This is a genomic window from Actinomadura latina NBRC 106108, assembly GCF_001552195.1.
In the GTDB taxonomy this organism is placed as follows: domain Bacteria; phylum Actinomycetota; class Actinomycetes; order Streptosporangiales; family Streptosporangiaceae; genus Spirillospora; species Spirillospora latina.
Genome location: NZ_BCQS01000016.1, coordinates 1 through 81,562, shown reverse-complemented (window position 1 = coordinate 81,562; position 81,562 = coordinate 1). Strand labels below are relative to the sequence as shown.

Genomic DNA, 81,562 nt, shown 5'->3' with positions numbered 1-81,562 from the left:
CCGCGGCGGAACAGCAGCACGACGACGATGAAGATCGCGCCGGTGATGATCCCGGTCTCCTCGAACCCGGCCGTGGCCAGGTAGTCGTTCAGCTCGACGATGAGCGCGGCGCCGATGGCGCCGCCCCACAGGGTGCCGATGCCGCCGAGGACGACCATCATCACGGCCTGGCCCGAGGTCGTCCAGTAGACGCCCTGCAGGGACGCGAAGCCGTGCCCGATGGTGAACAGCCCGCCGGCCAGCCCCGACAGGACCGCCGACAGGACGAAGGCGAGCAGCTTGTAGCGGTCGATGCTGTAGCCGAGCGCCCGCGCCCTGTTCGGGTTGTCGCGGATGGACATCAGGACCCGTCCGAACGGGGAGCGGACGATGCGCCAGGCCACGAACAGCCCGGCCAGCACGAACGGGAGGGCCGCGTAGTAGAAGAAGAAGGGGTCGGACAAGTCGAGCCCGAAGAACTCCCTGGGGATGCCCTGCAAGCCGTTCTCCCCACCAGTCGCGTCCCGCCACTGGTTGGCGACGAAGTACACCATCTGGGCGAACGCCAAGGTGACCATGGCGAAGTAGATGCCGCGCAGCCGCACCGACAGGAACCCGATCGGAACCGCGAGAACGCCCGCGAAGACGGCCCCGCCCAGGACCGCCACAGGGAACGGCAGCCCGGAGTGCAAGGCGATCAGGCCGGTGGCGTACGCGGACCCGCCCCAGAAGGCGGCGTGCCCGAACGACAGGAGCCCGGTGAAGCCGAGCAGCAGGTCGACGGCGGCGGCGAACAGCGCCCAGCAGGCGATGTCCAGCGCGACCGGCGGGTAGATGAACCACGGCAGGACGAGCGCCACGACGAGCCCCACGGCCAGCAGGAACGGCCGTCCGGCCAGCTTGGACAGGATCACTGCTTCTCCTCGCTCACAGGTCCTCCTCGTTCACAGGGCCTCCTCGCGTCCGAACAGGCCGGCGGGGCGCCACAGCAGGACGGCGGCCATCAGGATGAACACCAGCGTCTGCGAGAGCGACGGGACGTAGTAGTTGCCGAGCGCGGAGACGAGCCCGACCGCGAACCCCGCGGCGACCGAGCCGAACACCGACCCGAGGCCGCCGATCACCACGACCGCGAACACCGTGATGATCAGGTCCGAGCCCATCAGCGGGTTGACCGCCCGCATCGGCGCGGCGAGGACGCCCGCGAACGCGGCCAGCGCGATGCCGAACCCGAACACCGGCGTCACCCAGCGGGCGACGTCGATGCCGAGCGCCCGCGACAGTTCCGGCTTCTCGGTCGCCGCGCGGACGATCATCCCGACGCGGGTGCGGGTCAGCACCACCCAGACGGCTCCGCAGAGCAGCACCGACATCGCGAGCACGAACACCTGGTACGCGGGATAGGTGAACAGGCCCAGGTCGATCGACCCGCGCAGCGCGGACGGGCGCGGATACGGCTGCGACTGCACGCCGTACTGCCGTTTGACCAGGTCCTGCAGGATCAGCGCCAGGCCGAACGTGAACAGGAAGTTGTAGAGCGGATCCAGGGGCGCCAGCCGGCGGATGAACAGCCGCTCCAGCACCGTCCCGGCCACGCCCAGGACGACGGGGACGATCGGCAGCGCCAGCCAGAAGTTCACGCCGAACGAGTCGAGCGCGATGAACGCCCCGAACGCGCCGAGCATGTAGAACGCGCCGTGGGCGAAGTTGACCACGCCCAGCATCCCGAAGATGACGGACAGGCCGAGGGCGAGCAGGGCGTAGAACGCCCCGCCCACCAGCCCGTTGAACGCCTGTTGCAGCACGTCAGGCCCTCACAGGTTGCAGGCCGCGTCGGGCTGCTGGAACGCCTCCGCCGCCGGGATCGTCTTGACGATCTTCTCGTAGTCCCAGGGCTCCTTGACCTCGCTGGACGGCTTCACCTGCGCGATGTAGGCGTCGTGGACGAGCAGGTGGTCCTCGGCCCGGATCGTGCCGGTGGAGGTGAACACGTCGTCGACCTTGTGGCCTTCGAGCTGCTTGACCACGGTGTCGGACTTGTCGGTGCCGCCGCGCTGCACGGCCTCCAGGTACTGGAGCGCCGCCGAGTAGTCGCCCGCGTGGACGGCCGTCGGGCGGGTGTCGGTCTTGGCCTTGAACTTGTCGGCCCACGCGCGGTTGCCCGCGTTGGCGTTCCAGTACCAGAAGTCGGTGAAGTACGTCCCCGACAGGGCGTCCGGGGTTAGGGAGTGGATGTCGGTCAGGAACATGAGCCCGACCGCGAGACCGACGCCCTTGTCGCGCAGCTTGTACTCGTTGTACTGCTTCACCAGGTTGACGAGGTCACCGCCGGCCTGCATGGCGCCGAGCACCTGCGGCTTGGGGTCGAGGTTGGGCGCCTTCAGCAGGAACGTGGAGAAGTTGTCGTTCGGGAAGGGCGTCGGGTCGCTCTTCACGACCTTCCCGCCGGCGCCCTTGACGGCCGCCGTGAACGTCTTCTGCATGTCCTGGCCGAACGCGTAGTCCGGGTAGACGATGTACCAGTTCTTGGCACCGTCCTTGGTCACCTCGGTGCCGGTGCCGTGGGCCAGCATGTAGCTGTTGTAGCCGTAGTGGAAGGTGTACTTGTTGCACTGCTTGCCTTCGAGCTCGGTCGTCGCGCCGCCGACGTCGATGAACACCTTCTTCTTGTTCTTCGCGACGGTGGCGACGGCGAGCGCGGCCGAGGAGGTCGGCACGTCCACGATCATGTCGGCCTTCTGCCGGTCGTAGAGCTCCTGCGCCTTGGAGTTGGCGATCTCCGGCTTGTTCTGGTGGTCGGCGGAGATCACCTCGATGTTCTTGCTGACCGCCTTGTCGCCGTACTTGGCCTTGAAGTCGGCGACCGCCATCTCCACCGCCTTGACGGCGTTCTTGCCCGACAGGTCGGCGTACACGCCGGACTGGTCGGTCAGCACCGCCAGGACGATCTTGTCGTCGCTGATCTTGCCCCCGCCCCCGCCGGGGCCGCCCGCGCAGCCGGCCAGCAGCACTCCGGCGGTCGCGATGGCGGCCGAGCGTCCGATGATTCTCATGGGGGTTCTCCCTAGATTCCGAGGTACTGCAGGAGTTCGCTCTCGCGGGCGCGGACCTCGTCGTTGTCCATGGACTCGACGATCCGGCCCTCGGCGAGCAGGTGGTGGCGGTCGGCGACGGTGGCGGCGAAGTGCACGTTCTGCTCGATGAGCAGGACGGTGACCCCGGCCGCCTTGACCTCCCGCAGGATCGCGCCGATCTGCTGGACGATCAGGGGCGACAGGCCCTCGGTGGGCTCGTCGCACAGCAGCAGCCGGGCACCGGTCCGCAGCACCCGGGCCAGTGCGAGCATCTGCTGCTCGCCGCCCGACAGCTTCGTCCCGGGAAACCGGCGCCGTTCTCGAAGGCGGGGGAACGTCTCATAGACCCGCTCCAGCGACCACGGATCGGGACCCATGCGCGGCGGGAGCGTCAGGTTCTCCTCCACCGACAGCGTCGCGAAGATGCCACGGTCGTCCGGGACGTAGCCGAGGCCGCGCCGGGCACGCTTGTGCGAGCTGAGAGCGGAGATGTCGTCGTCCATGAAACGGACCGTTCCGGACGTCCCCTTGTGAAGTCCCATCAGGGCGCGCAGGAGCGTCGTCTTGCCGGCGCCGTTGCGTCCGACGAGCGTGACGATCTCGCCCTCGTCGACGTGCAGGGACACATCACGGAGTGCTTGGGCTTCGCCGTACCAGGCGGACAGTCCGTCAATGCGCAGCATTGGAATCTCCGAGGTAGGCGGTGACGACACGGGGGTCGTGACGGATCTCGGCATAAGGGCCTTCGACGAGGACCTGGCCGTGCTGGAGCACCGTGACCCGGTCGGCGAGGCTGGAGACGACGCTCATGTTGTGCTCGACGAGCACCACCGTCCGTCCGGCGCGCACCTTCTTGACGAGGTCGACCGTCCGGCCGACGTCCTCGACGCCCATGCCGGCGGTCGGCTCGTCCAGCAGCAGCACCTTGGGGTCGAGCGCGAGGGCCAGCGCCAGTTCGAGGGCGCGCTTGCGGCCGTACGCCAGCGCGCCCGCCGCGATGTCCGCGTGCTCGCCGAGGCCGACCTGGCCGAGCAGCTCGGCGGCGCGCTCGCCGTAGCGTCCGAGCGCGCGGTCCGAGCGCCAGAACCGCCAGCCGAGCCCGGACCGCCCGGCCAGCGCCAGCTCCACGTGCTGGCGCGGGGTCAGCTCGGCGAACAGGCTGGTGATCTGGAACGACCTGGCGAGGCCGAGCCGCGCGATCCGCTCCGGTGCCCGGCCCGCCAGTTCGTGGCGGCCCAGCCGGACACTGCCCGCGGTCGGCTTCAGGAACCCGGTCAGCAGGTTGAACAGTGTCGTCTTGCCGGCGCCGTTCGGCCCCACCAGCGCGTGGACGGAACCCTCCCCGATGTCGAGGTCGACGCCGTCCACCGCGCGGAAACCGCGGAACTCCCTCACCAGACCCCGAGCCTGCAGAACCGGAGCCGCCTGAACCGGGGCCGCCTGAACCGGGGCCTCCGGGACGGGGTCGCCCATGCGCCCTCCTCACGCTCGTCGAAGGTGGCCCGGAGCGCACCGGGCCGCCGTGACCGGGAACGCTAGGCCGCGCCCGAAGACCGGACCATGTGAGCCGTCGCCACATTCGGCCCCGCCGATACGGCTGTGACCCACATCACCCGCAGGTCACCACCACCAGCACATGAGGCGCTTCGCCGATGTGTGGACGAACCACGTGGTCGTGGTCACAGCGGACGCCCACCATGGCGGGCACCCTACGTCCTTCCCGAGGAGGCGGAATGCTCGTCCGCACCGTCCTGACCGTCGGCGCCGTCGCCGCCGCCCTGGCCGCACCGGCGCACGCGCAAGAACGCGCGCTCACCGTGCCGGGCGCGGAGAAGCTGGTGACCGCGCGCCTGGACGACCTCACGACCGCCGGGACGATCGCGTCCGGGCACACCGTCCCCGCCGACTTCGCCGGTCTGCACGCCGCCGGAACTCGCAACCCGTCCGGCGTCCCCGGAATCCAGCTGGACGGCTATTTCCCGGACACCTCCACCTTCAACACCAACAACGGCTGGAACCACGACGCGCAGTTCGTCATCCGCCTGCCCGACCATTGGAACGGCGGCCTCGTCGTCGCCGGCTCCCCCGGCAACCGCCGCCAGTACGCCAACGACTTCACCATTTCTGACTGGGCGCTCGGCAAGGGCTACGCCTACGCCGCGACGGACAAGGGCAACAGCGGCCTGGAGTTCTACAAGGACGGCCGCCGCCCCGGCGACGCCGTCGCCGAATGGAACCACCGCCTGACCCAGCTCACCCGCGCCGCCAAGAAGGTCGTCGGCGAACGCTACGGCCGTTCCCCCCGCCGCACCTACGCGGCCGGGATCTCCAATGGCGGCTACCTCGTCCGCTGGCAGCTGGAGAACCGCCCGGAACTCTACGACGGCGGCATCGACGCGGAAGGCACCCTCTGGCGCGCCGGCGGGCCCAACCTGTTCACCTACCTCCCGGCCGTCCTCCGCGCCTACCCGTACTACGCGGCCACCGGCGACCCGTCCGCCCACAAGGCGCTCCTGAAGGCCGGCCTGGCTCCCGGCTCGGAATTCCTCTGGCCATTCCACGACCAGGTCTACTGGGAACTCACCCAGCGCATCTACCGGGAAGAATTCGACCCTTCCTACACGGGCGAGGAGGCCGACTACAACTACGCCGCCCGCCCGAAGAAAGTGCACCGCGCCGTTGCCCGGATCTCCCTCACCGGCCGGATCGGCAAGCCCTTGATCACTCTCCAGGGGACCTACGACTCGCTCCTGCCGATCAGCACCGACTCCGACGTCTACGCGAAACTCGTCCGCGCCCGGGGCAAGGCCCCCTACCGCTATTACCGCCTGGAGGCCGCCAACCACGTCGACGGCCTCTACGACACCTACCCGGACCGCCTGCGCCCTCTCCTCCCCTGCATGCGCACGGCCTTCACGGCCCTCGAATCCTGGACGCGGAACGGCACACCCCCGCCGGCGAGCACCACGCTGCCCCGCCCCGCCTCCGGCGACCTCGTCAACACGTGCTCCCTCACCTCGTGAAAGGGCACCGAGAGTTCGTCAGAGCTTGGAGTGCGTCCAGGTCAGGAGGTCGTCGGCCGGGAGGGTGTTGACGATCCGGGACGCCGGGACCGCGCACCGGGCGGCCCGCTCGCAGCCGAAGGGCTGCCAGTCGAGCTGTCCCGGCGCGTGGGCGTCGGAGTCGATCGAGAAGCGGCAGCCGGCCTCGACGGCGAGGCGCAGCAGGCGCTTGGGCGGGTCGAGGCGCTCCGGACGGGAGTTGATCTCGACGGCGACGTCGTAGGCGGCGCAGGCGTCGAAGACCAGGGCGGCGTCGAACTCCGACTCCGGACGCAGGCCGCCGCGCTTGCCGCCCGACTTCACGATGCGTCCGGTGCAGTGGCCGAGGACGTTCACGCGCGGGTTCGCGATCGCGGCGACCATGCGTGTCGTCATGGCGACGCGGTCCATGCGGAGCTTGGAGTGGACGCTGGCGACGACGACGTCCAGCCTTTCAAGGAGGTCCGGGTCCTGGTCGAGGGTGCCGTCGTCCAGGATGTCGACCTCGATGCCGGTGAGGATGCGGAACGGCGCGAGGCCCTCGTTGAGCGCCGCGACGACGTCGAGCTGGCGGCGGAGGCGGTCGGCGGACAGTCCGTTCGCCACTTTCAGGCGCGGTGAATGGTCGGTCAGCGCGAGGTACTCGTGGCCGAGGGCCCGGGCGGTCTCGGCCATCTCCAGGATGGGCGAGCCGCCGTCCGACCAGTCGCTGTGGGTGTGCAGGTCGCCCTTGAGCGCGGAACGGAGCGCGGCCGCGGCCTCGTCCAGCGGCTCGCCCTCGGTCGCCTCCAGGCGGCGCAGGTAGACGGGGGTCTCGCCGCGCAGCGCCTCCTCGATCACCAGCGCGGTGACCTTGCCGATGCCGGGCAGTGCGGTCAGCGTGCCGTCGCGGGCGCGGTCGGCGAGCTCGTCCGGGGACGTGCGCTCGGCGAGGTCCGCGGCCGTGCGGAACGCCCGGACGCGGTAGGTCGGCTCATGGGCGCGCTCCAGCAGGAACGCGATCCGGCGCAGCGCTTCGACGGGCTCCACGCCTGGCACCGTACCCAGGTACTACGGGACGTGTCCCACCATGGTCGGCCGCCGGGCGTGGGCCTCACCGCGTACCGGATCCTGCAGGAGGCGCTGAGCAACGCGATGCGGCACGCGCCCGGTTCGCAGGTCGAAATCCGGGTTTCCCGGGATGACGGTGATGCTGGCATCGTGGGGCTGGGCGTGGTCAACGGCCCGCCCGGCGGCGGGCAGGTGCCGCGCCCCCCGCTGCCGGGCGGCGGCCACGGGCTGCTCGGGATGCGGGAGCGGGCCGCCGCGCTGGGCGGTGAGCTGACCGCCCGTCCCACGGCCGAGGGAGGATTCGCCGTGACCGCCACGCTGCCGGTGCCGAGCTGGCCGACGCGGTGCGGGTCGTGGCGGCGGGCGACGCGCTGCTGTCCCCGTCGGTGACGCGCCGGCTGATCGCGGAGTTCTCCCGGCTCGGCGGGCCGCGCGCACCGTCCCGCAAGCGGCTGGACGAGCTGACCGAGCGGGAGACGGAGGTCCTGGCGCTGGTGGCGCGGGGGCTGTCGAACGGGGAGATCGCCGGGAAGCTCGTCGTCGCCGAGCAGACCGTCAAGACGCATTTCGGGCGGATCCTGATGAAGCTGGGCCTCCGGGACCGCCCGCAGGCGATCGTCTACGCCTACGAGATCGGCCTGGTCCGGCCCGGCGACTGATACCTGCGCGCGAGACGTCGGACCCGGGTCGCACCCCGCAAGTTCACTCCGCCGGTTGATCTCCGATGCACCGTTCGGTTTCTAGCCTCCTGCTCAGTACCGCGAACCACTGATCGGGAAGGACGCACCGGATGCCGCGTGCCCGCACCACCGTCGCCGCCGTCTCGCTGCTCGCGGTCGGCGCGGCGGGACCGGCGGCGGGTTCCGCCGAACTGTACGCCGCCCCCGCACCGGCGCCCGCGCTGTCGTCCACGACCCTCGACGCCCGCTACGGGGCCACCGGCCGGGACATCGGCCGGGCCCTGGCCACGGCGGAACACCTGCACGACGCGGACCGGACACGGGCACTGTCCGCCTTACTGGCCCCGGGCAGACGGTTCCTGGCCTTCGACCCACGCGGCGACGGACGGGCCGTCGAGGTCATCGGCGACCTGGAGCGCGCCGACCGCATCGCCGTCGTCGTGCCCGGTGCGGACAACGCGCTGGCCAACTACGACTCGCCCAAGTTCGTCGGCGGCGACAGCCGCGCCCTCTATCTGGAGGCCCGCGCCGACGCACCGCGCTCACGCGTCGCCGTGATCGCCTGGCTCGGCTACGACTCCCCCTCGACGCTGAGCCCCGCCGTCCTGACGGACGACAAGGCGGAGGACGGCGCGCGCGGCCTCGAGCGCCTGCTCACCGGCGTCCACCGCGTGAACGGGCACGCCCGGTTCGCCCTGCTCTGCCACAGCTACGGCTCGGTGGTCTGCGCGAAGGCCGCCCGGCGCGTCGCGCCCCTGCCCGTGGACGACATCGCCCTTTTCGGCAGTCCCGGAACAACCGTGGGCAAGGCCGCCGATCTCGGCACGTCCGCGCGCGTATGGGCGGCCAGGGCGAAGGGCGACTGGATGCGTCTCATGCCGAACATCCGCTTCGCCGGGGTCGGCTTCGGCACGGACCCCGTCTCCCCCGGCTTCGGCGCCCTCCGCTTCGACGCGGGCAGGGGCCCGCACAGCGCCTACCTCAAGCCCGGTTCCCCGGCGCTCCGCAACCTCACCATGATCGCCCTCGGCCGCACCGCGGAGGTCACCCGCGCGGCCGGTCACGTTGGGTAGCCTGCACGGGCGGGCCGGTTCGAACGCGGGCAGTCCCGCCCACGTAGAGATCTTGGATGGTAGAGATAGGCAGGATGCCGCCGTACCGCAGGACACCGCCCACGCCCGCCAGGGCACCACGCGGGAGCCGTCGCACCCGGCGCACCCGGCGGCCGCGGCGGCTCCTGGCCGGCGCCGCCTCCATCGCCGTGATCATGCTGACGACGGCCGGGACCGGGCACGCCGACCCCTACGCCGCGCCCGTCTCCGTCCCGACGCTAGCGCCCTCGACACTGGACGTCCGGTACGCCGCCGAACGCCAGGCCATCGAGAGGGCCCTGAAGACCGCGCAGGACGTGGGCGACGTGGACCGGGGCAAGGCGCTCGGTGCGTTCCTCCAGCCCGGACGCCGTTTCCTCTACTTCGACCCGCGCGGCCGCGGACGGGCCATCGAGGTCATCGGCGACATCACCAGGGCGCGGCGGATCGCGATACTCGTCCCGGGGGCCGACACCACGCTTTCCGCGTTCGACAGGCGGGGCGACAAGCCGTGGTCGACGCCGGGCGGCGGCGCGCGCGCCGTCTACGCGCAGGCCCGCTCCATGTCGCCGGACCCCGGCCTCGCGGTCGTCGCCTGGCTCGGATACGCGGCGCCCAAGACGTTCAGCAGTGACGTCCTCACCGACGACAGAGCGTCCGAAGGCGCCGGGAAGCTCCGCCACTTCCTCAAGGGCCTGCATCGGGTTAACCCTGGGGCGACCGTGGGGCTGCTGTGCCACAGCTACGGCTCGGTGGTGTGCGGCCGCGCGGCATTGGACGGCCCCAGCAGCGCCGCCTGGCGCCAGGTCACGGACATCGCCCTGTACGGCAGTCCCGGCACGACGGCATGGTCGGCCGCCACGCTGAGCGGCACGGCCCGCGTCTGGGCGGGACGAGGGTCGGCGGACTGGATGGAGGACGTCCCCCACGTGCGCATCTTCGGGCTCGGGCTCGGCACCGACCCGGTCTCCCCCGCCTTCGGCGCGCGGGTCTTCGACGCCGGATCCGGCGGCCACAGCGACTACCTCGCCCCCGGTTCAGCCTCCCTGCGCAACCTCACCGACATCGCACTCGGGCATGTCTCCGAGGTAAGTCGGGACTGACCGTAATACTCACTTAGGGACGGGCCACGGCCGCCGTGGTGGCACTCTGGGGTGGTGAACACCGCGAACGAGACCGAAATCCGCGAGCTGACCAGCCAGCGCCTGGAGAAGGCGATGGGGACGTTCGGCACCGCGGCTCTGACGAGCATGGAGGAGCAGCTCCCCTGGTTCCGGCGCATGCCGGCCGACCAGCGCTCCTGGATCGGTCTCGTCGCGCAGGCGGGCATCGCCGCGTTCGTCGAGTGGTTCAAGAACAACGAGAAGACGCGCCCGGCCATCGCCGGCGAGGTGTTCGGCACCGCGCCCCGCGAGCTGCTGCGCTCCATCAAGCTGCACCACACCATCGACATGATCCGCGTCATCATCGAGGTGGTGGAGAACCGGCTGGACGAGCTGGCCGCCCCCGGTGGCGAGGCCCAGCTCCGCGAGGCCATCCTCCGCTACACGCGGGACGTCGCGTTCGGCGCGGCCCAGGTCTACGCGCGCGCCGCCGAGACGCGCGCCGCGTGGGACGCGCGGCTGGAGGCCCTCGTCGTCAACGCGGTCCTGCGCGGCGAGGTCGACGACGGCATGCACTCCTGGGCCGCCGCCCTCGGCTGGACGTCCAAGCCCGTCACCGTCATCGCGGGGCTCACCCCGGAGGACGAGGAGCCCGAGGTCACCATCGACCAGATGCAGCTTGCGGCACGCCGCGCGCGCGCCGACGTGCTGGCCGGCGTCCAAGGGCGCCGCGTCATCGTCATCATGGGCGGTGACATCGACCCCATGGAGGCGGCCCGTCCCATCGCCGCCAAGTGCGGTCCCGGGCCCGTCGTCGTCGGCCCGCAGGTCCCCGACCTCTACGACTCCAGCCTCTCCGCGCAGGCCGCCGTCGCCGGGCTGCGCGCCGCCGCCGGATGGCCCGACGCGCCCCGTCCCGTCCAGGCGACCGAACTGCTGCCGGAACGCGCCCTGGACGGCGACGACGACGCGCGCGGCTACCTGGTGGAGAGCGTCTACAACCCCATGCTCGCCGCCGGCGCGCCCCTCCTCGACACGCTCACCACCTACCTCGAACAGGGGTCGTCGCTGGAGGCCACCGCGCGGCTGCTGTTCGTCCACCCCAACACCGTCCGGTACCGCCTGCGGCGGGTCACCGAGCTGACCGGCCTCGCGCCCACCGACGGACGCAACGCCTTCACCCTCCGCATAGCCCTCGTCCTGGGCCGCTTCCAGAACCGCTGACCCCTTGTAGGGGTCGTACAAAGCCCGCTCACCAAAGTTCGTCGTGATCGGTATCGAGGTCCGGGGACATTGACGGCAGGCTGGACGCTGTGATTCTCCTCGCATCGCCCGGCCAGGGCGCCCAGACCCCCGGCTTCCTGCAGCCATGGCTAGAGATACCCGGAGTCGCCGACCGTCTCGCGTGGTGGTCGGCCGTCACGGGGCTCGACCTGGTCAGGTACGGGACGGAGGCGGACGCCGAGGAGATCCGCGACACCGCCGTCGCGCAGCCGCTGCTGGTCGCCGCCGCGCTCGCGGCCTACGAGGTGCTCTACCCGGACGGGGCGCGGCCCGGCGCCGTCGCCGGGCACAGCGTGGGCGAGCTGGCCGCGGCCGCGATCGCCGGGGTGCTGACGCCGGAGGCCGCGCTGGTGCTCGTCCGGGAGCGGGGCCGCGCGATGGCCGAGGCCGCCGCCGTCACCGAGACCGGGATGACCGCCGTGCTCGGCGGGGATCCCGACGAGGTCCTCGCCTCGATCGACAAGCACGGGCTCACCCCCGCGAACGTCAACGGCGCCGGCCAGGTCGTCGCCGCCGGGACGATGGAGAAGCTCGCGAAGTTCGCCGACGAGCCGCCCGCGAAGGCGCGGCTGCGCCCGCTGTCGGTCGCGGGCGCCTTCCACACCGAGCACATGGAGCCCGCCGTCGCGACGCTCCGCCGACTCGCGGCCGGCGCGCCCGTCGCCGACCCGCGCACGACGCTGCTGCAGAACCGCGACGGCGCCGCCGTCGAGGACGGCCGGGAGTTCGTCGGCCGGCTCGTCGAGCAGGTGAGCACGCCCGTCCGCTGGGACTCGTGCATGACCACGATGCGGGACCTCGGCGTCACCGCGATCATCGAGCTGCCGCCCGCCGGGACGCTCACCGGCCTCGCCCGGCGCGAGCTGAAGGGCGTCGAGCTGGTGGCCCTCAAGACCCCCGCCGACCTCGACAAGGCCCGCGAGCTGATCAAGGCGGACGCGTCATGACCGCCGGGCTGCAGATCCCCGAGGTGACCGCCGGCTCCCGCGTCCTGGCGTTCGGCGACTACCGGCCGGCCCGCGTCGTCACCAACGACGAGCTGGCCGAGACCGTCGACACCAACGACGCGTGGATCCGCAGCCGCGTCGGCATCGTGGAGCGGCGCATCGCCGGCGACGACGAGGGCATCGTCGAACTGGGCGTGCACGCCGGCGGCAAGGCCCTCGCCAACAGCGGCCTCGACCCGTCCGACATCGACCTCGTGATCCTCGCGACCTGCTCGGCGGAGTCGCCGATGCCGAGCCACGCCGCGCTCGTCGCGCACCGCCTCGGCATCGAGGCGCCCGGCGCGTTCGACCTCAACGCCGCCTGCGCCGGGTTCTGCTACGCGCTCGCCACCGCCAGCGCCGCCGTCCGGGCCGGCAGCGCCCGCAACGTGCTGGTCATCGGCTCGGAGAAGATGTCCCAGTGGATCGACTGGACCGACCGCTCCACCTGCATCATCTTCGCGGACGGTGCGGGCGCGGCGGTCGTCACGGCCAGCGACTCCGCCGGCATCGGCCCGGTCGTGTGGGGCAGCGCCGGCGACAAGTACGACAAGATCATCATCGATGACCGGCACTCGTTCATCAGGCAGGAGGGGCAGGCGGTGTTCCGCTGGGCCACCACCGCCATCGCGCCCATCGCGCTGCAGGCGTGCGAGCGCGCCGGAGTCAAGCCGGAAGACCTCGCCGCCATCGTCCCGCACCAGGCGAACCTGCGCATCATCGAGGCCATCGCCCGGAAGGTGAAGGCCACGAACGCCGTCGTCGCCGACGACATCGTCCAGTCGGGCAACACCTCCGGCGCCTCGATCCCGCTCGCGATGTCGCGCATGATCGAACGCGGCGACGTACCGTCCGGTGCCCCGGCCCTGCTGGTCGGATTCGGTGCCGGACTGTCCTACGCTGCCCAAGTCATCCAGATCCCGTAGGCCGTCACGCCTCTGGCAGGCTCTGGACCAACCCACCGAAGGAGAACGCAGAACCATGGCAGTCGCCACCGAACAGCAGATCCTGGACGGCCTCGCCGAGATCATCGACGACATCGTCGGCATCGACAAGTCCGAAGTGACCCCCGAGAAGAACTTCATCGACGACCTCGACATCGACTCGCTGTCGATGGTGGAGATCGCCGTGGCCGCGCAGGACCAGTTCGGCGTCGAGATCCCCGACGACGAGCTGCGCAACCTGAAGACGGTCAAGGACGTCATCAACTTCGTCCAGAACCTGCAGAGCTAGATCCGCGGGGAAGGCGCGCCGTCGCTCCGGCCGGAGGCGGCGCGCCCGACCTTCACTCCCCCTCACAGTCCGCAAGGAGCACCCACATGAGCAAGAGCCAGACCAGAGTCGTGGTGACCGGTCTCGGTGCAACGACCCCTCTCGGCGGAGACCTGCCGTCGACCTGGTCCGCCCTGCTCGCCGGAGAGTCCGGGGTCCGCCCCCTGGACTGGGAGGGCGTCGAGGACCTGCCGGTCCGGTTCGCCGCCACGCTGAAGGTCCAGCCGGACGAGGTCCTGCCGCGGCAGTCGATGCGGCGCCTCGACCGCAACCAGGCGATCGCGCTGATCTCCGCCCGCGAGGCGTGGGCGGACGCCGGGTTCGCCCCGGCCGCGGGCGGCAAGCCCCAGAAGGGCATGGAGCGGGCCGGGATCGACGGCGGCTACACCGTGGACGGTGAACGCCTCGGCGTCGTGTTCTCCAGCGGCATCGGCGGCCTGCACACCGCCCTCAACAGCTACGACGTGTTCAAGGAGAAGGGCTGGTCGCGCGTCTCGCCCTTCACCGTCCCGATGCTGATGCCGAACGGCGCCTCCGGGCACGTCGGCATCGAGTTCGGCGCGATGGCCGGCTCGCACGCCCTGGTCAGCGCCTGCGCGTCCAGCGGCGAGGCCGTCGGCTACGCCATCGACATGATCCGCGCGGGCCGCGCCGACGTGGTGATCTGCGGCGGCACCGAGTCGTGCATCCACCCGCTGCAGATGGCGTCGTTCGGCGCCATGCGCGCCATGTCGACCCGCAACGACGACCCGGAGCGCGCGTCCCGGCCCTACGACAAGAACCGCGACGGGTTCGTCCTCGGCGAGGGCGCCGCGGCACTGATCCTGGAGTCGGAGGAGCACGCGCGGGCCCGCGGCGCCCGCGTCCTCGGCATCGCGGCCGGCGCCGGCTACTCCGGCGACGCCTACGACATCGTCCTGCCCGACCCGAGCGGCTCAGGCCAGGCCAAGGCCATGCAGCGCGCCCTCAAGGACGCCGGTCTCGAGCCGTCCGACATCGTGCACGTCAACGCGCACGCCACCTCCACTCCGGCCGGCGACGTGGCCGAGCTCGCCTCCATCAAGGCGGGCCTCGGTGAGGACGCCGCGCGCCAGGTGGCCGTCACCGCCACCAAGTCGATGACCGGGCACCTGCTCGGCGGCGCCGGCGCGCTGGAGTCGGTCTTCACCATCCTCGCGCTGAAGGAGGGCCTCATCCCCTTCGTCGCCAACCTGGAGGACCTCGACGAGGAGGCCGACCTGGACATCGTCCGGGACGAGCCGCGCAAGATCTCCGACGGACCGGCCGCGGCGCTGAACAACTCGTTCGGCTTCGGCGGCCACAACGTGTCGGTCGCCTTCCAGCGCGCTCTCTGACGCACGAGCGACGGAACGGCCCGGCGGCTTCGAGCCCGCCGGGCCGTTCTTTCTGTCGCGCCACACGTCCCGAAGCCCCGTGCCGATCCGTCACCTGCCCGTGCCCGGGCCGGTTCCGGGGCCGGGCCTCAGACGGCGGCGTGCAGCCAGCGGACGGGCGCGCCGTCGCCGGCCCTGCGGAAGGGCTCCAGCTCGTTGTCCCACGGGGTGCCGAGGAGGCGGTCGAGCTCGTGCTCCAGGGTCGTCTTGCCGACCGCGGCGTTGGCCATGACGGAGCGGAGCCGGTCCTCGGGGACCAGGATGTCGCCGTTGGCCCCGATCACACCGGAGAAGACCCCGAGGGACGGGGTGAAACTGAACCGGACGCCGTCGGTGCCGGGCGTCGGGTCCTCGGTCGCCTCGAACCGCACGAGCTTCCAATTGCGCAGCGCGGAGGTGATGCCCGCGGCGGTGCCCGGCTTTCCCTCCCAATGCAGCTCGGCGCGCAGCGTTCCCGGCGCGGCCGCCTGATCCGCCCACTCAAGGGAAACGGGCACACCTAGAACACCTGCGGCGGCCCACTCGATGTGCGGGCTCAGCGCAGGCGGCGCGGAGTGGACGTAGAAGACGCCACGTGCGGTCACCGGACCTCCTGGATCTGTACCGAGGCTCGTCTTCCCCTACGGCCTCGTACGTCCCAAGTCGGCGTCCGCGTCCCTCATTGTGCATCATCGGCCCGTCTCGCACCACCGGGAGACGGGGGTTTATTGAACGCTTGACCATGCGATGCACGTCGTTCACCGAACACGCGCGCCAAGACTAGACGCTCGGACGCCGGCCGGAGGGCCAAAGCACGCAAGCCGGACAGGGCAGCCCGTCGGCCGCGATCGCGGCGACGTTCCGTCCAATGCCGGTGACGGAACGTCGCGGATCCGGCACCATGGGCGCAGGGGCGGTCGCGGGCGAGAGCGAGGACCGATGTTCGATCAGCAGGCGCGGCTCGACCGGTTGCTGGCGCGCCATCCCGACGCCGTGGTGGTGGAGCCGCTGCCGGGGCGGCCGGCGCTGGTCCGCCGGGACCAGATCCTGGTCGCCGGGCAGGACGCCGGCGCCGCCGAGGACCTCGTCCGCCGCTGGTCCGACTCGCGGCAGGACGAGCGCGGCGTCACGCGGCTGCGGCTGCGCGCCCCCGCCAAGGTGGACGTGTGCGAACTCGCCGCCCTCCTCACGGCGGACGCGCGGTTCCGGCGGCTGAGCGCCTCGCCCAACCACCTCGTCCTCGGCCAGCCGATGTGGTGGAGCGGGCCCGCGGACCTGCCCCGTCCGGCCGCGCCCATGCCGCGGCCCCGGGCCGCCCCGACGCGGCGGGACGTGACCGTCGCGATCCTCGACACCGGTCTGTCGCCGCACCCCTGGTACGCCGGCGCCGACTGGTACCGCGAGCAGCGCGCGGAGGTCGCGGAGGTCCTGGACGCCGACCTGGATTTCGAGCTGGACGCGCAGGCCGGGCACGGGACGTTCATCGCCGGCGTCGTGCTGACCCAGGCGCCCGCGGCGCGGCTGCGGGCCCGCCGAGTCATCGGCGGCGACGGGGTGGGCGACGAACTCGACGTCATCCGGGCGCTGCACTGGCTCGCGGAGTGGGGACGCGCCGACGTCGTCAACATCTCCCTCGGCTGCCACACCTACGACGACCGTCCCTCACCGGTGCTCGCGCGGGCGATCGCCGCGCTCGGCCGCCGGACGGTCGTGGTGGCGTGCGCGGGCAACGCCGGGACCGACCGCCCGTTCTGGCCCGCCGCGATGAAGCCGGTCATCGGCGTCGCGGCGCTGGACGGCGGTGAGCGGGCCTGGTTCTCCAACCACGGCTGGTGGGTGGACGCGTGCGCACAGGGCGTCGGCGTGGCCGGCACGTTCGTGTCGTTCGACGGGGCACGGCCGCCCATGCGCGGCATCGATCCCGATCTCTTCCAGGGCTACGCCACGTGGAGCGGGACGTCGTTCGCGGCGCCGGCGGTCGCGGGCCGGATCGCCGGGCGCGCGGCGGTGGAGGGCGTCGACGCGGTCACGGCGGCGGACCGCGTCCTCGATCCGGCGACGCATCCGGTCCTCGCCGGCCTGGGCGTCGTCATCGACTCGCAGGAAGGTACTGACTGTCAGCAGGCGATGGCATAGGGTCATGGATCAGCGGGGGGCCTCGGAAGGAGACTTCGGTGGCCCATAGGGACGGAACGGACGAACTGGTGGTCCGGGCGCGCGACGGCGACGGTGACGCGTGGGCCCGGCTGGTCGAGCGGCACAGCGCGCTGCTGTGGTCGATCGCCCGCTCGCACGGATTGAACGACGCCGACTCGGGCGACGTGGTGCAGACCACGTGGCTGCGGCTGGTGGAGCGGATCGACGGGTTGCGGGACCCGGCCGCGACCGCGTGCTGGCTGGCCACGACGGCTCGGAACGAGAGCCTGCGGCTGGTGCGGCGGCGGAGCCGCGACCTGCCGCTGGTGCCCGCGCCCCGGCGGCCGGAGCCGGGCCCGGACCAGGTGGTCGCGGCGCGCGAGCGGCTCGGCCGGGTCGGCACCGCGCTCGACACGCTGCCGCGGCGCTGCCGGACGCTGCTGCGGCTGTTCGCGCTGGCGCCGAGCCACGCCGAGCTGGCCGCAGCGCTCGGCATCCCGGTCGGCAGCGTGGCGCCGACGCGGGCGCGCTGCCTGGACGCGCTGCGGAGGCTCGTCCCGTGAACGACGACGAGCTGATGTCCGGGGTCCGGGACGCGTTCGAGCTCCTGGACCCCGTGCCGGCGGAGGTGCTGGCCGCGGCGCGCGCGTCGATCGCGTGGCGGACGCCGTCCGCGACGCTCGCGGAGCTGGCGCACGACCGGGCCGGCCGGGCGGCGGCCGGGGTGCGCGGCACGGCGGGCCGGGCGCTGACGTTCGCGTGCCCCGGCGCGACGGTGGAGATCGAGGTGGCCGAACGCGGCCGGGAGCGGGAGATCACCGGGCGGCTCGTCCCGTCCGCGGCGGCGGTCGTCCAGGTCCGGCACCGGGACCTGCCGCCGGACGGGATCACGGCGCGGGCCGAGCCGGCCGGGCTGTTCTGCGTTCCCCGCGTCCCGCAGGGCCTGGTCAGCCTGGTGTTCCGGCTGGAGGACGGGTCCTCGATCGTGACGAGCTGGATCCACCTGTGACCGGGCGGGACGAACGCACGCTGCTGCTGGCTGCGGCGACGGACCCCGCGACCGCCCTCGCGCGGGCCCTGGACCTGCTGGAGGGCGGCGACGACGTTCTGGCGCTGCGCGTTGCGGGGCTGGCCGCCAAGGAGCTGGGGCGGCTGGACGAGGGCCTCGCCTACCTCGACCGGGCCTTGCACCTGGCCGAGGGTTATGCGGAGGCGCAGGTGCGGATGAATCTCGTCGGCCTGCTCACCGCGCGCGGTGACGTCAATGAGGCGCTGTCCCATGCGCGTGAGGCGGAGACCGTCCTGCACGGCGCCGACGCGGACCGGCTGGCCGCGAACAAGGCGTGCGCCCTGGCTCGCGCCGGACGGCTGGACGAGGCACGCGAAGTGGCCGCGAACGCCTTGCCCCGCCTGCGCGGCGGTCATGACCCGGCCGTGCTGAACGGTCTCCTCACCAACCTCGGTCTGGCGCTGGCCTTCCGTGGCGACTACGACGGCGCCGAGAAGGCGTTGTCGGAGGCCGTCTCCGTGGGTGAGGCCGCTGGGCTGCTTCATCAAACGGCCATGTCCAAGGGCAACCTCGCGTTCGCGGTGTCGCGGCGTGGGGACGTCCCGCGCGCGCTTCGCCTCTTCGCCGAGGCCGAACCCGGGCTGACCGGTGAACGCCTGGCCCAGTGCCGGTTCGACCAGGCGGAAACCCTCATCATGGCCGGCCTGCCCGCTGAGGCACGTCCCGTCCTCACCGCCGCCCTGGATGCGGCCATGGCGAACGGTTACGGATGCGATGTCGCGGACGGCTTCCTCCTCCTCGCCCACGCCGAACTGGCCGACGGCAACCCCGAACACGCCACCGATGCGGCCGAGCATGCCCGCACCACATTCGCCCGGCAAGAGCGCACCGGATGGATGCTCCTGGCCGAGCACGCACTGCTCAGGGCCAGGTGGGCGTCCGGTGAACGGTCTCCCGTCCTGCTCCGCTCGGCGGCCGCCACGGCCGAACGGCTGGAGAGCGGCGGCTGGCCCGACGCCGCCGACGAGGCCCGCATCGTGGCCGCGCGTGTGGCGCTCACCCTGGGCAGGCCCGCCGGGCACCTGCTGTCCTCCGTCGGGCGTTCGCGCGGCCGCGCCCGAATCGCCGCCTGGCACGCCCTGGCCCTCGAACGCGCGGCGCGGGACGACCGCGAGGGCGCCGTGGCGGCCGTCAGCGCCGGGCTGGAGGTGACCGAAGAGCACGCGGAGATCCTCGGTGCGCTCGACCTGCGCGCCCGCGCGGCCGGACTCGCCGCCGAACTGGCCGGACTGGGGCTCGGCCTGGCCCGCTCGGCGCGGGAGCTGCTGACCGTGGAGGAGCGGCGGCGGGCGATCGCGCGGCCGGTCCGGGTCCGCCCGCCCGGGGACCCGGAGCGCGCCGCCGCGCTGGCCGCGCTCCGGGCCCTGAGCGTCGACCACACGGCCGACACCGCGCGGGGCGGCGCGCCGTCCGCGCTCCTGCCGGACATGGCCGCCCTGGAGGCGCGGATCCGCTCCCGGACGCGGCGCCGCCCGTCCGGCGCGTTCCCGCCCCGCCCCGCCGAGGCCACCGAGATCGCCGCGGCGCTCGGCGACCGCGCCCTCGTCGAGCTGATCGCGATCGACGGCGGCCTGCACGCCGTCACCGTCGCGGGCGGCCGGCTCCGCCGTCACCGCCTGGGGCCGTGCGAGGGCATCGGCCACGAGACCGGCCTCCTCCGCTTCGCGGCGCGCCGCGCCGCCGAGCGGGACGACCCGCAGGCGCTCGCCACCCTCGCGGGGACGGCCGGACGCCTCGACGGCCTCCTGCTCGCTCCCCTGCACGACGTCCTCGGCGACCGGGACCTCGTCATCGCCCCGACGGGGACGCTGCACGGCCTGCCCTGGGCCGCGCTCCCGTCGCTGGCCGGACGCCCGTTCACGCTCGTCCCGTCCGCGGGCGCCTGGCTCCAGGCGGTGGCGGCGGCGCCTTCCGCCGGGCACACGGTGCTCGTCGCGGGCCCCGACCTCCAGCACGCCGAACGCGAGGTCACGGCCCTCCGCGGCCTGCACCCGGAGGCCCGCGTGCTGGCCGGTCCCGGCGCGCGCGCCGAACCCGTCCGGGACGCCCTCGACGGCGCGGCCGTCGCCCACATCGCGGCGCACGGCGAGTTCCGCGAGGGAAACGCCCTGTTCTCCCGGCTGCGCCTCGCCGACGGACCGCTGATGGTGCACGACCTCGACGAGCTGGCCGTCCCGCCGCGCTTGATCGTCCTGTCCGCCTGCGACATCGGCCGCGCCGACGAGGGCGACGCCGTCCTCGGCATGGCCGGCGCCCTCCTCGCCCTCGGCACCGCCACGGTGATCGCCAGCGTGACCCCGGTCCGCGACGACGCCACCCCGGAGTTCATGGCCGCCTTCCACCAGGCCGTGAAGGCCGGCCGATCACCGTCCAAGGCGCTGGCGGCCCTCCCCCGCACCGCGGCCACCCTGGGTTTCCTGCCCATGGGCGCCGGCTGATGCCTCCGCGGACCAGCGGGCCTCGCGCCGCGACGCGTCCCTCCCGCGGCACACCCCGGCCGGCGGGCGCCGGCCGTGCCGGGGGCGGGTCAGTTGTCGCCGGTGGCTACGGGGTTGGTCGAGTCGGTCACCCAGTCGGACCACGAGCCGACGTAGAGGGCGGCCGGGATGCCGGCGAGGCTGAGGGCGAGGATCTCGTGGGCGGCGGTGACGCCGGAGCCGCAGTAGGCGCCGACGTCCAGGGCGTCGGTCGCGCCGAGCTGGGCGAAGCGCTCGCGCAGAAGTCCGGGCGGCAGGAAGCGGCCGTCCACGCCGACGTTGCCGGACGTGGGGGCGTTACGGGCGCCCGGGATGTGCCCGGCGACCGGATCGACCGGTTCCTGCTCGCCGCGGTAGCGCTCGGCGGCGCGGGCGTCGAGGAGGACGCCCGCCCTGGCCAGCTCGGCGGCGCCCTCCGCGTCCAGGACCGGAAGGCGGCCCGGGTTGGCGATGAAGTCGCCCGGCTTCACCTCGGGTTCGGCGGCGCTCACCCGGAGGCCCGCCTCCGTCCAGGCGCGGAACCCGCCGTCCAGGACGCGGACCCGCTCGTGCCCGAAGTAGCGCAGCGACCACCACACACGGGCCGCGGACGTGGAGTCGGCGTCGTCGTAGACCACGACCAGGCTGTCCTGCGACACGCCGGCGCGGCGCATCGCCGACTCGAAATCGACGGGTTCGGGGAGGGGGTGGCGGCCGCCGGGGCCGGGCGGCCCGGCCACGTCCCGGTCGAGGTCGATGAAGGCGGCGCCGGGCAGATGCCCCTTGCGGTAGGACTCGATCCCCGGCGGCCCCGCCAGGTGCCATCGGACGTCCAGCAGGATCACGGGCGTCTGGCGTCGCAGCAGCCGGTCCAGTGCGGGCACTTCGATGAGAGGGTGCACACGGCCAGTTTGACCGCCGATGCCCGGATTAGGGAGGGGCGAGGCCTGGTTCATCTCACATCCGCGGGGTGTCAGGGGCGGGACGTGGTGAGCAGCGGGACGAGCTGCTCGGCCGGGACGAGGGAGCCGTGCATGCCGACCATCCGCTCCAGCCAGAACTCCCGCTCGGACGCGACGATCGCGAGGTCGCCGTGCGGGACGGCGATCACGTCCCCGATGCGCTCGGCCATCCCGTCGCCGAGCGGGCCGAACCAGCCGTCCGCCACGGCCCGCTCGCGCGGGACCACCCAGGCCCGGTCGCCGAGCAGGGCCGTCCAGGCGGCGAGGACGTCGCCGTGGGCGCCCGGCTCGCTGTAGACGTATCGGCAGCGGGCGTCCCCGCCGAGGAGCGCGACGCCCTCCCGCAGCTCGGGGACGGTGTCGGCGTCCACCCGCTCGGCCGGGTCGACCATGCCGTGGTCGGCGGTGACGTACAGGGCCGAACCGGGCGGCAGGACGGCCGCGACCCGCTGGACGAGCATGTCCACGAACCGGAGCTGGTGCCGCCAGTCGGCGGAGTCGACGCCGAACCGGTGGCCGGTCGCGTCGAGGTCGGCGTGGTACACGGTGACGTACGCGCGGTCGCCCCGGCGCAGGGCCATCTCGGCGCGCCCGACGATCTGCCCGAGGCTCTCGGCGGACAGGTAGTCGGCGCCGCGCGCGGTCGCCCGGGTCAGCCCGGACCGCTTGTACTGCCGGAGCGACACGTACCCGGCCTCGACGCCGGCCGCCGCCGCCCGCTCGTACACGGTCGGGACGGGCTGGAAGTCCGCCGGGTCGGGGTCGTCGTCCGTCCAGTGCAGGCAGTTCAGCAGCCGCCCGGCGCCCGGGACCGCCACCTGCAGGCCCAGCAGCCCGTGCGCGCCGGGCGGCGCGCCCGTCCCGAGCGAGGCGAGGCTGGTGACGGTCGTCGCCGGGAACCCGGCCGTGATCGGGCCGCCGTCCATCGCGTTCAGGTAGGGCGCCTCGTCCGGGTGCGCCTTGAGCTGCTCCCAGCCGAGCCCGTCGACGAGCAGGACGCAGGCGCGCGGCAGCTCGGGCAGCCCCAGCACGTCGGCCTCGCCCGGCACGCCCAGCGCCGCGAGCACCGAGCCCGGCAGGTCGGCGAGGGCCCCCGCCCCGTACCTCGGGACGGGCGGCTCCATGACCGCCCCCGTCACCGGGCGGTCGCCGCGGACAGTTCCTCGGCGAAGGCCAGCACCTGGGCCACCGCGTCCGCGCCGTCGGCCGCCTCGCTGACCCGCAGGGACAGGTCGTCGGCGGTGACGCTGCCGGTGTAGCCGTGGTCGGCCTCGCAGTTCTCGTCGCCGCACGTCGCCGGTTCGAGGTCGATGTGGGCGATGGCGCCCCAGCCGATGGTCAGCACGACCTCGGTGGGCGGCACGCCCGGCACGTAGGACGCGGGGTCCGGGACGACGCGCGTCACCGCGACCGACTGGACGCGTTCGAGTTTGACGGCCTCGGTGGTGGTGGACGCGTGCGGCTGGGCCATCCCCTCGCCGGGCGGATGCTCGTCGGTGTGGCAGACCAGCAGCCGGTTCGCGGACAGCACGAGCACCGTCACGTGCCGCCGCACCTCCATCGCGGGGTCGAACGTCGCCTCGTGGTGAACGACGTAGGCGACGACGTGCTCGTCGCCCACGGCCGACTCGACCGCGTCCGCGACCAGGGCCGGGTAGTAGCCGCTGCGCTCGATCGCCGTGCGCAACCCGCCTGCGGTCGCTCGGGTTTCCCTCATGGCCCCATCCTGCCCTGTCCGGGGCGGCCGCGCACATGACCGGCCCGGTGGGCGGTCATCCGGGCGCCTGCGGGGTAGGGGGCGGGCATGGACGAGCATCCACTGCCGACCCCGCCGCCGGTGCCGCCGCCCACCCCGGACCCGGCCCCCACGCCGCAGCCCCCGGTGCCGCCCGAGCCGCCGCCCGGCCCGTCACCGGGGCCCGCGCCGCAGCCGCCCGGCCCCGTCCCGCCGGGCCCGTCGCCCGAACCGGTCCCGCCCGGCCCGCCGCCGGAGCCCACTCCGCCTGGCCCGGCCCCGGAACCGACGCCGCCCGCCCCGCCGCCGGAGCCGATCCCGCCGGGCCCCGAGCCGGACCCCGTCCCGCCCACCCCGGAGCCCAGGCCACCGGCGCCTCCGGGGTAACGCCCGCCCAGGACACGACCCGCCCCATGATTTGGAGCGCGCGGGGGTCTGAAGTCTGAGGAGGGTGCGGGCAGGCCGGGGTCAGAGGCGGCGAGGGCCCATCTCGGTGCGGGGACCCAGGGGGCGTTCCAGTGTCAGCCTCACCTCTCGCACCGTGACGCCCGTTCCGTCCACCATGACGGGGTTCAGCTCCAGGCGCGCCACCTCGGGAAGGTCGTAGCCGAGGCGGGACGCGCGCAGCAGCAGCTGTTCGAGGGCCGCCACGTCCACGGGTTCGGCGCCCCGGTGGCCGAGCAGCAGCGGGGCGGTGCGGATGGCGCGGATCATCTCCGCGGCGTCCACGTCCGCCAGCGGCGACAGGCGGTAGGCGCGGTCGTCGAGCAGGTCGGCGGTCTCGTCGGCGATGCCGAACGAGATCAGCGGGCCGAACGAGTGGTCCTCCCTGACGACGACGCGGGTCGGCACCCCGTCGCCGCCTTCGGCGACGTCGATGCCGTAGCAGCCGAGGAGCTCCGCCGCCTGCTTCGGCGGGACGTCCACCGGGCCGCCGTCGCCGAGCCATTCCGCGACCAGGACGCGCGCGCGGGCGCGGTCGACGTCCGCGAACACCGGCGTGTGCCCCGCGGGGCGCTGCCGCCACTGCGCGTACCGGATCACGTACGCCAGCGCCCGGACGGCGTCCTCCGGCGAGGTGTAGGACGGCACCGAGCCCTCGGCGGGCATCCCGTCGGGGCCGGGGACGCGCAGCTCGGCGGGCATGCCCTCGCTGCCCAGGTAGGTCGCCACGATCGGCTTCCCGGCCCCGGCGGCCAGCCGGAGGATCTTCTCGGGGACGCGCACGTCGAAGCCGCCGATCGTCGGCGGGGTGAACAGCGCCACGACCGCGTCGACCGCGTCGTCGGCGAGGGCGTCGGCGAGGGCGGCCTCGTAGTCGTCGGCGTCCGCGCTCGGGCCGAGGTCGACGCGCGGCCGGACGTCCAGGCCGAGCGCGACGGCCTCGTCCTGCGCCAGCAGTCCCAGCGAGTTGGAGTTGTCGATGATCGCGACGCGGTCACCGGCCGGGAGCGGCTGGTAGGCCAGCACCTGCGCCACGTCGAACAACTCGGCCAGGTCCTCGACCCGGATGACGCCCGCCTGCTCGAACAGCGCGCTGACCGCGTGGTCGGGCAGGGTGAGGGCGCGCGCGGCGTGCCCCAGCGGGATTCCCTGCGTGCTGCGTCCGCTCTTCACCGCCACGATCGGCTTGCGGCGGCCGAGCCTGCGCGCCAGCCGCGCGAACTTGCGGGGGTTGCCCAGCGACTCCAGGTACAGGAGGACGGCCTTGGTCGCCGGGTCCTCCTCCCAGTACTGCATGAGGTCGTTGCCGGAGACGTCCGCCCGGTTGCCGGCGGAGACGAACGTCGACAGGCCCAGGCCGCGTTCGGCCGTCCGCTGCAAGATGGCGATGCCCAGCGCACCGGACTGCGAGAAGAAACCCACCGGCCCGCGTCCCGGCATGGTCGGCGCAAGGGTCGCGTTGAGCCGCACATCCGTGTCGGTGTTGGCGATGCCCAGGCAGTTGGGGCCGACGACACGCATCCCGTAGGCGCGGGCGAGGCTCACCAGTTCCTCCTGCGCGGCGCGTCCCTCCTCACCGACCTCGCCGAAGCCGGACGACACCACGACCAAGCCGTGCACGCCCTTGCCCGCGCACTGCTCCACGACCTCGTGGACGGTGTCGGCACGGACGGCGACGACCGCGAGGTCCACATCGTCCGGAATCTCCAGGACCGACGCGTAAGCACGGACCCCCGCCACCGCCACCGCCGTCGGATGCACCGGGTAGACCGGCCCGCTGAAGTCCCCGCCCAGCAGGTTGCGCAGGACGGTCTGCCCCACGCTGTGCTCCGCGCGGCTCGCCCCGATGACCGCGACCGACCCCGGGAACAGCAGCCGCTGGATCGACCGCGACTCGGCCCGGTGCTCGCGGGCCGTCATGACCTCCAGCGAGGTGTCGGTCGGTTCCAGGTCGAGGACGAGTTCGATCACGCCCTCCTCGAACCGCTGCTCCGCCCGGTAGCCCGCCTCCCGGAACACCCGCGTCATCCGGCGGTTGTCGGGCAGCACGCTCGCCACGAACCGCCGCACGCCCCGCTCCCGCGCGGCGGCCGCGATGTGCTCCAGCAGCACCGCGGCCATGCCGCGGCCCTGGTGCGCGTCCTCCACGAGGAACGCGACCTCCGCCGTCTCCGGCCGCTCGCCCAGCCGGTCATACCGGACGACCGCCACCATCACACCCGCGATCGTGGCGATCAGCGCGACACGCCGGTCGTGGTCGACGGTGGTGAAGTGCTCGACGTCACGGTCCGACAGGTGCGGGCGCGGCGAGAAGAACCGGTAGTAGATCGACTCCGGGGACAGCCGCTCGTGGAACGACCGCAGCAGGCCCGCGTCATCGGGCCGGATGGGGCGCAGGTGGGCCGTCCCGCCGTCGCTCAGGACGACGTCGGCCTCCCACTGATCCGGGTAACGCTCGGTCACGTACCCGAGGGTAAGGCACGGACACCCCCAGGCCCGCGCCGGGAAAAACGGTCTTCCCCGTGTTTCGCTGCGCGTTCGAGACCTAATCCGGGCTCAAGAGCTGTTACGGTCGACCACACGCCCAGGAATTGCCGCTCGCGCGGGCCGTGTTGATCGAGGTGATGACTCCATGACGCGCGTGGTCGTGGTCGGCGATCTTATGTCAGACACCGTGGCGCGTGCCGCGTTCCCCTTGGCAAAGGGGAGCGACACGCCCGCCGCCGTGACGACCCATGGGGGCGGCTCGGGTGCCAATGTGGCCGCCTGGCTCGCTCTGGAGGGGGTCGAGACCGCGTTCGTCGGACGCCGTGGCTCCGACATCGCGGGCCGGAACCGGGACATGGAGATGATGGGGTACGGCGTCGACGCCCGCCTCGTCATGGACCAGGAACGTCCCACCGGAACCTGTGTGGTGATGGTCACGCACAAAGGCGACCGGACCATGCTGTCCGATCCCGGTGCCAACGGCGCGCTCCTCCCCGAGGACATCGAGCGCTGCAGGGACCTGTTCACACAGGGCACCCACCTGCACCTGTCCGGCTACTCGCTGATCAACGAGGGCTCCCGGAAGGCCGCCATCTACACACTGGACCTCGCCCGCAAGGCGCAGATGTCCGTGTCGGTCGACGGCGGCTCGTCCTCCCCGCTCAAGCGCATGGGGGCCGAACCCTTCCTGGAGTGGACGCAGGGCGCCCGCCTCCTCGTCCTCAACGCCAAAGAGGCGGAGATCCTCACCGGCCGCGAGACGCCCGCGCAGGCCGCCAAGGTCCTGACCGCCTGGTACCCGCAGGTCGTCATCAAGAACGGCTCCGAGGGCGCCCTCTGGTACACCAACGGCCGCCCCGAACCCGTCACCGTCTCCGCCGAACCCGTCGACAAGATCGTCGACGGCACCGGCGCCGGCGACGCGTTCGTCGCGGGGTTCCTGCCGCCCTGGCTGGACGGCAAGCAGCCCGCCGACGCCCTCACCGCCGGCTGCCGCCTCGCCGCCCGGGCCATGAAGCACCTCGGCGCCCGCCCCACCCTCGATGTGGTCGACAACCAGATCAAGTAGGGGCTGTGTTGGCCCAGGGGGGCGACCCCCTGGAACCCCCGTCACGAGCCGGTCGATCCTCACGCCACGGTTTCGGTGTGTTGTGACCGTGCGGGTTTGTGTCGTGTCGCTGCGGTCACCCGGCTCGGCGGGCATGCCCGCTGCGGTCGCCGGCGCTCCCTCCGCGTGCCTGCCCGCGTCCGGCGGCCGGGGTCAGGCGAGGGGCGTGTAGGTTCGGACGTCCTCCTTGACCGCCGCCCACAGGCGGTTGAGGGGATGCCCGGCGTCGTAGCGCTCCAGGTCGGCGCGCCGGACGAACGCGCCGGTCATGAGCTCGGCCTTGGGCTCCAGATCGTCGTGCAGCTGGACGGCGCGCAGCGGGACGGCGTCCGGGTCCTCCTGGGCGGCCATGCCGCGGCCGATCGACCCGGTGACGATCATGCAGCCGCGGACGAACCCCGACCGCAGCAGCGACAGCCCGTAGTGGACGTCGTCGATGTCGGCGACGACGTTGAGCCGGTCGCGGAAGTTCGTCCCGTACCAGGTGGCGAGCAGGTCGGCGACCAGCCCGGCGGGCGGCACCACCAGCGGGACGCGCCCGAGTTCGCTCGTCTCGACCGGCGTGTCGGGCAGCTCGCCCTCCAGCAGATTCGTCAGCAGCAGCGCCTGGCCCCGCGCGTACTCGATGACCTCGTACTCCTTCAGGCGCAGATCGCCCTCCGGAGTGCTGACGATGCTGCCGCACACGAGGTCGACCTGCCGGTTCTCCAGGCGTGACCACACGTCCTTGGTGCGGACGTGCGCGACCTTGAACTCCACCTCCCGCTGACGGAACTCCTCGGAAACACGGTTCCAGGCCCGGGAGACGATCGGCAGGGTGAACTCCGTGGTGCCGACGGTCAGCATCCGCCCGAGACGGCGGCGGCTCAAATGAATGGACTCCAGCCATTTGTCGAACGTCAGCTGCGCCAGTTCGACGGTGGCCTCTCCGGTGGGCGTGAAGAGGTAGTCCCTGCCGCGCCCCTGCCGGACGGTCAGCACCTCGCCGCACAGCGTCTGGCTGTTGCGGTTCAAAATGTCGAGCTGCTTCTGGACGCTGGACTGCTCGCGGCCGAGAACGCGCGCCGCCCGCAGCGCGGACCCCGTCTCATGCACGACCAGCAGCGTCCGCAGCTGATCGAACGTCATATCGAGCAGGCCGGACGGACAATCCAGAAGCGCATCGAGACCCGGTGACACGGTGAGGGACATTACTACCTGTTCCGCCGTCCCGCGGAAATGGCCGGACGGCCAACTGAGCGGGAAATGATGACATTTCCTGCTCAACTTATCTCAAGATGTTCTTGCAAACAACTGGACAGAGTTTTCTAATCTCTAGAACACTTTCTCTCGACCACGCCGCCGTCATCCGTCCCACCAGGACGGCGGCGTTCCCGGGCGTGCCCCGGCGGTGCCGGCCGCCGGGGCCGCCGCACGGACTCCCGTTCGCCGCGGCTCTTCTCCGCCGCGGCGCCGGGACCGGCCGCCGGCCCGTGCGCGGGGCCGCGCGCACGGGCCGGCACGATCGTCCCGCCCGCGCCCACGGGGGCGCGCGGGCGGCGGACGATCTGGCAACGCCCCGCGCGGCGCGGCGGCCGGCACCACCCCGAACGCCGCCCCAGCGACCTGGTCCACCGCGTGCGACACCACCACCGGCCCCCGGCCCGACACGCGTCTTCTGGGTTCCCGGTGGCGTCCCGCCGGGAAGACCGAGGCTCCACCGATGAATATGCCGGGGCATGAAGGTCTCTATTGAGGCCGCACGAAACCGTGGCGGCCGTCCGCCCTGAACACCGCAGAGAGGAGCCGAGGGATGCCCAGCAGAGCGATCACGCACGCACCGCGCACCCGGCCGCCCCCGAGCCCGGCCTTGGGCGCCGCCACCATGCGCACGCAAGTCGTGAACGTTCTTGCGCGCGGCGTTCTTCATCTGCGCGGCGGGGGCGTCCGGTGATGTCTTTGCAGGAGCGTGTCCAGGCGGTGGCCGATGAGCTGGTGGCGTCCGGCGCCGAGGTCGGCCTCCAGGCCGTGGTCATGGAGCGGGGACGGGTGGTCGCGGACGTCGTCGCTGGTCTGGCCGACCGTGAACGCGCGCGGGCGGTCACGCCGGGCACGCTCTTTTACGCGGCGTCCGCTGCCAAGGGCGTGGCCTCAGCGGTGGCTCACGTGCTCGTGGAGCGCGGGGAACTCGCCTACGACATGAAGGCGGCGGACGTCTGGCCCGAGTTCGCGGCCCACGGCAAGGGCGGGGTGACGCTCCGCCATGTCCTGCTGCACACCGCGGGCGTTCCCGCCCCGCCGTACGACACCACGGTCGAGGATCTGTGCGACTGGGACCATATGTGCGCGGTGCTGGCGGAGTCGAGGCCCTGGTGGGAGCCCGGGACGCGCTTCGGCTACCACGCGCAGACGTTCGGTTTCCTCCTCGGTGAGATCGTGCGGCGCGGGACGGGACGCACCTTGGCATGGTGGCTCCGCGAGGCCGTCACCCGTCCGCTCGGCATTGAGGACGAGGTCCACTTCGGCGTGCCCGAGAACCTGCTGACCGGGGTGGCGGTTCAGCAGCCGCCGGTCGAGCCCTTCGGCCGGCCCAAGCAGGGGTCGCCTGCCGGTAAGGCGATCCCGCCGGGCATCCAGCCCGATGCCGCCTATGCCAACCGGCCGGACGTCCTCGGCGCGGACATCCCTTCGGCCGGGACGATGACCGCCCGCGGGGCGGCACGGTTGTACGCCGCCCTGCTCGGCCACGTCGACGGAGTCGATCTCGTCTCGGCTGCTCGCCGGGCCGAGATGGCGGCGCTGCACTACGAGGGCATGGACGAGGTCATGGAAATGCCGGCGGCATGGGCCTTCGGCTTCAGCCCTCATCGTCCGGGCGGCGCCGGGGGCCGTCCCGGATCGTGTTTCGGCATGGTCGGCGTGAACGGCACGGCCGCGTACGCCGACATCGACTCCGGCATCGCCGTCGCGGTGATGCGCAATCGCTTCAGCCCGGACATGGCGGCGGTTTCCCGGATCGACCGCATCGTCGACGACACCTTCCCCGCACGCACTCGATCGGAGCGACCATGAAGAACCCGACCTCCCGGCTCGACGAACGTTTCAGCGACCCGGGCGCCCAGCCGGTGCCCTGGGCGACCACGCAGGATGCACTGGAATCGGCGCAGCTGTTCTGGATCACGACCGTCCGCTCGGACGGACGGCCCCATATCACCCCCCTCGTGGGCGTGTGGCTCGACGAGGCGCTCCACTTCACCACCGGCTCCGAAGAGCAGAAGGCCGTGAATCTCACCGCCAACCCGCAGGTCGCGCTGACGACCGGCTGCAACCGGTGGGACAAGGGGCTCGACGTGGTCGTGGAGGGCGCGGCCGAGCGCGTCACCGAGCGCGCCGCCCTGGAACGGCTCGCCACCGCCTGGGCCGCCAAGTGGAACGGCCAGTGGCAGTTCAAGGCGACCGACACCGGATTCACGCACGAGGACGGCGCCCGGGCGCTCGTCTTCAGGGTGCGGCCGAGCAAGGTCCTCGCCTTCACCAAGGGCGGCTTCAGCCAGACCCGCTACCACCCCGCCGACTAACGCCGCACCCCGCCGACTAACACTGCACCCCGACCACTCGACCGCCGCCAGCACAGCAGAAGCGCCGCCAGCACAGCAGAAGCGACTGGCCGCCCCAGCGGGAACCCGACACTGGCCACGCGGAAAGCCGGGCAGGAGCGACGATCGGCCCTGGCGGGGACTCGGCGCCCGGCAACACGACAGAGCCGGGCGGGGCGGCAGTTGGCGCGGGCGAGATCCGCGGTGGAGCGGCCGGGTCAGTTGGGGATGGCCAGGGTCAGAGGAAGGATCTTGTCGGCGCCCGCTTCCTTGAGGAGGCGGGTGGCCACCGTCATGGTCCAGCCGGTTTCGATGCGGTCGTCCACCAGGAGCAGGGGCCCGGGATTGCCGGGGAGGGCGGCGGCCAGGTCATCGGGGACGATCAGGGTGTGCCAGACGGAGCGGAGGCGCTGGGCGCTGTTGTGGCGGCGTGGAACGGGGTCGCCGACGGGGGCCAGTTCGCCCAGGTAGGTCAGCCGGCCGATCCGCGCGATGCTCTGGCCGAAGGTCGTGACCAGGCGGGGGCGGGACCGGGAGCCGATCGTGACGACGCCGGTGGGGCGGGCGGGCCAGTCCCAGGCGGCGAGGACCTTGACGACCGCGTCCACCAGGTCGGCGGGGACGTCGGTGTCGGGGCCCGCGAACAGGTCGCGGAGGCGGTTGCCCCAGCCGATGTCGGTGAGGCGCCCCAGGGCGCGGCCTGTCTCCGCCTGGAGGTCGGGTTTGATGCGGCCGGAGACGCCCAGGTCGTCCTTGACGCCGGTGGGCCACATGCGGCGGGGTGCGATGTCCACGCCGGGGCGGTGCAGGCGGTCGCGGGCCTGGGCGGTGCTCTCCTGGGAGACGTCGGCGGGCCAGTGGCGGCCCGTGCAGTTGTCGCAGCGGCCACAGGGCGCGGCGTCCGGGTCGTCCAGCTGGCGGCGCAGGTACTCCTCCCGGCAGTCCCGCGTTGATATGTAGTCGAGCATCGCCTGCTGCTCGCGGCGGCGTTCGGCGGTGACGCGCTCGTAGCGTTCGCGGTCGTAGGTCCAGGGCCGTCCGGTGGACGTCCAGCCGCCCTTGACGCGGCGGGCCGCGCCGTCGACGTCGAGGACCTTGAGCATCATTTCGAGGCGGGAGCGGGTGAGGTCGACCATCGGTTCGAGGGCGCCGGTGGAGAGTGGGCGGCCGGCCGTTTCGAGGACGTCCAGGGTGGTGCGGACCGTCTGCTCCGGGGGGAATGCCAGGCTGGCGAAGTAGGCCCAGATGTCGCGGTCTTCGCGGCCCGGCAGCAGGATGACCTCGGCGCGGTCGACGCCGCGTCCGGCACGGCCGATCTGCTGGTAGTAGGCGACCGGCGACTGCGGGGCGCCGACGTGGACGATGAAGCCGAGGTCGGGTTTGTCGAAGCCCATGCCGAGTGCGCTGGTGGCGATGAGGGCCTTGAGCTTGTTGTCCTGGAGGTCCTGCTCGGCCTGGAGGCGTTCGGCCTGCTCGGTCTGGCCGGAGTAGGCGGCGACCTCGTGGCCCCGGTCGCGCAGATGGCCGGTGATCTCGTGGGCGGCGGCGACGGTGAGCGTGTAGATGATGCCGGAGCCCGGCAGGTCGGCGAGGTGCTCCTCCAGCCAGGCGATGCGCTGCTCGGCGGTGGGGAGCGCGACGACGGCGAGGTGCAGCGACTCGCGTTCCAGCGGGCCGCGCAGGACGAGGGCGTCGTCGCCGGCGAGCTGCTCGGCGACGTCCTGGGTGACGCGGGCGTTGGCGGTCGCCGTGGTGGCGAGCACGGGGATGCCGGGCGGGAGTTCGGCGAGGAGGGTGCGCAGCCGCCGGTAGTCGGGCCGGAAGTCGTGGCCCCAGTCGGAGATGCAGTGCGCCTCGTCGACGACGACCAGCCCGGCGCCGGCGGCGAGCTTGGGCAGGACGAGGTCGCGGAAGTCGGGGTTGTTGAGCCGTTCCGGGCTGACCAGCAGGACGTCCACCGAGCCCTGCTCGACCTCGGCGAAGATCTGGTCCCAGTCTTCGGTGTTGGACGAGTTGATGGTGCGGGCGTGGATGCCGGCCCGGTCGGCGGCCGCGATCTGGTTGCGCATCAGCGCCAGCAGCGGCGAGACGATCACGGTGGGGCCGGCGCCGCGCTCGCGGAGCAGCCGGGTCGCCACGAAGTAGACGGCGGACTTGCCCCAGCCGGTGCGCTGCACGACCAGCGCCCGGCGCCGCTCGACGACGAGCGCGCTGATCGCCGTCCACTGGTCGTCGCGGAGCCGCGCGTGGTCGCCGGCGAGGGCGCGCAGGCACCGCTCGGCATCGTCCCGGAGCTGGTCTGGAGTGCTCATGCGTCCTTGGTACCAGCGCCGGCGAAGGCACCGCACCAGAACCGCGTTCTGTGGAAAAGGCGGAGGGAGCCGCGGAGTTGGACCGCGGAGGCCGCGGGTAGCCTGCCAGTCAAGATCGGCGACAAGGCGGGGAAGGGGCACGAGCGGGGGAATGCGCGCGGCCGAACGCTTGCGGCGGACATGGCAGGTCCTGATGGACGGGTCTCCCCCGGAACCGCCCGAAGAGGAACCCAGCGAGATCGTCGACCCGCGGGCGGTCGACCTCGTGCTCCGCGTGGGCGAACTGCTGCTGGCCAGTGGCGAGACCACCGAGCGCGTCAACGAGGCGATGCTCAGCCTGGCGGTGGCCTACGAGCTTCCCCGCTGCGAGGTACAGGTCACCCTGACGAGCCTCCTGGTTTCGGCCCACCCCGGCAAGGGCGCGGCGCCCATGACGGGGACGCGGGCCATCAGGCGCCGTACCCCGGCCTACTGGCGGCTCACCGCGCTGCACCAGCTCGTCCAGGACGCGACCATCGGCATGCTGGAGCTGGACGAGGCCCACAAGCAGCTCAGGGGGATCAAGGCAGGCCGGGCCCCGTATCCGGCCTGGCTCATGGTCGTGTCGCTGGGGCTCATCGCCGCGTCGGGCAGTGTCCTGTCCGGCGGCGGTCCGCTCGTGGCGGCCACCGCGTTCATCGCCACGCTGCTCGGCGACCGCACCGCCGCCGCGCTGGCGCGGCGCGGCATCGCGGAGTTCTTCCAGCTGACGGTCGCCGCCGCGATCGGCGCCGCCGCCGCGGCCCTGGTGGTGGCCATGGGCAACCCCGGGCACGCGTCCACGGTCGTCACCGGGGCGATCCTGGCGCTGCTGCCGGGACGTCCGCTCGTCGCCAGCATCCAGGACGGCATCACCGGCGACCTGGTGAGCGCCGGGGCCCGGGTGCTGGAGGTCTTCTTCATGATCGCGGCGATCGTCGCGGGGCTCGGCGCGGTCGTCTACGTCGCGGTCAGCATGGGCGTGGCGATCGACGTCAAGCACCTGCCCACGCCGGCGGCGGAGCTGAGACCGGTCGCGGTCGTCGCCGCGGCCGCCATCTCCGTCACGTTCGCGATCTCCCTCGCCGCGCCCAGGGACGTCCTGGCGGCGGCCGCGCTGGGCGGAGCACTGATCTGGGTGCTGTACGTCCTCGTGCGCGGGTGGAACGTTCCGCCCGTGCTGGCGGCTGCGGTCGCGGCCACTTTCGTCGGGGTGGGAGCGAACTGGCTGGCCCGCAGGCACCGGCAACCCGTGATGCCGTACGTGGTCCCGGCCATCGGCCCGCTCCTGCCCGGCACGGCCCTCTACCGAGGCATGGTCGAGCTCAACACCGGCTCACCGAACACGGGCGTGCTGAGTCTCATCGGGGCGATATCCGTGGCGTTCGCGCTGGCCGCCGGGGTGAACCTCGGCGGCGAGTTCGTGCGCGCGTTCCAGCACGTCGGCCTCGGCGCGTCCGGGCGGTGGGCCCGCCCGGCGGCCCGCCGCACCCGCGGCTTCTGACGTCGGCGTTCTCTCGGGCCCGCGTTCTGTCGGGCCCGCGTTCTGTCGGGCCCGCGTTCTGTCGGGCCCGCGTTCTGTCGGTGGCGGACGCTACGTTCGCCGCATGTACCGACAGGGAGACATCCTGATCCTGCCCGTGCCCGAGGAGGCGGTCCCGAAGGCCGTCCGCGACCTGCCGCCCGCCCCGCGCGACGGCCGCGGCCGCATGGTGCTGGCGCTCGGCGAGGCCACCGGGCACGCGCACGCGCTGTCGGCGCCCGGCTCGCTGCTGCGCGTCCCCGATCCGCTCGCCCCGGACCATCTGCACCTGCCGTCCGGCGGGCGGCTGGTCCACGAGGAGCACGCGGCGATCACGCTGCCCAAGGGGTGGTACCGGGTGGTCCGCCAGCGCGAGTACGTGCCCGGCGCGGTCCGCGTCGTGGCCGACTGAAGGGGCCGGGATGCTCACCGGAACGGTACGCGAGACCCACTACGTGGTCGGCGACTGGCAGTCGGCGGCGTTCGGCACCGGCCCCGCCGACCGCGGCCGGGCCGAGGCGGGCGTGGCCGCGGCTTACGCCGCCGCCGGTCTGCACGCCCCCGAACGGTACCTGTGGGTGCCCTCCCCCGCGCGTGGGGCCGCCGTGGCGGCCGTGCTGGCGGGTCACGGCGAGGCCCTGCGGGCGGCGGGGCTGGACGACCTGCTCAAGCAAGCCCATGCCGACCTGGGTGAGGGCGCCGCGGGCGGGAGCGTCCTCGCGGACGTGCGGACCCGTCCCTGGGAGGCGGAACGTGCGGCGGCCTGCTCCGAACAGGGGCCGGAGCAGTGGCCGCGCACGTGGGCCGACACCGGGGGCCTGCTCTGGAACCAGGTCCAGTCGCTGGTCACCCGGGTCCGTAACGCCATCGGGGAACAGGCCCATGCCCGTGCGCTCCCGGCCGGGAACCCGCTCCCGGCTCCGGAGCGGGAGCGAGCCGCGTCCCTGCTGCGGGCCGCCGCACTCGACGCCGTCCTGGGCCAGCACGACGCGCCGTGGCTGGCGCTGTTCGAGTCGCTCGGACGGCTGGACGGCCCGCTCGCAGGCCTCGCCGAGGTCGCCCGCTCGGCCGGCTGGTGGTGGCCCTACGAGCGGCTGGTGATCCTTTCGGAACGTCCGAGCGAGCTGCACCGCGACGAGCCCGGACGGCTGCACCGCGGCGACGGTCCCGCCCTCGCCTATCCGGACGGGTTCGCGCTGCACGCCTGGCGCGGCATGCCGATCCCGCCCGATTTCGTCTCCTCGCTGACCGGCCTGACAGCGGACCGCATCTCGTCCGAGGAGAACGCCGAACTGCGCCGGGTCATGCTGGAGATCTTCGGATACGACCGCTACCTGGCCGAGACGGGCGCGCGTCCTCTGCACCGGGACGAGACGGGCGTCCTGTGGTCGATCGACCTGCCCGGCGACGAACCCGTGGTCATGGTCGAGGTGGTCAATTCCACGCCCGAACCGGACGGGGCGTACCGCACCTACTATCTGCGCGTCCCACCCGGCACCCGCACAGCGCGCGCGGGCGTCGCCTGGACGTTCGGTGTGGACGAGGCCGACTACCAACCCGAGAAGCAGACCTGAGAAGCCCGCGGGCGTCCCTTGGCCGCACTTCCCCGGTCACCAAGGGACGTCCGCCCTCACGGTGCCGCGGCCTGCGCCCAGGGCGGAGAGGGTCGGGATTCGTTCCAGGACGCCGCCGGCGAAGGTGTCGTAAAGGGCCAAGGGCTCCAGGTGGACGTAGCCGATGTGGCAGTCGCACGTGTCGAGGGGACAGGGACGCGGGGCCAGGGCGTCGCGGAACGTGCCGTCGTAGAGGTTGCCCAGGACGGACGGGACGAAGTGGCAGCGGCGGACCGTGCCGTCGCCGTCCACGGAGACGACCGTCTCGCCGGTTCGGCAGGGAAGGCCGCGGCTGGCGTGGGGGCGGCGGCTGAGCGGGAAGAGCGGGTCGATCTCGGTCCAGGAGGCGGCCTCCGCGTCGTCGTAGACGCGTCCCTCGGCGGCGTTGACCCACAGGTACGTGCCGGTGGGCAGGTCGGCGCGGAGGCGGCGGGCGGCGTCGAGGTGATCGGGCTGCCCGACGATCCCGACGCTGAAGCGGACGCCGCGGGCGGCCAGGTCGCGGCATTTGCCCACGAAGCGATCGTAGGGGACCTGGTCGGGGTGGTAGGTCGCCCACAGTGCGAGCCGGGTCAGGTCGGCGCCGGCCGTCCAGGAGACGCGGTGGCTGAGGTTCGTCTGGATCGCTGCCCGTTCGACGTGCGGGAGGTGGCTCAGTGTGGTGAGGGCCTGCCTGTACCAGGAGCGCACCAGGCCCTCGCCCCATGGTGTGAAGAGTACGGAGATCGGGTGCTCGCAGGCGGCGGCCCATGCCGTGAAGCGTTCGAGGGCGGCGCGGTCGGCGCGGAGTTGGGCCGTCGTGTCGCGGCGCTTGGCGAAGGGGCAGTACGAGCAGTCGTAGTCGCAGCTCGCCAGGGGGCCCCGGTAGAGGATCGTGAGGTGATCCATCAGCGCGCCTCGTAGGAGTCCATGAGGGACTGGACGTGGGACGAAAAGAGTGCGGGGCCGATGGCGTCGGAGTAGGCGAGCCCTTCGGGCGTGAGCCTCAGGGTGGCGCCGGACGTCTCCAGCCAGCCCCGGTCGCCCAATGGCTTGAGGTCGGCGGTGAAGTCGTCCAGTGGGTCGATGCCGAAGCGCGCGCGGTACGTGTCCCGGTCGAGACCGGTCGCTTGGAGAAGTGACTGGAGGAGGTACCGGCGGCGTTGTTCGTCGTTGTCCAGGGCGAAGCCCACTCGGGCGGTCGTGAAGTCGGTTTCGCTCACGTAGGAATCGATGATGGAGCGCACGTGGCGCGGACCGACCGCGTACTCGAACGAGTAGTGCAGGCGGGAGGTATAGGAACGGGCTCCGCAGCCCAGGCCGACCATGCCGTCGGTCTGGCAGCAGTACTCCGTCCCATGGGCGGCGCCGTCGGGGAGGCGGAACATCCGCATCGACACCTGCTCGTAGCCTTCGGCCAGAAGGTGGTCACGGCCGATGCCATAGAGGGTGAGTCTCTGGTCGTCCCAGTCTTGGGCGCGCCTCCCGAGACCGGTCAGCGGCCGGACGTAGAGGGGGTACAGGTAGATCTCCTCTGGACGCCACGCAAGGGCGGCGTCCAGGGAGTGCGTCCATGTCGCGGACGTCTGGCCGTCGATGCCGTAGATGAGGTCGATGTTGAGGGTCGGGAAGCCCACAGCCCGGATGCGGTCCAGCGCGGCCTCCACCTCAGCGCGTCTCTGGGGTCGGACGGCCGCACGAGCCTCTTCGTCCAGGAAGCTCTGCACGCCGATGGAGATGCGGGTGGTTCCGCGGTCGGCGAGGACGGTCAGCCGGTCGGTGGTGGCGGTCGCCGGGGACGTCTCGACGCCGAGCGGAACCGAGCCGAAGCCCGGGAATCGTCCGGCGATGTCGCAGAGGCGTTCCAGTTCGGGTGCGGTGAGGTAGGTCGGGGTGCCGCCGCCGAAGGCCGCCGTGGCGAGGACGGGAGCGTCCAGGGCGTCCAGGGCGGCGGCCGCCTGCCGGTCGAGCGCGTCCAGGTAGGCGCCGGTCAGTTCTTCGGGCGCGCCGGTGCGGGTGAAGAGGTTGCAGAAACCGCACCGCATCTCGCAGAAGGGGATGTGGAGGTAGAGGAAGAGCGAATCGAGCGGTTCCCCCGCCCACACGTCCCGCAGCAGGGGCGGAGGGGCCAAGGGCCGGTAGGCGGTTTTGTGCGGGTACGCGTACACGTACCCCTGGTATGGCTTCACGTTAGAACGAACTCCCCGTACGGAACGGTCCAGACGACGTCGTGGCCGATGCGGTGCCCTGTGTGGCCGTCCTCGCCGTAGGCCGTCCCGTGGTCGGAGCAGACGATGACGAAGCACGGGCGGCGCATCAGCGCGAACAGCCGGCCGATGTGGGCGTCGACATGGCGGAGGGCGGCGGCGTGGCCGGCACGCGTGTCCCCGCCCGCCTTCGCGGCATCGGGCAGGTAGAACCAGTTGGGCTGGTGCAAGGACGCGACGTTCAACAGCAGGAACAGGCGCCGGTCGGCAGGCAGCCGTTCCATGATCTCAGCGACGCGGCCGATCTGGTTGGGCAGCGCCTCCGGGTCGGTCACGCCGAACCCGCGTTCCCAGTGGCTCTCGGCGAACAGCGACGGCAGCGCCGACCCGAGCGGCGTCAGCTTGTTGAAGAACCCCACGCCGCCCACGCAGACGGTGTGGTACCCGGCGGCTGCGAGCCCGGACGGCAGGTCGGCGGCGTCGAACGTCCATGTACGGGACGAGGTCGTCTCGCTTCCGGGGAACGCACCCGCGAACAGGCGCGGGTGCGGCCCAGGGGACGCGGGCGTCGGCATGAATCCGGCCAGCATGGCGGCGTGCGCGGCATAGGTGAAGCTGCCCGGTGCGTGGCGGCGCTCCCAGCGGCCACCTGGGAGCAGTCCGCTCAAAGTGGGTGTCTCACCGGACGCGGCCAGTTCGGCGGCCACGTCATAGCGCAGCGTGTCGAGGGTCACCAGCAGCACGTCGTGGCTGCCGATGATTTGGTTCATGTCGTGCATTCGAGCAATCCAACCTGTGCGGCATAGGTGTCGAGCCCTTCGGCGGGGCTGCCCGGCAGACCGGTCAGTCCAGGAAGCAGGTCACCGAACGCGTTCACCTCGCACACCGCGAACCGTTGCAGGCCGGCCCCCACCAGCAGGTCGACGCCGACCATCGGACTGCCAGGGAAACAGGCGGCGGCCCGCGCACACACGTCGAGCGCACGTTGCCAGCGTTCATCGCCAAGCGCGCGCTGCACGGCCCCCAGGTCTCCTCTGGTCCCGCCCAGATGCAGGTTGGTCATCGGTGTCCGGCTCGTCCGGACGACGGCGTGCGTGGGTTCGCCGCCGATGACGACGACCCGCAGGTCGAACACGCGGCCGCCGAGCGTCGCCTTGGGCAGCCACCGTTCCACGTGCAGGCCGTCCGGGGCGAGCAGGCCGATCAGCGCCGCGACCTCGTCCCCGGTCTCGTAGGAGCGCACGCGCAGCGAGTTGACCAGCCGGCCCTCCGCCATGAAGGCCGAGGTCACGGCGCGGACCCGGCCCGGCGCGGTCTGCAGCGCGACGACCCCGGAGGCGGACGAGCCGTGCGCCGGCTTGACGAACACCCGCCGCTCCCCCGCCTCGTCCATCCGGGACCGGAGCGTCGCATAGCCGTCGATGTCCGGCAAAGCGGCCGGGACCGGGACGCCGGCGGCGAGCAGGCGCGCGTGCGCCAGCCGCTTGTCGAACATGACCGCGATCTCCTCGACGTCGCCGAGAACGCGGGCCCCCGCCGCCGACGCCGCCTCGGACAGCCGCCGCAGCGCCGCCGTGAACGTCCGGTGCCAGCGCGCGCCGCCGCCCACCCGGGCCGGTTCGCCGGGACCGCGCAGCAGCGCGTCGGCCTCGCGGTCCTCACCGGGCGAGTCGATGCGCAGCACGTCGCCCGCCGCGAGACCGAGCGGGGCGCCGCGCAGCACGTCCGCCCAGGCGAGGAGCCGCGGCTCGGGCAGCCCGGCGGCCCGGCACGCCGCCGCGAAGAGGGCCGGACGCCGGTCGCCGGGCGTCCCCACGACGACGAGGCTCATTCGGCGACCGCGATGTAGGAGCCGCTCAGGTCCAGCTCGTACCGCCGCCACTGTTTCAGCCACTCGGGGTTGATCCAGGAGAGGTGCAGGTCCCAGTCGCGGATGTCGCCGAGGAACAGCGCCCGCAGGTTCGGGAAGCGGCCGGCCGCGTCCAGCAGCCGTTCCACCGGGTCGAACTCCTCGCAGTCGAACCCCCAGTAGCCGATGACGAGGTGGGTGACCTGCGTCGTGTCGACCGTCCGGAGGAAGAGGTCGAAGTTCTCCGGGACCTCCGCTCCCCACGCCCCGTTGTCGTGAACGTGGTGATAGATGCCCCACGCCACACCGCCCGGGTCGGGCAGCGGGCCCTCCGGTTCCCCGTCGAAGGTGCGGACGGGGAGGCCGGCGAACGTCGAGAGGCGTTCCTGGATCATTCCGAGACCGCGATGTAGTGCCAGTCGCCGTCCGGTTTCTCCTGCTCGTCCAGGTCGACCTCGACGCCGGGCAGCGCCGCCTTCACCCGCTCCACCATCGCGTCGGACAGGAAGTGGTGGTGCAGGTCCAGCCTGCGCAGGTGGGTGAGCGGCTGCCCGGCGAGCAGCGCCTCGGCGCCCTGGTCGGTGAGGATGCCCATCGCCAGGCTCAGCGACTCCAGCCGCGCGACGATGGGCGCGCCCGCGACGGCCGCCGCGATCTCGTCCTGGATCTCGCTGTCCTCCAGGCCGAGGTGGCGCAGCGCGGGCAGCCGCTCGCCGCCGAGGAAGGGCGCGAGGTCGGCGACCGTCGTGTCGCCGCCGTAGTTCTCCTCGCCGAGCCACAGGTCGAGGTGCTCCAGGTTCGGCAGCTCGCTCGCCCCCACGGACCGGACGATCCGCCCCGGCAGCCCGCCCGACTCGAACCGCAGCACCCGGAGCCTCTCGCTCTTGATCGGATCGAGGGCGAGGTCCTGCGCCCCCCGCACCTCGAACCGCTCCAGGTCCGGGAACGCGGTGAACAGCGGCGTGATGTCGGAGTGCTCGATCCAGGAGATCTCCGACTCCTCGCCGGTGATGTCGCCGAGGAACAGCGCCCTGAGCTTGGGGAAGGACGCGGCGGCCGCGGTGAGCAGCGCCACCGGGTCGGCGGCGCCGTCGTCGTAGGACGCGCCCCAGTAGCCGATGATCAGCGCCGTGACCTCGGCGGTGTCGACCGTCCGCAGGAACCGCGCGAAGACGTCGCCGAAGTCCTCCTCGTCGAAGGACGTCCCGACGAACCAGGCGGCTTCGGCGGCCGGCGGGAAGTCCTCGCCGGTGACCGGGTCGCCGGCCGCGCCGTCCTCCGCGTCCGGCCGGGTGTCCTCGTTGAACGTGGCCACCGGCAGGCCGGCATATTCCTCAAGGTGCTGATAAACGCCCATGGATCCCCTTTGCGAGTTCGTCCGGACATGTCCTATCAGGACGGGCGGACAAACCGCGGTGGTTTCCCACCGGAGGACGCCCGCGGCGGTTCAGCTCAGCGCGCGTCGTCCCGGTAGTCGACGTAGGCGGCGCCGGAGCCGCTGTGGACGGAGATCGACCGCGGCGAGCGAGGGTCGACGACGGCCTGGTTGAGATGGGTCGAACCGGATCCCGCCCAGGCCCGGACGTCGTAGCGCGACCCCGGCGGCACGATGATCTTCGCGGCGCCCGACCCGGCCGACGCCTCCACGGCGTCCGGCGGCTCGGCGTAGCGGAGGTCGAGGGAGCCGGACGACACCCGCGCCCGCGTCGTCGGCGACGTCAGGCCCGTCGCGGTGATCGCGCCGGACCGGGCCAGCAGCCGCAGCCGCCCGCTCGCGCCGGCGACCCCGATCCCGCCCGACCCGGTCCGCAGATCGAGGTCGCCGGCCAGCCCCCGGACGTTGATCTCCCCGGATCCGGACACCGCCGACACGCGCGTCCCCGCCGGCACCCGGACGTCGATGTCTGCGCCGCAGCCGCCGCCGGGCACGTCCGTCCCCGTGCAGCGGAACGCGACGAACAGGATGCCGCCGACCAGCGACTCGGTGACGTCGGGCTTGCTCAGCCCCCACCGGAGGTTCTTGTAGACGCGCGCCTCGCCGTCCTCGCCGGGGCCGACCGAGACGTCGGCTCCGGCCACGTCGAGCCGCAGTTCCCTGATGGCGTGGTGGTAGGGCGTGACGGACGTCGCGGTCTGCCGGACGGCCCGTCCGAGCGCCGTCAGCAGGGCGGGCGTCACCACGGCCAGCGCGGTCACGACCGCCATCGCGATCCAGACGCCGCGCCGCCGGGGCCTGCCCGGAGCCGCGACCGTCATGTCTCGCCGTCCAGGAACCGGAGCACCGCGAGGACGCGGCGGTGGTCGCCTTCGGCGTGCGGCAGGTCGAGCTTGGCGAAGATGTTGTTGATGTGCTTGGCGACCGCGCTCTCGCTCACCACCAGCGCCGCGGCGATCCCCGCGTTGGAGCGGCCTTCCGCCATCAGCGACAGGACCTCCCGCTCACGCGGGGTGAGCCGGTCGAGCGGGTCGCTGTGGCGGCGCAGCAGCAGCTGCGAGACGACCTCGGGGTCGAGGGCGGTGCCGCCGGAAGCTACGCGGCGCAGCGCGTCCAGGAAGACCGAGACGTCCGCGACGCGGTCCTTGAGCAGGTAGCCGATGCCGCCGGTGCCCGCCGAGAGGAGGTCGGCGGCGTACCGCTCCTCCACGTACTGCGACAGCAGCAGGACGGCGACGCCCGGCGACTCCCGCCGCATGACCAGCGCCGCGCGGACGCCCTCGTCGGTGAACCCGGGCGGCATCCGGACGTCCACGATCGCCGCGTCGGGACGGTGCTCGCGGACGGCGGCGAGCAGCCCCTCCGCCTCGCCGACGGCGGCCGCGACCTCGAACCCGGCGGTCTCCAGCAGCCTGACCAGCCCGGCCCGCAGCAGGACGGAGTCCTCGGCGATCACAACGCGCACGGCAGCTCCACGGTGACGGTCGTCGGGCCCCCGGCGGGGCTGGTGATCCGGAACGTACCGTCCACGGACCGGACGCGGCGTGCCAGCCCGGTCAGGCCCGTCCCGCCGGCCGGGTCGGCGCCGCCCACGCCGTCGTCGCGGACGGTCACCCGCAGCACGTCGCCGCGGCGTACGACGGCGATGTCGACCTCGTCCGCGCGCGCGTGCCGGACGACGTTGGTCAGCGCCTCGGACACCACGAAGTACGCGACGGCCTCGACGGTGGACGAGGCACGCGCTTCCACCTCGACCTTGAGCCGGACGGGCAGCGGCACCCGGGCGGCGACGCCGGACAGCGCGGCGTCCAGGCCCCGGTCCTCCAGCACGGCCGGGTGCAGGCCGCGGATCAGCGTGCGCAGCTCGGCCAGCGCCTCCTTGGCCTCCTCGTGCGCCTCGACGATGACCTGCATGGCGTGGTCGGGGACGCCGGCGAGGGTCTCGCGGGCCAGTCCGAGGTTCAGCGCGAGCGAGACGAGCCGCTGCTGCGCCCCGTCGTGCAGGTCCCGCTCGATGCGGCGGCGCTCGATGTCGGCGGCGTCCACCACGCCGGCGCGCTTCTCGGCCAGGTCCTCGACGCGCCGCCGCAGTTCCTCCGCGCGGTCGGGGCCGAGGAGCGCGGCGGCGGCGCGGGCGTCCAGCCCGCGCACGCCGGCCGCTGCCCACGGCGCCGCCACGAGGAGCAGGAGGCCGATCGCGGTGAACGCGCCGACGCGTGCGGGATGGCCGGCCGGAGCGCCGGCCGGCAGCGCCCACGCGTACAGGCCGGAGGCGGCGAGGAAGAGCCCCGCCGCCCACGTCATGATCACGGTGAGCCCGCCGATCGCGATGAGAGGCCCGACGACCAGGTGGTACCGCAGCACCCGCCACAGGTCCGGTGAGCGGAGGTTGCGGAGCGGGTCCCAGGGACGGCCGTCGTCGAGGTCCGGCATGCGCGGGATGTCGAGGCCGAGCATGGCCCAGCACCGCTCCCGCTGCCAGGACGTCAGCGGGCGCAGCGCGAGCAGCAGCACGACGATCGACGCGCCGGCCAGGACGAGGATCGGCGTGACGCTCACCGGCGTCCAAAACGTCCAGCCCGAGCCCAGGATCAGCCATCCGGCGCACTGCGGCGGCACCCCCGAGGCGACGAACACGGTGTCCCGCCATGCCGCCGCCGACCACGGCGCGTGCACGCGGGCACGGCGGACCGCGGCGCTGGATGCCATGAAGCAACCGTATTGCCGTGCTTCGCCCGCCACCATGAACCTGGCCGGAGGCCCGGGGGTGAACCTAATGCCACCCCAAGTCGGATACGGACGCTACTGACCGTGATGGGTGCCGCGGCGAGGCTTGATCATGCATCCGGAGAGCGGATGCGCATCGATCATCATCCGCAGGAGCCCCCCATGGTCACCACCGTCGTCCGCCTCCACGGAGGAGTCCCGTCCCGCCCGCTCTCCGCCCGGCCGGCCCCCTTGCGGGGGCGTCCTGACAGCGGGCACGTTGCGCGTCCGCCCGCGGTTCACCGGCGCCGTTCCGGGGAGCGGACGGCGGACAGGCGGCGGGTCGGATGGGGACTGATCGCGGGCTCGGCCGCGCTGGTGCCGTGGATGTGGGTGCTCGCCACCACGATGCCGTCCACCACGACGGTGTCGAACTGGTCGGCGGCTTGGGTCGGGCTCGACGCGGTGGAGGCCGCCGCCCTCCTGGGGACGGGCGTGCTGCTCCTCCGCCGCGACCCCAGGTACGGGCTGGGCGCCGCCGTCGCAAGCACCCTCCTGGTGGTGGATGCGTGGTTCGACGTGATGACCGCCACGTCCGGGCCCGCCCGGACGTCGGCGATCATGCTCGCGGCGGTGCTGGAACTGCCGCTGGCGGCCCTGTGCGCGGCCCTGGCGGCGCGGTCGTTCACGCAGCGTGGAGCCGTGATCGACGTTCCGGTGAACGATGATCGGCAAAGCATGGAAGGGAGATGGAAGGGAGTACGTCAGATGGGTGAAACCAGACGAGCCGGACCTCTAGAGTGAGTGCCACGTGAGGGCCCTCTCGCGGGAGGGCCCTTTGTCCTGCCTGCACAATCCAGAGGTCCCGCACATGAACGACCACGAGGTGCACGAGGAGTGCCTGAGGCTCCTCACGGACGGCCTGCCCGTTCCCGCTCCCGCCGCCTTCGAGAACGGACGGGACTTCCTTCCGCTCGGCCTCGACATGGACGGCGACGTCGCCGTTGTAACGTTCCTGCACCAGTGGGCCGACGCGTCGGCGTTCATCGAGGGCTGGACGTTCCACCGCCGCGACGGCGAGTGGCGGGAGCTGGGCGGCGCCGGCGGATCGGCGCCCGCCGACCCGCTGATGCGCCGGTCGTCCGGTGAGATGGGTCGCCACCTGCTGAAATACGGGTCGGGCCGGACCGTCCGCAACTCCAACCGGCTGCTGCCCTGGGGCGCCAAGTGGGTGCACGAGGCGCGGCTGCGGGCCTCGGCGGAGGTGGCGCGGGTCAGGGTCGGCAACCGGATCCTGGACGTCCCCGCGCACGGGCACGTCGTCGTGGTGTGGGGCGCCCGCCGGGGGCCGGTCGTGGAGGCCCTCGCCGCCGACGGGTCCGTACTGGACGCCATGGACCTCGACCGCCCGGCCGTTCCCGCGCGCCCGCAGAGCTGATATTTGACCGTTCGTTCTTGAACGGGTTACCGTCCTGCCATGGCACGGACGAAGGAGTTCGACCCCGACGCCGCGCTCCGGCGCGCCCTCGACCTGTTCTGGGAGCGCGGCTACGAGGCGACCTCCATGGCCGATCTCGTGGAGCGTCTCGGCATCGCCCGCGCCAGCATCTACGGGACGTTCGGCGGCAAGCACGAGTTGTATCTGAAGGCCCTCGAACGCTATCTCCAGGACACCGACCCGAAGATCGCGGAGGCGCTGTCGCAGCCGGGGCCCGTCCTGCCCGCGGTGCGCGCGCTGATCGAGCGCTATGCGGAGGAAGCGGCCCAAGACCGGCCCCGGCGCGGATGCCTGGTGGTCAACACCGCGGTCGAGCTGGCCGCCCGCGACGCCGAGGCCGCCCGGCTGGTCGAGGCCAGCTGGGCCTTCCTGGAGGCATCTCTGACGTCGGCGCTGACACGCGCACGGGCACAGGGCGAGCTGCCGCCCGGCAGGGATCCGCGCTCATTGGCCCGCCTGCTGCTCGTCCTGTTCCAGGGCATGCGCGTCCTGGGCCGGGCCCCCGCCGACGAGGGCCGCCTCCGGGACGCGGCGCGCGAGGCACTGGGCCTGCTCGGCTGACCCTTCCCCTGGCCGGCGCGGCCGGGGTCCTTTTCACCCCAATTCGAGACTGATCGATCTAGAATCAAGGAGCCCGACCATGACCTTCAGCGGCAAGATCGTCCTCATCACGGGCGGCGCGGGCGGCATCGGCCGCGCCATCGGGCACGCGTTCGCCCGCGAGGGCGCCACCGTGGTCCTCGCCGGACGGGACGTCACCGCGCTCGCCGAGGCCGTCAAGGAGATCGGCCCCGGCACGGCCGATCACGTGGTCGCGGACGTGACCGACACCGCGTCCGCCGCCCGGCTGGTCGAAACGGTGGCCGCCCGCCACGGCGGCCTGCACGTCGCGGTCAACAGCGCGGGAATCCTCGGCGCGGCCGGCCCGGTCGCCGACATCGACGAGGGCGCCTGGGACGACGTCCTCGCGGTGAACCTGACCGGGGTGTTCCTGTCGATGAAGCACGAGATCGCCCACATGCGCGCCCACGGCGGCGGGACGATCGTCAACGTCTCGTCCAACATCGGAGCGCATGGACGGCGACCCGGCATGGCCGCGTATGCGGCGTCCAAGGCCGGTGTCAGCAACCTCACCCGGACGGCTGCGCTCGACCACATCGCCGACGGCGTCCGCATCAACGCCGTCAGCCCCGGGGCAAGCGACACCCCGATGTCGCTCCTCCCCGGCGAGAACGAAACCGACCGCGCCACCCGGATGCGCACGGCGGTCCCAGCCGGCCGTGTAGCAGCGACCGCTGAAGTCGCCTCAACGGTCCTGTGGCTCGCTTCTGACGCTTCGACCCACGTGGTGGGCCATGACCTCGTCATCGACGGCGGCGCCACCGCCTGACAACGCTTTCGCGGCAGCTCACCGGGCATGCCTTATGCATGGCCCTCAAACCCGACTCCGACTCCGACCCCGAGCGCTTCCGTCTCGCGAGCAGGGTCACCAGGAAATACCTGATCGGGGCGCGGAGCCTGCACGACCACATCGCCTCGAAGCTGCTGAAGGCCGGCGCGTCCCTCGTCCTGGACATCGGCTGCGGGGAGGGCGCCCTCAGCGCCGCCCTCCCCCATCCGCCGCCGCTCCGGTTGGTGGGCCTGGACGCGTCCGGCGCCCTCCTGCGCGCCCATCCGGGCGCCCGCGTGCGGGCCGACGCACTGCGCCTGCCCTTCCGCGACGGGACGTTCGACGCGGCCGTGGCCGTGAACGTGCTCTACCACCTGGACGATCCGGGGCGCGCGCTGCGCGAGGCCCGCCGCGTCCTCGCCCCCGGCGGGCTGCTGCTCGCCTCCGCGGTCCGCCGGGACGACAGCCCCGAGCTGGCGCCCGTCTGGCGTCCCGAGCCGAGCCCGTTCGACGCCGAGGACGCCCCCGACCGCGTCTGCGAGGTCTTCGGCGAGGTCGAGGTGGAACGCTGGGACGCCCCGCTGATCACGCTCCCCGACCGCGCCGCCGTCCGCGACTACCTGATCGCCCGCCGCGTACCCCGCCCCCAGGCCACCGAAGCCGCCACCAGGCTCCGCACCCCTCTCCCGGTGACGAAACGAGGCAGCCTCGTCGTAGCCCGCCGCTAGCCGACCCGTCCGGACCCGAGCCGTCGACGACCTCGACGTCGCGGTCGCGTCCGCAAAAAGACTAGAGCCAGCCGAGGTCGCGGGCCGCCTGGGCGGCGGCGTGGCGGTTGTCGGCGCCGAGTTTGGTGACGGCGGCGGAGAGGTAGTTGCGGACGGTGCCCTCCGAGAGGCCGAGGCCGCGGGCGATGCGGGAGACGGGGGCGCCGTCGGCGGCGGCGCGGAGGGTGTCGAGTTCACGGGGGGTGAGGGGGCATTCCTCGGCGGCGAGGGCGTCGGCGGCGAGTTGCGGGTCGATGTAGCGGGCGCCGGCGGCGACCTGCCGGATGACCTCGGCGAGCTGCCGGCCGGGCGCGTCCTTGCCGAGGAAGCCCCGGACGCCGGCGGCCATGGCGCGGCGCAGGTTGCCGGGCCGCCCGTGCGCGGTCACGATCACCAGGCGGCAGCCGGGCAGGTCGCGGGAGAGGCGCTCGGCGGCGGCGAGCCCGTCCAGGCCGGGCATGTCGATGTCGAGGACGGCGACGTCGGGTTTGAGGGCGAGGGCGCGGTCGACGGCCTCGTCTCCGCGTCCCACGTCGGCGGCGACCTCGATGCCGTCCTCGGTCTCCAGCAGGAGGACGAGCGCCTCCCTGATCAGGAGGTGGTCGTCGGCCAGCAGCACGCGGATCATGGCTCTCCCTCGGTCGTGGCCGGGACGGCGGCCGTCACCCGGAACGTCCCGTCGCCGGCCGGGCCCGCGGTGAACTCGCCGCCGGCGGCCGTGATCCGCTCGGTGAGGCCGGCCAGGCCGCTGCCCGCGTCGCCGGCGCGGCGGCCGGCGCCGTCGTTGACGATCTCCAGCCGGACGCGGTCGCGGCCGGCGTCGACGGTGATCTCGCACCAGGTGGCGCTGGAGTGCCGCAGGACGTTGGTGGCGGCCTCGCGGGCGACCCAGCCGAGCGGCTCGTGGACGTGCGCGGGCAGCGACGGGGACACCTCGGGCCGCTCGCACCGGATCCCGGCGGCGCGCAGCACGGCGGACATGCCGTCCAGCTCGGTGCGCAGGGAGGTGGCCCGGTAGCCGCGGACGACCTCGCGCACGTCCCGGACGGCGTCCCGCGCCATCGTCTGGATCTCGGTCAGCTCCTTGCGGACGCGCCCGTCGTCGCGTTCCAGGAACCGTTCGGCGACCTCGGCGCGCAGCGCGACCGCCTGCAGGCTGTGGCCGAGGACGTCGTGCAGGTCGCGGGCGAAGCGAAGCCGCTCCTCCCCCACCGCCGAGCGGGCGAGTTCGGCTCGCACCTCGCGGAGTTCCTGGACGACGTGGAACAGCCAGACGGTGACGTATCCGGAGAAGGCGCCGAGCGGCACCCCGGTGATCTCGTACAGGACGGTCAGGGTGGGCAGCCCGAGGATCATGCCGTAGACGGGGGTCAGCACGGTCGCCGCCGCCGTCACCGGGATCGCCTCGCGGACCGGGAGCACGACGGCGATGAGCCCGGCCGGGACGAGCAGCGCGTTCCCCCAGCCCTGCCCGGTGCCGAGCAGCGGCGGCATCGCCCAGCAGATCAGCGCGATCGCGGCGAGCCCGAGCCGGTGGGCGGGCGCGGTGCGGCGCATCAGGTTCTGCCACAGGAGCCGGGCGTAGAGGACGAACGCGGCGGCGACGCCGCTGAGGGCGAGGAGCAGGTGGCCGGCCTCCCGCCGCTCGGTGATCTCGTACCAGAGCGCCGGCAGCAGGAACCCGGCCAGCGTCAGCACCGTCATCCCCACGATGATCGCGGCGATGACGGTGGGACGCGGGATGCTGGGCTGCACGCGCCCAGCGTATGCGGCCGTCACTGGACGCGCCGCCGGTCAGGCCGCGCGGAGCCGGACGGCGTCCCGGCCGGTGACCAGGCGGCCTTCGTCCAGGATCCCGACCCGGTCGGCGCGGCACGCCTCGTCGGGGTCGCGGGTCGTGACGACGATGCCGACCCCGTGCGCGGCCAGCATGAGCAGGACGGACCACACCTCGCGTGCGCCGGTGGCGTCGAGCCCTGCGGTGGGCTCGTCCAGGAAGAGGACGTCGGAACGTCCGATGAGGGCGAGCGCGAGGTCGAGCATGCGCCGCTGGCCGGGGGTCAGCTTCTCGAACGGGACGTCGGCGACGTGGGTGAGGCGGGCCATGCGCAGGGCCTCGTCGCGGGTGATCGGGTCGAGCGTCCAGCGCCGCCATGTGTCGATGACCTCGGTGACGGTCAGCCCTGGGAACAGGCCACCGTCACGCCAGACGGCCCCAGCGCGCGCGGAGTCGCGGTCGGTGTAGGGGTCGGCGCCCCTGAACCGGACGGTTCCGCTTGTGGGGCGGCGTAGGCCGGCGAGCATTTCCAGGAGTGTCGTCTTGCCGGAGCCGTACCGGCCCAGCAGCGCGTAGATCTCCCCTTCGGCCACGGTGAAGGAGACGTTCCGGACGGCCTCGTTCAGGTCCAGGTCGCGTACCTCGATCACAGGTGCCTTCATGACATCCATGCTGGCCGCCCGCGGCGCGGACGTGCAGTCACAGGCGTCAGGAAGCGACTGTGAGGAATGCGTGGATGACCCATGACGGATGTCATGGTTCGGCGATCGCCCATCCTGCCGGGGGGACGGCGGCGGTGTCGGTGGTGAAGCTCGCTTCACCGGCTACACACGTCCAGTCGGCGGCGGGCAGGCCGGCCGTGGCGGGCTCGTCGTCCAGGTTGAGGACGACCGCGAGCCGATCCGCGCCGTGCCCCACTGTGTAGGAGAGAGCCGTGTTGGTCAAGGTGGCGACCGTTGTCCGGGCGCGGACCAGCCATGGATGGCGTCGCCTTAGGCCGAGCAGTTCTTGATGCAGACGGTGGTAAGGGGCTGCGTAGCCAGGGGTCTCGTCGGGACGTTCGGGGAAGGCCGGCCGTATCGCGTCGTCCCCGCCCATGCGTTCTTCCTTGATGCCTTCGAAACCGAACTCGTCGCCTGCGTAGATGGACGGGACGCCCCCGATGGTCAGCAGGACCACGAGCGCATGGTCGCGGTGTTCCTTCTGGTTCAGGCGGCTGGCGAGGCGGGTCACGTCGTGGTTGCCGAGGAAGGTCTGCGGGACGAACGTGTCGAGCATCCCGTTGTGCCGTTCTAGGGCGTGGGCCAGTTCGAAGAAGTTGCGGTCGTTGAGCGAGCTCCAGATGGCCTTCCAGAGCTCGTACTGGGTGACGGAATCGAATCCGGTGTGCTCGACGAGGCGCGTGTAGTCGCCGTGGATGACCTCGCCGACGAACCAGGCGTCGGGGAAGCGCGCGCGGACGCGGTCTGTGACCGTCCGCCAGAAGGGTGGCGGGACGGCGTACGCGGCGTCGAGACGCCAGCCGTCTATGCCGCGCTCCAGCCAGTGGGTCATGACGTCGGTGACGTAGTCGGCGACCTTGGGTTCGTCGTGGTTCAGCGTGACGAGGCGGTCATGGCCTTCGAACGTGCGCAGGTCTGCGTGGAACCAGTTCCGGTACGGGGATTCGTCGCCTCTAGCGGCGACATCCCTGAATGGTTCGAAGCCGTGTCCGACGTGGTTGAAGACTCCGTCCAGCAGAATTCTGACGCCCTTCTGGGACGCATCGTCGATGAGCCGTTGCAGGTCGTCCTCGCCGCCGAGCCTTGGGTCGATGCGGTAGTGGTCGACGGTGTCGTAGCCGTGGGTCTCGGACGCGAACACGGGGCCGAGGGCCAGCCCGTTGCAGCCGAGCTCCACAAGGTGGTCGAGCCAGCCTGCGAACCTTCCGGCGAGCCGGGGCACGGAGGGCGCGCCCGCGGGGAGGGCCTCGCGTTCGGCGCCGACGAAACCGAGCGGGTAGGCGTGCCACCAGATGGCGTGATCGGGCCAGCGCATGCCGGTGTCCCTACCCGGAAAACCATGACGTACCGGCGGCCGCCGCGATGGCGGCCGTTACCCGCGCACAAGGATGTCCGGGGTCAGTCCTTCCAGAGTCCTGATCCCGGAGAGAGCCATGGTCAGCTCCAACTCAGCCTGGAGGCAACGCAAGACGTGCTGGACTCCCGCCTGACCGGCGAGCGCCAGCCCATAGGCGTACGGACGCGCGACCAGGACGGCCTTGGCGCCGAGTGCGAGCGCCTTGGCGACGTCCGATCCCGTCCGGATTCCGCTGTCGAACAGCACGGTCGCCTGGTCATGGACGGCCTCGACGACGCCGGGCAAGGCGTCCAGTGAGGCGATGGCCCCGTCCACCTGGCGTCCGCCATGGTTGGACACGATGACCGCGTCCATGCCGGCGTCCACGGCCTGGCGGGCGTCATCTGGATGCTGGATGCCCTTGAGCGCGATGGGGCCGTCCCAGTGGTCCCGCAGGAAGATGAGGTCGTCCCAAGTCAGGCTGGGGTTTCCGAAGTTGGCGACCCAGTGCAGGATCGCGGTGTCCTTGTTGGCGTCCGTGATGGGCCCGCCCACAGCCTTCTGGAAGACCGGGTCACTGAAGTAGTTGGCGACACCGATCCCGCGCAGGAACGGAAGGTACGCCTGGTTGAGGTCGCGCGGACGCCACGCCATTGTGAACGTGTCGAGCGTGACCACCAGAGCCGTGTAACCGGCCGCCTTGGCCCGCTCCAGGAAGCTGACGGCAAGCTCCCTGTCCTTGGGCCAGTACAGCTGGTACCAGCGGGGCCCGTCCCCGCTCGCCTCGGCCACGTCCTCCATGGAGAACGACGAGGCCGTGCTCAGCACGATCGGCACCCCGTCGGCCGCGGCCGCCCGCGCGACGGCCAGTTCGCCCTCCGGATGGAAGATGGACTGGACGCCGATGGGGGCGAGCAAGACCGGGGAGGGCATCGAGGTGCCCAGCACGTCCACCGACAGGTCCCGGTCGGCGACGTCCCGCAGCATGCGCGGCACGATCCGCCACCGGTCGAAGGCCTCCCGATTGGCGCGCGCGGTCGCCTCGCTGCCCGCCGATCCCGCCACGTACCCGAACGCCCGCGCCGAAAGCGAGCGCTCCGCGAGGCCCTCCAGCTTGGTCAGGTCCGTGGGCAGCGAGGGGACGATGTCGCCGAGGCCCTGCAGATAGATCGAGTTCTGGAAGTCGGCCAGACCGCTCAAGGGAACCTCCACCTGGGGATATCGAAAGCGTTCGCCCTCAATCTGCCAGGTCCGCCAAGGTGACGGAACGGCACCAATCCCCCGAGTTGGGCGGCGCACTCGGTGGGGCGGGCGAAAGATGTCCCCGGGACCGGCCACAATGTGGGGCATGGCACGACGCGGATCCCAAGCCCCTCCACCTCCGCCGGACTTCGAAGAGAACATCGTCGACGTCGATGTCTCCGACGAGATGCGCGGCAGTTTCCTTGAGTACGCCTACTCGGTGATCTACCAGCGGGCGCTTCCGGACGCGCGCGACGGCATGAAGCCCGTCCAGCGCCGGATCCTGTACTCGATGAACGAGATGGGGCTCCGCCCCGACCGCGGGCACGTCAAATGCGCCCGCGTCGTCGGCGAGGTCATGGGCAAGCTGCACCCGCACGGCGACAGCGCCATCTACGACGCGATGGTGCGGATGGCGCAGCCGTGGGCGATGCGGATGCCGCTCGTGGACGGCCACGGCAACTTCGGTTCGCTCGGCGGCGACGACATGCCCGCCGCCATGCGGTACACCGAGGCCCGGATGTCGCGCGAAGCGATGCTGATGGTCGAGTCGATCGACGAGGACACGGTCGACTTCCGCCCGAACTACGACGGGCAGGAGCAGGAGCCCGAGGTCCTGCCGGCGGCGTTCCCGAACCTGCTCGTCAACGGCGCGTCCGGCATCGCGGTCGGCATGGCCACGAACATGGCGCCGCACAACCTCGGCGAGGTCATCTCCGCCGCCCGGTACCTGATCGACAACCCCGAGGCCACCCTCGACGACCTGATGCGCTTCGTCCCCGGCCCGGACCTGCCCACCGGCGGCAAGATCGTCGGCCTGGACGGCATCCGGGACGCCTACGAGCGCGGCCGGGGAACGTTCCGCACCCGCGCCACGGTCTCGATCGAGAACGTCACGCCCCGCCGCAAGGGCATCGTCGTCAGCGAACTGCCGTACGCCGTCGGGCCGGAGCGCGTCAAGGCCAAGATCAAGGAACTGGTCAACAACAAGAAGATCCAGGGCATCTCGGACCTGAAGGACCTCACCGACCGCATGGTCGGCCTCCGCCTGGTCATCGAGATCAAGAACGGCTTCAACCCGGAGGCCGTCCTGGCCGACCTCTACCGGCTGACGCCGATGGAGGAGACGTTCGGCATCAACAACGTCGCCCTGGTCGACGGCCAGCCCCGCACCCTGGGCCTGCGCGACATGCTGCAGGTCTACGTCGACCACCGCATCGAGGTCGTCCGCCGGCGCTCGATGTTCCGCCGCAAGAAGCGCGAAGACCGCCTCCACCTGGTGGACGGTCTGCTCGTGGCGCTGCTGAACATCGACGAGGTCATCCAGGTCATCCGGCAGAGCGACGACGCCGCCCAGGCCAAGCAGCGCCTCATGCAGATCTTCGAACTGTCGGAGATCCAGGCGCAGTACATCCTGGACACCCCGCTCCGGCGCCTCACCCGGTACGACCGCCTCGAACTGGAGAAGGAGAAGGAGCAGCTCGCCAAGGAGATCGCCCGCCTGACCGCGATCCTGGAGTCGGAGAAGAAGCTCCGCGGCGTGGTCTCCAAGGAGCTGGCCGACGTCACCAAGGAGTTCAACACCCCCCGGCGGACGATCCTCCTCGAATCCTCGGGCCAGACGGCGGCCACGGCCGTCCCCCTTGAGGTGGCGGACGACCCGTGCACGGTGCTGCTCTCGTCCACCGGGCTCATGGCCCGCACCCATGACGCGTCGCCCCTGCCCGACAGCGGCCCGCGTGCCCAGCACGACGTCCTGACCTCGGTGGTCCCCGCGACAGCCCGGGGCCAGGTGGGTGCGGTGACGTCCCACGGCCGGATGATCCGCATAGACGTCCTGGACCTGCCGACGCTGCCCCCCTCAGCGACACCCCCGTCCCTGGCGGGCGGAGCCCCGGTGGCCGAGTACGTCGACCTGGAACCGGACGAAACAGTCGTGGGCATAGCCGCCGTGGGCATAGCCGCCGTGGGCGAAGAAGGCGGCGGCCTGGCCCTGGGGACGGCGCACGGCGTGGTCAAGCGCGTGGTCCCCGACTTCCCGGCCAACCGCGACGAATTCGAGGTCATCGGCCTCAAGGAGGGCGACCGGGTCATTGGCGCCGTCCAGTTGCTGTCCGAGGACCAGCACCTCGTCTTCATCACGACCGACGCCCAACTCCTGCACTTCGCCGCGTCCCTCGTCCGTCCGCAGGGCCGGGCCGCAGGCGGCATGGCGGGAATCAAGCTCGGTGCGGGCGCGAGCGTCATGTGGTTCGGCGCCCTGGACCCGGCCCGCGAGGCCCGCGTGATCACGGTCTCGGGCTCGTCCTCGGCACTCCCCGGCACCCAGACGGGCGCGATCAAGCTGGCCGACTTCGCCGACTTCCCGCCCAAGGGCCGCGCGACGGGCGGCGTCCGGGCCCACCGCTTCCTCAAGGGCGAGGACGTCCTGCTCCAGGCATGGGCCGCCCCGACGCCGCTCCGCGCGGCGGCCGCCAACGGCAAGCCGGCGATGTTGAACGTCACCATGGGCCGCCGAGACGGCTCCGGCGACCCCCTGGACAGCCCCATCGTCTCCATCAGCGGTCCCATAGGCCCCGCCCCAGAAGAAAACGGAACAACCGAAGAATGACGCGAAGAGGCCCCGGGACGGCTCCCGGGGCCTCGTCCGTCTCTCCCTCACACCACCGGCCGCACCCGGGCATTGAGATCCTCGTTGCACCGGACGATCGTCTCCGCCACCTCGACGACGTCGCAGACCGGACGGCAGAGGGCACCGGCCTCCGGCAGGGTGACGAAGAACGTCTCGTCCCGCACCCAGACAGTGATCTCCGCCCGCACTGAGAGCACTGCCATCCGCCACCCCTCACTCAGATGCAGCGGCCCGATCCCCCGCACCCCGAGCAACCGCCGCAACTCCCGAGCCGCTTCATGGCAGTCCCGCCGAGGCGGACTCCACGCCACGGCCGCAGGCAGCGCGAAGTAGACGACTTTCCCGGAAACCGGCACGGACCCCAGCATCGACCGGCTCCGATGCGCACCCCATCGCCCCCGGTGCTCAACGGCCAGGGCATTGACCAGCTCAAGCCCGCGGCCACCCTCAGCATCCACCGGCGGACGAAGGCCCGCCCCGGACCGCACCGTCCCACACCAGGCCGCAGAGTCGAAGACACGCACAACGACCTCCGTCCCGCGCCCCTGCCCGTAGATCTGCACCTCCGGCAGCCCGGCCGTAGGCATGATCGCGAGCGCCCGCCCACCCAACGCATGCGCGAACACATTGGTGGCCAACTCGGAAACCATCGTGACCGCGTCGTCCACCATCCCCTCGGGCAGCGGCAACGCCCCGAGCGTCTCCCGGACGACCTCCCGCGCCACCCGAGCGCACCGAGCCTCCGCCGGCAACGCCCACACCGCACACCCACCCAGCCGAACCACCCCGGCAGCGCTGGACATATCCGACACCTCACCTCTCCCTGATCCACAACCGAGAGCCACTCTCCGTGTCGGCGACGCGACGCATCGTGCTCCAGAACAGGCAGTGATCGCAAGGAGAAATGAAAAATTCCATCCTTCACTGCGAACGATCTTGGAGAATCGCCCCGCAGGCGTAGCGGACACGGCACACTCAGTACATGCCTGAACGCCGCCCCACGATCCGGGAGCGCAAGCTCGCCGCCGAACTGCGCCGCCTGCGCGAACGCTCGACCATGCGCTTGGACCAGGTCGCCGCCGAGCTACAGGTGCAGTGCGGGGGACGATGGTCCGCCCCGAAGCTGTCGCGCATCGAGACGGCGGCCCAGGGCATCAAGACCTCGGACGTGAACCAACTCTGCGACCTCTACGGCGTCCCGGCCGAGAAGCGCGAAGCACTGCTGGCCCTGACCCGGACGGCACGCCAACGCGGCTGGTGGGACGCCTACGCCGACACGATCCACACCGACTACGCGGCCTACATCGAACTCGAAGCCGAAGCCAAGTCCCTCCGCTGCTACAACGCCCTGATGATCAACGGGCTCCTACAGACCGAGGAGTACGCCCACGAGATCATCCGAGTGGGCCTTATGCAGTTCGCACCGCTCTCGGAGGTCGATCGCCGGGTAGAAGTCCGCAGAACACGGCAGACACTCATCACACGCCAAGAACCCGAACCGCTCCGAGTGTGGTCGATCATCGATGAAGCGGCCCTCAGACGTACGATCGGCGGTCCAGAAGTGATGGCCAGGCAGTGTGATCACCTGCTCAGCATCTCCGAGCATCCCAATGTGATGATTCAGGTACTCCCCTTCCCCGCAGGCGCCCACCCTGCAACGACTGGAGCCTTCGCCCATATGGAGTTCCCCGAGCATCACATGCCAGACATCGTCTACATCGATGGATTGACCAGCGCGCTGTACGTCGAGGACGATGCGCAGGTTCACACCTACTCGCTCGCGTTCAACCAGCTGGCAATGGCGGCCCTCGGGGCCGACGAGTCACTCACCATGATCTCCGACTTGGCCAAGCTGCATCGAAAGCGGCATATTGGTATCGATGAGCACTAAAAATAGCGAACCCCTATGGCGTAAGAGTTCTCGTTCAGCACAGGGAGCAGATTGCGTGGAGGTCGCGCAGTTCAGCGACGAGCTCGCGATCCGCGACTCCAAGAACCCGACCGGCCCCGTCCTCGCCCTCACCGCCGCCGAGTGGTCAGCTCTCCTCAACGCGATCAAGACAGGAACCCATGACCTCCCCTGATCTGCTGGGGGTTCCAAGCCACCGGCACGCATTCAACAGGTGCGTTGACTTGCGGCGTGTTGCCCTTATGAACGCGTCGGAAAGGGCAACACGCCGCAACTCAACGAGCTTCGACCGGGCGGCGTTCGTGGACAGCGCACTGGGCGGGGTCATTGAGCGAGTTCATCCCGACGCCATGTGCGAGGCCAGCGGCCGGACGGTGGAAGCGGGCCGGCCATGCCGAGATCACGCCCCGCGCTAGCGTAGAAGCGATCACGGCACTCCCCCATGTACTGGAGGGCGGCCGTCCAGCCTTCTTGATCGTCCCGAAGTCCTCGGCCTCTGCCATCGGTTCGGTAGTTCGGGTAGTTGTGCATGGCCGCGCCCGGTCCGCCGACAGGAAGTCAGGTCACCTGGTGTCCAGGTGCCCCTGCTTGCAGATCGTCGAACCCGTCCGGAGCCCCCGATGCATCGCGCCGATGAGATCACTCCGGGTGTTCGGAAAGCACCAGACGCAGTCAGCTGATCTCCGCGCGCCATTCCTCCCCGCCATCGCCCTCGTCCCAGAGCTGCTCCAGCTCCGAGTCGGGGCCTACCACCCGGTCCAGAGCCTGCACCGCATCACCTCGACCCCTCGACGGGCCTCACCCGCCGGTCGGTCGACCGAGCCCTCGGGTGGGCCGTGGATCTTTGAAGAGAGTGTCAGTCGGTGCCGTTAGCGTGCCGGGTATGTCCTCTCCCGAGTTCAGGAGGCGTTGCAGATGGCGGAGCAGATGGTCGCGGTGGACGGTGTCGAGATCTGCACGGAGTCCTTTGGCGATCCTGGAGACCCGCCCATCCTGCTCATCATGGGGATCGGCGCGTCGATGCTCTGGTGGGACGAGGGTTTCTGCCGGCGGCTCGCGGAGGGGGGACGCTTCGTCATCCGCTACGACCACCGGGACACAGGGCGTTCCACCACCTACGACATGGGTCGTCCCGGATACACGGGCTCCGATCTCGTCGATGATGCCGCCCGTGTGCTCGACGCCTACGGCATCCCCGCCGCGCATGTCGTGGGGGTGTCCGCGGGCGGCGCGTTCGGGCAGTTGCTCGCGCTCGACCATCCCCGGCGCGTCCTCTCGCTGGTCCTCATCAGCACCACCCGCGCGGTGCCGGGGGGCCGGGAGCTACCGCCCCCGACCGAGGAGTTCGGACGCTTCATCTCGACCGCGCGGGTCGACTGGTCCGACACCGGCTCGGTGATCGACTACCTCGTCGGCTACCAGGTCATGCTCGCGGGCTCCGAGCGCCCGCCGGACGAGGCCGCTGTGCGGGATCTGGTGCGCCGTGACGTGGAGCGGGCCCGCGACATCAAGGCGGTCCAGAACCACAACGCGATCCCGGAGGACGAGCGCCACTGGGGACCGCTGTCATCGATCGCAGCGCCCACTCTCGTCATTCACGGGACAGCGGATCCCATGTTCCCGTTGGAGCACGGCGTGGCCCTGGCCGAGGAGATTCCAGGCGCCGACTTCGTGCCGCTCAAGGGCGCCGGCCACGGGCTCGACCGCGCCGATTGGGAGACCGTCGGGAGGTTGACCCTCGATCGCACGAGGGGCGGTCGGGGCGGGGACTCCTCAGTTCGCGCAGGGGACGACCGCTGAGTCGTCCAGTTCCATATGCCGGACGGGTCCCGGGAGGGCTGGGGTCCACCCGGCCTGCACAGCCGATCTGATGGCCGATGCCACGGTCCGCGGAAGCACGACGCCCGCCGGGGCCGGCATCCAGTTGCTCGGGTGCGCGCACGGCAACGACACCACCAGCCGGGCTCCCGGTCGCTCGCGATGCTCGACCGCGAAGACCAGGGGCGACCACGCCAACCCCTGGCAGTACGTCGGACGCCCGCGTACCTTCCAGCGGTATTCGGTCCCGTCGACCGTGATGCGCCGGGACCCCTTCTTCACCATCGCCACGACAGCCCCTCCGTCAGCGGTCAGACCGTGACCACCCTACGGCCGGTCGTTTCAGCATTCATCCCCTCTTGAGACGGCGACGTTCTTCCGTCTGTCCATGGCTTGACTTGACCTGGAGCACGCTCCGGGGTGAAGGCTTGCGGGATGAGCTCACACGGTTCGAAGACCTGGTTCATCACCGGCGCTTCGCGCGGCATCGGCCGCGAACTCGCGGAGCGGATCCTCGCGCGCGGGGACCGCGTCGCCGCGACACTGCGGAGGCCCGAGCAGCTGGACGATCTGGCCGCCGAGTACGGCGACCGGTTGCGCCGGTACCGGCTCGACGTCACCGACACCGCCCAACTCGACACGGTGGTCGGCACGGCGTTCGCCGATCTCGGACGGATCGACGTGGTCGTCTCGAACGCCGGCTTCGGTGTGCTGGGGGTCGCCGAGGACCTGACCGACGACCAGGTGGAGCGATCGATCGCCACGAATCTGACGGCGTCCATCCACCTGGCGCGGCGGGTCGTTCCGCACCTGCGGGAGCAGGGCGGCGGGGTGCTCGTGCAGATGTCCAGCATGGGCGGGCACATCGCGTTTCCGAAGTTCGGCATCTACCACGCGACGAAATGGGGCATCGAAGGGTACTTCGAAGCTCTGGCGCTAGAGGTCGAGCCCTTCGGCATCAAGACGATCCTGGTCGAGCCCGGCATGGTCCGGACGAGCTTCTACGACGCCGCGGAACGCGTCCCCCTCAGCGCCCCTTACCGGGGCGGCCCGGCGGACACCCCGTCACCGCCGGTGGAGGACATGCCCGCCAGCCAGTCCGGCGTCGCACACGCGACGATCGAGGCCGCGCTCTCCGACGACCCGCCGCTTCGGCTGCTGCTCAACTCCGACGCCTACGAGAACGTCACGTCCGCGCTCCGTGAGCGGCTTGCCGCGTTCGAGGCCCGCCGTGACGCGGCCTACGCCGCCGACGCCGAGGTCACCGCGAAGCCGTCCTGACCGCACGCCGGACTCTGGGCGGCTCGGGCTCTCAGCTCAGCCGGGCGTGGAGTTCGGCGAGGTTCTGCCGGATCTCGGACCACGGGAAGACGCCCTTGGGATCGTCGCCGGAGTCGGGGGTCGGGAGCTTGGCGGGGTCCAGCAGGACGGTGACGCCCCAGTCGCGCAGTTCGGCGATGCTCCGGACGAAGACGGGGTGGCGGGCGAGGGCCGCGTTCGGCCAGGGGGCCGCGATGATGGGGCGGCCCAGGCCGACGGCCTCGTTGAGGAGGCCCAGGGCGAGGGTGTCGCTGGTTCCGTGAGCCCACTTGTTGACGGTGTTGAACGTGGCGGGCGCCACGGCGAACACGTCGGCGGGTGGGAGGACGTCGGGTTCGTCAGGATGCTTGTAGTCGAAGCGGACGGGAAAGCCGGTCAGCTCGGCCAGGCGGTCGGCGTCCAGGAACTTCATGCCGGACGGGGTGGAGACCACGCACACCGTCCACCCGTCGGCTTGGAGCCGTTCGACGAAGCGCGGGAGGTCCGCAGCGGGCCGTCCGCCGCAGGCGATCACGTAGAGCACCGGGTCATCGGTCACGTCCCCACCATGCCACCGATCTGCCCGGTGGTGATCCGAGCGGTCAGGTTTCCATGTCGTCGGGGCCCCAGTGGGCGTCCATGCGGACGATCTGGCCCTCCTCGTTGAAGGTCATGACGTCGATGGCGCGGATGCGCATGCCGGGGATGTCGACGGTGAAGGCCATGGCGGCGCGGTCTCCGTGGGAACCGCGAATGGGGGCGTCCAGGGTGAGCTTGGCGCCGCCGGCAATGGCGTTCGTGTAGAACTCCTCGATGGCGGCGCGGCCGGACATCGGGGGGTGGCCGACCGGGTCCTCGATGACCGCGTCGTCGGCGTAGAGGCTGGAGATGGTCGCGGCGTCGGCGGCGTTGAAGGCGTCGATGTAGGTCTGGAGCGCCTGCTTCATGTGTTCCTGCGTCGGCATGGGCGAAGAGTAGCAAGCGATCGCTTGGTCGGCTGGCCGGGTGTAATTACGCCGGCGAATGCCAGCGGCGGAATCACAAACGATCGAGTTACGCCGGGGTTGTTCAGGGCTCGCGGGGGCGGGGCGGCAGGCCCTGTCCGGTGAGGCGGTGCCTGTAGGCGTAGGTGACGGCCTGGGCGCGGTCGCGGAGGTTCGCCTTGGCGAACAGGTTGTTGATGTGCGTCTTGACCGTGGCCTCGGAGATGAACAGGTCACCGGCGATCTCGCCGTTGGAGCGTCCCTGCGCGATGAGGGCGAGGACCTCCGCCTCACGGCGGGTGAGGCCGTCGGGGAGGCCCGCTCGGCGGGGGCGTTCACCGGCGGCGACCGCCTCGACCAGCCGGCGCTGGACGGCCGGGTCGAGCTGGGACGCCCCGTCGCGGACGGCGGCGATGGCGCGGGCGATCTCGTCGGCGTCGGCGTCCTTGGTGAGGTAGCCGCGGGCTCCGGCGCGGAGGGCCGCGAAGATCGAGTCGTCGTCGGCGTAGGTGGTGAGGACGACGATCCCGACATCGGGGTGGGCTTCCTTGATACGGCGGGTCGCCTCGACGCCGTCCATGCGCGGCATCCGCAGGTCCATCAGGACGACGTCGGGCCGGAGCGATGCCACCAGCGCGACCGCCTGTTCACCGTCGCCGCACGCGCCGGCGACGTCGATGCCGGGCAGCAGTTCCAGGAGGAGGACCAGGCCCTCCCGCACCACGGTCTGGTCATCGACGACCAGGATCCTCGTCTTCACCGCGTCTCCCATCACGCCGGCACCTGGAGGGACACACGGAAGCCCTTGCCGTCCGGTCCGGTGACAAGAGTCCCATCGATGAGCTCGGCGCGCTCCCGCATGCCGACGAGGCCGTATCCGCCTCCGTCCAGTTCGACCACCGTTTCCGTTCCGCCGCTGTCGGTCACTTCGAGTTCCACCTTGTCGCTGAGGTAGCGCAGGGTGACCTGTGCGCGCGCGCCGGGGGCATGTTTGCGGACGTTCGTGAGCGCTTCCTGAGCGGTGCGCACCACTGCGAGCCCTGCCTGGGGTGACAGTTCGCGTGGCGCGCCCGTCACTTGAACATCGCACGGGCGTCCTGTGCTGGCGTAGAACTCCTCGGCGAGTTCCGCCAGCGCCTCCTTGGGTTCCGGTATCTCACCGCGGAGTGTGGCCAGGGCGCGCCTTGTCTCGTCCAGGCCGGAGCGGGCGAGGTTCCGCGCGCGCTCTACACGGTCCAGGGCTTGGACGCGGTCGCCGTCGCGTGAGAGGAGCAGCCTGGCGCCTTCCAGGTGGACGAGCTGCGCTGACAGCGAGTGCGCGAGGATGTCGTGGATCTCGCGGGCGATGTGCGACCGTTCGGCGAGGACGGCGTTGGCCGCCTCGGCGCGGCGGGTGGCCTCCTGCGCCGCGACGCCCTGGCGGCTGGCGACGGCACCGAGCGTGAGCCCCGCGAACGCCGACATGAGGCCGAAGTCCGCCCCGCCCGGCCGGAGCGCCTCCCCCAGCCCGCCGATCGCGACCACCGTCAGCCCGGCGACCGCGATGCCCCACGGCAGCGGCAGCCGCATCATCAGCACCCAGAGCCCGGCCATGCAGAAGAAGAACCCTCCGCCGGCGTGCGGGGCGATCGCGTACAGCGCCATCCCCGCCGCGACGGCCAGGAGCAGCAAGACGATCCCCGTCGCCTGCCAGGGCGAGTCCTTCTGGCGTCCCAGCACGATGCCGGTTGCCAGAAGGGCGAACATCACCACGTTGAGGACGACCAAGGCGAGCCCGACACCGTGCAGCGCAGGGGCCGGGTCCGCGTGCAGCAACCCCCGTACGTACGCGACGAGGCCCCACGTCACCAGCACGCCGACGATGAGCAACCGGACGAGCCGCTCCCTGACCCCCACCTGGCAGTTCACGATCCGACGCTAACCTGTGCAAACCCGGCGATACCGTACGCCCGACGGCCGGTGACGTGGCTCTGCCCGAGCGTCGGCACCGCCGAGCTCAGCAGGAGGTTGTCCAACGTGTTCATGATCCGACGCTAAGGATCGGCGGCCCCGGAGCGGATCGGCGCACGGCTGGAAACTGCCCCTCCACCTGCGGGTGGACGCCTCGGCCCCCGATCTCGACCCCATGGCCGGTTGTGGACGCGTCCAAGAGCTTGTTTTAGAAACGGTCTTGTTTTTGAATCGAGCTCCTTGTGTGGACCGATCCAATCTGCGGTTCCGCACCACCTCCTGAGAAAGGGCCCTCGAAGCCTGTGAAACTCCTCTCCCGCGCCGCCCTCGTGGCGGCGCCCGTCGGCCTCGCGCTCGGCATGGCCGCGGCCCCCGCCCAGGCCGCCGCCCCGCAGGCCCCCGTGACCGCGCCGGACGCGGCCCCGCTGGAACTGCCGTCGGACGTGCCGAAGTTCGACTTCGCCAAGCAGTGCCCGCCGCTGCCCGCCGGGCAGGACCCGAAGCTCGCGACCTGCCTCCAGCTGGTCGTGACCGGCGGCTCGATGAAGCTCGGCGGTCTCACCCAGGAGATCACCCAGCCGATGCGGACCGTCATCCAGGCGGTGCAGCCGTCGTGGTCCGAGCCGGCCGTGTTCACCAGCGTGAAGATGACCGGGAAGCCGATGACGGTCCCCGGCGGCGTCATCGGCCTGCTGGGCTTCCCGATCGGCGGGATCGACGACCTGCCCTACAACAAGGTGCAGGTGCAGGCGAAGTACGCCGGCGGGTTCGACTTCAACCTGCCGACGACCGCGATCAACATGAAGATCAAGCTGATCAACGACGCTATCGGCAACGGCTGCTTCATCGGCTCCAACAAGGACCCGATGAAGCTCAACCTGGCCATCGACTTCAGCACGATCACAGTCGTGACCGAGGGCGACATCAACGACCCGTTCAGCAGCCCGCCCATCCTGCGGATGCCGACCGAGGACAAGACCTTCGCGGTGCCGAAGACCTACGGCTGCGGCATCTTCGGCCCGATCATCGACTGGAAGGCCGGCCTCCCGTCGGCGTCCGGGCAGAACGCGGCGTCGTTCCAGCTGTACATGGCCACGGCGCCGTACGCACCGGCGAACGCCACGATGACGGCGCGGAGCGTGCAGGACCCCGTCCAGACCTTCCGCAACCTCAAGATCGGCGACTGATCCACGTCGCCAAGGGGCCGTCCACCACGGGGACGGCCCCGCCCCCCGCCATCGGGCACGCTCAGGCGTCGATGCGCTCCACGTCGAGTTCGGTGGCGCCGGCGGTGATGAACGCCCGGCGCGGGGCCACCTCGCTGCCCATCAGCAGCTCGAACACCTTCGCCGCCTCTTCGGCGTCCTCGATCCGGACGCGCCGCAGCACCCGGTGCCGCGGGTCGAGGGTCGTCTCCGCGAGCTGGTCGGCGTCCATCTCACCGAGGCCCTTGTAGCGCTGGATCGGCTCCTTCCAGCGCTGGCCCTTGCGCTCCAGCTCGACGAGCCGCTTGCGCAGTTCGGCGTCGGAGTAGGTGTAGATGTACTTGTCCTGCCCCTTCCTCGGCTTGACCAGCTCGATGCGGTGCAGCGGCGGGACGGCGGAGAACACCCGTCCGGCGTCCAGCATCGGGCGCATGTAGCGGTGGAAGAGGGTGAGCAGCAGCGTGCGGATGTGCGCGCCGTCGACATCGGCGTCCGCGAGGATCACGACGCGGCCGTAGCGGGCCGCGTCCACGTCGAACGTGCGGCCCGAGCCGGCGCCGAGCACCTGGATGATCGCGGCGCACTCGGCGTTCTTCAGCACGTCCGCGACGGACGCCTTCTGCACGTTGAGGATCTTGCCGCGGATCGGCAGCAGCGCCTGGAACTCGGAGTTGCGGGCGAGCTTGGCGGTGCCGAGCGCCGAGTCGCCCTCGACGATGAACAGCTCGCTGCGGTCGTCGGTGGTGCGGCAGTCGACGAGCTTGGCCGGCAGCGCCGAGTTCTCCAGGGCGTTCTTGCGCCGCTGGTTGTCGCGCTGGGTGCGGGCCGCGATGCGCGTCTTGGCCGCGCCGACGACCTTCTCCAGGACGGCGCGCAGCGGCTGCTTCTGCCCGCGCGGCGGGTTCTCGAAGATCGCGCGCAGCTCGCGCAGGACGACCTGGGAGACGATGCGGGTGGCCGCGGACGTGCCGAGGACCTCCTTCGTCTGCCCCTCGAACTGCGGCTCGGGCAGCCGGACCGTCACCACGGCGGTGAGGCCCTCCAGGACGTCCTCCTTGATGACGTCCTCATCGCCGTTCTTCAGCAGCTTGACCGCGCGGAGCTGCTCGTTGAGCACCTTGAGCACCGCGCGGTCGAAGCCGCGCAGGTGGGTGCCGCCCTTCGGGGTGGCGATCACGTTGACGAACGACTTGGTGATCGTGTCGTAGCCGCTGCCCCAGCGCAGGGCGACGTCGACTTCGAGGTCGCGTTCGACGTCGGTCGGGGTGAGGTGGCCCTGGTCGTCCAGGACCGGGACGGTCTCGGTGAAGTGGCCGTGGCCCCGCAGCCGCAGCACGTCGATGAGCGGCGGGTCCTTGGCGAGGTAGGTGCAGAACTCGCTGATGCCGCCGTCGAACCGGAACGTCTCGTCGACGATCTCCTCGCCGCGCTCGTCGCGGACGTCGATGGTGAGGCCGGGGATGAGGAACGCGGTCTGCCGCATCCGGTCGAGGACGAGCTCCTGCTCGACCGTCGCGTCCTTCAGGAAGATCTGCAGGTCGGGCCAGAAGCGGACGCGGGTGCCGGTCACCTTCTTGGCGACCTTGCGGACCTGCCGCAGGCCCGACTTCTTCCTGAACCGGGCGTTGGGGCGACCGTCGTCGGCGAACTCGCCGGGCAGGCCGCGCCGGAAGCTGATCGCGTGGGTGTGCCCGTCGCGGTCGACCTCGACGTCCAGCCGCGCGGACAGCGCGTTGACCACGGACGCCCCCACGCCGTGGAGACCGCCGGACGCGGTGTAGGAGACGCCGCCGAACTTGCCGCCCGCGTGCAGTCGCGTCATGACCAGCTCGACGCCGTGCAGGCCGGTCTTGGGCTCCAGGTCGACGGGGATGCCGCGGCCGTTGTCGCCCACCTCGAAGGACCCGTCGGCATGGAGCGTCACACTGATGTGGGTGCAGTAGCCGGCGAGGGCCTCGTCGACGCAGTTGTCGACGATCTCCCACAGGCAGTGGGCGAGGCCCCTGCTGTCGGTCGACCCGACGTACATGCCAGGTCGTTTCCGGACGGCCTCCAGCCCCTCCAGCACCGACAGGTGCCGGGCGGAGTAGCCGTGCGGGTCTTCGGTTGTCGCTTCGGCGGTCGCGGCGGTCAACGTGCGTGCGCTCCTCGGGGGTAGGACGGTCGGCAGAAGGGTACCCCCGGCTGCCGACAATCCACCGAAAGGCTCGCCGCCACGGGCGCTCCGCACGTCCGCGCGGCGGCTCGGGACGGTTCGCCAGGCTATCCGGGCTCCGACTTCTAGACCTTAACGTCCACCTTTAGGTGGGTGTGCGGGGTCTGCCGCACTGCCTAATGTTCGCCGCATGGTGCAAACGATCGAGGTCTCGGGCCTCCGTAAACGCTACGGGGACGTCCGGGCCGTGGACGGCGTGACGTTCGGGGTCGAGGAGGGCGAGTTCTTCGGCATCCTCGGCCCGAACGGCGCGGGGAAGACGACGACGCTTGAGATCATCGAAGGGCTCCGGCAGGCCGACGAGGGTGACGTCTCGGTGCTCGGGGCCTCCCCATGGCCGCGCAACCCCAGGCTGCTGCCCAGGATCGGCGTCCAGCTGCAGGCCTCGTCGTTCTTCGAGCGGCTGACCACCCGCGAGCAGCTGCGGACGTTCGGCTCCCTCTACGGCGTCCCCGCCAAGAAGGCCGACGCGATGATGGAGCTGGTGGGGCTGGCCGACAAGGCCGACGTCCGGGTGGAGAAGCTGTCGGGCGGCCAGGCGCAGCGCCTGTCCATCGCGTGCGCGCTCGTGCACGACCCGGAACTCGTGTTCCTGGACGAGCCGACCGCCGCGCTCGACCCGCAGGCCCGCCGCAACCTCTGGGACCTGCTGCGCCAGATCAGCACGGAAGGCCGCACGGTCGTCCTGACCACGCACTACATGGATGAGGCCGAGATCCTCTGCGACCGCGTCGCCATCATGGACTCGGGCAGGATCCTGCGGCTCGGCCCGCCGGCCGTGCTCGTGCGGGGCCTGGACGCGCCGGCCAGGATCAGCGTGGCGAGCGGCGTCCTGGCCGTGGGCGACGCGCTGCTGCTGCCGAGCGCGGACGAGGCCGCCGACGACGGCGTCTCGCTGACCATCACCACCCGCGACCCGTCGGCCGTGGTCGCGGCCATGGCTGCCAAGGACGCCCTGGACGGCGTGCAGATCCGCGGCGCCACCCTTGAGGACGTCTTTCTGGACCTCACCGGGCGGGAGTACAGGGCGTGAGCACGTTCGCCAGCTTCAAGAGCCTGTCCAGGGCCATGTACCTGGGCTTCAAGCGGGACCGGACCGCGCTGTTCTTCACCATCCTGTTCCCTCTGATGTTCCTGCTCATCTTCGGCGGCATCTTCGGTCACGCGACGACGTCCAAGGTGAACGTGCTGGAGGTCGGCAAGGCCCCGATCCTGGAGCAGGCCGTCACGCAGGGGGCCGAAGAGCTCGGCAAGGTCATGAAGGTGACCAAGGCGACCGACCGCGCCGGCGCCCTGCACAAGGTGGAGAAGGGCGACGCGGACGCCGCCGTCGAGCAGCGCGGCGACCAGCTGATCGTCCACTACTCCGCCGCCGACCAGGTCAAGTCGGGGACGGTGCGCGGGCTGATGGACTCGATCGTCCAGTCGGCGAACCAGGAGGCGACCGGCAAGCCGCCCGCCTACACGATGTCCGCCCAGCAGGTGGAGGACGACTCCCTGAAGGCCATCCAGTTCTTCACACCCAGCCTGCTGGGCTGGGCACTGGCTTCGGCGGGCGTCTTCGGGGCGTCCCAGACGCTGGTGTCATGGCGGACCAAGGGCATCCTGCGTCGCCTCCAGCTCTCCCCCGCCCCGATACCTACCGTGTTCGCCGCGCGCGTCGCGGTCAGCCTCGCCGTCGCGCTCGTGCAGTTCGCGCTGTTCGTGCTCGTGGCCCAGCTTCCGATGTTCGGGTTGCAGTTGAGCGGCGCCTGGTGGATGGCCGTCCCGATGGTGATCGCGGGCGTGCTCGCCTTCCTGTCGATCGGGATGCTGATCGGCGCGTGGGCCAAGACGCAGGAGACGGCCCAGGCGGTGACGCAGCTCGTCGTCCTGCCGATGGCCTTCCTGGGCGGCTCCTTCTTCCCGCTGGACGCGGCGCCGGGCTGGATGAAGACGCTGTCCTACATCTTCCCGTTGCGGTATCTCAACGAAGGGATGCTCAACGTGATGGGACGCGGGCTCGGCCCGATGTCCGCGCTGCCGCAAATCGGCGTCCTGGTGGGCGTCGCGGTGGTCGGCGCGCTGATCGCCGTGCGCCTGTTCCGCTGGGAGGCGGCCTAATGTGACCTCGGTCACTTATTGAGCCATTCCGCTGTGGGCGTACGAAGAACCAGGTTGGGAACGCCAGCGTCGGGTTAGATGTTGTCTTAAGTACCGACCCCGAGCATGAGGAAGGTGCCGTGACTGGAGCCCTTGCCCCGACCAAGCCGCTGACCGTCGCCGACCGATGCGACCGCTGCGGCGCCCAGGCCTACGTCCGTGCTGTTCTTGTAGGCGGCGGCGACCTTCTGTTCTGCGCCCACCACGGACGCAGATACTCAGAAGCGCTGCGCGCCAACGGGGCCGACATACAGGACGAGACCGACCGGCTCACCGAGACCCAGGCCACCGCACGTGACGAAGAGCGGTAGATCAACATAGAAACCCCAGTAACGGCGGTCACCGGAGACGGTGGCCGCCGTTCGCATATCCGGCCGCGGCCGAATCATACCCATCACGAAATGTAATCAGAGCATCGCAGATTGTAGCGGGATCGGGTCTTCGGTGAGGCAGATCACTAGATCGACTGCTCCTTACCCGACGGTGACATTCTTCACTCGATAGTGATAGCCGCCGGCCTGTCCGAAGCCCTCCGCCTCGTACATCGCCCGCGCCGGAGCATTCCGCTCGACGACGACCAGGTACGCCCGCTCGCACCCCTGGGCACGTCCCCAGCTCAGAAGTCCCCGCAGTACACGCCGTCCCAGACCGCGCCTCCGCGCCTCCGGTGCGACGGCCATGGCGTAGATGCCGAGCCACTCCCCTTGGGGCACCCCACGGCCGACGGCGAGGCCGTCCAACGACGCGTAGCCCGCGGGCACCCCGGTCAGGATCTTCTCCGCCATCGGCAGCTGGTGGTCGTACCGGCCATCGACCGACCACCACAGGTCGAGCCACTCCCTGGACGGCGCCCGCGCGACCTCCACTCCGTCCTGCTCGCAGTGGCCGGCCAGGTCCGCCACCATGGCGATCGTCGGATCGACCAGCTCGTAGCCCCTGGCCTCCAGAAACCCATCGAGGCCCACGGGGCGCGCCTGGGCGTCCACCGAGAACACGGTCGGCAAGTCCAACTCGCCGTAGAAGCGCTCCGCCTGCTCTACGGCGAGACCCACGTCCCCTGGGTCGCCCAACGGCAGAACGGAGTTGGCGCGCTTGGTCACACCGTCGGCGTGGCGCAGCAGCCAGCCGCCAATATCCTGGGTGGACGGCGCGGGCCATGCCTCGGCGACGAGTTCGCCCAACCGCGTTCCCAGAGCCCGCGTCATCTGTCACCGCTTTCGGGGGGATCGTGCACATCCTGCTGCCGCCGTCGGAGAAGAAGGCTACCGACGGGGACGGTCCGCCCCTCGATCTGGCCTCGCTGAGCTTCCCCGAGCTGAACCCGGTGCGGAAGCGCGTCCTGTCGGCCCTGGCCAAGGCGTCCCGGCGGTCCGACGCTCGCGACGTGCTCGGCCTGCCGCCGGGCCAGGCGGACGACGCACTGGCCCGGAACAAGGTGCTGCGCGAGGCGCCCGCACTGCCGGTCGCCCGCCTCTACACCGGCGTCCTCTACGACAACCTCGACCTCCCCGATCTGGACGCCGAGGCAGCGGCCGCGCAGGTGATCGTGTTCTCGGGCCTGTGGGGCGCGCTGAGGCTCACCGACCGCGTCCCGCCCTACCGGCTGGCCATGGCGGTGTCGCTCCCGCCTGTGGGCCGTCTGGGGACGCTGTGGCGCCCCGCGATGCACAGGGCGATGCGCAAGGCGCTCCGGCCGGACGGCGACCTTGTCATCGACATGCGGTCCGGGCCCTACGCGGCCGCGTGGAAGGCCCCCCAGCCGGCCGTCGCCGTCCGCGTGTTCCGCGAACGGGTCGTCGGCGGCACCCCGAAGCGGACGGTCGTCAGCCACATGGCCAAGGCCACCCGCGGCAAGATCGCCCACGACCTGCTCAAGGCGGGCGCGGCACCGCGCACTCCCGAGGAACTCCTGAAGGCCGTAGCCGACCTCGGCCACACGGTCGAGCTGAACGGCACCAACCTGGACGTCGTCCTCCACGACTGACGCGCCGGCAACGACACGGCAAAGAAGCAGGGGCCCCGCCTACCAGCGGGGCCCCTGCTTCTTCATCATCAGTCCAGGTAGTCGCGAAGGACCTGGGAACGGGACGGGTGCCGCAGCTTCGACATGGTCTTGGACTCGATCTGGCGGATCCGCTCGCGGGTCACGCCGTAGACCTTGCCGATCTCGTCCAGGGTCTTCGGCTGGCCGTCGGTGAGACCGAACCGCATCGACACCACGCCGGCCTCGCGCTCGCTGAGCGTGTCCAGGACGGAGTGGAGCTGCTCCTGCAGCAGCGTGAAGCTGACCGCGTCGGCCGGGACGATGGCCTCGGAGTCCTCGATGAGGTCGCCGAACTCGCTGTCGCCGTCCTCGCCGAGCGGCGTGTGCAGGGAGATGGGCTCGCGGCCGTACTTCTGGACCTCGACGACCTTCTCAGGCGTCATGTCGAGTTCCTTGGCCAGCTCCTCCGGGGTGGGCTCGCGGCCCAGGTCCTGGAGCATCTGCCGCTGCACGCGGGCCAGCTTGTTGATGACCTCCACCATGTGCACCGGGATGCGGATGGTGCGGGCCTGGTCGGCCATCGCGCGGGTGATCGCCTGCCGGATCCACCAGGTGGCGTACGTGGAGAACTTGTAGCCCTTGGTGTAGTCGAACTTCTCGACGGCGCGGATCAGGCCGAGGTTGCCCTCCTGGATGAGGTCCAGGAACAGCATGCCGCGGCCGGTGTAGCGCTTGGCCAGCGAGACCACCAGGCGGAGGTTGGCCTCCAGGAGGTGGTTCTTGGCGCGGCGGCCGTCCTCGGCGATCCACTCGAAGTCCTCGAGGTCTTCCTCGGACATCGCGGGACCGGACGCGGCGAGGCGCTCCTCGGCGAAGAGCCCGGCCTCGATGCGCTTGGCGAGCTCCACCTCCTGCTCGGCGTTGAGCAGCGGGACCTTGCCGATCTGCTTGAGGTAGTCCTTCACCGGGTCGGCGGTGGCGCCGGCGGCGGCGATCTGCTGGGCGGGCGCGTCCTCGTCGTCGTCGCCGAGGGTGAAGCCCTCCTCCTCGGCCGGGGCGGTGCCCTCGGCGCCCGGCTTGGCGGCGGGCGCGGCCTTGGCGGCGGGCGCGGCCGGGGCCGCCTCCTCCTCGTCGGCCTCGGGCTCCTCGGCCTCGGTGGCCTCGGCGGCCGTGTCGTCCGCGAGCTCGACGTCGAGGTCGGCGAGGTCCTCGTCGAGATCGACCTCGACCTCGTCGTCGACCTCCGGGTCGGCGCCCTTCTTGGCCGGAGCGGCCTTGGCGGGCACGCCCTTGACGGCGGCGGCGGCCTTCTTGGCGGGCGCCGCCTTCTTCGCCTTGGCGCCCTTCGCGCCCTTGGCGGGCGCGGCCTTCCTGGCCGACGCGGCCTTGGCGGCGGCCGCGCGCGGCTCGGCGGCGGCCTCCTCCGGCGCGTCGTCGCCGACGACGGCGGTCACCGTGTCGGGCTGCTCCTTGGCCGCGGCGGCGGTCTTCGGCCTGCGCGCCGCCGGCGTCGCGCGCTTGCGCGGACGCTTGGGCGCCGCGGAGTCGGCAGCGCTCACCATGACGGTCACACCCTCCTTGCTGAGGCTCCGCAGAATGCTGGAGGCCTTCGACACGGGGATGTCGGCCTCCTCGAACGTACGGCGTACGTCGTCGGCTTCGAGGTAACCCTGGGACCGTCCACGCTCGATCAGTTGCGCGATGACGTGATCGTGCAGATCCGACGCTTTCGAGGTCGAGCTAGCAGGCGACACAAATACCTCTCGAACGAACGTGTGGCTTGGTTGACCCAAGTGCCCTGACGGGCTCGGCCTCACACTGAGTGGGACCACACACGGAGCGGACCACCGGTGCGGGACCGCAGCGTACCCGCTCTGTCTGGGTCAAGCATTCTGGCACTGCTGCGCATTCCGCCCTGAAGTCCTACCCGGTAACTCTCCACCTTAGAGGGCGCGGGGCGGTCCTTCGAACGTGCGGCTCCGTCTCCAAGCGGTCTCGGGCGGATTTCACGCGGGCTCGGGCGGGACGTGCAGGGCTAGCACGGTCACATCGTCCACCTGCTCGTATCCGGCAAGCATCCGATCGACCAGGAAGTCGACGAGTCTCTCGGGATCTCCTACCACTTCAGGTGGGGCGTCCGCGGCCACGGCGACAAGCTCGTCCAGCCCGGCGTCCACCCCACGCCTACGGTTCTCCACAAGTCCATCGGAATAGAAGACCACAGTGTTGCCGGTTTCGATGGAAAAACTTGTCTGCTGCCGCTGGCTGGGCCAGCCGAGCGGCGTTCCCGGCTCCAGCGTGCTGACGCGCGCGGGCTCGTTCGGCGAGATCAGCAGGGGCGGCGGGTGGCCCGCGTTGCTGAACTCCCCCAGCCCGGTCTCGGGGTCGATGACCACGTACGCGACCGTGGTGAACTGCTCCTCGTCCTCGGTGGCGCTGAACAGCCGGTCGAGGCCGGCCAGGACCGCGGCGGGGCGCGGGTCGTTCAGCGCGAGCGCGCGCAGGGCGTTGCGGACGCGTCCCATTCCGGCCGCGGCGAGCACGCCCTTGCCCATGACGTCGCCGACCGCGACGGCGAGCCGGTCGTCCGGGAGGCGGAAGACGTCGTACCAGTCGCCGCCGACCTGGACGTGGCGCGTGGCGGGGTTGTAGCGGGCGGCGAGCACCATGCCCGGCAGCTGCGGGAGGTCGCTCGGCAGGAGGCTGCGCTGGAGCTCCTCGGCGGTCTTGTGCTCGCGCTCGAACAGCAGGGCCCGCTCGACGGCCAGGGCGCACTGTCCGGCCAGCGCCTCCAGGAAGACCCGCTCCTCCTCGGTGATCTCCCTGGGCCGGGTGAAGGAGAAGCGCAGCGCGCCGATCGGGGCGCCCGCCGCGAGCAGCGGGAGGCCCACCCAGGCGCGCTCCTCGGTGTGCTGGGCGAACAGGTCGCGCTCGCCGTGGCCGAGTTGCAGGCGCAGGCTGTCGGGATGCTCGGCCAGGAACGGCCGGCTCTCGCGGACCGCCACCGACATCACGGTCTGCTCACTGACCTTGATGTCGTCGCGGGAGACGGGACTGGTGTCGCCCTCCGCCCCCGGCTTGGACGGCGCCACGATGCTGAGGCGCAGCTTGTCGTCGTCCAGCAGCGCCACGGCCGAGTAGTCGGCGCCTATGGCGGACCGTCCGACCTCGGTGATGACCTGGACGACCTGGGACACGGTCAGGGCCTCGGCGAGCATCGAGGTGGCCTGCTGGAGGCGGGCGGTGCGCAGCGCCGCGGCGGACAGCTGCTCGGTCAGCCGGCCCCGCATCTCCTCGGCCTCGCGCTGGCCGGTGACGTCGGTGTTGGCGCCGACCCACTCGATCACCGCGTCGCCCTGCCAGATGGGCACGGCCCGGACGTCGAAGTGCCGGTAGGTGCCGCTCTTGGTGCGGATCCGGTAGTTGGTCTCGAAGACCCGGTTCTCCTCGACGCAGTCGCGCCAGGCGCCCTCGATGCGGGGACGGTCCTCGGGATGCACCACGGTCAGCCAGCCGCCGACCGCGTAGTCGTCCGGCGTCTGCCCGGTGATCGCGCGCCACTCGGGCGCGTCGTCGATCACGCCGCCCGCGGGGGCGGCGACCCACACCACCTGGGCGCTGGCCTCCACGAGCGAGCGGTAGCGCTGCTCCTTGCGGCGGATGACCTCCTCGGCCCGGCGCCGCTCGGTCACGTCCAGCGCGGTCAGGACGACGCCGAGGTTCTCGCCGTCGCCGTTCCTGGCGGGCAGCCACGTGCAGGCCAGGATGCGCTCCTCGGCTGCACCGGGGCCGCCCGGTGCGTGATCCGGTGCGTGACCCGGTGCGTCACCGGGCTCGGCCGGCTCCCGCCCCGGGACGACCAGGTCCGGGTCGCTGACCGGGCGGTCCTCGTCGATCACCGTCCGCAGCGCCGTCTCGAACGCCGCCGCGAGCGCCGCGGGCAGCGCCTCGGACGGCCTGCGCTGCTGCAGTTCGCGCACCGGCACGCCCAGCAGCGCCGCGAGCGCGTCGTTGGCCCTGCGGCAGCGCAGCTCACGATCGAAGAAGGCCAGCCCGCCGGGGGCCTCCGTCAGCAAGGTCGCGTACAGCGCGGCGTCGGACGCATCCATGGGCTGCCCCTCCACCCCTGAGACGCGGGGATGCGGGACGGACGTCTCGGTGCTCATGGACAACACCTCCGCCCCAGAGGGTCCCGTACCGCGCGGCAAGTTTTCATCACTATGAGTGAATGGGAGCAGGCTAGCGCTCCCGCCTCCATCACAACACCGGTCGGAGTCAGGTATTCATCATCCCGATGGTTCGCCGTGTACGGAACCCCTGCTGAACATCCTTGTGCCTTCGGTCCCGGACGAACGCGTCGGATTCGGACGCCGCCGCAGGGGAACGCGGAGGCGGCCCGCCCGGACGGCGAGTAGGAGATGTTACGGCCCGCGGGCGTCACGGCGCGTCAACTCCCCGATCCCGGGTGTGTCTTCTACTTCGCGGCCTTGGCCGCGGCCTTCTGCTCCTGCTTGAAGGCCCGCACCTTGGCCAGGGACTCCGGCCCGGTGATGTCGGCCACGGAGCGGTGCGAGCCCTCCTCTCCGTAGGCGCCGGCGGCCTCGCGCCAGCCTTCCGGCCGGACGCCGTACTGCTTGCCCAGGAGCGCCAGGAAGATCTGCGCCTTCTGCTTGCCGAAGCCGGGGAGGCCGTTGAGGCGCTTGAACAGCTCCTTGCCGCTGTCGGCGCCCTTCCACACCTTCTCGGCGTCCCCGTCGTGGTTCTCCACGAGGTACTGGCACAGCTGCTGGACGCGCTTGGCCATCGACCCCGGGTAGCGGTGGACGGCCGGCTTGGCCGCCAGGAGGGCGGCGAACCGCTCCGGGTCGTAGGCGGCGATCTCGTGCGCGTCCAGGTCGTCGGTGCCGAGCCGCTGGGCGATGGTGTAGGGGCCGGAGAACGCCCACTCCATCGGGATCTGCTGGTCGAGCAGCATGCCCACCAGCGCGGCCAGCGGGCTGCGTCCGAGCAGCTCGTCGGCTTCCGGACGCTGTGCGAGGTGAACCTTCGTGGCCATGGGGCCAGCTTAGAGCGGCGCCGAGATCTGTCAGAAGTCTTACGTGGGCCGCGAACCCCTGGCGGGATGCGAGCCCGCGGTGCTCGAATGAAGAGGTGAACGAGGAGGAGTGGACGAAGGGCAGCCCGGTCGGGCGGCGGGTGGTGCTCGGGATGCTCGGCCTCGGCGTCGCGGGGGTCGCCGTGGGAGCGTCCGTCCAGGACAAGGTGAGCCGGACCCTGGCGCCGGTGGGACCGATCGGGGACGTCCTGCCCGCCGCCGGCGGGTTCCGCTACTACTCCGTCACCGACGGTGTGAAGCGGCACAGCGCCGCGACCCACCGCGTGACCGTCAGCGGCCTCGTCGAGAAGCCGCAGGCCTTCCGGCTGGCCGATCTCGCACGGCTCCCCCAGACCGTCCTGGATCGCGACTTCCAGTGCGTGACGGGCTGGCGGGTGCCGGACGTGCACTGGGTCGGGGTGGCCTTGCCCGACCTGCTCGACGCGGTCGGCGTGTCGCCGCAGGCCCGCACCGTGAAGTTCACGTCGTTCGACGGCGTCTACACCGAATCGCTCACGCTGGACCAGGCGCGCCGCAGGGACGTCCTGGTGGCGACCCAGATGGACGGAAAGCCGGTCACACACGACCACGGCGGGCCGACGCGGCTCTACGTGGCGCCCATGTACGGCTACAAGTCGCTGAAGTGGCTCGGAGGCATCGAACTGACCGACAAGGTGGAGCCGGGCTACTGGGAGAACCTCGGGTACGACGTGGACGCCTGGGTGGGCCGCTCGAACGGACGTAACGATGCACCTACCTGACGCGCACCCACATGACGCGCACCCACATGATGCGCGGCAACGTGACGCCTCAAGGTGGCTGGTGCGGTTCACGCGCGCGGAGCGGTCGATCCATCACGTGACGGCCCTGCTGATGCTCGCGTGCCTGCTGACCGCCGCGCTGCTCTACCTGCCGGTGCTGTCGACGCTGGTGGGCCGCCGGGAGATGGTCAAGACCGTCCACGTGTGGTGCGGGTTCGCGTTGCCGGTGCCGATCGTGCTGGGCCTGGTGTCCCGTGCGTTCAGGGCCGACCTCGGGCGGCTGAACAGGTTCGCCCCGCACGACTGGGAGTGGCTCAAACGCAGTGACCGGAGGGCCGTGCGGGGTGGCCGCGGGATCCTCCCGGTGGGCAAGTTCAACGCCGGGCAGAAGCTCAACGCGGCGTTCACCGCCGGGGCCATCCTGGTCATGCTCGGCACCGGCGAGATCCTCACGTTCCCCGGACCGTGGGGCGACCGGTGGCGGACGGGCGCCACGTTCGTCCACGACTGGCTCTTCCTGGCCATCGTCGTGGTGACCGCCGGCCACCTGTGGGAGGCGCTGCGGGACCGTGACGCGCTCACCGGGATGCTGACCGGGCGGGTCGACCGCGACTGGGCGGCGCGCCATCACGCGGCATGGTCCGGCACCCGGAAGACACCCGAAGACGGTCCGGAATTTGCCAAACGACGCCCCGGCATGTCTTGACTCTCCCCACAAAAGCGCTGGAATGGGACATCGAGGCGGGGTTTTCGCGGAAGCTCCCACCAGGGTCGGTCCGTGCCCTGCTCCGCCTCGGCCGGCGGCGTCCCCGCCCGCCGGATCCCCGTGTGCGGAGGTGTGCGCAAATGCCTGCACTGGCCGATCACAGAAGCGAGACACGCGACGCGCTCGCACGACGGCTTTCCGACGAGTTCGCTACTTTCCCCTCGGACGCGGTCCAGCGGTGCGTGGCCGACGTCCAGGCGTGCATGGCCCACCTTGGGCTGGAAGCCACGCCCGCCAGAGTCGAACGGATGGCGCGTGAGCATCTCACGGGAGTCCTGAAATCGGAGCCGCCGTCCGGGCGGGCCTCCGGCGCAGGGGTGGACGGCTGAGCGGCCGCCCCGGGCGGCGGGCGCGGTGTTCGGCAGTGTCCCCGACATCGTCCGCGCGGGATCTGAGAGGCTAGAAGGGTGAGTCCCCGCAGCCGCAACCGCTCCTCCGGGGACCCTGCCCGGGACGGATCGACGCCCCCGGACGAGGTCTCGGCGATTTTCGACGGCATGCTCCAGCACGCCCGCGAACTCCTCGCCGTGCGCAGCCCCTTGGACGCGGAACTGATCGTCAGCGAGATCCTCGGCTCCTGGTGGGGCCACCGGGTACCGGGCGGCGACGTCGAGGAGGTCATCGGCGAGGCCCTGGTCGGCTACGCGGCGGCCGCCCGGACGTCCGCCGCCCTGGCGCTGCTCACCGGGATGGCCTACATGGGCACGCCCCGGCAGGCGGCCAAGGCCGAACGCGCCGCGCTCGAACTCATGGCCGGCGGCGTGGCGAGGCCGGGATGGGCCGACCGTGTCGGGATGGTCGAACCCGAAGGCTGCTTCGTGTCCAGGGACGTGTACGGCGACCAGGACTCCGTCGTCTGCACCTACACCTACGGCGGCACCGAACGGCATGCCCTCGTCATCGTGGTCGACCGCACCAAGGGCGGGGCCGTCCGGCCGTCCGGCGACCCGTTCGGCCCCGGCGCCGTAGCGGGACCTCCACCGGTGAGCGGGATGGTCAGGGACGCCTGGGTCACCTCCAGGGTCGACACCCTCCTCGACCAGTGCCGCCGTGAAGCCGGCGACAACCCGCTGATGCGGTTCGAGGAACTCGACCCGCGCGACACGGGAGCGCTGCTGCGGAGCGCCCTCGACCTCACCGACCGACTCGACGACCCGCCGGTGCACGAGAACTTCGGCTCGTACCACGCGTTCGTCCGCGCGCGCGTGGACATCCTCCCTCCGGGCGGGCGGCTGCCGCAGCCGCCGGTGTACGGGCGCGACAGGCGAGCGACGATCGCGGCCCGGTTCCTCGCGTCGGACGAGGCGGAGGGGCTGTCGGACCTCTCCGCGGCGAGCCGGTGCGTGGACCGGATCATCGACTACGGCTGCACGCACGACTTCGGCCGTCCGCTGCGGGTCTCCCCGGTCAAGTGCGAGATGTTCCTCCTCGACTGGCTGCCGAGAAAGGTCCTGCTCTCCCCGACGGAACAAGATGCTGTCCCCCACGTGCTGGCCGCCTGGGTCCGGTGGGCGGGCAAGCGCACCGGCCTTCCGGAGGAGGGGATCAGGGCCACCCTGGACGCCCTGTGGGACGCGACGGCGAAGTTCGCCGACGCCTACCGGGATCCGGCCGCGTTCGGCCTCGACCGCGACCTGGTCGCCCGGCTGCTGCCCGACGGCGACCTGGAGGCACTCCCCCGCCGCGCGTTCGCCCTGCCCTTCCTGTCCGGCACCCACCGGCGGTCGGGGCGGCACGGGTTCATCAACCTGTCGAAGCTGGATCCGGCCGACCCCGACGACCGCCGCGTGATCCTCGAGTTCGAGCACCCGGGCGCCGACGAAGCCCACCTCGACGCGCACGAACGCCTCGCGGAGAAGCTGTGGGACGGCCGGCCCCCGCAGTTGTGGACGACCGCCCAGGCGCTGCTGGACGTGGGCTACGAACGCCACGAGATCCTGCACAAACTCATCGACGTCCTGGACCGCTCGGGGGACGACCCGGACGCCTTCCGCGAAGCCCTGCGTGTGCTGCGTCACGAACCCCCGCCCGAGTGAACTCCCGGTTTGCGCGCGGCGTCCGCTGCGACAATCATCGGGACCCGGGCATGGTCTCGCGGGGTCTCGGGGGCCCGGGGCCGGCCCCCGGTCGTAGGGAGTGATCTTGTTGGAGTGGTCCGAGTTCGCCCGGCGGCTGGGACGTGAGCTGGCGGGGCTCGAGCGCGACACGATCCTCATCGTGCGCGAGCGGGATGAGAGCCGTCACTACGTCCAGGCCATGCGCGAGCCCGACCGGCTCTACGCCGAGGCCGTGAGCAACAACTTCCTCGACGGGCCGCTGCTGCTGACGCTGGCGGACGAGGAGGTCATGAGCGACGCGGGCTGGCGCCCGCCCGTCGACCCCGCGCCGCGCAACTGGTGGACGGAACTGCCGGAGGCGGGCGCCCCCGGCGGCATGCTGGGCGTGACGGACGGCGACTACTCGCGGCTGGCCGACGTGATGGTCACGGCCCTGCGGGACGTCCAGGGCGTCCGGCGCCCGTCCGACCTCGTGTACGAGTCGTTCCACCGGCATGGGAGCGGCCTCATCGAACTGCTCGACTTCGGCATCGACGTCGCCGACCCGTCCCGCGTCGACAAGCAGAGGGCGACGTCCAGCGGCGCCTTCCCCGGGGCGGGCCCGCTGCCGGCCGGTCCTCCCCCGGTGGGGACACCGATGCCGCTGTCGACGGAGGGCGTGCCGGGCGCGGACGCCGACCTCCTTGAGCCCCGGCTGGCGGAGGCCAAGGCGAACGGCGACAACACCACCTACTTCGAGCTGCTGGAAAGCGCCGACCTGGTGCTCCCCGCGACCGCCTCCGCCGTGGAGGACCCCGACCGCGCCGAGTTCCCCACCATCACGATCGGCGCCGACACCTACGTCACGGTGTTCACCTCGCCGGGCGCGCTGGCGCGCACGGGCGACCGCCATCCCGGCCTGTACCGCCGCACGTCCTTCGCCCGGCTGGCGTCCGGCTGGCCGGACCCCGCGTGGCGGGTGGCGATCAACTGGGGGCTGCCCAGCGAGGTGCTGCTCGACTCGTCCGCCATCGGCCGGCTGAGCGGCGGCCAGGACGTGCCGCCCACCGCCGCCGGGCCGGACACGCCCAACCCGTACGGGACGGTCGACCCCCATGCGCTTTCCGGGCCGAACCCCGTCGCCGGTGGCGCGACCTCGGGTCTGAACGGTTCGGCCTCTGGCGCCGACGGGCCCTACGACGACTCGCACACGGCGATCGACCCGTACACGGTGGCCGATCTGCGGGCGGCGCTGGAGCGGGGCAGCGCCGAGCCTGGGACGCGCGAACCGGCACCGGCCGCCGCACCGCCCTTGGGCGCGCCGCCGGAAAGGGCGCCGGACGCCCCGCCGCCGGACAGGGCACCGGACGGCGGAACGCCCGCCGACCAGGCGCCGCCCGGCAACAACGCAACGCCCGGCATCGGCACAACGCCCGGCAACAACGCAACGCCCGGCATCGGCACAACGCCCGGCAACAACGCAACGCCC

At 71.7% G+C, this 81,562-nt stretch carries 77 protein-coding genes and 1 pseudogene; 40 read left to right on the top strand and 38 right to left on the bottom strand.

The genetic code is table 11. The features are described 5' to 3' along the window. From AL2_RS21660 to AL2_RS21640, 5 genes are all read right to left on the bottom strand, one after another. The coding region (locus AL2_RS21660; RefSeq protein WP_067636255.1) for a branched-chain amino acid ABC transporter permease at nucleotides 1-893 on the bottom strand (893 nt) is incomplete at its 3' end. Between the two features lie 30 nt (nucleotides 894-923). After that, nucleotides 924-1,784, bottom strand: coding sequence for a branched-chain amino acid ABC transporter permease (locus AL2_RS21655; RefSeq protein ID WP_067636252.1), 861 nt, complete (start codon nucleotides 1,782-1,784; stop codon nucleotides 924-926). 9 nt (nucleotides 1,785-1,793) lie between these two features. After that, nucleotides 1,794-3,032, bottom strand: a complete 1,239-nt coding sequence (locus AL2_RS21650; RefSeq protein WP_067636250.1) for an ABC transporter substrate-binding protein — start codon at nucleotides 3,030-3,032, stop codon at nucleotides 1,794-1,796. Nucleotides 3,033-3,043: 11 nt separating this feature from the next. Continuing rightward, nucleotides 3,044-3,736: an ABC transporter ATP-binding protein gene (locus AL2_RS21645; protein WP_067636248.1), complete on the bottom strand. Its 693-nt coding sequence runs from the start codon at nucleotides 3,734-3,736 to the stop codon at nucleotides 3,044-3,046. Further along, complete coding sequence (locus AL2_RS21640) at nucleotides 3,723-4,448, bottom strand: ABC transporter ATP-binding protein (protein ID WP_210747966.1); 726 nt, start codon at nucleotides 4,446-4,448, stop codon at nucleotides 3,723-3,725. The genes AL2_RS21645 and AL2_RS21640 overlap by 14 nt, the downstream gene beginning before the upstream one ends. Nucleotides 4,449-4,786: 338 nt before the next feature. Between AL2_RS21640 and AL2_RS21635 the strand changes: the two genes are divergently transcribed. Beyond that, entirely contained in the window at nucleotides 4,787-6,076 is a 1,290-nt protein-coding gene (locus AL2_RS21635) for a tannase/feruloyl esterase family alpha/beta hydrolase (RefSeq protein WP_067636243.1), read from the top strand. An 18-nt stretch (nucleotides 6,077-6,094) separates the two neighbouring features. Here the strand turns inward: AL2_RS21635 and AL2_RS21630 are convergent, their stop codons facing one another. Then, on the bottom strand, nucleotides 6,095-7,123 hold the full coding sequence (locus AL2_RS21630; protein WP_067636241.1) for a PHP domain-containing protein: 1,029 nt from the start codon (nucleotides 7,121-7,123) through the stop codon (nucleotides 6,095-6,097). Here AL2_RS21630 and AL2_RS21625 point away from each other — a divergent pair. The 9 genes and pseudogenes from AL2_RS21625 (at nucleotide 7,070) to AL2_RS21585 (ending at nucleotide 14,915) form a co-directional block, all read left to right on the top strand. Beyond that, the gene (locus AL2_RS21625) at nucleotides 7,070-7,534 is read left to right on the top strand and encodes an ATP-binding protein (protein ID WP_369688515.1); all 465 of its coding nucleotides are present in this window, start codon (nucleotides 7,070-7,072) and stop codon (nucleotides 7,532-7,534) included. The genes AL2_RS21630 and AL2_RS21625 overlap by 54 nt on opposite strands. Then, a pseudogene (locus tag AL2_RS21620) lies at nucleotides 7,468-7,803 on the top strand (helix-turn-helix domain-containing protein); the annotation flags it as partial. The gene AL2_RS21625 and the pseudogene AL2_RS21620, both read left to right, overlap by 67 nt. A 131-nt stretch (nucleotides 7,804-7,934) precedes the next feature. Beyond that, nucleotides 7,935-8,897, top strand: a complete 963-nt coding sequence (locus tag AL2_RS21615) for an alpha/beta hydrolase (RefSeq protein WP_067636237.1) — start codon at nucleotides 7,935-7,937, stop codon at nucleotides 8,895-8,897. A 194-nt stretch (nucleotides 8,898-9,091) separates the two neighbouring features. Then, nucleotides 9,092-10,018, top strand: a complete 927-nt coding sequence (locus AL2_RS21610) for an alpha/beta hydrolase (RefSeq protein WP_210747967.1) — start codon at nucleotides 9,092-9,094, stop codon at nucleotides 10,016-10,018. A gap of 114 nt (nucleotides 10,019-10,132) precedes the next feature. After that, nucleotides 10,133-11,242 carry a PucR family transcriptional regulator gene (locus AL2_RS21605; protein ID WP_083946760.1) on the top strand — a complete coding sequence of 370 codons (1,110 nt, stop codon included), beginning with the start codon at nucleotides 10,133-10,135 and terminating at the stop codon, nucleotides 11,240-11,242. Nucleotides 11,243-11,331: 89 nt separating this feature from the next. Further along, nucleotides 11,332-12,249, top strand: a complete 918-nt coding sequence (locus tag AL2_RS21600) for an ACP S-malonyltransferase (RefSeq protein ID WP_067636236.1) — start codon at nucleotides 11,332-11,334, stop codon at nucleotides 12,247-12,249. Further along, the gene (locus tag AL2_RS21595; RefSeq protein ID WP_067636234.1) at nucleotides 12,246-13,214 is read left to right on the top strand and encodes a beta-ketoacyl-ACP synthase III; all 969 of its coding nucleotides are present in this window, start codon (nucleotides 12,246-12,248) and stop codon (nucleotides 13,212-13,214) included. The genes AL2_RS21600 and AL2_RS21595 overlap by 4 nt, the downstream gene beginning before the upstream one ends. Nucleotides 13,215-13,269: 55 nt before the next feature. Beyond that, nucleotides 13,270-13,521, top strand: a complete 252-nt coding sequence (locus AL2_RS21590) for an acyl carrier protein (RefSeq protein WP_067636232.1) — start codon at nucleotides 13,270-13,272, stop codon at nucleotides 13,519-13,521. 86 nt (nucleotides 13,522-13,607) lie between these two features. After that, nucleotides 13,608-14,915, top strand: coding sequence for a beta-ketoacyl-[acyl-carrier-protein] synthase family protein (locus AL2_RS21585; protein ID WP_067636229.1), 1,308 nt, complete (start codon nucleotides 13,608-13,610; stop codon nucleotides 14,913-14,915). A 128-nt stretch (nucleotides 14,916-15,043) separates the two neighbouring features. Here the strand turns inward: AL2_RS21585 and AL2_RS21580 are convergent, their stop codons facing one another. Next, nucleotides 15,044-15,538: a DUF3145 domain-containing protein gene (locus tag AL2_RS21580; protein ID WP_067636227.1), complete on the bottom strand. Its 495-nt coding sequence runs from the start codon at nucleotides 15,536-15,538 to the stop codon at nucleotides 15,044-15,046. Nucleotides 15,539-15,872: 334 nt separating this feature from the next. Between AL2_RS21580 and AL2_RS21575 the strand changes: the two genes are divergently transcribed. Genes AL2_RS21575 through AL2_RS21560 form a run of 4 tightly spaced genes read left to right on the top strand, consistent with a single transcriptional unit; the run spans nucleotide 15,873 to nucleotide 20,576 of the window. Further along, complete coding sequence (locus tag AL2_RS21575) at nucleotides 15,873-17,069, top strand: S8 family peptidase (protein ID WP_067636225.1); 1,197 nt, start codon at nucleotides 15,873-15,875, stop codon at nucleotides 17,067-17,069. 38 nt (nucleotides 17,070-17,107) lie between these two features. After that, nucleotides 17,108-17,632, top strand: a complete 525-nt coding sequence (locus AL2_RS21570; RefSeq protein WP_067636223.1) for an RNA polymerase sigma factor — start codon at nucleotides 17,108-17,110, stop codon at nucleotides 17,630-17,632. Then, complete coding sequence (locus AL2_RS21565) at nucleotides 17,629-18,078, top strand: hypothetical protein (protein WP_067636221.1); 450 nt, start codon at nucleotides 17,629-17,631, stop codon at nucleotides 18,076-18,078. The genes AL2_RS21570 and AL2_RS21565 overlap by 4 nt, the downstream gene beginning before the upstream one ends. Next, nucleotides 18,075-20,576 carry a CHAT domain-containing protein gene (locus AL2_RS21560; protein WP_245666806.1) on the top strand — a complete coding sequence of 834 codons (2,502 nt, stop codon included), beginning with the start codon at nucleotides 18,075-18,077 and terminating at the stop codon, nucleotides 20,574-20,576. Before AL2_RS21565 ends, AL2_RS21560 begins: the two co-directional genes overlap by 4 nt. A gap of 89 nt (nucleotides 20,577-20,665) precedes the next feature. Here the strand turns inward: AL2_RS21560 and AL2_RS21555 are convergent, their stop codons facing one another. The 3 genes from AL2_RS21555 to AL2_RS21545 form a co-directional block, all read right to left on the bottom strand. Then, complete coding sequence (locus tag AL2_RS21555) at nucleotides 20,666-21,496, bottom strand: sulfurtransferase (RefSeq protein ID WP_067636219.1); 831 nt, start codon at nucleotides 21,494-21,496, stop codon at nucleotides 20,666-20,668. A 71-nt stretch (nucleotides 21,497-21,567) separates the two neighbouring features. Further along, nucleotides 21,568-22,680: an alkaline phosphatase family protein gene (locus tag AL2_RS21550; protein WP_067636270.1), complete on the bottom strand. Its 1,113-nt coding sequence runs from the start codon at nucleotides 22,678-22,680 to the stop codon at nucleotides 21,568-21,570. Nucleotides 22,681-22,691: 11 nt separating this feature from the next. Next, nucleotides 22,692-23,273 carry a DUF5998 family protein gene (locus AL2_RS21545; RefSeq protein ID WP_067636217.1) on the bottom strand — a complete coding sequence of 194 codons (582 nt, stop codon included), beginning with the start codon at nucleotides 23,271-23,273 and terminating at the stop codon, nucleotides 22,692-22,694. An 87-nt stretch (nucleotides 23,274-23,360) separates the two neighbouring features. Between AL2_RS21545 and AL2_RS36595 the strand changes: the two genes are divergently transcribed. Continuing rightward, nucleotides 23,361-23,678 carry a hypothetical protein gene (locus AL2_RS36595; RefSeq protein ID WP_157438284.1) on the top strand — a complete coding sequence of 106 codons (318 nt, stop codon included), beginning with the start codon at nucleotides 23,361-23,363 and terminating at the stop codon, nucleotides 23,676-23,678. A gap of 81 nt (nucleotides 23,679-23,759) precedes the next feature. Here AL2_RS36595 and AL2_RS21540 read toward each other — a convergent pair whose 3' ends face one another. Beyond that, on the bottom strand, nucleotides 23,760-26,198 hold the full coding sequence (locus AL2_RS21540; RefSeq protein ID WP_067636215.1) for a bifunctional acetate--CoA ligase family protein/GNAT family N-acetyltransferase: 2,439 nt from the start codon (nucleotides 26,196-26,198) through the stop codon (nucleotides 23,760-23,762). A gap of 169 nt (nucleotides 26,199-26,367) precedes the next feature. Between AL2_RS21540 and AL2_RS21535 the strand changes: the two genes are divergently transcribed. After that, nucleotides 26,368-27,291, top strand: a complete 924-nt coding sequence (locus tag AL2_RS21535; protein WP_067636213.1) for a carbohydrate kinase family protein — start codon at nucleotides 26,368-26,370, stop codon at nucleotides 27,289-27,291. 192 nt (nucleotides 27,292-27,483) lie between these two features. Here the strand turns inward: AL2_RS21535 and AL2_RS21530 are convergent, their stop codons facing one another. Next, on the bottom strand, nucleotides 27,484-28,458 hold the full coding sequence (locus tag AL2_RS21530; protein WP_083946754.1) for a LysR family transcriptional regulator: 975 nt from the start codon (nucleotides 28,456-28,458) through the stop codon (nucleotides 27,484-27,486). A gap of 810 nt (nucleotides 28,459-29,268) precedes the next feature. Here AL2_RS21530 and AL2_RS21525 point away from each other — a divergent pair. Both AL2_RS21525 and AL2_RS21520 read left to right on the top strand, forming a co-directional pair. Next, a complete protein-coding gene (locus AL2_RS21525) occupies nucleotides 29,269-30,381 on the top strand; it encodes a serine hydrolase domain-containing protein (protein ID WP_210747968.1) in 1,113 nt (370 codons plus the stop codon). Then, a complete protein-coding gene (locus AL2_RS21520) occupies nucleotides 30,378-30,887 on the top strand; it encodes a pyridoxamine 5'-phosphate oxidase family protein (protein WP_067636209.1) in 510 nt (169 codons plus the stop codon). Before AL2_RS21525 ends, AL2_RS21520 begins: the two co-directional genes overlap by 4 nt. Nucleotides 30,888-31,123: 236 nt before the next feature. Here AL2_RS21520 and AL2_RS21515 read toward each other — a convergent pair whose 3' ends face one another. After that, nucleotides 31,124-33,217: a RecQ family ATP-dependent DNA helicase gene (locus AL2_RS21515; protein ID WP_067636207.1), complete on the bottom strand. Its 2,094-nt coding sequence runs from the start codon at nucleotides 33,215-33,217 to the stop codon at nucleotides 31,124-31,126. A 193-nt stretch (nucleotides 33,218-33,410) separates the two neighbouring features. Between AL2_RS21515 and AL2_RS21510 the strand changes: the two genes are divergently transcribed. The 3 genes from AL2_RS21510 to AL2_RS21500 all read left to right on the top strand — a co-directional run bounded on the left by AL2_RS21510 (nucleotide 33,411) and on the right by AL2_RS21500 (nucleotide 36,331). Further along, the gene (locus AL2_RS21510; RefSeq protein ID WP_067636265.1) at nucleotides 33,411-34,739 is read left to right on the top strand and encodes a threonine/serine exporter family protein; all 1,329 of its coding nucleotides are present in this window, start codon (nucleotides 33,411-33,413) and stop codon (nucleotides 34,737-34,739) included. A gap of 103 nt (nucleotides 34,740-34,842) precedes the next feature. Then, nucleotides 34,843-35,169 (top strand): DUF8820 family protein, encoded by a 327-nt coding sequence (locus AL2_RS21505; protein ID WP_067636204.1) that lies wholly within the window; start codon nucleotides 34,843-34,845, stop codon nucleotides 35,167-35,169. A gap of 10 nt (nucleotides 35,170-35,179) precedes the next feature. After that, complete coding sequence (locus AL2_RS21500; protein WP_067636202.1) at nucleotides 35,180-36,331, top strand: DUF6745 domain-containing protein; 1,152 nt, start codon at nucleotides 35,180-35,182, stop codon at nucleotides 36,329-36,331. A 36-nt stretch (nucleotides 36,332-36,367) separates the two neighbouring features. On the opposite strand, the gene AL2_RS21495 is transcribed toward AL2_RS21500, so the two are convergent. The 9 genes from AL2_RS21495 to AL2_RS21455 form a co-directional block, all read right to left on the bottom strand. Continuing rightward, nucleotides 36,368-37,258 (bottom strand): STM4011 family radical SAM protein, encoded by an 891-nt coding sequence (locus tag AL2_RS21495; RefSeq protein ID WP_067636200.1) that lies wholly within the window; start codon nucleotides 37,256-37,258, stop codon nucleotides 36,368-36,370. Continuing rightward, nucleotides 37,258-38,538 carry an STM4012 family radical SAM protein gene (locus AL2_RS21490; protein ID WP_245666804.1) on the bottom strand — a complete coding sequence of 427 codons (1,281 nt, stop codon included), beginning with the start codon at nucleotides 38,536-38,538 and terminating at the stop codon, nucleotides 37,258-37,260. Before AL2_RS21490 ends, AL2_RS21495 begins: the two co-directional genes overlap by 1 nt. Beyond that, nucleotides 38,535-39,335: an STM4013/SEN3800 family hydrolase gene (locus tag AL2_RS21485; protein WP_067636198.1), complete on the bottom strand. Its 801-nt coding sequence runs from the start codon at nucleotides 39,333-39,335 to the stop codon at nucleotides 38,535-38,537. The genes AL2_RS21490 and AL2_RS21485 overlap by 4 nt, the downstream gene beginning before the upstream one ends. Next, a complete protein-coding gene (locus tag AL2_RS21480; RefSeq protein ID WP_067636196.1) occupies nucleotides 39,323-40,387 on the bottom strand; it encodes an STM4014 family protein in 1,065 nt (354 codons plus the stop codon). Before AL2_RS21480 ends, AL2_RS21485 begins: the two co-directional genes overlap by 13 nt. Further along, nucleotides 40,384-40,800: a hypothetical protein gene (locus AL2_RS21475; RefSeq protein WP_067636194.1), complete on the bottom strand. Its 417-nt coding sequence runs from the start codon at nucleotides 40,798-40,800 to the stop codon at nucleotides 40,384-40,386. The genes AL2_RS21480 and AL2_RS21475 overlap by 4 nt, the downstream gene beginning before the upstream one ends. Then, on the bottom strand, nucleotides 40,797-41,762 hold the full coding sequence (locus AL2_RS21470) for an STM4015 family protein (RefSeq protein WP_067636192.1): 966 nt from the start codon (nucleotides 41,760-41,762) through the stop codon (nucleotides 40,797-40,799). Before AL2_RS21470 ends, AL2_RS21475 begins: the two co-directional genes overlap by 4 nt. Before the next feature lie 95 nt (nucleotides 41,763-41,857). Further along, entirely contained in the window at nucleotides 41,858-42,661 is an 804-nt protein-coding gene (locus AL2_RS21465; protein WP_067636190.1) for a DUF4097 family beta strand repeat-containing protein, read from the bottom strand. Further along, nucleotides 42,658-43,305 carry a response regulator gene (locus AL2_RS21460; RefSeq protein WP_067636188.1) on the bottom strand — a complete coding sequence of 216 codons (648 nt, stop codon included), beginning with the start codon at nucleotides 43,303-43,305 and terminating at the stop codon, nucleotides 42,658-42,660. Before AL2_RS21460 ends, AL2_RS21465 begins: the two co-directional genes overlap by 4 nt. Then, nucleotides 43,293-44,549: a sensor histidine kinase gene (locus tag AL2_RS21455; protein WP_067636186.1), complete on the bottom strand. Its 1,257-nt coding sequence runs from the start codon at nucleotides 44,547-44,549 to the stop codon at nucleotides 43,293-43,295. The genes AL2_RS21460 and AL2_RS21455 overlap by 13 nt, the downstream gene beginning before the upstream one ends. Nucleotides 44,550-44,729: 180 nt before the next feature. Here AL2_RS21455 and AL2_RS21450 point away from each other — a divergent pair, with 180 nt between their 5' ends. From AL2_RS21450 to AL2_RS21430, 5 genes are all read left to right on the top strand, one after another. Continuing rightward, nucleotides 44,730-45,350, top strand: a complete 621-nt coding sequence (locus tag AL2_RS21450; protein ID WP_157438283.1) for a hypothetical protein — start codon at nucleotides 44,730-44,732, stop codon at nucleotides 45,348-45,350. Nucleotides 45,351-45,417: 67 nt separating this feature from the next. After that, nucleotides 45,418-45,984, top strand: a complete 567-nt coding sequence (locus AL2_RS21445; RefSeq protein WP_067636182.1) for a hypothetical protein — start codon at nucleotides 45,418-45,420, stop codon at nucleotides 45,982-45,984. Nucleotides 45,985-46,023: 39 nt separating this feature from the next. After that, complete coding sequence (locus AL2_RS21440) at nucleotides 46,024-46,605, top strand: TetR/AcrR family transcriptional regulator (RefSeq protein ID WP_067636180.1); 582 nt, start codon at nucleotides 46,024-46,026, stop codon at nucleotides 46,603-46,605. Between the two features lie 79 nt (nucleotides 46,606-46,684). Next, nucleotides 46,685-47,434 carry an SDR family NAD(P)-dependent oxidoreductase gene (locus AL2_RS21435; protein WP_067636178.1) on the top strand — a complete coding sequence of 250 codons (750 nt, stop codon included), beginning with the start codon at nucleotides 46,685-46,687 and terminating at the stop codon, nucleotides 47,432-47,434. 38 nt (nucleotides 47,435-47,472) lie between these two features. Beyond that, nucleotides 47,473-48,162, top strand: coding sequence for a class I SAM-dependent methyltransferase (locus AL2_RS21430; protein WP_067636176.1), 690 nt, complete (start codon nucleotides 47,473-47,475; stop codon nucleotides 48,160-48,162). A 61-nt stretch (nucleotides 48,163-48,223) separates the two neighbouring features. On the opposite strand, the gene AL2_RS21425 is transcribed toward AL2_RS21430, so the two are convergent. From AL2_RS21425 to AL2_RS21405, 5 genes are all read right to left on the bottom strand, one after another. Beyond that, nucleotides 48,224-48,829: a response regulator transcription factor gene (locus AL2_RS21425; RefSeq protein ID WP_067636174.1), complete on the bottom strand. Its 606-nt coding sequence runs from the start codon at nucleotides 48,827-48,829 to the stop codon at nucleotides 48,224-48,226. Further along, nucleotides 48,826-49,956: a sensor histidine kinase gene (locus AL2_RS21420; RefSeq protein ID WP_067636172.1), complete on the bottom strand. Its 1,131-nt coding sequence runs from the start codon at nucleotides 49,954-49,956 to the stop codon at nucleotides 48,826-48,828. The genes AL2_RS21425 and AL2_RS21420 overlap by 4 nt, the downstream gene beginning before the upstream one ends. A gap of 39 nt (nucleotides 49,957-49,995) precedes the next feature. After that, nucleotides 49,996-50,640 carry an ABC transporter ATP-binding protein gene (locus AL2_RS21415; protein ID WP_067636170.1) on the bottom strand — a complete coding sequence of 215 codons (645 nt, stop codon included), beginning with the start codon at nucleotides 50,638-50,640 and terminating at the stop codon, nucleotides 49,996-49,998. Between the two features lie 91 nt (nucleotides 50,641-50,731). After that, nucleotides 50,732-52,015 (bottom strand): alpha-amylase family glycosyl hydrolase, encoded by a 1,284-nt coding sequence (locus AL2_RS21410; RefSeq protein ID WP_067636168.1) that lies wholly within the window; start codon nucleotides 52,013-52,015, stop codon nucleotides 50,732-50,734. Nucleotides 52,016-52,072: 57 nt separating this feature from the next. Continuing rightward, a complete protein-coding gene (locus AL2_RS21405) occupies nucleotides 52,073-53,236 on the bottom strand; it encodes a lactate 2-monooxygenase (RefSeq protein WP_067636166.1) in 1,164 nt (387 codons plus the stop codon). Between the two features lie 148 nt (nucleotides 53,237-53,384). Here AL2_RS21405 and AL2_RS21400 point away from each other — a divergent pair, with 148 nt between their 5' ends. Then, complete coding sequence (locus AL2_RS21400) at nucleotides 53,385-55,889, top strand: DNA gyrase/topoisomerase IV subunit A (protein WP_067636260.1); 2,505 nt, start codon at nucleotides 53,385-53,387, stop codon at nucleotides 55,887-55,889. Between the two features lie 47 nt (nucleotides 55,890-55,936). Here the strand turns inward: AL2_RS21400 and AL2_RS21395 are convergent, their stop codons facing one another. Beyond that, complete coding sequence (locus AL2_RS21395) at nucleotides 55,937-56,713, bottom strand: ATP-binding protein (RefSeq protein ID WP_067636164.1); 777 nt, start codon at nucleotides 56,711-56,713, stop codon at nucleotides 55,937-55,939. Between the two features lie 179 nt (nucleotides 56,714-56,892). Here AL2_RS21395 and AL2_RS21390 point away from each other — a divergent pair, with 179 nt between their 5' ends. After that, nucleotides 56,893-57,801 (top strand): helix-turn-helix domain-containing protein, encoded by a 909-nt coding sequence (locus AL2_RS21390; protein ID WP_067636162.1) that lies wholly within the window; start codon nucleotides 56,893-56,895, stop codon nucleotides 57,799-57,801. After that, nucleotides 57,791-57,994: a DUF397 domain-containing protein gene (locus AL2_RS21385; protein ID WP_067636160.1), complete on the top strand. Its 204-nt coding sequence runs from the start codon at nucleotides 57,791-57,793 to the stop codon at nucleotides 57,992-57,994. The genes AL2_RS21390 and AL2_RS21385 overlap by 11 nt, the downstream gene beginning before the upstream one ends. Before the next feature lie 497 nt (nucleotides 57,995-58,491). On the opposite strand, the gene AL2_RS36590 is transcribed toward AL2_RS21385, so the two are convergent. Beyond that, nucleotides 58,492-58,590: a DUF4259 domain-containing protein gene (locus AL2_RS36590; RefSeq protein WP_083946752.1), complete on the bottom strand. Its 99-nt coding sequence runs from the start codon at nucleotides 58,588-58,590 to the stop codon at nucleotides 58,492-58,494. Nucleotides 58,591-58,746: 156 nt separating this feature from the next. Here AL2_RS36590 and AL2_RS21380 point away from each other — a divergent pair, with 156 nt between their 5' ends. Both AL2_RS21380 and AL2_RS21370 read left to right on the top strand, forming a co-directional pair. Then, entirely contained in the window at nucleotides 58,747-59,619 is an 873-nt protein-coding gene (locus AL2_RS21380; RefSeq protein ID WP_210747969.1) for an alpha/beta fold hydrolase, read from the top strand. A 453-nt stretch (nucleotides 59,620-60,072) separates the two neighbouring features. Continuing rightward, nucleotides 60,073-60,918 carry an SDR family oxidoreductase gene (locus AL2_RS21370; protein ID WP_067636154.1) on the top strand — a complete coding sequence of 282 codons (846 nt, stop codon included), beginning with the start codon at nucleotides 60,073-60,075 and terminating at the stop codon, nucleotides 60,916-60,918. Between the two features lie 31 nt (nucleotides 60,919-60,949). Here the strand turns inward: AL2_RS21370 and AL2_RS21365 are convergent, their stop codons facing one another. The 4 genes from AL2_RS21365 to AL2_RS21350 form a co-directional block, all read right to left on the bottom strand. After that, complete coding sequence (locus AL2_RS21365; RefSeq protein ID WP_067636152.1) at nucleotides 60,950-61,495, bottom strand: flavoprotein; 546 nt, start codon at nucleotides 61,493-61,495, stop codon at nucleotides 60,950-60,952. A gap of 43 nt (nucleotides 61,496-61,538) precedes the next feature. After that, a complete protein-coding gene (locus AL2_RS21360) occupies nucleotides 61,539-61,901 on the bottom strand; it encodes a nuclear transport factor 2 family protein (protein WP_067636150.1) in 363 nt (120 codons plus the stop codon). 103 nt (nucleotides 61,902-62,004) lie between these two features. Next, the gene (locus tag AL2_RS21355) at nucleotides 62,005-62,679 is read right to left on the bottom strand and encodes a response regulator (protein ID WP_245666803.1); all 675 of its coding nucleotides are present in this window, start codon (nucleotides 62,677-62,679) and stop codon (nucleotides 62,005-62,007) included. A gap of 11 nt (nucleotides 62,680-62,690) precedes the next feature. Next, a complete protein-coding gene (locus AL2_RS21350) occupies nucleotides 62,691-63,827 on the bottom strand; it encodes a sensor histidine kinase (RefSeq protein ID WP_157438281.1) in 1,137 nt (378 codons plus the stop codon). 344 nt (nucleotides 63,828-64,171) lie between these two features. On the opposite strand from AL2_RS21350, the gene AL2_RS21345 reads away from it, so the two are divergent. Beyond that, nucleotides 64,172-65,056 (top strand): hypothetical protein, encoded by an 885-nt coding sequence (locus AL2_RS21345; RefSeq protein ID WP_067636145.1) that lies wholly within the window; start codon nucleotides 64,172-64,174, stop codon nucleotides 65,054-65,056. A gap of 61 nt (nucleotides 65,057-65,117) precedes the next feature. Here the strand turns inward: AL2_RS21345 and AL2_RS21340 are convergent, their stop codons facing one another. Next, entirely contained in the window at nucleotides 65,118-67,208 is a 2,091-nt protein-coding gene (locus tag AL2_RS21340; RefSeq protein ID WP_067636143.1) for a DNA gyrase/topoisomerase IV subunit B, read from the bottom strand. Between the two features lie 211 nt (nucleotides 67,209-67,419). On the opposite strand from AL2_RS21340, the gene AL2_RS21335 reads away from it, so the two are divergent. The 3 genes from AL2_RS21335 (at nucleotide 67,420) to AL2_RS21325 (ending at nucleotide 69,742) form a co-directional block, all read left to right on the top strand. Next, nucleotides 67,420-68,322, top strand: a complete 903-nt coding sequence (locus tag AL2_RS21335) for an ABC transporter ATP-binding protein (RefSeq protein ID WP_067636141.1) — start codon at nucleotides 67,420-67,422, stop codon at nucleotides 68,320-68,322. Beyond that, nucleotides 68,319-69,392, top strand: coding sequence for an ABC transporter permease (locus AL2_RS21330; protein WP_067636139.1), 1,074 nt, complete (start codon nucleotides 68,319-68,321; stop codon nucleotides 69,390-69,392). Before AL2_RS21335 ends, AL2_RS21330 begins: the two co-directional genes overlap by 4 nt. Nucleotides 69,393-69,511: 119 nt before the next feature. After that, on the top strand, nucleotides 69,512-69,742 hold the full coding sequence (locus AL2_RS21325; RefSeq protein WP_067636137.1) for a DUF7455 domain-containing protein: 231 nt from the start codon (nucleotides 69,512-69,514) through the stop codon (nucleotides 69,740-69,742). 162 nt (nucleotides 69,743-69,904) lie between these two features. On the opposite strand, the gene AL2_RS21320 is transcribed toward AL2_RS21325, so the two are convergent. Then, on the bottom strand, nucleotides 69,905-70,612 hold the full coding sequence (locus AL2_RS21320; RefSeq protein ID WP_245666801.1) for a GNAT family N-acetyltransferase: 708 nt from the start codon (nucleotides 70,610-70,612) through the stop codon (nucleotides 69,905-69,907). Nucleotides 70,613-70,659: 47 nt separating this feature from the next. On the opposite strand from AL2_RS21320, the gene AL2_RS21315 reads away from it, so the two are divergent. Continuing rightward, the gene (locus tag AL2_RS21315) at nucleotides 70,660-71,415 is read left to right on the top strand and encodes a YaaA family protein (RefSeq protein ID WP_067636130.1); all 756 of its coding nucleotides are present in this window, start codon (nucleotides 70,660-70,662) and stop codon (nucleotides 71,413-71,415) included. Between the two features lie 68 nt (nucleotides 71,416-71,483). Here AL2_RS21315 and AL2_RS21310 read toward each other — a convergent pair whose 3' ends face one another. The 3 genes from AL2_RS21310 to AL2_RS21300 all read right to left on the bottom strand — a co-directional run bounded on the left by AL2_RS21310 (nucleotide 71,484) and on the right by AL2_RS21300 (nucleotide 76,471). After that, nucleotides 71,484-73,169, bottom strand: coding sequence for an RNA polymerase sigma factor (locus AL2_RS21310; RefSeq protein WP_083946750.1), 1,686 nt, complete (start codon nucleotides 73,167-73,169; stop codon nucleotides 71,484-71,486). 252 nt (nucleotides 73,170-73,421) lie between these two features. After that, nucleotides 73,422-75,581 (bottom strand): SpoIIE family protein phosphatase, encoded by a 2,160-nt coding sequence (locus AL2_RS21305; protein WP_067636128.1) that lies wholly within the window; start codon nucleotides 75,579-75,581, stop codon nucleotides 73,422-73,424. Between the two features lie 308 nt (nucleotides 75,582-75,889). Continuing rightward, complete coding sequence (locus tag AL2_RS21300) at nucleotides 75,890-76,471, bottom strand: HhH-GPD-type base excision DNA repair protein (RefSeq protein WP_067636126.1); 582 nt, start codon at nucleotides 76,469-76,471, stop codon at nucleotides 75,890-75,892. A gap of 95 nt (nucleotides 76,472-76,566) precedes the next feature. On the opposite strand from AL2_RS21300, the gene AL2_RS21295 reads away from it, so the two are divergent. From AL2_RS21295 to AL2_RS21275, 4 genes are all read left to right on the top strand, one after another. Continuing rightward, entirely contained in the window at nucleotides 76,567-77,271 is a 705-nt protein-coding gene (locus AL2_RS21295; RefSeq protein ID WP_067636124.1) for a molybdopterin-dependent oxidoreductase, read from the top strand. Nucleotides 77,272-77,332: 61 nt separating this feature from the next. Beyond that, nucleotides 77,333-77,977 carry a cytochrome b/b6 domain-containing protein gene (locus AL2_RS21290; RefSeq protein WP_210747971.1) on the top strand — a complete coding sequence of 215 codons (645 nt, stop codon included), beginning with the start codon at nucleotides 77,333-77,335 and terminating at the stop codon, nucleotides 77,975-77,977. 557 nt (nucleotides 77,978-78,534) lie between these two features. Then, entirely contained in the window at nucleotides 78,535-80,073 is a 1,539-nt protein-coding gene (locus AL2_RS21280; protein ID WP_067636119.1) for an amino acid adenylation domain-containing protein, read from the top strand. 106 nt (nucleotides 80,074-80,179) lie between these two features. Further along, a partial coding sequence (locus AL2_RS21275; RefSeq protein WP_245666799.1) for an SseB family protein occupies nucleotides 80,180-81,562 on the top strand: 1,383 nt, incomplete at its 3' end.

Bases quoted from the DNA above. Each gene is read 5' to 3' on its own strand.
- AL2_RS21650 (WP_067636250.1), bottom strand. From the start codon at position 3,032: ATGAGAATCATCGGACGCTCGGCCGCCATCGCGACCGCCGGAGTGCTG.
- AL2_RS21645 (WP_067636248.1), bottom strand. From the start codon at position 3,736: ATGCTGCGCATTGACGGACTGTCCGCCTGGTACGGCGAAGCCCAAGCA.
- AL2_RS21635 (WP_067636243.1), top strand. From the start codon at position 4,787: ATGCTCGTCCGCACCGTCCTGACCGTCGGCGCCGTCGCCGCCGCCCTG.
- AL2_RS21625 (WP_369688515.1), top strand. From the start codon at position 7,070: ATGGGCGCGCTCCAGCAGGAACGCGATCCGGCGCAGCGCTTCGACGGG.
- AL2_RS21615 (WP_067636237.1), top strand. From the start codon at position 7,935: ATGCCGCGTGCCCGCACCACCGTCGCCGCCGTCTCGCTGCTCGCGGTC.
- AL2_RS21610 (WP_210747967.1), top strand. From the start codon at position 9,092: ATGCTGACGACGGCCGGGACCGGGCACGCCGACCCCTACGCCGCGCCC.
- AL2_RS21605 (WP_083946760.1), top strand. From the start codon at position 10,133: ATGGGGACGTTCGGCACCGCGGCTCTGACGAGCATGGAGGAGCAGCTC.
- AL2_RS21595 (WP_067636234.1), top strand. From the start codon at position 12,246: ATGACCGCCGGGCTGCAGATCCCCGAGGTGACCGCCGGCTCCCGCGTC.
- AL2_RS21590 (WP_067636232.1), top strand. From the start codon at position 13,270: ATGGCAGTCGCCACCGAACAGCAGATCCTGGACGGCCTCGCCGAGATC.
- AL2_RS21585 (WP_067636229.1), top strand. From the start codon at position 13,608: ATGAGCAAGAGCCAGACCAGAGTCGTGGTGACCGGTCTCGGTGCAACG.
- AL2_RS21575 (WP_067636225.1), top strand. From the start codon at position 15,873: ATGTTCGATCAGCAGGCGCGGCTCGACCGGTTGCTGGCGCGCCATCCC.
- AL2_RS21550 (WP_067636270.1), bottom strand. From the start codon at position 22,680: ATGGAGCCGCCCGTCCCGAGGTACGGGGCGGGGGCCCTCGCCGACCTG.
- AL2_RS21545 (WP_067636217.1), bottom strand. From the start codon at position 23,273: ATGAGGGAAACCCGAGCGACCGCAGGCGGGTTGCGCACGGCGATCGAG.
- AL2_RS36595 (WP_157438284.1), top strand. From the start codon at position 23,361: ATGGACGAGCATCCACTGCCGACCCCGCCGCCGGTGCCGCCGCCCACC.
- AL2_RS21535 (WP_067636213.1), top strand. From the start codon at position 26,368: ATGACGCGCGTGGTCGTGGTCGGCGATCTTATGTCAGACACCGTGGCG.
- AL2_RS21530 (WP_083946754.1), bottom strand. From the start codon at position 28,458: ATGACGTTCGATCAGCTGCGGACGCTGCTGGTCGTGCATGAGACGGGG.
- AL2_RS21520 (WP_067636209.1), top strand. From the start codon at position 30,378: ATGAAGAACCCGACCTCCCGGCTCGACGAACGTTTCAGCGACCCGGGC.
- AL2_RS21515 (WP_067636207.1), bottom strand. From the start codon at position 33,217: ATGAGCACTCCAGACCAGCTCCGGGACGATGCCGAGCGGTGCCTGCGC.
- AL2_RS21510 (WP_067636265.1), top strand. From the start codon at position 33,411: ATGGACGGGTCTCCCCCGGAACCGCCCGAAGAGGAACCCAGCGAGATC.
- AL2_RS21505 (WP_067636204.1), top strand. From the start codon at position 34,843: ATGTACCGACAGGGAGACATCCTGATCCTGCCCGTGCCCGAGGAGGCG.
- AL2_RS21500 (WP_067636202.1), top strand. From the start codon at position 35,180: ATGCTCACCGGAACGGTACGCGAGACCCACTACGTGGTCGGCGACTGG.
- AL2_RS21495 (WP_067636200.1), bottom strand. From the start codon at position 37,258: ATGGATCACCTCACGATCCTCTACCGGGGCCCCCTGGCGAGCTGCGAC.
- AL2_RS21485 (WP_067636198.1), bottom strand. From the start codon at position 39,335: ATGCACGACATGAACCAAATCATCGGCAGCCACGACGTGCTGCTGGTG.
- AL2_RS21480 (WP_067636196.1), bottom strand. From the start codon at position 40,387: ATGAGCCTCGTCGTCGTGGGGACGCCCGGCGACCGGCGTCCGGCCCTC.
- AL2_RS21475 (WP_067636194.1), bottom strand. From the start codon at position 40,800: ATGATCCAGGAACGCCTCTCGACGTTCGCCGGCCTCCCCGTCCGCACC.
- AL2_RS21470 (WP_067636192.1), bottom strand. From the start codon at position 41,762: ATGGGCGTTTATCAGCACCTTGAGGAATATGCCGGCCTGCCGGTGGCC.
- AL2_RS21465 (WP_067636190.1), bottom strand. From the start codon at position 42,661: ATGACGGTCGCGGCTCCGGGCAGGCCCCGGCGGCGCGGCGTCTGGATC.
- AL2_RS21455 (WP_067636186.1), bottom strand. From the start codon at position 44,549: ATGGCATCCAGCGCCGCGGTCCGCCGTGCCCGCGTGCACGCGCCGTGG.
- AL2_RS21450 (WP_157438283.1), top strand. From the start codon at position 44,730: ATGGTCACCACCGTCGTCCGCCTCCACGGAGGAGTCCCGTCCCGCCCG.
- AL2_RS21445 (WP_067636182.1), top strand. From the start codon at position 45,418: ATGAACGACCACGAGGTGCACGAGGAGTGCCTGAGGCTCCTCACGGAC.
- AL2_RS21440 (WP_067636180.1), top strand. From the start codon at position 46,024: ATGGCACGGACGAAGGAGTTCGACCCCGACGCCGCGCTCCGGCGCGCC.
- AL2_RS21435 (WP_067636178.1), top strand. From the start codon at position 46,685: ATGACCTTCAGCGGCAAGATCGTCCTCATCACGGGCGGCGCGGGCGGC.
- AL2_RS21430 (WP_067636176.1), top strand. From the start codon at position 47,473: ATGGCCCTCAAACCCGACTCCGACTCCGACCCCGAGCGCTTCCGTCTC.
- AL2_RS21425 (WP_067636174.1), bottom strand. From the start codon at position 48,829: ATGATCCGCGTGCTGCTGGCCGACGACCACCTCCTGATCAGGGAGGCG.
- AL2_RS21415 (WP_067636170.1), bottom strand. From the start codon at position 50,640: ATGAAGGCACCTGTGATCGAGGTACGCGACCTGGACCTGAACGAGGCC.
- AL2_RS21410 (WP_067636168.1), bottom strand. From the start codon at position 52,015: ATGCGCTGGCCCGATCACGCCATCTGGTGGCACGCCTACCCGCTCGGT.
- AL2_RS21400 (WP_067636260.1), top strand. From the start codon at position 53,385: ATGGCACGACGCGGATCCCAAGCCCCTCCACCTCCGCCGGACTTCGAA.
- AL2_RS21395 (WP_067636164.1), bottom strand. From the start codon at position 56,713: ATGTCCAGCGCTGCCGGGGTGGTTCGGCTGGGTGGGTGTGCGGTGTGG.
- AL2_RS21390 (WP_067636162.1), top strand. From the start codon at position 56,893: ATGCCTGAACGCCGCCCCACGATCCGGGAGCGCAAGCTCGCCGCCGAA.
- AL2_RS21385 (WP_067636160.1), top strand. From the start codon at position 57,791: ATGAGCACTAAAAATAGCGAACCCCTATGGCGTAAGAGTTCTCGTTCA.
- AL2_RS21380 (WP_210747969.1), top strand. From the start codon at position 58,747: ATGGTCGCGGTGGACGGTGTCGAGATCTGCACGGAGTCCTTTGGCGAT.
- AL2_RS21370 (WP_067636154.1), top strand. From the start codon at position 60,073: ATGAGCTCACACGGTTCGAAGACCTGGTTCATCACCGGCGCTTCGCGC.
- AL2_RS21360 (WP_067636150.1), bottom strand. From the start codon at position 61,901: ATGCCGACGCAGGAACACATGAAGCAGGCGCTCCAGACCTACATCGAC.
- AL2_RS21335 (WP_067636141.1), top strand. From the start codon at position 67,420: ATGGTGCAAACGATCGAGGTCTCGGGCCTCCGTAAACGCTACGGGGAC.
- AL2_RS21305 (WP_067636128.1), bottom strand. From the start codon at position 75,581: ATGAGCACCGAGACGTCCGTCCCGCATCCCCGCGTCTCAGGGGTGGAG.
- AL2_RS21300 (WP_067636126.1), bottom strand. From the start codon at position 76,471: ATGGCCACGAAGGTTCACCTCGCACAGCGTCCGGAAGCCGACGAGCTG.
- AL2_RS21280 (WP_067636119.1), top strand. From the start codon at position 78,535: ATGCTCCAGCACGCCCGCGAACTCCTCGCCGTGCGCAGCCCCTTGGAC.